Here is a 114,056-nt window from a genome sequence, read left to right as displayed (position 1 = left end):
CCCGAAACGGGCATCATTTTTGTTGCGCATGTCGGCTCCTTGCTTGACATTCCGGCGACAAAATCTAGACTGAAAACCCTCGAATGAATGAACGTTCATTCTCTTGCACTAACTTGCCATGGCCGCGCCGGTTCACTCACACCGCCGCCGGCCCCGGCAAACACGGCTTATGTTACCGTTATACTGAACAGACGAAAACCGACTGCCTGCTTGGGCACGGCGATCATGGCATCATCCGTTATACAAGGCCAACCCATGAAAAAAACACTGTTGTCGACCCTGGTGCTGCTGTGCGCGGCGGGCCAGGCCCAGGCCGAAAACCTGCTGGAAATCTATCAGCAGGCCACCCAGAACGACCCTCAGGTACGGGAAGCCAAGGCCCGGCGCGACGCCGCCTTTGAAAAAATCAACGAATCCCGCGCTTCCCTGCTGCCCCAGGTAGACCTGAGTGCCGGTCTGAATTATGCCCAGACCGGCCAGAACGATTTGCGTACCGGTTCCACCAGCACCGCCGGTGTCAACCTGAGCCAGGCGCTGTACCGCAAGTCGAGCTGGGTCAGCCTCGACATCACCGAAAAGCAGGCCGCCCAGCGCGAAGTCGGCTACAAGCAGGAACAGCAGGCCCTGATCGTGCGCGCCACCCAGGCCTATTTCAACGTGCTCAACGCCGAAGACGCCCTGAGCTTTGTGCAGGCCAACAAGGAGGCGGTGAGCCGCCAGCTGGAGCAAACCAAACAGCGCTTTGAAGTGGGCTTAAGCGCCATGACCGACGTGCACGAGGCCCAGGCCCAGTACGACCAGGCGCTGGCAGACGAAATTCTGGCCCGCAACGCCCTCGACAACAGCAAGGAAGCCCTGCGCGAGCTCACCGGCATGCACTACGACCGGCTGGCGCCGCTCAATACCGAGACCTTCAGCCCCCAGGCGCCGGCCATGCGTGCCGATGGCTGGCTGGAGATCGCCCTGGAGCAAAACCTGGCCCTGCACGGCCAGCGCATTGCCAAGGACATCGCCAGTGAGCAGATCGATCTGGCCCGGGCCGGCCACCTGCCCACCCTGGATCTGAACGCCGGGCTCAACAGCACCCACAGCGACTTCAAGAACGACAGCCCGAATGACGGTACCCTGAACGAAGGCAGCATAGGCGTTTCCTTTAAATTGCCGCTCTATTCCGGCGGCGCCACCCGCTCGCAAGTGAGCCAGGCGCAATACAACTATGTGGCGGAAAGTGAGCTGCTGGAAAAGAGCTTTCGCGCGGTGCAGAGCAATGTGTATTCCTCCTATAACGACGTGACCGCGGCACTGGGCTCCATTCGTGCTTTTGAACAGCTGGTCATCTCGGCCGAAAGTGCCCTCAGCGCCACCGAGGCCGGTTACGAGGTGGGCACCCGTACCATAGTGGATGTGCTCAACGCTACCCGCCAGCTCTATAATGCCCGGCAACAACTGTCTTCTGCCCGTTACGACTACATCGTCAGCCAGCTGCAACTGAAGCAGGCCGCCGGTAACCTGACCGAGCAGGACCTGATCGATATCAATAACGGTCTGCAGCGGTAACGTGAGACGCAAGACGTAGGGGAAGGCATGTGCCTTCCCTTGTATTTACCGGGAAAATGAGGAATTCGCGTGGTTAAAATCATTCTGGGTATCATTCTGGTGGCACTGGTGGTGCTGTTTATTTACCGCTCCCAGGGCAACAAGCAGGCGGCGGCCGAAAACATTCGGGCCGGGGAGGCCTTTCTGGCCGACAACCAGCAAAAGGAAGGGGTGCAGACCACAGAGTCCGGTCTGCAGTATCAGGTGCTGAAAGCAGGCACCGGCACGGTACACCCCAAGGCCAGCGACAAGGTCACGGTGCACTACCATGGCACCCTGCTCGACGGCAGCGTGTTCGACAGCTCGGTAGAGCGGGGTGAGACCATACAGTTTGGCCTCAATCAGGTGATCAAGGGCTGGACCGAGGGCCTGCAGCTGATGGTGGAAGGCGAGAAGACCCGCTTCTTCATTCCCGCCAGGCTGGCCTACGGCAACCGCGCCGTGGGCAAAATCCCGCCGGGATCCGTGCTGATCTTTGAGGTGGAGCTGTTCAGGATCAACTGATCACCCTCAGCCCGTTTTCGTTTCGGGAGCATCAACGCCGGCCCGGCGCATCAACCAGCCGGCGGTCACGCCCAGCAACACAATGCGCAGCACATGGTGAAAAATCACCCAGGACGGCTCCAGCCCGGTGACCAGGGCCAGGTAGATCATGGCTTCCACCGCTCCCGGGGCATAGGCCAGCCACACCTGAAACACCGGCAGACCCAGCCACCAGCCCACCAGCCCCGCCCACAGCAAGGATACCAGCGAGCTCGACAGACTCACCAGCAGCCCTGCCACCAGCAGGGCGGCCATTTCCCGCGCCGGCAGCGGTCGCAACCGGCTGCCCACCAGCGCGCCCAGCAGCACCATGCTCACCGGGATCAGTCCGTCCACCGGCAGCGCCGGCTCACCCAGCCAGGCGGCGCAGGCGCCGGCCACAAACACCCCGGAGAGAATATGGCTGGCGGGCACCCTGAGCCGGGCCAGCAGCTCGCCACTTCCCCAGGCCGTGGCCACCAGCACCAGGCTGGCCACGGCCGACAGGGTCTGGCTGGCGGGCGTGGCCGCCAGCGGCACCCATTCCAGCACCATGGCGGTGCTGACCGTGGCCACCAGGGCAATGACCCGCACCGTTTGCGACAGGATCACGCGAATGGGATTGTCCAGCTGCGTGGCCAGCGCCGCCATCACCGACAGCGCTCCCGGTGACGCGCCCATGGCCGCTTCCTGCCGGGACCAGCCGAGCCGGTGCAGCAGGTATTGGCCAAGGGGTATCTGGGTGGCCAGACACAGCAAAAGCCCCGCCACGCTGACCAACAGCGAGGCGGGGCCGGGCAGGTGCACATCCAGCCGCAGCCCCACGGCCACGCCCAGACAGGCCTGTATCGGCGGCAACAGCCGCCGGGGCAGTGCCACTTTCAGGCCCAGCAGCACGGCCACCGTGACCGCCAGCATGGCGCCCAGCAGCCAGTCGGAAGGAAAGCCGGCCCAGTGGGCCAGCCCGCCTCCTGCCGCGCCCAGCACACCGGTACGCAGCCAGATCATCATGCTTCGGCGGCCGCCTGCCGGCGGCGCAGCGCGCGGCGACGTTTCATCACCAGCGGCAGCACCAGCACCAGCGCGCTCAGGCCCCACAGGGTCAGGGTCACGCCGTTGTTGAACAGTATGCTCCAGTCACCGGCACTGATGGACAGGGCCCGGCGCAGGTTGTCTTCCAGCACCTCACCCAGCACCAGGCCCAGGATCACCGGCGCCAGCGAAAAGCCCAGCTTGCGCAGCAGGAACCCAAACACACCCAGCAGGATCATGAAGAACAGATCAAAGCTGGCGCCGTGAATGGAGTAGATGCCCACAAAGGTCAGCATCACGATCACCGGCACCAGGTAGGCCTGACGCACGCTCAGCATGCGTACGAAAATGCCGACCAGGGGCAGGTTCATCACCAGCAGCGCAATGTTACCCACGAACATGGAGGCGATCAGACCCCAGGCAATGTCCGGCTTCTGACTGAACAGCAACGGACCCGGGGTCACATCAAACAGCAGCAGGGCGCCGAGCAGAATGGCGGTGGTGCCGGATCCGGGAATGCCCAGGGTCAGCATGGGCACCATGGAGCCCACCGCCGCCGAGTTGTTGGCCGCCTCGGGGGCCGCCAGGCCGCGCACGTCGCCGTTACCGAACTCGTTGTGCTCACCGGCCAGACGCTTTTCGGTGCCGTAGGCCACGGCGCTGGCCACGGAGGCGCCGGTGCCCGGCAGCACGCCGATCACAAAGCCCACCAGGGTGGAGCGCAGCACGGTCCAGCGCACCTGCACCAGATCCGCCGCCCTGACGAAGGACTTGCTGACCTTTTCCAGCCGGCCACCACCGCCGTAGTGATGCTCCACCAGCAGCAGAATTTCGCTGATGGCAAACATGCCGATCACCACCACCAGAAAATCGATGCCGTCAAACAGGCTGGTAATGCCAAAGGTAAAGCGCAGCACGCCGGTGCCGGAGTCCACGCCGACCGTGGCCATGGCCAGGCCGATCAGGGCGCCGATCACGGTTTTCACCGGGCGCGAGCCCACCATGGACGCCAGGCAGCACAGCGCAAACACCATCAGCGCCACAAACTCCGCCGGGCCAAAGGTCACCGCCAGCCGGGTCAGCAGCGGGGTAAAGATCACCAGCAGGATCAGCGCGCCCATGGAGCCGGCAAAGGAGGATACCGCCGACAGCGCCAGCGCCCGGCCGCCCTCGCCCCGCTTGGCCATGGGATGGCCGTCCAGGGTGGTCATGATGGCACCGGCATCGCCGGGCACGTTCAGCAGAATGCTGGAAATGCGGCCGCCGTATTCGGCACCGTAGTAGACACCGGCCAGCAGAATAATGGCCGACGCCGGCTCCAGGCCGATGGAATAGGCCAGGGGCAGCAGAATGGCGATGCCGTTGATGGGCCCGATGCCCGGCAGAGCGCCCATCAGGGTGCCAAAGAAGCAGCCGGCCAGCACCAGCCCCAGGTTCATGGGCGTCAGGGCCACGGCAAAGCCGCTGGCCAGGGTAGACAACACATCCATGAGATTAACCTCCAAACACAGTGCCCACCGGCACATTCAGCTCCAGCAGCCAGCTCATCACCAGGTGCCCCACGCCGCCCAGGGCCGCGGCGTAAACCAGGGCCCGGCCCCAGTCCAGCCCGAACAGGCGGGCAAACAGGGTGCCGACCAGCCAGGTGGACAGCACAAACCCCAGCAATTCAAAACTCCAGGCATAGGCCAGCAGGCACAGCACCACCACCAGATGGCGTACAAACAGGCCGCGGCCATAGGCCTCTTTCAGCCGGTCGGGCCGAATGGCCAGCCACAGCGCGGTGGCCAATAACAGCACCGCCAGGATCAGGGGTATGGCCTTGGGTCCGACCGGCTCATACTGAAAGGGCACGTCCAGTTGCCAGGCGGCGGCCCCCAGGGCCACCGCCAGCACCATCAGCGCCAGCGAAAAACAACGATCCGCCATGACGCTACCTCTTATCTGAGCAGGCCCATCTCACGGGACAGGGCCTGGAACTTCTCGATTTCCGCCTTTACGTAGGCTTCATACTCGGCACCGGCCACGGACAGCGGAAACAGCCCCTGATGGTCGCGCACCTGAGCAAATTCCTCGGTCTGGTACAGCTTGTTGAACTGCTGCACCCAGTAGTCGTAGGCCTCGTCGGACACGTCGGGTGCCATGTAGAAGCCGCGCATGATGGGCCACTCCATGTCAAAACCCTGTTCACGGGCGGTGGGAATGCCGGCAAAATCGCCGTCCAGCCGCTCCGGTGCCATCACCGCCAGCACCCGCACTATGCCGGCGTCCAGCTGGCCCTTGATCTCGGACATGTCACCCGGATACACCTGAATGTGGTTGCCCAGCACCGCCGCCATGGCATCACCGCCGCCCTCGTAGGCCACATAGCGCATGGTGCGCGGATCCAGCCCCAGGCTGCGATAGAGGAAGGCCGCCTTCATCCAGTCCTGACTGCCGACTGTGCCACCGGCGCCAAACACCAGCTTGTTGGGGTTGGCCTTGAGATCTGCGGCCAGCTCTTCCAGGCTCTGCCAGGGCGCGTCGGCCTTGACGATAATGGCGCCGTAGTCGGTACCGATGGCCCCCACCCAGCGGGCATCGTCCACATCCAGATCCCGGCCGAACTTGTGCAGCGCCAGGTTGAGGGACGAGCCGGAGCTGAACGCCACCACGGCATTGTTGTCTTCACGGCGATTGCTGTTCATGTGGGTATAGGCCACGGCACCCACACCACCGGGCATAAAGGTGACCCGCATCGGCTCCTCCAGCAGGCCGGACTTGTCCAGACCGCCGGTCAAAATGCGGCAGGTCAGGTCAAAGCCGCCACCCGGCTTGGCCGGAGCGATGCACTCGGGCTTGTCGGGGGTAAAATTGGCGCTGGCGGCACCGGTCATCATCAGCAGGCCGGCGCCCAGCAGGGCCTGGGTCAGGGAATGCAGCTTCATAACAGTTCTCCTTGTTTGAGGTTCCATGGCACACTCTCGGCCACTTGAAGCCAGCCCCTTGCGTTCACATCAATGTTGTTAACAAGGGGTTTACAATTGCCTATGCTAACGGCGCAAGCTGTCACCAGGCTGTCATGAAGGAGTTGAGCTCACACAATGCGCATTCTTGTGATCGAAGACACTGTGGTGCTGGGCGAGGCCATTGCCGAGCGGCTGCAGAAGCTGGGCCACGGCACCGATCTGATTGGCAACGGCCGCCAGGCTGCCGACTGGCTGCGCCATCAGCAGGTGGACCTGATCATTCTCGATCTCAACCTGCCCGGGCTGAATGGCGACGCCCTGCTGGCGGAGCTGCGCCAGCGCAGGAACACCACGCCGGTGCTGATTCTCACCGCCCGGGACGGCGTTGACGATCGCATCAAGTTGCTGGATTCCGGCGCCGACGACTACCTGGCCAAGCCCTTTGACTTTGGCGAGCTGGAAGCCCGGGTGCGCGCTCTGCTGCGCCGCCGCCAGGGCTATGCCTCGGACGTGAGCGAACACGGCAACCTGGTGTTCAACCGCACCGCCAAGACGGTCACCATTGCGGGGCAACCCTGCGTGCTGGTGAACCGGGAATTCCGGCTGCTGGAGATTTTTCTCGGCGCGCTGGAGCGGGTAATGAGCAAGGAAGAGCTCACCGACAAGCTGTTCAACGCCGACGAAACCCCCTCCGCCAACGCCATCGAGCTCTATGTGGCCCGGCTGCGCAAGAAACTGGCGGGCAGCTCGGTGCACATTCAGACCCTGCGCGGCCTGGGTTATGTGGCCCATGTGAAGCTTGAGGAAAAAGCGTGACCAGAGCCGACGGCCTGCATCATCCGGCCCTGCGCCGGCGATTGCTGGCCCTCAGCGGCGCCGTGCTGGCGGCCCTGGCACTGCTGGCACTGGTGCTGATGCACAATTATGCCCGCCGTACCGCCGATCGCAGTTACGACATGATGCTGGGCAGTGCCGTGCTGCAACTGAGCCAGTCGGTGCGCCGCACCAGCCGGGGCTTCGCCGTGGACCTGCCGGTGGCCGCCTTTGCCACCCTGGCCCAGGCCCGGCACGATCGGGTGTTTTACCGCATCAGCGTGAATGGCGAGGTGCTCACCGGCTACCCGGATCTGCCCGCGCCGCCGCCCCGCTCGGCCTCGGGCCGGGCGCTCACCCAAGCCCGGCCGGACTTTTTCAACCTCACCTACCGGGGCGAGCCGGTGCGGGTGGCCCGGCTGGTGCGGCTCAACACCGAGCGCCTGCCCCAGGACGAGATCGTGTTTGAACTGGCCCAGACCCGCCAGGCCCGCAACGCCATGGCCGAGGCCATGCTGCATCCGGCGCTGGAACTGATGCTGGCGGTGCTGGCGGTGGCGCTGGGGCTGCTGTGGCTGGGCATTTATTACGCCTTTAGTCCGTTTCGCCAGCTGGCCCGGGCACTGTCCCGGCGCTCGCCCCGGGATCTGACCCCCCTGGCGCTGCCGGTGCCGAAAGAAACCCTGCCCCTGCTCGACACCATCAACGACTTTATCGCCCGCCAGCGGACACTGCTGGAGCGGGTGGAGTCCTATACCTCGGTGGCCGCCCACCAGTTGCGCACGCCCCTGGCCAGCCTGCGCGCCCTGTGCGAAAACGCACGGGACGAAACCGATGAAACCCGCCGGCAGCAGTTGCTGGCCCGGCTGATGGAGCAGTGCGATCAGTTGTCGCTGACGGTGCGCCACCTGCTCAATCAGGCCATGCTCGATCACCGCTTTCACAGCCGTGAGCCGGAGCCGGTGGCGCTCAACGCCCTAGTACGGCAGATCTGCATGGAGCTGGCGGTGCAGGCCCTGCACCGGGGGGTCGCGCTGGCCTTTGAACCGGCGCCCAAGGAACAGCATATTCAGGGGGATGCCTTTGCCCTCACCCAGATGCTTAACAACCTGATCGACAACGCCGTGGCCCACAGTCCGGCGGGCGGACAGGTGGAAATCAGCGTGACCGGGCACGGCGGCATTTGCATTCGGGATACGGGCCCCGGCATTCCCGACGAGGAAAAAGCCAGGGTATTTGAACGCTTTTACCGGGGCCCCGCCAGTCGCCATCACGGCAGCGGCATGGGCATGGCCATCGCCCGGGATGTGGCCGAACACCATCATGGCCGCATTCGCCTGAGCGACAATGTGCCCCACGGCCTGGTGGTGGAAATTCAGTTTGCCACGGAGGCCACATGAAAAAGTGGTGCTGCGCTTGCCTGGCCCTGCTCTGGGTGCTGGCGGTGCGGGCGGAAGAAACGGTGCTGTTGCCGGCGCATGAACAGCCGCAGCAGCAACTGGTGATCTACAGCGCCACCGACTACGCCCACATGGCCCCGCTGCTGCGGGCCTTTCAGCAACACCGGCCCCAGGTGGCCATTCGCTTTGTGGACGCCAACTCCCAGCAGCTGTACCAGCGCTTTCTGGAAGAAGGCGCCGCGTCGCCGGCGGATCTGCTGCTGAGCTCGGCCATGGATCTGCAACTGAAACTGGTTAACGACGGCCATGCCCAGCCCTGGCGCTCCGAGCGAACCCTTGCGCTGCCCGCCGGCGTGCACTGGCGCCACGAGCTGTTCGCCATTACCGTGGAGCCGGTGGTAATGGTCTTCAACCGGGAACGGCTGGGCGAGCATGCCCTGCCCCGCAGCCGCCAGGAGCTGCTGACGCTGCTGCGCCGGGATCCGGAGCGCTTTCGCGGCCGCCTTCGCACCTACGACATTACCCAGAGCGGGGTGGGCTACCTGCTGGCCACCCAGGACAGTCTGCAGGGTGAAAGCTACGGCCGGCTGCTGGAAGCCTTTGGCGGTCTGTCGGTACGCCTGAGTGAAAGCAGCAACCAAATGCTCACCGAGCTCGCCAGCGGCCAGGCCGTGCTGGGCTACAACCTGCTCGGCTCCTACGTGGCCGCCGCCGTGGCCAGGCATCCGCAACTGGTGGCGGTGGCTCCGCGGGATTACAGCCTGATACTGATGCGCGTGGCGCTGATCCCGCGCTATGCCCGGCACGCCAGGCTGGCGGGGGAGCTGCTCGACTTTATGCTCTCCCCCGCCGGCCAGGCCGCGCTGGCCGAGGGCGGCTTGCTGCCGCTGCTGACCCCCGACGCCGGGCTGACCGTTACCCCCGAAGGGCCGGTAACGCCCATTCCCCTCACCCCGGCGCTGCTGCCGGCGCTGGATCCCCTCGACAAGCAGGGTTTTATACGTACCTGGACCGGCTCGCTGGCGCCCTGAACGGCGGGCAAAACAATGCCGGCCCCGGGGCCGGCATTAAAGGCAGAGCGAGGAACGCCCTCAGCGGGTGCGAATGGCCTCGATAATGGCGGTGGTGGAGCAGCCGTCCTCAAAGTTGAGCACTTTCACCTCGCCGCCGTTGGCGGTCACTTCCGCGTAACCGGCGATCTCCTCCGGCTGGTAATCGCCGCCCTTGACCAGAATGTCGGGCAGCACCCCGGCGATCAGCCGCTGGGGCGTGTCTTCACTGAATGGCACCACCCAGTCCACCGCGCCCAGCGCCGCCAGCACCGCCATGCGGCGATCCACGGTATTCACCGGCCGGCCTTCGCCCTTCAGCGCCCGTACCGACTCGTCGGTGTTCACCGCCACGATCAGCCGGTCGCCGAGCTTGCGGGCGTTGTTCAGGTAGGACACATGGCCCGCATGGAGAATGTCGAAGCAGCCGTTGGTCATCACGATTTTCTCGCCCCGGCGGCGGGCCGCTTCCACCACAAACTTCAGCTGCTGCTCGCTGACCACGCCCATGCCCGACTCGGGGCCGCCATAGAGCTCGTTGGCCAGCTCGATGGCGGACACGGTGGAGGTACCCAGCTTGCCGACCACGATGCCGGCGGCCACATTGGCCAGGGCGCAGGCTTCTTCCAGTGCCAGCCCGGCGGCTAGGCTGGTGGCCAGGGTGGCGATCACCGTGTCACCGGCGCCGGTGACGTCATACACCTCGTGGGCCCGGGCCGGCAGGTGCAGCTCGTCTTCTTCCCGGCGGATCAGGGTCATGCCGTGCTCGGAGCGGGTCACCAGCAGCGCCTGCAGCTCAAAGCGCTCCACCAGCTCCCGGCCCCGGGCAACCAGCTCCTGCTCGTCCTTCACCTTGCCCACCACGGCCTCAAACTCGCTCATGTTGGGAGTGAGCAGGGTGGCGCCGCGGTATTTTTCAAACTCGGTGCCCTTGGGATCCACCAGTACCGGCACCCCGGCCTGATTGGCGGCCCGAATCAGCTCCTGCACCCGGGCCAGCGCTCCCTTGGCGTAGTCGGACAGCACCACCACGCCGGCCCCGCTCAGAGCAGCGTGCATGCGTTCGGTCAGCGGGGCGGCATCGTCGGCGTCAAAGCCGTTTTCAAAGTCGAGGCGCAGCAGCTGCTGGTTGCGGCTCATCACCCTGAGCTTGGTGATGGTGGGATGGGTGGCGTGACGCACGAAATCACATTCCACCCCCACCGCCTGCATGCGTTCCTGCAGGGCGTTGGCGGCCTCGTCGTTGCCGGTCAGCCCCAGCAGATGAGCGCCGGCCCCCAGGGCGGCGGCGTTCAGCGCCACGTTGGCGGCGCCTCCCGGACGTTCTTCATTGTGCTCAACCTTGACCACAGGCACCGGGGCCTCGGGCGAGATGCGTCCGGTTGGGCCCGACCAGTAACGGTCCAGCATCACGTCCCCGACCACCAGCACCCTGGCGCCATCAAATTCCGGCAGCTTGATCTTCATAGGTTCCGACTCTTTGACACATGGAAAGGCCGAATAATATCACAGCCTGAACGGCTTGAGTGCGCACGGGTGGTCATTGCCGCCGGAGTTATTTAGAATCCGGCCATTCACCTTAAACTGGCGTCGTTCCATGCAAGACCACCGGCTTCCCCCTTTTCGCGCAGCCCTGCTGCACCCGCGCTTCTGGCCCGCCTGGCTGGGGCTGAGTGTGCTCTGGCTGCTGGTGACCCTGCTGCCCTGGCGCGCCCAGATGGCACTGGGTCGGGGGCTGGGGCGACTGTCGATGACGGTGCTCAAGTCCCGGGTGAAGGTAGCCCGGCGCAACCTGGAGCTGGCCTTGCCGGAACGTGAAAAAGCCGAGCGCGAGCGGATGCTGCAGGCCAACTTTGAAAGCGTGGGCTGCGCCATTTTCGAGACCGGCATGGCCTGGTTCTGGCCCCACTGGCGCATGCGCGCCCTGACCACCCTGGACGGCACCGAGCATGTGGACGCCGCCGTGGAAAGCGGCCAGGGCATGCTGCTGCTGTCGGCGCATTTTCTCACCCTGGAGCTCAACGCCCGCCAGTTTGGCCTCTATCGTCCCGGCGTGGGGGTCTACCGGCCCAATACCAACCCGGTGCTGGAATACGCCCAGGTGCACGGCCGCTGCCGCTCCAACAAGTACCTGGTGGACCGGCTCGACATCAAGGGCATGCTCAGGGCGCTGCGCGCCGGCGATGCGCTCTGGTACGCCCCGGATCACGACTACGGCCGCCACGCCAGCGTGTTCGTGCCCTTTTTCGCCGTCGACAAGGCCGCCACCATTACCGGCACCGCCACCCTGGCGCGGGTGAAAAACACCGTCACCCTGCCCTGCTTTACCCTGCGGGAAAAAAACGGCTACCGGCTGGTGATCCAGGCCCCGCTGGAGAACTTTCCGGTGGGCGACGACGAAACCGATGCCATCACCGGCAACAAGGTGATTGAGGCCGCCATTCGCCGCGCCCCGGAGCAGTACATGTGGCTGCATCGCCGGTTCAAGACCACCCCGGAAGGCGTGGCGTACCGGTACTGATGTCGTGAGGGGTCAGGCGTGAGGGGTGAGGAGCACTGCAGCAGGCGGTGTTTTTCTCCTCACTCCTCACCCTTCACTCCTCACTGGCTTGCAGCCATTTTTTCCAGCTGGCCACCACCCACTCCCGTTCCTGGGTGAGCTCGGTGTCGGACACCCGACCGGGTTGATCCGAGAGGCTGAGGCGATGGCCCCGGTCACGAATGGCGCAATAGGCCTGGCGCAGGCGCAGGGATTCGTCTTCCTCGAGCAGATCCACTTCCACCGCGGTTTCCAGAATGCGCATGTTGTCGGACCAGCGGGTCAGCTCCGGGTGCCGGGCGCTGTGGGCCAGCACCAGGTACTGGGTCAGAAACTCGATGTCGGCGAGTCCCCCTACCGACTGCTTGAGGTGAAACTCCCCCGGGCCAGCCTTGATCAGGTGCTCACGCATCTTTTCACGCATGGCCACCACCTCTTTGGCCAGCTCATCCCGGTTACGGGCCTTGCTCAGCACCCCGGCGCGAAGGCGGGCAAACTCGTCGGCCAGCGCCGGCTCGCCCACGATCAGGCGGCTGCGCACCAGGGCCTGGTGTTCCCAGGTCCAGGCCTCGTGCTCCAGGTAATGGCCGTAGGCGTCAAGCGGACTCACCATCAACCCGGAGTTGCCGCTGGGGCGCAGACGCATGTCGAGCTCATAGAGCACGCCGCTGGCGGTGCGGGTGCTGAACAGGTGAATAATGCGCTGGGCCAGACGCAGGTAGAACTGGCGGCTGTCCAGCGGCTTGTCGCCGTTGGTCTGGCCGCTGATGCCACTCTGATGTACAAACACCAGATCCAGATCCGAGCTGTAGGCCAGCTCTATGCCCCCCAGCTTGCCATAGGCCACCACCCCAAAGCCCTTGTCGCCGCTGTCCGCCAGCTGGGCCGGCACGCCGTGACGGGCGCTGATCTGGGCCCAGGCCTGGTTGACCACCTCTTCCACAATGGCTTCCGCCAGCCAGGTCAGGTGATCGCTCACTTTCATCAGCGGCAGGGCGCCGGCAATGTCGGCGGCGGCGATGCGCAGCAACTGGATCTGCTTGAACTGGCGCAGCGCCTCCATCTGCTGCTCCACATCCTCTTCCGGCACCCGCAGCAGAAACTGGCGCAGTTCGTCCTTGTAGGCGTCCAGCGGAATGGGGTTGTACAGCACCTGGGGCACCAGCAGCTCGTCCAGCAGAATGGGAAAGCGCGCCAGCTGTTCGGCCACCAGCGAGCTGGCCTCGCACAGGCGAATCAGCTGGGTCAGGGCACCGGCGTTTTCCACCAGCAGCTGCAGGTAGGCGGTGCGGGTGGCAATTTGCAGCAGCAGCTTCTGCAGCCGGGCAAACAAAATGCCCGGCGTGTCGGACTGGCTGACCTTTTCCAGCAGCACCGGCATCAGTTTTTCCAGCGCCTGTCGCCCCTGGGGGCCCATGGCCCGGCGCGGGCATTCCTGCTTGAAGGTATTCAGGGCATGAGCCAGCCGCGCCGCCTTGTCGGCGGCCATGCCCTGCTCCTGCAGCAGGGCCGTCAGCTCGCTTTCCTGTTCCCAGTCGGTCTGCCAGATATCGGACCAGATCTGGGCCACGCCTTCTTCCTCGGCTTCGGTGCTGTCGCCAATGAGCAGCTCAAACTGGCGGTGCACCCGGCTCATGGCGGTGTGCAGGGTGGCATAAAAGGCCTCCCAGCTGTCGTGGCCGGTGAGCCAGGCCAGCCGGGCCTGATTGAGCTCGTCCTGAGGCAGGGTCTGGGTCTGCTGATCGGCAAAGGCCTGCAGGTAGTTTTCCACCTTGCGCAAAAAACGGTAGCTGGCGTGCAGCTGCTCGGTCACCTCCCGCTCCAGCGCCCCCGCCTCACAGGCCGCCGCCAGCGCCTCGGGCAGGTGGCGCACCTGCAGTGCCGGCTCCCGGCCGCCGCGAATAAGCTGAAACACCTGAGCGATAAATTCCACCTCGCGAATGCCGCCGGCGCCCAGCTTGATGTTGTCCCTCAGCCCCTTGCGGCGTACCTCGGCGGCGATCATGGCCTTCATCTGGCGCAGCGAGTCGATGACGCCAAAGTCGATGTAGCGGCGGAACACAAAGGGCTTGAGCATGGCGCGCAGCTCGGCGGTGTATTCGCCCTCGTCGTTGAGAATACGCGCCTTGACCATGGCGTAACGCTCCCAGGTGCGGCCATGATGCTGGTAATAGTCCTCCATGGCGGTAAAGCTCACCGCCAGCGGACCCGACTCGCCAAAGGGCCGCAGGCGCATGTCCACCCGGTACACCTGACCGTCTATGGTGGTCTGGTTGAGGGCGTTGACCAGCTTCTGCCCGAGGCGAATAAAAAACTGCTGGTTGGCCAGCTCCCGCCGTCCGCCCCTGGTCACGCCGTTGTGAGGAAAGGTGAAGATGAGGTCGATGTCGGATGAAAAGTTGAGCTCGCCGCCCCCCAGCTTGCCCATGCCGAGGATCAGCATGGGCACGGCGTTGCCCTCGGCATCGGTGGGCGTGCCCAGCTCGCCGCACTGGCGCCGGTACAGCCAGCGGTAAGACTCCACGATCAGGGCGTCGGCCAGCGCCGAGATATGCACAAAGCTTTCTTCCACCTCGGCCCCCAGCAGCATTTCCCGCCAGGCGATCAGCAGCAGCTCCCGGCGCCGGTACTGGCGCAGCACACGCATCAGGGTGGCTTCGTCGCTCACCTCGGCCAGCATGGCCGCCAGCTCGGGCTGATAACGCCCGGCCCGGTCAGCATTGAACAAATCCCGCTCATCCTCCAGTTCCAGCGCCAGCTCGGGCTGACGGCACAGGCTGTCGGCGGCAAAGTCGCTGCAGGCAAACAGCCGTTTCAGCCGTACAATGCGCTCGTGGTCGAGTCGGGGCAGCAACTCGGCGGCGCGTTCGGCAAAATGGGACCAGTGCTTGTCGGCCTGAGCGGCGAGCGGGGCGGGCAATGCAGACATGGGCAGTTCCTTCTGTTCAACAATGGCCTTCAGACTACCACCCTTGCCGGGCCGGCACAGCGGGCCCGGCGCAAATTCTCGCGCACCACGCCGTGCTTGCACTGGCAAGGCCGGCTGAATTAGTCTTTAGCCGACTTATTATGTCAGGATTTGTGCATGGAACTTTCAGTAATCGGCCGCCACCTGGAGCAGCTGGGCGAGGCCTCGACCACAGGTTTTGCCTTTCAGTGCTACCCCATTCCCGGCGAGGTGGAAGTGCTCAGGGTGACGGTGGAAGGGCGGGAAGAGCTGCCCCTGTTTATTTCCGTGTCCGACGATCAGATTTTGTGCATCTGCTACCTGTGGGACGAAAGCCAGGTGGATCCGGCCCGGCGCCAGGCCATGCTGGAGGCCATGCTCGACATGAACATTCCCATGCCGCTGTCGGCCTTTGCCCGGCTCGACGACTGGTACGTGGTATTTGGCGCCCTGTCGCTCAACTCCGCCCTGGCCGACATTGAGCACGAGCTGGCGGTGCTGAGCGACAACTGTCTGGAAGTGATCGAAGACATGGCGGAATTCTTGTTGTGAGGGCACGAGTATGAGCGTATTGGGTCGCGTGCTGCGCAGCCTGCAGGATGCCAAGGACGGCAGCCTGGATTCGGAACGGGTATGCGTACAGCTGGTGCAGGACTGCCGTCACGCCGAACAACACATGACCGGGCTGGCACGCCAGTGCGACCAGCTCAAAGCGGAACTGGCCGGCGCCGGCGAGCAGTCGGAACGGCTGGCGCAACGCCATGGCGAGCTGGAACAGGCTGCCCTGGCGGCGCTCGACGGCGATCCCGGCCGGGCCCACGCCCTGGCCCAGGCCCTGGCGGAGCTGGAAAACGAGCAGGAAGCGCTGGCCGTCCGCCGGGCCTATGATGAAAAACGGCTGGCTTATTACCGCCGCCGCTGGCTGGAGGCGGAGCGCCACTACCACGATCTGTGCCGGCAACTGGCCATGGCCCGGGCCAGCCGCTGCGTGCGCCAGACCATGGCCGCCATTCGCGAGCATCCGGCGGTCACCCTGATCAACGCCAAACAGGCCCTGGCCCACATTCGCGCCCGGGAGCAACAGGTTCAGCCCGACGAGCCGGCACCGGCCGGCGGCCAGGCGCACCGGCACAGCGCCGACGAGGTGCTGGCCCGGTTGCGGCAACAACGGAATACCCGCCCATGACTCAACGCAAGCTGCCGGACAAGTGGCAGAGCTCGGTGCGCGCCGCCCGGGCGGTACAGGTGGCCTTTGACATGGACGAAAAGCTGCAATACCGCATTCGCCGCGAGGCACTGGACAATGGCCTGAGCCCCTCGGATCAGATCCGTCATATTCTCAGCCTGCCCACCTCGGCCAAACCCAAACGCCCCAGGCTGACGGTATCGTTGAGTCCGGAGGATTATGTGCACCTGGCCGAGCGCTACGGTCTGCAACCGGAGCAACAGCTGGAAATCAAGCACCGGGTGATGGACGAGCTGCTGGAATACAGTAAAAAGCAGGAAAGAGCCTGACACAGCAATATTAAAAAAGGAGCCCTTTGACTCCTTTTATTGCTTTCAGCGCCAGTAGGGCGTCAGCTCCAGCGCCTGACGGCGGGACTGCTCCAGCGCTTCCAGCAGAAAGCCCTGCTTGCGCGCCAGCCACTGCTCCAGCTCTTCGGCCTCATCTGTTTCCAGCCTGTCCACCAGCTCCGGCAGGGGGGACAGCATGTCCAGATCCTCGATGCCGCGCAGAATATCGAGCCAGGGCATGCGAAAGCCCAGCCGCTCCGCTTCCGGAAACAGCCGGCTGAAGCACAGTCCCACCATCAGGTTGCGGCGCAGCTTGCCCTTTTGCTGAATGTACTGCTCCACGCTGAGCTGCTCCGCCCCCAGGGCGCTGTGGCGCAGAGTCTGCCAGCTGTCCTCCAGCAGCGGATCGGCCAGGCTGGCCACCGGCGCCAGCAACTGGTGCTGTTGCTCCCGGGTCAGCCCGGCACGCCAGTCCTGCCGGTAGAGCCAGTGGGTCAGGCCCAGCACCAGACGGCCGTAGCGGGGGCTGTGCAGCAGCTCGCGCAGGTATAGTTCGTCGGGCAGACACAGCTGTTGCTCGGTCAGCAGCCTGAGCAGGCTTCTGCGACAATCGAGCCGGCGCAGGTAATGTCCCTTGTCGGCAGTCAGGTGAGCCAGCATCTGGGCCCGGTCCAGCCAGGACAACTGCTGTTGCAGCCACAATAAATCGTCCACCCAGCCGCTGTTGACCCGCAGCGACACCCGCTCGCCGAACATCAGCAATATCTGGTGCACCAGGGCCGCGCCTTCCCGCAGCTGCACCAGCCAGTCGATGCCGGGCCGGGCCAGCCAGCCTTCCTCGTGATGCTGCCAGTGAGCCAGGGCCTGGTGCAGCAGCTCGACCATGGCCTGCTCGCAGGACTGCTCCGGTTGCAGCGCCACCGGCTCCAGCACCTGCAACTCGGGCATGGAACTCAGCCCCGCCAGCCGGTAGCCGCGCTGGGCCTTGGACACCGCCCCCAGGCGCAGGCCCCCCTGACGCACCAGATGCTCGGCCAGCTCAAACAGCACCGAGGCGTCGCCCCGCACCAGCTCCAGCTCCAGTTCGCGAATGGGCTCGCGCCGTTCACCGGCCTGCACCTCGCCCTCGTCCAGGGCCAGTTCAATCTCGGTGCCATTGAATTCCACCAGCCAGCGCCGGCGGACAAAGTCGGTACAGAACAGCGGCTGCAGCCCGCGCTGCAGCGCCTGCGGGTCGGCCCCTTCCGGCCAGATGGTGGCGGGAAACAGCGACAGATCCGGGTTGTGCACATTCAGGGCCACGTTGTATTCCGGACGCTGGTGCAGGCCACCCACCTGACTGCCGGCGAGCTTGACGGTCTGCTCCAGTGCGCCGTTGCGGCTGCGAATGCGCAGCCCGGCCCCCAGCCGGCGCAGGCCCAGCTCGGCGGTGTCGAAGTAGGTGTTGGCCAGATGCTGGCGGTCGTGTTCAAGAATTCGGCAGGATGGCAGCAGCTCGGGCAGGCTGTCACTGAGTTCACGTGAGACAAGAAACTTGATCTCGATTTCTGTATCCATAGGGGTGTCCGGAAAACCAACCTTCTGTATTTGAATGCGAAAGCAAAAACCGCTACCAGAGTAGCATGACGGTTTTATGAAAAATGCTGTTTTCTTGCCTGGGGAGTTACGTTACCATGCGCGCCACATTGACGTATCGAGTGTTTTTTCACCGACACAGGGTTGGCTATGCCAGTTAATACTATTTTGGGACTCTTTGCCAAGTCTCCTATCAAGCCCCTGCAGAAGCATGTGATGAAGGTCCATGAAGCTGCGCAGCAATTGGTTCCCTTCTTCGACGCCATGTGGGAGCAGGACTGGGAAAGCGCCGAACGGATCCAGCGTCGCATTTCCCAGCTGGAACGGGAAGCCGATGCGCTGAAGCGCGAAATCCGCCTCAAACTCCCCCGCGGCCTGTTCATGCCGGTGGAACGCACCGACATGCTGGAGCTGCTCACCCAACAGGACAAGATCGCCAACAAGGCCAAGGATATCTCCGGCCGCATCGTGGGCCGCCAGATGGCCATTCCGGTTGAGCTCAAGTCCGCCTTCATGGACTACCTCAACCGCTGTATCGATGCCACCGCTCAGGCGGCCAAGGCCATCGACGAGCTCGACGAACTGCTGGAAACCGGCTTCAAGGGCCGGGAAATGGATCTGGTCACCGACATGATCCACCAGCTGGACCTGATTGAAGACGACACCGACGTGATGCAGGCCAAGCTGCGCCGCCAGCTGCAGGCCATTGAAGAAAACTACAACCCCATCGACGTCATGTTCCTGTACAAGATCCTTGAGTGGGTCGGCGACCTGGCCGATCAGGCCGAGCGGGTGGGTTCCCGCCTGGAACTCATGCTGTCCCGCTCCTGAGCGAAACGACAAGGTAAATAAATGGATATCATTGCTAACTACGGCACCACGCTGATCCTGGTGGCGGCCGTCTTCGGCTTCTTCATGGCCTGGGGCATTGGCGCCAACGACGTGGCCAACGCCATGGGCACCTCCGTCGGCACCCGTTCCCTGACCATCAAGCAGGCGATCATCATCGCCATGATCTTTGAATTCGCCGGCGCCTACCTGGCCGGCGGCGAGGTCACCTCCACCATTCGCAGCGGCATTATCGACTCCAGCGCCTTTAACGACCATCCCGACCTGCTGGTGTTCGGCATGATCGCCTCGCTGCTGGCCGCCGGCACCTGGCTGCTGCTGGCATCCTACTTCGGCTGGCCGGTGTCCACCACCCACTCCATCATCGGCGCCATCGTCGGCTTCGCACTGGTGTCGCTGGGTTCCGAGGCCGTGCACTGGGGCAAGCTGGGCGGCGTGGTCGGCTCCTGGATCGTCACCCCGGCACTGTCGGGCCTGCTCGCCTACTTCACCTTTATCAGCGTGCAGCGGCTTATCTTTAACGCCGACAGCCCGCTGGCGGCAGCCAAGAAGTACGTGCCCGCCTATATCTTCCTCACCGTCATGGTGATCTGTCTGGTCACCCTGAAAAAGGGCCTCAAGCACGTGGGGCTGGAGCTGAGCGACATGCAAAGCTGGGGGCTGTCGGTGCTGGTATCACTGGCCAGCGCCGTGCTCTGCGGCATTTACATCAAGGGCCGCAGCTACAACCCCAATGACGACAAGGACATGCACTACTCCAACGTGGAGAAGGTATTCGGCATTCTGATGGTGGTCACCGCCTGCGCCATGGCCTTTGCCCACGGCTCCAACGACGTGGCCAACGCCATTGGTCCGCTGTCGGCGGTGGTCAGCGTGGTGGAAAGCGCCGGCCAGATCGCCTCCCAGTCCAGCATTGCCTGGTGGATCCTGCCGCTGGGCGGGGTCGGCATCGTCATCGGCCTGGCGTCCTTGGGGCACAAGGTGATGGCCACGGTGGGCACCGGCATTACCCACCTGACACCCAGCCGGGGCTTTGCGGCCCAGCTGGCTACGGCTGCGACAGTGGTGATCGCATCGGGTACCGGCCTGCCCATTTCCACCACCCAGACGCTGGTAGGGGCGGTGATGGGGGTAGGCCTGGCCCGGGGCATTGCCGCCCTGAACCTGAACGTGCTGCGCAATATCGTGGTTTCCTGGGTGGTGACCCTGCCCGCCGGCGCCGTGCTGGCCATCGTGTTCTTCTACGCCATTCAGTGGATGTTCACCTGATCCCGCACCAACACAGGGGGGCCTGAGCCCCCCCTTGTTCTTGTCCTTCCCGCTTCTCACCATTACCATGGCGTCACGACTAGAGCCCCAAGGATTCTCAGGTGAGAGCAAAACTTCTGCTGCTGTGCAGCCTGTTTTGGGTGAGCCAGACCAGTGCCGCCACCCGCTACATTTCCGATGACGTGTATGCTTTTCTGCATGCCGGTCCCAGCAACCAGTACCGCATTATCGGCTCCATCAAGGCCGGTGAGCCGGTGGACCTGCTGGATCGCAACGCCGCCACCAAGTATGTACAAATAAAGGACGCCGACGGCCGTACCGGCTGGATGGACGGCCAGTTTCTGCAAACCGACGCCAGCTTTCGCTCCCGCCTGCCGGAGCTGGAAAAGGCGCTCAGCGAAGCCCGAGCACAACTGGCCGGCGTGGACGAACGTCACGCCCGGGACGTGGCCGACAAGGTCAGCCTGATCGAGCGCCAGCAGCAGGAGCTGGCCTCCCTGACCGCCCGCCTGGACGAGCTCAGCAGCAGCCATGAGCGGCTGTCCAGCGAAAATGAACGCCTGACCAGCCTGATGGACAACAAGGAGCACCAGATGCGCCTGGACTGGCTGGTGCACGGTGGTCTGGTGGCCGGTGTCGGCGCCCTGGTGGGCTTTGTGCTGCCGATGGTGCCCCTGCGGCGGCGCAAGCGCCAGGACAGATGGATGAACTAAACCCCGGGGATCAGGGATTAGGGATTAGGGATTAGGGATTAGGGATTAGGGATTAGGGATTAGGGATTAGGGATTAGGGATTAGGAAGTCTGCAGGTGCATCACAGTGCCTGCAGACTTTTTTGTTTTCCGCAAAGATGGTTGCCGCTTCGCGCCAATTTGCGGGCGGGCCGCCCGCGCTCCAGAAAACATCATATCCATGGAGCACAGGCGGCTCGCCTGCATTAGCGCCGGCAGGCGCTCAGAGACAAGCGTTACTCCACGTCATTCAGTGCGAAGTGCCGGTTGGGCTTGCGATACACCACGCCGTCCTGCTGCAGCCACAGAAAAATATCTTCCACCTCTTCCCGCGACTTGTTCAGCAGCGCCGAGACTGCCCCCTTGGCACAGCGCAGTTCACCCGCCTTCAGCCGCGCCACCAGCTCGTGGTAGTAATCCGGGCGCTGCACGGGCGTCACCGCGGCGGGCTCATGAGCCGGCTCGCTCACGGGCTGTGCCGGGGCTGGCCGAGTGCCGTGCTGACGATAGTGACGCCGAAAACGGATTTCCTCACCCAGCAGCGAGATGAAAAAGGCGGCAAAGAAGTCGAGCAGCATCGACAGTGCCGCCACTATGCCAAACTGCACCCGGGACAGCGGCCAGCCCAGGCCGTCGGCCAGGCTGGTCATCAGCCCCATCAGTGAGTCCTGATTCTCCACCGCCACCCGATCCCGCTCCCGGCGCAGTTCATCCTGCTGTGCCATCAGCGCCTGATTGCGCTGCAGCATACGGGTCATGCCGGTGGCAATGCGCTCCATCTCGATATAGGCCTGAGCCGCCTGCTCATTGATCTCGATTTCCCGCGCCAGGGCGGCAATGCGGTCATCATAGCCCTGCACCAGCGCCGCCCTGGCCTCGTCCGCCTGCAGCAGCGTGTTGGTGGCGGCATTGATACCGCCCACGCTGCCGGCGATCGACAGGGCCGCCAGAATGCCGTAGAAGCACAGCGCCTTGCCGGCGCCCAGCCGATCCCGCCGGTTGAAGCGCTCGCCCACCTCATACCAGATGTAGAACTTGCCCACCTCAAACACCAGCGCCAGACCGCCGAACATCACCTTCATCAGCGGCCCCTGATCCAGAGACAGGAACAACAGCAGGGAAAACACCATGGAGGCGGCAATGGAGGCGCCGGTGATCAGATAAATCACAAACAGGGCAAAGTGCCCCTTGGGAAGACGTTGATAGTGCACAGCCGGAAACCCACAAACAAAACGAGCGGGCATTATAGGGGGCGTGAACCCTCAGGCAAGGGCTCGCTCACGGCGGTTGAACTATATTCATTGCAGCAAGGCGCCTTCGTTTTTCCACTCGCAACCTCAGGACTTTCGCCATGTTTACCGTCGCCCGTGTTTTCGCTCCCGATTACTCCCCTTCCGATCTGGCCGCACTGCGTCAGGACATCACGCACAACTATGCGGTGGAAGAAAACGCCTGGCTGGCCCGGCTGCTGGAGCAGTTGCCCGCCTCGGGGCCGGACATGGCACACCTGGAAAGCCAGGCCCGCCGGCTGGTAACCCGGGTGCGGGAACAGAGCGACGGCGGCGACGGCATCGATGCCTTTTTGCAGCAATACAGCCTGGACACCCAGGAAGGCATCATTCTGATGTGCCTGGCCGAAGCCCTGCTGCGCATTCCCGACAGTCATACCGCCGACGAACTGATCAAGGACAAGCTGTCCGGGGCAGACTGGGCCAGGCATTTTCGCCAGAGCGACTCCACCCTGGTCAACGCTTCCACCTGGGGACTGATGCTCACCGGGCGCATCGTGCGCATGGACAAGAAGCTCGACGGCAATCCGGCCAACGTGCTGAGCCGCATGATCAACCGTCTGGGCGAGCCGGTGGTGCGCTCGGCCATGTATGCCGCCATGAAAATCATGGGCAAGCAGTTTGTGCTGGGGCGCACCATCGGTGAAGCGCTCAAGGCCAGCCGCAAGTCCCGGGAGCAGGGCTACACCCACTCCTACGACATGCTGGGCGAGGCGGCCATGACCGCCGCCGACGCCGAGAAATACCGGGCCGATTACGCCAGCGCCATTGCCGCCGTGGGGAATGAAAAGCTCAACCACCCCGAGGTGCCGCGTCCGTCCATTTCCATCAAGCTGTCGGCATTGCACCCCCGTTACGAAGAAGCCAACCGTGCGCGGGTACTGTCCGAGCTGTATGCCACCGTGGAAGGACTGCTGCAAACCGCCCGCAAACTGGATGTGTTCATTACCATCGATGCGGAAGAAATGGATCGGCTGGAGCTGTCGCTCGACCTGTTTGAAAAGCTCTATCGCAGTGACGTCAACCAGGGCTGGGGCGGCCTGGGGCTGGTGGTGCAGGCCTATTCCAAACGGGCGTTGCCGGTGCTGTGCTGGCTGACCGCCCTAGCCCGGGAGCAGGGCGATGAGATTCCGCTGCGGCTGGTCAAGGGCGCCTACTGGGACAGCGAGATCAAACACAGCCAGCAGGCCGGGCTCGACGGCTACCCGGTTTATACCCGCAAGGCGGGCACCGATGTGGCCTATCTGGTGTGCGCCCGCTACCTGCTGAGCGCCGCTACCGAGGGGGCCATCTATCCGCAGTTTGCCACTCACAACGCGCATACCGTGGTGGCGGTGCTCAATATGGCCGGCGAGCGACGCTTTGAATTTCAGCGCCTGCACGGCATGGGCGAGGAGCTCTACGACGCCGTGCTGACGGAAAACCCCGGTCTGCACTGCCGCATCTACGCCCCGGTGGGTGCCCACAAGGATCTGCTGCCCTATCTGGTGCGCCGGCTGCTGGAAAATGGTGCCAACACCTCCTTTGTGCACAAGCTGGTGGATCCGGACACCCCCATCGATACCCTGATCACCCATCCGGTAACCAGCCTGCGGGAATGCCGCAGCCTGGCCAACGACAGAATTCCACTGCCCCGCAACATTTTTGCCGATCGCAAAAACTCTGCCGGCATCAACCTGAACATTGCAGCCACCCGCACGCCCCTGTTTCACACACTGGAGCAGCTCGCCGGCAAGCAATGGCAGGCCGCGCCCCTGGTGGCCGGCAAGACGGTGAGCGGTGAACAGCGTCCGGTGCTCAGCCCGCAAAACACGGCTCAGCAGGTGGGCACAGTGGTATTTGCCGACAAGACCACGGTGGAGCAGGCCATTACCCATGCCGAAAACGCCTTTAAAGGCTGGCGGGATACACAGGTAGAAACCCGGGCGGCGGCACTGGAAAAACTGGCAGATTTGCTTGAAGCAAACAGCGCCGAGTTTATTTCCCTGTGTGCCAGAGAGGCGGGCAAGCTGCTGCAGGACGGCATCGACGAGGTGCGTGAGGCGGTGGACTTCTGCCGTTATTACGCCAATGAAGGCCGCCGGCTGATGGCCGAGCCCGTCAAGCTGCCCGGCTACACCGGCGAGCTTAATCTGCTGCAGGCACAGGGCCGCGGCCCCTTTGTGTGCATCAGCCCGTGGAATTTTCCCCTGGCGATCTTTCTCGGCCAGGTGAGCGCGGCACTGATTACCGGCAATACCGTGCTGGCCAAGCCCGCCGAGCAGACCAGCCTGATCGCCCACCGGGCGGTGACCCTGGCTCATGAGGCGGGCATTCCCGGTGACGTGCTGCAGCTGCTGCCCGGCGACGGCGCCTCCGTCGGTGCCGCACTCACGGCAGATCCGCGCATTGCCGGCGTGTGCTTTACCGGCTCCACCGACACCGCCCGGCTGATCAACCAGACCCTGGCAAGTCGCGACGGCGCCATTGTGCCGCTGATCGCCGAAACCGGTGGTCAGAACGCCATGATAGTGGACTCCACCGCCCTGCCCGAGCAGGTAGTGCGGGACGTGCTGCGCGCCGCCTTTCAGAGCGCCGGCCAGCGCTGCTCGGCATTGCGGGTGCTGTATTTGCAGGACGACATCGCCGACCGGGTACTGGAGCTCCTTGAAGGCGCCATGCAGGAGCTGAGCGTGGCGGATCCGGCGCTCTGGTCCACCGACGTGGGCCCGGTGATCGACGCCGATGCTCAGAGCGGGCTGCAGGAACACCTGGATGCGATGAAGGCCGCCGGCCACCGAATCATTGCCGAAGCGCCCATGCCCGAGGCCTGCGCCAACGGCTTTTATATTCGCCCCACGGCGCTGGAAATCGGCGGCATCGGTGAACTCGAAAAGGAGCAGTTCGGTCCCATACTGCACGTGGCACGCTTCAGGGCGAAGGACATCGACAAGGTGATCGACGACATCAACGCCACCGGCTACGGCCTGACCCTGGGCGTGCACAGCCGCAACGAATCCTTTGCCGCCCAGGTGGCCAGCCGGATCGAGGCCGGCAACGTCTATATCAACCGCGATCAGATTGGCGCCATGGTGGGTGTGCAGCCCTTTGGCGGCCGGGGCCTGTCGGGCACCGGTCCCAAGGCCGGCGGCCCGCACTACCTGGCCCGCTTCATCACCGAAAAAACCATCACCAACAACACCACCGCCATTGGCGGCAATGCCACCCTGCTGTCATTGGGAGAAGGGTAAAAGGCTGAAAGCGGGCAAAACCAATGCTGCACTCGTCACTCCGGCACGGGCCGGAGTTCATCACGGGTGCACCGGCGCCTGCTGAATGGATTCCGGCTCGCGGGCCGGAATGACCACATGAAAATGACATTTTCGCCAAGTAAAATAATGAAAATAATTCTCAAAGGCGCTGCAGCGCCTTTTTCATATTCAGCCGTTATAATGGCGGTTTTGCATGTGGGAGTGCGGCGTTGAAAATCTATCTGGTGGGGGGCGCGGTCAGAGACGAGCTGCTGGGCCTGAGGGTAACAGAGCGGGACTACATGGTGGTGGGCGCCACGCCGAAGCAGCTGCTCGACCTCGGCTATACCCAGGTAGGCAGGGACTTTCCGGTGTTTCTGCACCCCCACAGCAAGGAGGAATACGCCCTCGCCCGCACCGAGCGCAAGGCCGGCAGCGGTTACACCGGCTTTATCTGCGACTTCGGCCCCGACGTGACCCTGGAAGAAGATCTGCGCCGGCGGGACCTCACCATCAATGCCATTGCCCGGAGTGAAACCGGCGAACTGATCGACCCCTACGGCGGTGTGGCCGATATTCAGGCCCGGGTGCTGCGTCATGTGTCCGGCGCCTTTACCGAAGATCCGCTGCGGGTGCTGCGGGTGGCACGCTTCGCCGCCCGCTTTCACCACCTGGGTTTTACTCTTGCCCGGGAAACGCAAGCCCTGATGCAGAACATGGCCGCCGGCGGCGAGCTCACCGCTCTCACCCCCGAGCGGGTATGGAAGGAAACCGAAAAGGCCCTGGCCTGTGACAACCCCCAGGTATTTTTTGAGGTGCTGCGCGACTGCGGCGCCCTGGCGGTGCTGTTTCCGGAAGTGAACGCCCTGTTCGGTGTGCCCGGTCCCAGGGACTGGCACCCGGAGATCGACACCGGCCTGCACACCATGATGGTGCTCAAACGTACCGCCGAGCTGGGCGCCAGCCTGCCCTGCCGCTTTGCCGCCCTGTGCCACGATCTGGGCAAGGCACTCACGCCGCCCGAACACTGGCCCAGCCACCACCACCACGGCGAGCTGGGCATTGCGCCTATTCGGACGTTGAGTGAACGGCTGAAGGTGCCCACCGAGCACAGAGAACTGGCAGTGTTGATGAGCCGCTGGCATATCTGCCTGCACCGGCTGGCCGAGCCGGCGCCGCAGCAGGCGCACACGGTGCTGGAGCTGCTGGATCATACCGACGCCTGGCGCAAACCGGATCGCTTTGCCGAATTGTTGCTGTGCGCTCAGGCCGATCTGCAGGGCCGCACCGGCTTTGAACAACGCCCCTATCCCCAGCGGGAACGGTTATGGCGATGGCTGCAGGAGCTGAAGCAAATTACCGCCCGGCCCTTTGTGGCTCGGGGGCTGAAAGGCCCCGCCATTGGCGAGGCCATCCGTGAGGCAAGGCTGGCGCGGCTGGTGCAGTTGCTTCAGGCCTGACTCAGCACGCCAATCAATACCGCGCCCAGGGCCAGCCGGTACAGCACAAAGGGCAGTACCCCCAGGCGGTTGAGCAGGCTCAGGAACAGATGAATGCAGGCCAGGGCGCTGGCGAACGACACCAGCACCCCCAGAGAGACCGCCGGCCAGGGCATGACGGCGCCGCTGCCCACCAGGCCGCTGGCCTGATGGCTGCCCGCCAGCAGGATCACCGGAATCGACATCAGAAAGGAAAACCGCGCCGCCGCCTGCCGGGTCAGCCCCAGCATCAGGCCGGCGGTGAGGGTAATGCCGCTGCGGGAGGTGCCGGGGATCAGCGCCAGTGCCTGGGCACAGCCCAGAAGCAGGGCGCCGCGCCAGCCGGCCTGGTATTCATTCTTGCACTGGCGGGCCATGCGGTCGGCCCACCACAGCAGCAGGCCAAAGACGATGGTGGCGGTGGCTATGACCCAGCCCGAGCGCAGGTAGACGCCAATCACATCCCCCAGCAACAAGCCCGCCACACAGGCGGGCACGGTGGCCAGTATGATGCCCCAGGCCAGTTTCGACTCGGCACTGTGGCCGCCCCCGCGCAGCGAAACCCACCAGCTCAGCGCCAGGGTCACCACCTCGCGCCGAAAATAGAACAGCACCGCCAGCAGGCTGCCCAGATGCACGGCCACATCAAAGGCCATGCCCTGATCGGGCCAGCCCAGCAACACGGAGGGCAACACCAGATGGGCTGAGCTGGAAACGGGAAGAAACTCGGTCAGGCCCTGAATGAGGGCCAGCAGAATGGCATGAACTTCCATGAGGCCGTTCTCTTAAGTAAGGATGAACTCAGTATAACCGCGCTCAATGACAAGGGAATGACGTTAACCCTGAAGATTGCGGCTGGCGAACCGCTCGATTTCCACTCCCACCCCGGCGGCATTGGGCACGGCGGCGGGCTTGGTGAGCCGCACCTTGACCGACAGCACCGGAAACTCGGTCAGGATCAGTCGCGCGATGTGCTCGGCCATGGTTTCCACCAGCTCCACATGGTTCTGCTCGGCATAGGTGGTGACCTTCTGCGACAGAGTGGCGTAATCCAGGGCGCAGCCAATGTCGTCCCCCGCCGCCGCCGGCCGGTTGTCGTAACCCATTTCCAGATCGAACCGGATCTTCTGGCGAATACCTTTTTCCCACTCGTAAACGCCTATGGTGGTCAGCACCTCAAGGCCTTGCACAAACACTTTATCCATCGTCTTCGTCTTCTGTTAAGCTGGGGCGGTCTTTGGCGAGCAGGCCGTGAGGCCATATCAGCGCGCAATCATAACGGATTGAACCCGGGGTATAAACCGCGAGATGACCGCCCTAACGCTGTTCATGATCATACTGGCTTATCTGGGAGGCTCGGTGTCCAGCGCCGTGCTGATCTCGCGTCTGTACCGCCTGCCCGACCCCCGAACCCATGGCTCCGGCAACCCCGGCGCCACCAATGTGCTGCGCACCGGCAACCGCAGCGCGGCGGTGTGGGTGCTGCTGCTTGATATTCTCAAGGGCACCCTGCCCGTGTATCTGGGCTGGTTTCTGGATATCAGCCCGCTTTATCTGGCCTTTATCGCCATGGCCGCCTGCCTGGGGCACATGTTTCCGTTGTTCTTTCACTTTCGCGGCGGCAAGGGCGTGGCCACGGCGCTGGGTGCCCTGCTGCCCCTGGGCATGGACATGGCCGGCCTGCTGCTGCTCACCTGGCTGGTCAGCCTGGGGCTGTTCGGCTATTCGTCGCTGGCGTCGCTGATCACCGCTCTGTTCGCGCCCCTGTTCGTGTACTTTATCAAGCCCGAATACACCCTGGCGGTGGCGCTGTTGTCCTGCCTTATTATTATTCGCCACCACCGCAACATCAGCCGGCTGTATCACAACGAGGAAACGCCCATCCTCAACCGGTTGAAACGCAACCGAGAGGAGTGAGGGGTGAAGGGTGAGGAGTCCACCACGCGCCTCTCACCTCCCCCCTCACTCCTTACCCCTCACCGACGGGCGGTAGCTCATCCAGCGGCCAGCGTGGCCGGGCACGAACCAGCAGCGGCTCGATCTGACCGGCCCTGAGCCGTTGCAGACCGGCAAAAGCGATCATGGCGCCATTGTCGGTGCAGTATTCATTGCGCGGATAAAACACCTCACCGCTCAGCCCTTTCATTAACGCTTCCAGCTGCTTCCGCAGCGACACATTGGCGCTGACGCCGCCGGCCACCACCAGCCGGTTGAGTCCGGTCTGTTCCAGCGCCCGTTTGCACTTGATGGCCAGGGTATCGACCACCGCCTGCTGAAAGGCGTGGGCAATATCGGCCCGGGTCTGGTCGTCGTCGCCTTCGGCGGCAATGGTGGTGGCGGTGGCGGTTTTAAGCCCGGAGAAACTGAAGTCCAGCCCGGGTCTGTCGGTCATGGGCCGGGGGAATTTGAAGCGGCCGGACACGCCCCGCTCCGCCAGCTTCGCCAGGCGCGGACCGCCCGGGTAGTCGAGCCCCATCAGCTTGGCGGTTTTGTCAAAGGCCTCGCCGGCGGCATCGTCGATGGACTCGCCGAGGATCTCATAGCGGCCGATGCCGTCCACCCGCACCAGCAGGGTGTGGCCGCCGGACACCAGCAGCGCCACAAAGGGAAAGGCCGGCATGCGCTCTTCCAGCATGGGCGCCAGCAGGTGCCCTTCCATATGGTGCACCGCCACCGCCGGCTTGCCCCAGGCAAAGGCCAGGCTGCGACCTATGGTGGCTCCCACCAGCAACGCACCCATCAGCCCGGGGCCGGCGGTGTAGGCCACGCCGTCGATGTCGTCCTTGCCGCAACCGGCCTCCGCCAGCGCCGCTTCGATCAGCGGAATCGTCTTGCGAATGTGATCCCGGCTGGCCAGCTCGGGCACCACGCCGCCGTAGTCCGCATGAAGTTTGACCTGGCTGTAAAGCTGATGAGAGAGAATACCGAGCCGGTCGTCATAGATGGCGATGCCGGTTTCATCGCAGGAAGTTTCGATGCCTAGTACACGCATGGGTATAATGAATAACGCTGTCGAAAAATAGGCAGTCATGTTACCCTGCCCGCGCTTTTTTAACCAGCAAAGGGTTGCCGGACTTTACAGCCGGGCCCGGTTAATAGTAGAATTTCGCACCATTTTATTGTCATACTGGTTGGTAACAGGCCAGTTAACCGAGGTGAGAGGCACATGCCAGTAATTAAAGTACGTGAAAACGAGCCCTTCGACGTAGCCCTGCGTCGCTTCAAGCGTTCCTGCGAAAAGGCCGGTATCCTGTCTGAAGTTCGTCGCCGCGAGCACTACGAAAAGCCGACTACCGAGCGCAAGCGCGCCAAGGCTGCCGCTGTTAAGCGTCACGCCAAGAAGCTGGCTCGCGAAAACGCACGTCGCACTCGTCTGTACTAAGGCGTTGTTGATCTCATGTCTTTGAAAGACCAGCTGTCAGCCCAGCAGAAAGATGCCATGCGCGCCAAAGACAAGGCACGCCTGGGCACCCTGCGCATGCTGATGGCCGAGATCAAGCAAAAAGAGATCGACAGCCGCGAAACCCTGGACGATGACGGCATCATCGCGGTGATCACCAAAATGGTGAAACAGCGCAAGGATGCCGCCAGCCAGTTCGAACAGGCCGGTCGTCAGGAACTGGCCGACGGTGAACGCCAGGAAATTGCGGTGCTGCAGGAATTCCTGCCGCAACCCCTGACCGAAGACGAGCTGGACACTTTGCTCACGCAGGCCATCGCCGACACCGGCGCCACCGGCATGCAGGACATGGGCAAGGTGATGACGGCGCTCAAGCCGCAGATCCAGGGCCGTGCAGACATGGGCAAGGTCAGCGCCACCATCAAGGCCAAACTGGCCTGATAACCGCCGCTGAGCTGCCAACGGGCCGTGCTTCGCGAGAATGCACGGCTTTGTTTTTTGCTTTACGGTGAATCATGGCTGGCAGAATCCCCCAACAATTTATTGATGATCTCCTCGCCCGTACCGACATTGTCGATCTCATCGACCAGCGGGTACGGCTGAAAAAGGCCGGCAAGAACTATCAGGCCTGCTGCCCCTTTCATAACGAAAAAAGCCCGTCCTTTACGGTCAGTCCCGACAAACAGTTCTATCACTGCTTCGGCTGTGGCGCCCACGGCACCGCCCTTGGCTTTTTGATGGAATACGACGGACTGGAATTTCTCGACGCCATCGACGAACTCGCGGCGCTGCACGGCCTGACCGTGCCCCGGGAAAACACCGGCAGCGGCTCGTCCCAGCAACAGGCGGCGGCGCGGGCCGAGCGCCAGGATCTCTACGGTCTGCTGAACGACATCAGCCACTTTTACCAGCAGCAGTTGCGCGGGGCGCCGGCAGCCATTGACTATCTCAAGGGCCGAGGCTTAAGCGGCAAAGTGGTGAAGCGCTTTGGCATCGGCTATGTGCCGGACCAATGGGACAGTGTCAAACGGCACTTTGGAAAAAGCCGCGACAGCGAGCGTCAGCTGATCGACGGCGGCATGTTGCTGCAAAACGACAACGGCCGGGTTTATGACCGCTTTCGCGATCGCATCATGTTTCCCATTCGGGACAGACGCGGCCGCACCATCGGCTTTGGCGGCCGGGTGCTGGGCGACGGCACGCCCAAATACCTGAACTCGCCGGAGACCCCGGTGTTTCACAAGGGCCGGGAGCTGTACGGCCTGTATGAAGTGCGCCAGGCCCACCGCAACCCGGAGCGAGTGCTGGTGGTGGAAGGCTACATGGACGTGGTGGCCCTGGCCCAGTTCGGCATCGACTATGCGGTGGCCAGCCTCGGCACCTCTACCACTTCCGATCAGTTGCAGCTGCTCTATCGCACCACCCGCGAGGTGATCTGCTGCTACGACGGCGACCGCGCCGGCCGCGAGGCCGCCTGGCGGGCGCTGGAAAACGCCCTGCCGCTGATGCAGGACGGCCGCAGCCTGCGCTTTGTGTTTTTGCCCGACGGCGAAGACCCCGACAGCCTGGTGCGCACTCAAGGCCAGCAAGCCTTTGAACGGCTCCTGAATAACGCCCAGGACTTTGGCGATTTTCTGTTTGAACGCCTGGCGCAAGACAGCATGGACGGCGACGCCGGCCAGCACGAACTGGCCCACAAGGCCGCCGAAGCCATTATGCGGGTACCCGAGGGCTTTACCCGGGAAGGCCTGGTCACCCGGCTGTCGCGCCAGCTCAACTGGGGGGAAAACGAGCGCCGGGTAAAGGAGCTGTTTGCGCGGCTGAAGCCCGCCGACGGCCAGGAAAAAACACCGGCGCGCCCGGCACAAAAACTCAAGCTGACCCCGCTTCGACGGGCCATCGCCCTTGTGCTACAATATCCGGCTGCCGCGGCCCGGCTGCCGGAAATGCCGGCGCTGGAAGAGCTGTCGATGCCGGGCATGGAGCTGCTGCTGGCACTGCTGGCCCAGGTACGCGAGCGCCCTGGCATGAATACCGCGCAGCTGCTGGAGCATTGGCGGGGACATCCTTCAGAGCCGGCCCTGTCGCGGCTGGCCATGGCCGAAAGCGCCTTTGCCGGCGACCATATCGAGCAGGAGCTGCAGGACATCTTCGTGGTGCTCATCAATGAATATCTGGCCCGGCGCATTGAGCTGCTGCAGCAAAAAAGCCGCAGCCGCGACGGACTGACGCCATCGGAAAAACAGGAATTACTGCTGCTGCTGACAGAAAGCAAGGGCGGCGCGGTCTTATAATTGAAAAACGGGCGAACTGCCCCAACATTGTAGTGAAGGCCCGAACACGGGTAGAAGAGAAACCATTGAACGCTGCAGCACGCTCGGCTCAAGGGCGAGGTGTTGGCAAGCTCGGACCAGTTAGCCAGACTGGTTGATTTTTGATATAATCGGCTACTTGCGCGCCAGAAATGAGTGCCCCAGTACCCACACCCTCTTGCAACATCTAACCGGACGAGTTCTATGGAGCAAACCCCGCAGTCACAGCTTAAGCTTCTCGTTGCCAAAGGTAAAGAACAGGGCTACCTGACCTATGCCGAGGTAAATGATCATCTTCCTCAGGATATTGTCGACTCCGATCAGATCGAAGACATTATCCAGATGATCAACGACATGGGCATTCAGGTGGTGGAAAACGCCCCCGACGCCGATGATCTGATGATGTCGGAAACCACCGCCGACGAAGACGCCGCCGAGGCCGCCGCCCAGGCACTGGCGTCTGTTGAATCCGAAATTGGCCGCACCACCGACCCGGTGCGCATGTATATGCGCGAAATGGGCACCGTGGAGCTGCTCACCCGCGAAGGCGAAATCGACATCGCCAAGCGCATTGAAGACGGCATCAACCAGGTGCAGAGCTCGGTGTCCGAGTACCCGGAAGCCATCACCTATCTGCTGGATCAGTTCGACCGCTTTGAAGCCGGCGACATCAAGCTGAGTGACATTATTTCCGGCTTTGTGGATCTGGATGAAGCCGACGACGTGGCCCCCACCGCCACTCACATCGGCTCCGAGCTGAGCGACAAGGACCTCGACGACGAAGACGACGACGAGGATGAAGACGAGGACGAAGACGAGGACTCCGATTCCGACAACGGCCCGGATCCGGAAGTGGCCCGTGAAAAATTCAGCCAGTTGCGCAGCCAGTACGAAGCCGTAAGAGACGCCATTGCCGCCAAGGGCCGTACCTCGGACGAAGCCGCCGAGCAGATCACCGCCCTCGCCGACCTGTTCCGCCAGTTCCGCCTGGTGCCCAAGCAGTTCGACCGCCTGGTGAACAGCATGCGCGACATGATGGAGCGGGTGCGGGTGCAGGAACGCATCATCATGAAGCTGTGCGTTGAGCAGTGCAAGATGCCCAAGAAAACCTTCGTGCAGGCCTTTGCCCATCACGAAAGCGAGCAGGCCTGGTTCAACGCCCAGCTGGCCGCCGGCAAGACCTGGTCTGCCCGGCTGCAGGACGTCTCCGAAGACGTGCTGCGCGCCATTGGCAAGCTCAAGGTAGTGGAAGAAGAAACCGGTCTGACCATTTCCCAGATCAAAGACATCAACCGCCGCATGAGCATTGGTGAGGCCAAGGCCCGCCGCGCCAAGAAGGAAATGGTGGAAGCCAACCTGCGTCTGGTGATCTCCATTGCCAAGAAGTACACCAACCGCGGCCTGCAGTTCCTGGATCTGATCCAGGAAGGCAACATCGGCCTGATGAAGGCGGTCGACAAGTTCGAATACCGTCGCGGCTACAAGTTCTCGACCTATGCCACCTGGTGGATCCGTCAGGCCATTACCCGCTCCATTGCGGATCAGGCCCGCACCATCCGGATTCCGGTGCACATGATCGAGACCATCAACAAGCTCAACCGGATTTCCCGCCAGATGCTGCAGGAAATGGGCCGCGAGCCCACCCCGGAAGAGCTGGCCCATCGCATGGCGATGCCGGAAGACAAGATCCGCAAGGTGCTGAAAATCGCCAAGGAGCCGATCTCGATGGAGACCCCCATCGGTGATGACGAAGACTCCCATCTGGGCGATTTTATCGAGGACACCACTCTGTCGCTGCCGGCGGACTCCGCCACCAGCGAGAGCCTGCGCAACGCCACCAAGGACGTACTGGCCGGCCTGACCGCCCGGGAAGCCAAGGTGCTGCGCATGCGCTTTGGTATCGACATGAACACCGACCACACCCTTGAGGAAGTGGGCAAACAGTTCGACGTTACCCGCGAGCGTATTCGCCAGATTGAAGCCAAGGCCCTGCGCAAGCTGCGTCACCCCAGCCGCTCCGAAGTGCTGCGCAGCTTCCTCGACGAATAAGCCAAGCAGCAACACCAGGTCCAAAGGGCGCTCCGGCGCCCTTTTTCTTTGCTTGCACACCCACCAACCGCTTAAAAATCAAACGCCTAAGCCGCCGCCACAGGTGGACAGGCCCCCGCCCCTTCCCCTATAATCAGCCCACTTTTGGCCCCTTAGCTCAGTTGGTTAGAGCAGTCGACTCATAATCGATTGGTCGCCCGTTCAAGTCGGGCAGGGGCCACCATGCAAATACGGAAAAGCCGGCGCATTCATGCGCCGGCTTTTTTTGTGCCATTTGGTGTGCCTCGGCTACATTACCCCGCCATTTCAGGGAATACCGGTGTGTGCCGAATGCTGCCCGTCCTGTTGCGATTCATATACGGTACGGTTTCTGCCGCTGCGCTTGGCCTGATACAGCAGCCGATCGGCAAGGCGCAGGGTATGTTCCAGCTCCCTGTCGCTGCTCAGGCCGCAAAGGCCTGCACTTACGGTAATGTACAGGGAACGATAATCATCACATGCAAGCGGGCTCCGCCGCAGTGACCGATGCAAACGCGCTGCGGCCTGCCGGGCCTCGTCTTCCGTGGTATCGGGCAGCAGCACAATAAACTCTTCGCCGCCCCAGCGCCCGATCACATCGGACTGACGAAACACCTTCTTACAAATACCGGCAAAATGCGCAATGACCCTGTCGCCGGTTTCATGACCGAATTCGTCATTGATCGCCTTAAAATGATCCAGATCCATCAGCATCAGCGTGGCCGGCGTTCCGCGCTGCCAGCCGGGTGCTCTTGCCTGGTTCAGACGTTCTTCCATTGCCCGGCGATTAAACAGCCCGGTCAGCGGATCGGTCGAGGCCAGGTGCATCAGCTCCTTTTGAGCCGACTGCAGTTCCTGAATTAACGTAGCCTGAGCCCGGTGCGCCCGCATCAGCTCAAGGTTGGCCATCACCTGGTTGGCCAAGGTGATGAGAGCGGTACGCTGTTTCTGCGACAGCTCTCTGGGCTGATAATCAAGCACACACAGGGTGCCAATGGGGATGCCGTCCGGACTTTTCAGCAAGGCACCGGCATAAAAGCGCAGGTGCGGTTCGCCTGTTACCAGTGGAAAATGGGCAAACCGGGGATCCAGCCGAATGTCGGGCACCACAAATAATTCCGACTGCAGAATGACGTGTGCGCAAATAGAGATATCCAGAGGCGTTTCTCTGATCCCCAGGCCCCGCTCCGACTTGAACCATTGCCGATCGCGATCGATAAAATTAATCACGGCGGCCGGCACATCACAAATCAGCGCCGCCAACTCGGTGATCTCGTCAAACGCCGCCTCCGGCGGAGTATCCAGGATCTCGTAAGCGGCCAGCGCGGCAAGACGTTGGGCTTGTGCGTTATCGTTGCGACAGGACTTGGGCATTAAACAGGTCATCATCTACACCGAATCAATGGCGGCTGGAATTATTGGGCTGCTGGCAGCCTGGCGGGCAGCTGCAACACCTCGTTCAGGGGCAGCGGAGGGGAAAAACGAAATCCCTGCAGCAGGTCGCAGCCCCGCATAATCAAATCGTCCTGCTGGGCGCGGGTTTCCACTCCCTCGGCCACCACCTGCAGGCCCAGGTGATGCGCCATGGTGATCACCCCCTGCACAATGGCCGCACTGTCCTTGTTGCTGGTAATGTCGTGAATGAAACTGCGATCCAGCTTGAGCTGATTAACCGGCAACTGACGCAAATAACTGAGGCTGGAAAAGCCGGTGCCAAAGTCATCAATGGCCACCTTGACGCCCAGCTCGCGTATGGCCCGCAGGTTCTCAATGGCATGGTCGGCTCCCGACATCAACACCCCTTCGGTCAGCTCCAGCTTGAGCAGGCAAGGCGCCGTTCCGGTCTCCTGCAGTATCTGTTTGACGTCCAGCAGAAACTGACCACGCTGAAAACTCAGCGGCGACACATTCACCGCCACCCGCAAGGGCGCGGACCGGCGGGCATTGATCCGGGCGGCATCCTGGCAGGCCCGCCGCAACACCCAGCGGCCGATGCCGATGATCTGGCCGGTCTGCTCGGCCAGTGGAATAAAATCTCCCGGCGGCACCATGCCCCGCTGCGGATGCTGCCATCGGATCAGGGCTTCCAGGCTGCGTATTTCACCACTGCGGGCATCCACCAGCGGCTGGTAATATACCGTAAACTGGTCATTTTCCAGCGCCTCCTGAATTTCCCGGCGCAGGGTAATGTGGTGATGAATATGCGTGTTGATGCCACCGCTGTACCACTGCCAGGTATTACGCCCCTGCCGTTTGGCTTCACGCATGGCCAGGTTGGCATGCTGAAGCAGCTCACCACCGTCGTGCAGCGGCTCCCCGGCAGCCACAATGCCGATACTGGCACTCAGGTGCAGCGGATGCTCGCCAATATCAAACGGCCGGCACAACAACTCCAGCAGACTTTCCGCCGCCTCAATCATGTCTTGCTGCTGCCGGTTTGGCAGCAACAGGCCGAAGTCATCTCCGCCCAGGCGGGCAAGCAAATCCCCCGGTTTCAGCCAGCCCGTCAGCCGTTGCGCCACCGCCCTGAGCAGGCTGTCGCCCACCTGGTGCCCCAGACCGTCATTGACGATTTTGAAACCGTCCAGGTTGACAGCCAGCACCGCCAGCGAACGGGCCTGATGACCAAACAGCCGGCAGTGCTCTGCCAGCCGGGCCTGAAAGGCCATGCGGTTGGGCAGGCCGGTCAGCAGATCGTGTGAACGCTGAAAGCGCAGCGTCTCTTCGTTTTCGCGTTGCCGGGTCACATCCTGCTGAATGCCAATGTAATGGGTACATTGCCCCTGCGCGTCAAATACCGGCGCCAGTATGCACTGATTCCAGAAGGGAGTGCCGTCCTTGCGGTAATTCAGCAGGGTGACTTCATGTTCACGGCGGTCGGCAATGGCGGCGCGGATGGCGGCCACGGCCCGGGGATCGGTGTTTTCTCCCTGCAGCAAACGGCAGTTGCGGCCCAGCACTTCTTCGCGCCGGTACCCCGTGATGCTGAGAAAAGCCGCATTAACGTAAACCAGGGGCAAGTCCGGTGCCGTGGCATCCGCCATGACAATGCCGTTGGGTGTGGCCTCAATTCCGCGCTTGAGCAAATGCAGCTCGGCTTCCTGGCTGCGCTGCCGGGTCACATCCCGCCCTATGCCGTAAACCCCGACCACATCACCATTAATGACGATGGGCAGGTTGGTAACGTCCATACGATAGCTCTCGCCCCGCGCATTATAGGCGGTCAGTTCGTAGTGCTGGGGCAGGCCCCGGCAACTTTGCCGAAACGCTTTGCGCGCCCGTGCCCTGTCTGCTTTCGCCACAAACTGCTCGCAAGGAAAGCCCCTGAGCTGCTGCTGCGAAAACCCGGTCATGCGCGTCAGGGCCTGATTGCCGGATAGAAAGCGCCCCTCCAGATCAAACTCGAATACTGCATCCGGATGATGGGTGAACAATGAGCGAAAACGTTGTTCGTGCAATTGCAGCGCCTGCCGGTCCCGCTGGCGCTCAATGGTCAGGGCCAGCAGGGCGGCCGCCTGCAGCAGCAGGTTGCGCTCCGCGTCGTTCGGGGATTTCGGGTAGTGATGATAAATGGCAAAGGTCCCCAGCAATTTCTCATCGGCGGTCACCACAGGGGCAGACCAGCAGGCAGCCAGTCCTTCAGCACGGGTATATTCAAGAAACGGCCGCCAGTTGGCATCCTGTGCAATATTGTCGGTGATCACCACATTGCGGCTGTACGCGCTCACACCGCAGGCGGCCATGGCCGGGCCCACGGGCAACTGCTGAGCCGCCCGGCAATAGGCATCGGACAATCCCCGGGCGGCAACCAGGCTCAGCGTGCCCTCTTTTTCGTCCAGCATCATCAGGGATACCCGGGCGTCAGGCAGCTGCTGGGCGACCATGTCGATAATGTTGGTCAGGATATCGTCAAACGGCGCGTGCCGGGCGATTTGGTCCTGAATGCCTTGCTGAATGGCAAGTGCCTTGTGCGCCAGGTTCATACCAGTTTCTCTAAGGAAGGGGAGTTAGCAAAAAATGAAAGCAGAGGGGAATGCGGGCGATCATGCCATGATCTTGACAAAAAAGGCTTTAATTCTGAACCATTCCTCACCGCCGGACACGACCGTTCAGAAAGCCCGGCGGCATTATCCATCCCAAACAGTGATCAGTGCAACTGCCGCCCGTTCCTTCCAGCCGGGCTCCCGCAGCTATACAGGCGCTGGCCATAGGGCATAATAAAACGAAGGTGCCCGGTTGTGCCAGGCAGCCATCCTCTATGCCATTCATCTACCTTCGGGAGCCGCGCCATGATGCAAAAGCCCCATTCCGGCCTGATTGAATTCATTCAGGCCCACCCTCGCCTGCTGGTGCTGACCGGAGCCGGCATCAGTACCGACTCCGGTATTCCCGACTACCGGGATCATCAGGGGCAGTGGAAGCGCCGGCAGCCGGTGCAGCACCCGGACTTTATGGGTTGCGAGCATACCCGTAAACGCTACTGGGGCCGCAGCCTGGTGGGCTGGCCGGTGATGCGCGATGCCCGGCCCAACCTGGCCCACTCGGCTCTGGCACAACTGGAGCAGCTGGGCCATGTCAGCCTGCTGGTCACCCAGAACGTGGACGGCCTGCATCAGCGCGCCGGCAGCGAAAAGGTGGTGGATCTGCACGGGCGCTCCGATCAAGTGATATGCATGAGCTGTCATTACCGTTGCAGCCGGGAAGAAACCCACCGGCGCAGCGCCGAGCTGAACCCGGATTTCATTCACTACACCGCCGCCACCGCCCCGGATGGCGATGCGGATCTGGACGTGGACTTCAGCCGTTTTCGTATTCCCGAGTGCCACCGGTGCGGCGGCATTCTCAAACCCGATGTGGTGTTCTTTGGCGACAATGTGCCCAGGCAAAGGGTGCTGGACTCACTGAATGCGCTTGAAGCGGCCGACGGCCTGCTGGTGATCGGCTCGTCGCTGATGGTGTATTCCGGCTTTCGCTTCTGCCGCAAGGCACAGGAGTGGAACAAGCCCATTGCCGCCCTTACCCTTGGCAAAACCCGCGCCGATGAGCTGCTCAGTCTGAAGCTGAATGCACCCATCACCCCGTTGTTGCAGGCCACCCTCAACGGGCTGGCCTCCCGCAAGCCATCCACCGACAGCAGCGATCATTCCGGTCCCCGAGCCGGAATCCATAACGGAACATCCCGCTGAATAACGGTATTCTGCGGGCCTCACAAGGGCCAACGATGACCCCGATAGCCGATCGCAGCGGGACTATTATAAAATCGGGATCAGCGCCCGCCCTCAAGGAGCCGCCATGTCGCTTATCCTGCTGCTGACTCAGCAGATGTCGCTCTATCTGGTCATCGTGTACCTGGTAAGCCGCACGCCGCTGTTCAAGCTGTTTACCGAAGCCTCCACCCGGTTACCCCACAAGATATTCATTTATCTGGTATTTTCCGGTTTCTGCATCATGGCCACCTATTTTGGCGAGCAGACCCACGGCGCCATCGCCAATACCCGCGCCATGGGCGCCGTGCTGGGCGGCCTGCTCGGCGGCCCGGTGACCGGCACTCTGGTGGGTCTCACCGGCGGGCTGCACCGCTACAGCCTGGGCGGCTTTACCGATCTGGCCTGCGCCGTGTCCACTACCCTTGAGGGGCTGAGTGCCGGTCTGGTCAGCCTGTATCTGCGCCGCACCGGCCGCAGCGAGCAGGTGTTCAATCCGCTGCGGGTCTGCCTGCTGACCCTGTTTGCCGAGCTGATGCAGATGGCCATTATTCTGCTGCTGGCCCGCCCCTTTGACGATGCCCTGGCACTGGTGCTGCAGATTGCGCCGTCCATGCTGCTGGTCAATTCGGTGGGGGCCGCCCTGTTCATGAGCATGATTCGGGATCAGAAAACCATGTTCGACAAGCAGTCGTCGGCCTTTTCCACCAAGGCGCTGAAAATTGCCGAGCGCAGTGTGGGCCTGCTCAGCAAGGGCTTTAACGAGGAAACCAGCGCCCAGGTGGCGCGCATATTAATCGAAGAAACCAAAGTCGGCGCCGTGGCCATTACCGACAGAGAGAAGCTGCTGGCCTTTATCGGTATCGGCGCCGATCATCATCTGCCCGGCGCACCCATCTCTTCACAGATGACCCTGGACGCCATGCAGCAAAACAAGGTGATGTTTGCCGACGGGGTGGAAACCCCCTACGCCTGCTCCATGTCGCCGCACTGTACCCTTGGCTCCAGCCTGGTGATCCCGCTGCACAGCGACAACGAAGTGGTGGGCGCCATCAAGCTGTACGAGCCCAAGAACAAGCTGTTTCTCAATATCAACCGTACCCTGGGGGAAGGTATTGCCCGCCTGCTGTCGAGCCAGATCCTGTTTGGCCGCTTTGTGCAGCAGCAAAGCCTGCTGACCCAGGCGGAGCTGAAGCTGCTGCAGGCCCAGGTCAATCCGCACTTTCTGTTTAATGCATTAAGCACCATAGGGGCCATCACCCGCCGGGATCCCAACAAGGCGCGCCAGCTGTTGCAGCAGCTCAGCCAGTTTCTGCGCATCAACCTCAAGCGCACCACCGGCCTGGTCACCCTGGGCGACGAGCTGGAGCACATTCACGCCTACCTGACCATCGAGAAGGCCCGATTTATCGACAAGCTGCAAGTAGACATCGACATTCCCGCATCGCTGCACGGCGTTCGGGTGCCGGCCTTTACCCTGCAGCCCATTATCGAGAACGCGGTCAAGCACGGCACCTCCCACCTGCTGGACACCGGCCATATTCGGGTCACCGCCAGTATCGGCGAGGGTGTATTATTACTGACGGTCACCGACAACGCCGGCCTGTATCAGCCCAAAAAAGACTCGGATGGCCTGGGCATGAACCTGGTGCACAAACGCATTCAGAACCTGTTCGGGCCCGACTACGGCCTGACCGTGGAGTATGAGCCCGGTGACTTTACGCAAGTGGAAATTCGCCTGCCCGTGACGGAGCCCTCAGCATGATCACCTGCCTGATTATCGACGACGAACCCTTTGCCCGGGACGAGCTGGCCACCCAGCTGGCCGAGGCCCCCGACATCGAGATAGTGGGTCAGTGCGGCAACGCCATTGAGGCCATGCAGGCCATTACCCGGCTACAGCCCGATCTGGTGTTTCTGGATATTCAGATGCCCCGCATCAGCGGCATGGAGCTGATCGCCATGCTGGATCCGGCCACCATGCCCCGGGTGGTGTTCGTCACCGCCTTCGACGAGTTTGCGGTGCAGGCCTTTGACCGCCACGCCTTTGACTATTTACTCAAGCCGGTGGACGAGCAGCGGCTGCAACAAACCCTGGAAAAAGTGCGCCGGGATCTACGCCCGCAGGCAGTAACGGCGCTGGCCCCCAGCCGGCTGGAGCACCTGCCCTGCTACAGCGGTCAGAAACTGAAGGTGGTGGCGGTGAAGGAGGTGGAATACGTGTTCAGCGATCTCTCCGGCGTGCACGTGGCCACCGCCGGCGAACAAGTGCACACCCACATGACCCTGAAGGTCATAGAGGAAAAAACCCCGCTGGTACGCTGCCACCGGCAATACCTGGTAGCCCCCGGCGCCATTGCCGAAATCGAGGTGCTGGAGGCCGGCGCCGAACTCACCACCCGCGCCGGCGCCCGGGTGCCGGTGTCGCGCCGCTACCTCAAGCCGCTGAAGCAGTTGTTCGGCTTTCACTAGCAGCAAAGTGAGCGATCGTTCAGTCCCGCTGGCGACCGCTTACCCCGCCCATTCAACCGCTCACCCAGGTAGCACTTTTCCCGTCTTGTTTACTGCCTACACTGGCGCCAATTTCTACAAGAGGGATGATGTTATGACCTGGTTTTTGCTCTGCGTCGGCCTGCTGCTCGGCGGCTATTTCATCTACGGCACCTTTGTCGAAAAGGTATTCGGCATCAAGCCACAACGCCAGACCCCGGCGTTTGCCCAGGGCGACGGCGTGGACTATGTGCCCATGTCCAAAGGCAAGGTCTACCTCATTCAGCTGCTCAACATCGCCGGTGTCGGCCCCATCTTCGGCCCCATTCTGGGTGCGCTCTATGGCCCCGCCGCCATGCTGTGGATTGTGCTGGGCTGCATTTTCGCCGGCGCGGTGCACGACTACTTCTCGGGCATGCTGTCGGTGCGTAACGGCGGTCAGTCGGTGCCCAACCTGGCGGGTAAATACCTGGGCCGGGGCGCCAAAAACTTTATGAACGTGTTCGCCATTGTGCTGCTGCTGCTGGTGGGCGTGGTGTTTATCTCCGCCCCCGCCGGCCTGCTGGCCAAGATCACCGGCGTGAGCGTGTCGGTGTTTGTGGGCGTGATCTTCGTGTATTACCTGCTGGCCACCATAGTGCCGGTAGACAAGATCATCGGTCGCCTGTATCCCTTCTTTGGTGCCCTGCTGATCTTTATGTCGGTGGGCCTCACCGTGGCGCTGGTGGCTTCAAGCGAGCACACCATGCTGCCGGGCTTTGAAGTGGGCGACTTCTTCCAGAACCTGAACCCCAACGACATGCCGCTGTGGCCGGCACTGTTTATCACCATCGCCTGTGGCGCCGTGTCCGGCTTTCACGCCACTCAGTCGCCGCTGATGGCCCGTTGCGTGGAAAATGAAAGCAATGGCCGCTTTGTGTTTTACGGCGCCATGATCGGCGAAGGCATTATCGCCCTTATCTGGTGCGCCATTGCCCTGTCGTTCTTCGGGGGCGTGGAAGGCCTGAACACCGGCATGGGCGGCAACCCGGCCAATCTGGTGTATGAGGCCTCCACCGGCCTGCTGGGCGCCGTGGGCGGCTTTATGGCGGTACTGGGCGTGATTGTGCTGCCCATCACCTCCGGCGACACCGCCTTCCGCTCCGCCCGCCTGATCCTGGCCGAGTATTTCAATATGCCGCAAAACCGCCTGCCCAAGCGTTTGCTGCTGGCCATTCCGCTGTTCGTGATTGGCGCCGTGCTGACCCAGGTGGATTTCGGCATTATCTGGCGCTACTTCGGCGTGGCCAACCAGGCCACCGCGGTGATGATGCTGTGGACCGCCTCGGCCTACCTGCTGCGCCACAACAAGCTGCACTGGATTGCCACCGTGCCGGCCATGTTTATGACCACGGTCGTTATCAGCTTTTTGCTGAACTCCGCCACCCTGGGCGCCGGCCTGCCGATGACCCTGTCCACCGTCACCGGCCTGGTACTCACCCTGGTGATCACCGCCATGCTCATTACCCGCATCAAGGGCCGCAACGAGGGCATGCTGGCCGACGAAGCCTGATTGCTCACGCCAGATATGCCAAAGCCGGCCTTGTGGGCCGGCTTTTTGTTGTCTGGCAACCTCAGTCCAGGGTCACCTCGTAGCCGGTGAACTTGCGCAGGTTAATCACCCCGGTGTCGAAAATCAGATACTGGCCCTTGATGCCAAGCAGGGTGCCGGCCACTTCCGGGTTCTTGTCGAAGTTGTGGCTGGTGATTTTTTTCGGATATTCCAGCACCGGGTAACTGAGCTCGACCACCGGCTCATCGAGCACGGTAATAGCGTCGTCGCCGTATTTAAGGGTGAGCTCGGCCAGTTTTTCCTTTATTTCCGGCAGCAGGCGTTCGGCTTCGGCCTTGAGATTCAAAGGTGCCTCGTCGCCCTTGAGCATGGCGCGCCAGTTGGTTTTGTCGGCCACCATATCGGCCAGGGCCACTTCCACAAAACCGGAGAGCTGGCGGGTGGCCACCCTGAGCAGCGGCAGTGCCTGGGTGGCGCCCTGATCAATCCAGCGGGTGGGTACCTGGGTATGGCGGGTAATGCCCACCTTGAGGCCGGAGGTGTTGGCCAGATACACGATGTGCTGCACCATGCAGTTGCGATCGCCCCACTCGGGCTCGCGGCAGGTGCCTTCAAAATAGTGGCAGGTTTCCGGCTTCATCACGCACATGTCGCAGCGCGCCAGTTTTTTCATGCAGGGAAAACAGTGGCCCTGAGAGTAGCTTTTTTTGGTTTTGCGGCCACAGGCATCGCAGTAAATGTTGCCGGTAAAGGTCAGCGTCAGGGGCTGGCCCAGACGGGCGTTCAGGTCAATGCGGTGCTCGCCCAGCGCCAGCTGGTAGGCCACGGGGCCAGCCAGGCTGGCCGGCATCTTGATCAGGGTTCCGGTAAGGTTGCTCATGCTTGCTTCTGTGTCGTTATGTTATGAGCACCATTCTACCAGCCACCGGCACGGGCGTCCCGGAGCCGGGTCAGCGCCCGGCTGCCCGCTTGCGGGACTGCTCGCAGTGGGCCTTGAACTTCTCGCCTATCTCGCTGAAGGTAGTGATGTTTTCTTCCGCCAGCCGGGCCGCCAGCTCGGCGTCGCCGGCGCAGATAGCGTCCACCAGCGGCTGGTGGCTGCCGGCGATCTCTTCCGGCTCGTAGGTCACCAGATCGATGTTGAAATAAATCAGCATCTGATTGGCCACGTTCTGGTAGATGCTGTACAGCCGCTGGTTTTCACTCAGCTCCACGATCAGGCTGTGCAACTGCAGCTCCATGCGGCTCAGCTCCTGGCTGTCCACGCCCGGGGTAGCGGCCTTTTCCAGAAACAGCGCCATCATCTCCTGCAGGCGCCGGCGGCCCTCGTCACTCAGGCGCTCGGCCGCCAGCCAGGCGGATCTGGGCTCCAGCGCCACGCGAAGATGAAAGATCTCCCACAGATCGTGCTCGTTCAGATCGATCACCTGCCAGCCCACATAAGGGGTCTGTACCACTATACCCTCGTGGGCCAGGGTGTTCAGCGCCATGCGAATGGTGCTGCGCGACAGCTCCAGCTCCCGGGCCAGGGCACTTTCCACCAGCTTTTGTCCCATCTGGTAATGGCCGCTCAGGATCAGCTCCCGCAGGTAATCGGCGGCTTGTTCTTCCAGACTGCTTTTAATGATTTTTTTCATTACATATCAATCGTCAGGGTGAATCCAGCAGGGCCATTGTACAGGATCTGCATCGCCAGGCGATGTTACACCCGGCAACCGCTCTACAAAGTTTTGCTTCAGACTATCAACAAAACAGACACATTTACCCCTGTTCCTCGGTTTTGACCTGTGTCAAAATCGCCGACCGTAGATTGTAGGACAATCAGCAAAAAGGATCAGGTGAACATGACAGTCAAAGCCATTCGGTTAGACCAACAAGACAATGTCGCCACCCTGCTGAGTGATGCAAGCAAGCATCAGACAGTGGAGGTCATCGACGATCAAAACCAGCGGGTGGGCAGCTTCCAGACGCTGCAGGCCATTCCCTTCGGCAACAAGATGGCGCTGCACGCCATTGCCGCCGAGCAGCCCATCCGCAAGGCCGGCTATGACATCGGACGGGCGATCAGGGCCATTCCCGCCGGCGAGCTGGTGCATGTGCAAAACGTGCGCAGCAGCCGGGTCGATATTCCGGACAACATCATCGAGCAGATCATTCAACAAATGCGGATCGAGACCGAATGAAACAACATTTTCAGGGTTACCGGCGCGCCAACGGCCAGGCCGGGATCCGCAATCATATTTTGATCCTTGCCATTGATGAATGCGCCGAAGGCATTGCCCAGGCCATTCGCCAGAAGGTGAGCGACTGCGTCATCGTGACCAACCACTACACCTGCATGTATGGCGGCAACGAGGAGCTGGTCAACATCATGATCGGCGCCGGCCTCAACCCCAACGTGGCGGGCGCGCTGATCCTCAACATGGGCTGCGGCAGCATCGATCCGGCGCTGATCGCCGCGCCGCTGGAGCAGGCCGGCAAGCCGGTACGGCGGCTGTCGATCATCAAGAACAACGGCACCCGCCAGACCATTCGCCAGGGCATTGAACTGGCACAGGAGCTGGTGGCACAGGCGGCAGAGGTGCCGGTGGAGCCGGTGTCCATCAGCGAGCTGCTGGTGGGAGTGAAATGCGGCGGCTCCGACACCAGCTCCGGCATTGCCTCCAACCCGGCGGTGGGCCGGGCGGTGGATGCCCTGGTGGACGCCGGCGCCAGCTGTGTGGCCGGCGAGCTGATTGAGCTGATTGGCTGCGAAGACATTCTGCGCCAGCGCGCGGTGACCCCGGCGGTGGCCGACAAGCTGGAACGGCTGATCCTGGACGAAGAGCGGCGCTGGCACGTGCCCGGCACCGAGGTGGAAACCATGAGCATCGGCAACAGCGTCGGCGGCCTCACCACCCTGGAAGAAAAGGCCCTGGGCGCCCTGCACAAGACCGGCACCCGGCCCATTCAGGACGTGCTGCGCATTACCCCGCAAGGCATTGAACAACCCCAGGCGCCGGGCATGTATCTGTCCGAAACCAGCCACCTGTGCGGCGCCTCGGGCATGCACTTCGCCGCCTTGGGGGCCCAGGTGATTTTGTGGACCACCGGCGGTGCCGGCTTCAGCAACCCCATCGTGCCGGTGATCCGGGTCAGCGGCAATGCGTCACTGATCACCGAAGACATCGACGTGGACGTGAGCGGCATCATGGCCGCCACCCAGAGCGTGGATCAGGCCGCCGATCAGGTGCTCGACTGCCTGGATCGCGTGATCGACGGCGAACAAACCGCCATCGAGGAAGTGGGCTTTGCCTACTGCTCGCTTTATCAGAAGGATCAGCGTCTGGAGACACTGATCCATTCCCAACCGGTTTAAGAGAATTCGTATGCGTATTACCGATGTGGAAGTGATCTGCCTGCGGGTGCCCGCGGCGGATCAGGAATGCGAATGGGGCGAAGATGCTGTGGTGGTGCGGGTGCACACCGACGCCGGCCTCATCGGTGTGGGCGAAGCCGACAGCTCCCCGGCGGTGATCAAGGCCTGTATTGAAACACCCCAGTCCAACCTCTATTGCCACGGCCTGCGCTCGCTGCTGATCGGCGAAAACCCGCTGGAAATCGAGCGGCTGTGGAACAAGATGTACTGGGCCTCCAACTACGTGGGCCGCCGCGGCGCCGGCATTCATGCCATCAGCGCCATCGACATCGCGCTGTGGGACATCGCCGGCCAGTTTTACCAGGTGCCGCTGCACACCCTGCTGGGGGGAAAATACCGCGACCGTATCAAGGCCTACGGCACCTTTATTCCCGACGCCAACCCCGAGGCCAACGGCGCCATTGCCGCCGGCCTGGTGGCCCAGGGCTTTACCAGCCTCAAGTTTGGCGGCGGCGTGTTCGGCGACGATCCCGACACCGACTACCGCATCGTCAAGGCGGTACGTGAAGCGGTGGGCGATCAGATTGAAGTACAGATCGATCTGGCTTCCAAGTGGCGCACCTCCGGCCATGCCGCCTTTATGGCCGAGCGGCTGGCGCCCTTTAACCTGAACTGGATTGAAGAGCCGGTGCTGGCCGACGATCTGGCCGGCTACAGCAAGCTGGCGGGCAAGCTCAAGGCCAGACTGGCCGGCGGTGAGTCGCTCACCACCCGTTACGAGTTCAAACATTTTCTGGAGCATTCCGGGGTCGATATCGTGCAGCCGGACATCACCCGCTGCGGCGGCATCACCGAAATGAAGAAGATCTACGATCTGGCCCAGCTGCACGGCGTGCAACTGGTGCCCCACGGCTTCAGCACCGGCATTTTGCTGGCCGCCTCGGTGCACTTCCTCGCGGCCAGCGAACACGGCACCCTGATGGAATACTCCCAGAGCCGAAGCCCCCTGTTCACCGATTTGGTGAGCAACCGTCTGCCCTTTACAGATGGCCATGTGCCGGTTCCGGACGCACCCGGACTGGGTGTCGAACTAAACGAAGACATCATCGGTCGGTACCGCGTGTAATCAATGAAATGGAATCATTCGACATGAAACAACAGAGAAATACCGTAGACAAACCGCTGATGCTGGTCAGTTTGACCACCATCTTCTTTATCGTGGCCGGCCTGTCACTGTTTCCCGAACAGGGCAACGCCATGGCCAAACAGCTGTTCAACGTACTCACCGAGCAGTTCGGCTCCGTGTATCTGCTGTTCGGCTTTTTCAGCGTGATCGCCCTGGCCTGCATCGCCTTTGGCAAGCACGGCAACATTCGCCTGGGCGACAACAAGCCCCAGTACAGCCTGTTTACCTACCTGGCAATGATGATCTGCGCCGGACTGGGCTCGGCCACCGTGTACTGGGCCTTTCTGGAGTGGGGCTATTACTACATGAGCCCGCCCTACAACATTGAGGCCAACTCCACCCAGGCGGCGGAATGGGCCACCAGCTACAACATGTTCCACTGGGGCATTTCGGCCTGGTCGCTGTACTGCATCGCCTCGCTGCCGGTGGCTTACTCCTTTCACGTGCGCAAGAACCCGCAGCTCAAGCTCTCCGCCGTGTGTGAAAGCATCATGGGCCGGTTCTACAACGCCGCCGTGGGCAAGACCATCGACACCATCTTCATCTTCAGCTGTGTGGGCGCCATGGGCATTACCCTGGGCCTGAGCGTGCCCATGGTCACCGAGGGCATCGCCGAACTGCTGGGCACCGAAAGCAGCTTTGGCATGAACCTGGCTCTGATGCTGGGCATCACCGCCCTGTTTACCATCAGCTCCTACGTGGGCATTGAAAAGGGCATGGCCAAGCTGAGTGACATGAACACCAAGCTGGCGGTGCTGTTTGTGCTGGCCATTCTGGTGCTGGGCCCGACCACCTTTATCATCGACCAGTCGGTGAACGGCTATGGCCTGATGCTGCAGAACTTCATTCGCATGAGCCTGTGGACCGATCCGGTGGAAGGCGGCTCCTTCCCCACTTCCTGGACCGTGTTCTACTGGGCCTACTGGATGACCTATGTACCCTTTATGGCACTGTTCGTCACCAAGGTGTCCGCCGGCCGTACCCTGAAGGAAGTGATCCTCAGCATGGTGCTGGGCGGCAGCGCCGGCTGCTTTATCTTCTTCGGGGTGCTGGGCAGCTACAGCATGAGCACCCATCTCAACGAGCTGGTGAACGTGACTGAGTCCCTCAACAGCATCGGTGGCTCGGCCACGGTAGTGGAAGTGCTGAAGACCCTGCCGTTCAGCGCCCTGTTCATCGTGGTGTTCGCGGTCATGTCCATTCTGTTCCTGGCCACCACCCTGGACTCGGCCTCCTTTACCCTGGCGGCCACCGCGGCCAACCAGCTGGATGAAAACGCCAACCCACCCACGGCGCTGCGGCTGTTCTGGTGTCTGATCCTGGCGGCGGTGCCCCTGGCGATGATGTTTATCGATGCGCCCCTGAGCACGGTGCAGACCCTGGCCATCGTCACTTCGCTGCCGCTGATGGTGGTAATCTTCATCATGCTGTACGGCTTCTTCCGCTGGCTCAATGGCCGGGAAACCGTGGGCGAGCCAGCTCCCCTGGCGGAGCAACCGATAGTGGCAGCGGTGCCGGCCGACTGATAACGGGCTGACGACATGACTTAAAAAGGCAGAGGACCCCCTCTGCTTTTTTATTGCCCGCCGTGGCACGGTCCTGCCCCCGCTTCCATACTCAGTTCCATGCGCAAGCCATCCGGGAGCATGCCATGGCCCACATTCACTACCCCCGCCTCACTCACCTGGCCCTGCATGTGCGGGATCTCGACGCCTGCCTGCGGTTTTACCATGATTTCTGCGGCATGAAAGAAACCCACCGGCGGCAAAGCGGCCCCCAGACCATCGTCTGGCTGGCGGAGCCGGGCCGGGAGCGGGATTTTGTGTTTGTGCTGATGAACGGTGGCGAGGATCTGCACCTGGGAGAGCGGGACTACCGCCACTTCGGTTTTGCCCTGCAAAGCCGTGCCGCGGTGGACGCCCTCGCCGAGCGGGCCGGGCAGGCGGGCTGCCTGCTGTGGCCACCCCGGAACGAGCCCTTTCCGGTGGGCTATTACTGCGGTGTGAAAGACCCGAACGGCAATCAGGTGGAGTTCAGCTTCGGTCAGCCCCTGGGTCCGGCTGCCGGGCCATCGCCGGCACAGACTCAGTCGCAGTCTCAATAAAGTCCACCTCCCCCTCGGCGGTGATCTGCTGCACGCACACCGGCTCGCCCGCCTCGTTGAAGCGTACATAGCCGATGCCGGCCCGGTTCAGCAGCCGCTCTCCCCTTGAGGCTCCCACCGGTGAATGGGGAGTAATGCGCAGTTTGCGCCGGCGGGTAAACCAGTTCAGCGGCGAACGCGGCGCATAAAGCCAGCGGTTGAGCCGGTCGAGCACGTCCAGCAACCGGTGAGGAAACTCGTTCTTGATACCGCTGCTGGTGATCTGCCAGATGTGGGGCTCACCGCTCCGGTGACGCAGACGAATGTCATACATAAAGGAGTAATGCACATCGCCGGAGAGGATCACATAGTTGGCCGGGGTACGGGCATGACGGAAGATATTGACGATCACGTTGGCGGTGCCCTTGTGGGCCATCCAGTTCTCCGCATCCACCAGCAACGGCTTGCCCAGCCAGGTAAAGATCTTCTGGATCACCTCGATAAGCTTGACCCCGAACACCGGCGTGGGCGAGACCACCACCACCGATTCCTGATTCAGCATCTCCCCCTGCAGTTCGGTGAGCGCTTCCCAGTCCATCAGCCCCGAGGGCCGGTTAAAATTGGACTCGGAACGCCAGCGCCTTGTGCGGGTGTCGAGCACCAGCAGCCGGGGCTTTGTGTCGAGCCGGTATTGCCAGCCATCAAACTTCAGCAGAGTGTCGATCAGCCGATCCTGCTGCTCACTGACGGGCTGCTCGCTCCAGGCCTGCAACCGATCCATGGGATCGCCGGCAAAGGCATCGGGATCATTGCCCCAGCCCTGACAGATCATATAGGCGGTCAGGGCATTACCGATGATCCGCCGGGAGAACGGGTGGCCATAGGCGCTTTCTTCCCAGGCGGCGGTCAGGTTCCAGTCGTCGGTGACATCGTGATCGTCAAAGATCATCAGAGTGGGCAAGTGCGCCAGCAGCCGGCGTACCGCCGGCAACCCGCCCACAAAAGCCGCCAGCCGCTGCCGCTCGCGCTGGTAACGCTCGGCCAGCTTGCCGTCGAGCCGCGGCCGGTCATCGGGCAGCAGCCGCCAGGGCACCGGCGACCACACCAGCAGATACATGGCCAGCACCTCGGCCAGGGTGATCAGGTGGTTGGCGGCACTGCTGGTGGTAAAGATGGGCTTGCGCACCCCTTCAAAAAAGCGCTTCTGCAGGGGGAGGTTGGCCCGCGTGTCGGGTAACAGCTCATGGCGCCGGTAGTAGTTGAGCGGACTGGCAAACAGCTCGGCGCTGTCGGCCACCCGGGCGCCTTCCAGCTGTTCGTCATAAAGTCCCAGCTCGCGGATCAGCTGGTGTATGGCGGTGAGCATGGGGCCGGCCACGTCGTCGGCGTAGATCTGATCGCCACTCAGCATCAGCAGCGCCGGGCGCCGGGAGGCCTGCTCATGGCGCTCAGCAAGCCAGTTATCCGCCGCCACCAGGCCATCGGGAGCGGCATGGTGGGGCTTGCGGCAGGAGCCGTGCAACAGGCTGTCGAGGCGGCTGCGGATCACCAGGCTGGGCAGGCTTTCCCCTGCGTAGCACAGCTCACTCCCCCACTCGGCCATGCCATGCCAGTGCGCCTCTCCCGGCCGTTGCCATTGCAGATCGTAGGCCAGCACTGTGTCGGTGGGCAGAGGCTCGTCGAGGGGCAGGTCAAGCAGCTGAATAAAGCAGGACTCTCCCACCCGCAACTGGCGCTGGCGCTCACCGGCAAACAGCAGCGGTGCGCGGTCGGGCAGGCACAGGCGAAAGGCCAGCCGTTCGCGGCTGGCCAGCCAGAACACCAGGCGAGTGGAGTCGGCCCGGCGCAACAGCGGGCCGGCGAGAATGGTGGAGTCCATGAAAAGTCCGTTGATTCAGCCGTCGGCCCATCATAACCACAGGGCTGGCGCCTTGAAAGCAGGCCGGGCTCAAGCCCGGACGATTTCTGCCGTTAACCCTGTACCGGCTGCTCACTTGCTGAGCACTATTTTGTATCAACTTGAATGACACCAAGGAAACAAGATGATACAAAGATGTAAACAAAAACAGGGTGAGATCAAGGATGAAACGACTTTCCATCAGGCAAAAAATTCTGTTGCTGGCACTGCTGCCCTTGCTGCTGCTGGCCGGTGTCAGCACCTGGATCAACGTCTCCCAGTCGCTGCGGCTCAAGGAGCTCAGCGGCCAGAGTCTGCATCAATCGCTTTTTGAGTCCCGCAAACAGCAGCTGGCCAACTATATGGAGCTGGCCATTACCAGCATTCAGCCGCTGCTGGCCCGGGGCGATACCGACATCGCCAAGGAGCAGTTGCGCCGGCTGCGTTTCGACAAGGGCGCCGGATACTTCTTTGTCTATAACCATGATGGCGTACAGGTGGTGAGTGCCGACAACCCGGCCCGGGAAGGCAACAACTATTACAACGCCACCAGCCCCGACGGACGCCACCTGGTGCAGGAATACATTCAGCTGGGCCGCAGCGGCGGCGGTTATGTGGAATACAGCTGGCCCAAGCCCAACAGCCAGCAAGGCTCGCCCAAGCTGGCCCATATCATGCCCGTTCCCGGCACCGACTGGCTGCTGGGCACCGGTTTTTACATCGACGATCTGCTCGCCACCGTGGCCAGGCTGGAAAGTGAGCTGTCGGCCTCGGTGCGCCAGGGGCTGATCAATTCCGCCATTTCCGCCAGCCTGCTGCTGGCGCTGATCGCCGCCGTGGGCCTGGTGATCGCCCGGGGCATTCATGCGCCCATTCGTCAGGCGGTGCACACCATGGAAAACATCGCTCAGGGGGAAGGCGACCTCACCCGCCGGCTGGATGCCCGGCAACAAAACGAACTGGGCACCCTGGCCCGCTCCTTTAACCAGTTCGCCGGCCAGATCAGCGATCTGGTGAAGGATACCCGCCATTCCGCCGACACCCTGCAGCAGGCCAGCAATGAGCTGCGGCGCTTTATGGAGGAAACCGAAACCGGCATCAGCCGCCAGCATCATGAAAGCGATCAGCTCGCCACCGCCATGAACCAGATGTCGGCCACCGCCCAGGAGGTGGCCGCCAGTGCCGCCAACGCCGCCAGCGCCGCCGAGCAGGCGGAAGCCCTGGTGAACAACGCCCAGCAACAGTTGCAGGGCGCCATCGCGGTGATTGACGGGCTGGAAAACCAGGTGGCCGCCGGGGTCGACATCATTCAGCGGCTGGGGCAGGAATCGGAGCAGATTGGCACCGTTCTCGATGTCATCCGCGGCGTGGCCGAGCAGACCAACCTGCTGGCGCTCAACGCCGCCATCGAGGCGGCCCGGGCCGGCGAGCAGGGCCGGGGCTTTGCGGTGGTGGCCGACGAGGTGCGCACCCTCGCCGGCCGTACCCAGACCAGCACCGAGGAGATCCACACCATGATCACCCGGCTGCAGCAGGGGGCCAAGGAGGCGGTGCAGGCCATCGAGAGCATTCGCGACGGCAGCAGCCACACCGTTACTGAAGCCCGGCGCATCGACGAGGCCCTGCTCGACATCGGCACCGCGGTGAACACCATCAACCTGATGAACGCCCAGATCGCCAGTGCCGCGGAAGAGCAGACCCAGGTGTCGGAAAGCATCAACACCAATGTGCATCAGATAGTGGCCATTGCCGAACAGACCAATGCCGGCTCCCGGGCGGCCAGCCAGACCAGCCGCCAGCTGGGCGAACTGGCCAGCCATCTTCAACAACTGGTAGGCCGCTACCGCACCAGCTAAACCCGAAACGGCAACCCGGGCGACCTGGCCTGCCAATGCCAGAACTTCAACAACCGGTGGGCCGCTACCGCACCAGCTAAACCCGAAACGGCAACCCGGGCGACCTGGCCTGCCAATGCCAGAACTTCAACAACCGGTGGGCCGCTACCGCACCAGCTAAACCCGAAGCGGCAACCCGGGCGACCTGGCCTGCCAATGCCAGCGCTTCAGCAACCGGTGGGCCGCTACCACTCCGGGAGATCCAGCCCGCCGCCGGCGGCATTCACTGGCCACTTGATTCTCCCTTCTTTACACTGAGGTTCCGTTTCCTTCGGAACCTTTTTCTTATGCGCGAAAAACTGGAACGCCGTTCCTTTCTGTTCACCCTGCTGCTGGTCAGTCTGCTGTTCGGACTGGTGCTCAGGCCCTTTTGGGGGGCCATTTTCTGGGCCTGCGCCATCAGTGTGATCTTTTATCCGCTGCAAAACGCCATCATGGCGCGCATCGGCCCCAAGCCCAACCGGGCGGCGCTGCTGACCCTGATCCTGTGTGTGGTCATCGTGGTGCTGCCGGTGCTGTTTATCGCGGCTTCATTCGCCCAGGAGGGACTGTTGCTGTACCAGCGCATCGACCAGGGCGAAATCAGCCCGGGCAAGCTGCTGGAGCAGGTGCGCACCGCCTTTCCGTTGCTGCCCGACCTGCTGACGCGGCTGGGCATCGACCTGGAAAGCGTGCGCGAGAAGCTGTCGGAAACGGCGGTGGCCGCCAGCAAGCTGCTGGCGGGCAAGGCGCTGACCGCCGGCCAGAGTACCTTTACCTTTGTGGTGGACGTGGCGCTGATGCTGTATCTGGCGTTCTTTCTGCTGCGCGACGGCCATCAGATCACCGAGTTGCTGGTGCGGGCCCTGCCCCTGGGCGACGACCGCGAGCGCATGCTGTTTGCCAAGTTTTCGGAAGTGACCCGGGCCACGGTCAAGGGCAACATTCTGGTAGCCATGGCCCAGGGAGCCCTGGGCGGCTTTATTTTCTGGGTGCTCGACATCCCCGGCCCGCTGCTGTGGGGCGTGGTAATGGCGTTTCTGTCGCTGATCCCGGCCATTGGTGCGGCCCTGGTGTGGCTGCCGGTGGCCATCTACCTGTTCGCTACCGGCGAGTGGGTATCGGGCAGCGTACTGGTGGCCTTTGGCGCCCTGGTGATCGGCCTGGCCGACAATGTGCTGCGGCCGCTGCTGGTGGGCCGCGACACCAAGCTGCCCGACTATCTGGTGCTGTTCTCCACCCTCGGCGGCATCAGCCTGATGGGGGTCAACGGCTTCGTGATCGGCCCGCTGGTGGCGGCGCTGTTCCTGGTGTTCTGGGATATCTTTATGCGGGAGTTCAACGGCCGCGAACCGGAGGACTGAGGCCCGTTAGCCAGCCCGGCGCCGAATGCATGGGTTCCCGCCTGCGCGGGAACGACACAGTAAACCGTTATCCCCGCGAAGGCGGGGGTCCATGTCACAGACGATGCTGAAGCTCACACGCCAAAAACAAAAAGGCCCGCATTCACTGCATGCGGGCCTTTTGGCATCAATGGGCTCTGGCTCAGTCCAGCTCAACGGTCAGTTGCACCGACTCGTCGAAGTAGAACTCGTCACAGTTGTTGCCCGGACCGCTGCGGTCCACCACCAGGAACTCGTCGTTGTCGCGCAGCGCCATGATCGGATGGTGCCACACGCCCCTGTGGTAGTTCACGCCCTGACGACCGGTGGCGCGGAAGGCACGCACGGTGGCCGGGTCGATGTGCAGGCTGCCGTCACCCACCGGTGCCACCACGATCAGGAAATCGTGGCCGAACAGCGGAATGAAGGACTGGGAACCGAACGGGTGACGCTCCAGCATCTTGATCGGCAGCGGGTATTCCAGCATCTCGGCACGGAAAATATTGATAATGCCCTGGCCCTGCTCGTCCAGCTGCACCTCACCCAGTTTGTGATAACGGCGGGTAGAGCCGTTGTTGATCATGAAGTAGTCACGACCTTCGGATTCGATCACGTCACCAAAGGGCGCAAAGGCTTCCTTGGTCAGCGGCTCGATCTTGAGAGTTTTGATCATTACTGCCTCCTGCAGAGAAAAGGAAAGCGAGGCGAGGCAGAACGCCTCGCCAGGCGCTGTTACATGTCGCTCAGACGGAACAGGGCGATCTTGTTGATCTCTTTCACGGCGCGATCAAACTCGGTGTCGTAGTCATTGTGAATACGCTCTTCAAACGCCGCCAGGATCTGGTGACGGTTGGAACCTTTTACCGCCATGATGAAAGGAAACTGGAATTTTTCCTTGTAGGCGTTGTTCAGGTAAGTGAAGCGTTCAAACTCTTCCGCGGTACATTCGCTGATGCCGGCACCGGCCTGCTCGTTGGTGGAGGCTTCGGTCAGCTCGCCGCGCTGGGCAGCCTTGCCGGCCAGATCCGGGTGAGCATTGATCAGGTCGAGCTGAGCCTGCTTGTCGGCGTTCAGCAGCACACCGGCCATGCGCGCATGCAGCTTTTCAATCTCGTTGTCGACCTCGGTCAGGCCCTGATCAAAGGTCTGCTCGGCCACCCAGGGTGAATGCTCGTAGATGTCGGCGAAGGTTTTTACAAACTCGTCGCGGCCCATGGCGGAGGGAGTACAGGTCTTGAACAGGCTCATTACTTGTTTCCTTTGTAGGGGTGGTGCTCATACCAGTGCTTGGCAATGTCGATGCGGCGGGTGAACCACACCTTGTCGTGGCTGCGGGCATACTTGATGAAACGCTCCAGGCCGGCCATGCGGCCCGGGCGGCCCAGCAGGCGGCAGTGCATGCCGATGGACAGCATCTTGGGGGCTTCGGCGCCTTCTTCATACAGGACGTCAAAGGCGTCTTTCAGGTACTGGTAGAACTCTTCGCCGTTGTTGTAGCACCCCTGGCCAAAGCGCATGTCGTTGGTGTCCATGACATAGGGGATCACCAGGTGGCCCTTGCCGTTGTTGTCTACCCAGTAGGGCAGATCGTCGGCGTAAGAGTCGGAGTCATACAGGAAACCGCCCTCTTCCATCACCAGCTTGCGGGTATTGGGGCTGTCGCGGCCGGTGTACCAGCCCAGCGGACGCTCACCACACACGCGTTCAAAGATTTCCAGTGCCTTGTACAGGTGCTCGCGCTCTTCTTCCTCGCTCATGAACTGGTAGGTGATCCACTTGTAGGCGTGGGAGCAGATCTCGTGACCTTCGTCCATGAATGCCTTGGCGATTTCCGGATAACGCTCGATGGCGGTGGCCACGGCGAAGATGGTCAGCGGAATGTCGTAGCGCTTGAACAGGCGCAGCAGGCGCCACACGCCGGCACGGCTGCCGTATTCATAGATGGATTCCATGCTCATGTGACGAACGTCGGGCCAGGATACGGCGGCCGGCATTTCGGACAGGAAGGCTTCAGACTCACCGTCGCCGTGCAGCACACAGCGCTCACCGCCTTCTTCGTAGTTCAGCACAAAGTTGATGGCGATACGGGCGTCGCCGGGCCATTTGGGGTGAGGCGGGTTGGCACCATACCCGACCAGGTCGCGGGGATAGTCTTTGTTTTGGCTCATCGGAAAACTCCTAAAAAAACAAAGGATTACATGCCGGCCAAACACAGCCGGAAAGAGAGAGTTTGACGGTCGTCACAATCTTCCCATTGTATACAATAAAATCAACTTATGTAAATGACTGGTTTAGTTTTTGTATCGGAAGCCTGCCGGAATTCTTGCTTTGCGACCCCAAAGCAAAGACAATCGGCAATGAATCAAGATGCTCGCATTCAAAAATGTGATCCGGCACGCTAAAAAACATCTCTCGATGTTAAAACAATGTAGACTCGCCGGTTATCTTGATGTAAAAATACTTCTGCCGGCGTACTCCGTCGGCAGTACCTTGGACTTTGAAGACGCAATCATGCGCAAGGTAACTTGAAAATGGGAAGACTGACTACTCACGTACTCGATACTGCCAAGGGCCTGCCCGGCTCCGACATCAAGGTTGAGCTGTACAAGGTTGACGGCGAGCAGACCACGCTGATCAACACCGTTTACACCAACCACGACGGCCGTACCGACGCGCCCATCCTGGAAGGTGCAGACTATGTATCCGGCAAATACCAGCTGGTATTCCACACCTCTCCTTATTTCAAGAAACAAGGTATTGAACTGCTCGAGCCGGCGTTCCTGGATGACGTTGTTATCCGTTTCGGTATTGCCGAAGGCGAAGAGCACTATCACGTACCCCTGCTGATCGCGCCCTACAGCTACTCTACCTACCGCGGTAGCTAAGGGTCGCAGACGGCTCCTGCTCATGTCGCCGGCCCAGGGAATGGCTGGCGGCATGAGCAGTCTGCAAATCACCCACGAGGACTTCCGGTTATGGAACACGCCAAGCACGAGCCAACCCCTCAAAGCCTCCCGGCTTCTTCGGGATTTCTGGACAGACTGTTTAAACTCAGCGCCCATGGCACCACGGTAAAAACCGAGCTGGTGGCCGGTCTGACCACCTTTATCACCATGGCCTACATCATTTTCGTCAACCCCAATATCATGTCCGCCTCGGGCATGGACTCGGGGGCGGTGTTTGTGGCCACCTGCATCGGTGCCGCCGTGGCCACCCTGTTTATGGGGCTCTACGCCAACTGGCCGGTGGGCCTGGCGCCGGGCATGGGCCTGAATGCCTTCTTTGCCTTTACCGTGGTCGGTGAAATGGGCTACAGCTGGGAAGTGGCGCTGGGCGCCGTGTTCTGGTCGGGCATCATCTTTACCGCCATGAGCTTCTGGAAAATCCGTGAGTGGGTACTCGACGCCATTCCCGAATCTTTACGCTATGCCATGACCGCCGGCGTGGGCCTGTTTCTGGGCCTGATCGGCCTGAAGACCGCCGGCATCGTCGTGGCCAGCCCGGCCACCCTGCTCACCTCCGGGGATCTGACCCAGCCCAGTGCCTGGCTGGCCATCGCCTGTTTTCTTATCATTGCCGTGCTGGCCCACCGCCGCGTGTTCGGCGCCGTACTGATCGGCGTGCTCGGCACCACCCTGATCGGCCTGGGCATGGGCCTGGTGGAGTACAACGGCATTTTCGCCGCGCCCCCCAGCCTGGCCCCCACCCTGTTCAAGCTCGACATCATGGGCGCCCTGGATGTGGGCATGATCACCGTGATCCTGGCGTTTCTGTTTGTGAACATGTTCGACACCGCCGGCACCCTGATGGGTGTGGCCGAGCGCGCCCACCTGCGCCGCCCCGACGGCACTATTGAGGGCCTGAAAAAGTCCCTCAAGGCCGACAGCGCCTCCTCGGTCATTGGCACCTTTGTGGGCTGCCCGCCGGTCACCAGTTATGTGGAAAGCTCCGCCGGCGTGGCCGCCGGGGGCCGTACCGGCCTGACCGCCGTGACCATAGCCGCACTGTTCCTGTTGTCGATCTTCCTGGCCCCGCTGGCCGGCATGGTGCCCGCCTACGCCACCGCCGGTGCACTGATTTATGTCGCCTTCCTGATGGCCAGCAGCCTGGCCAAGATTGAGTGGCAGGATTATACCGAGATGGCCCCGGCCGCCATTACCGCGCTGATGATGCCGCTGACCTTTTCCATCGCCAACGGCATCGCCATGGGCTTTGTGACCTATACCGTGCTCAAGGTGGCCACCGGCCAGGCCGCCAGGGTCTCCGCCGGTGTCTATGTGCTCAGCGCCATTTTCGTGGCCAAGTTTATCTTTATGTAAACCGCTGCCAGCGAAAGCAAAAAGCCACCGCAGTGCGGTGGCTTTTTTGTTGGCGGTGTCCCGTCATGCGGGCTTGACCCGGCCTCTTGCTGTCTGCCTTGAACAGGCTCCGGCGTTCGCCGGAATCGACGGAAGCCGTGAGTTCACCCCGCCAGCCGGCTCATGCGCCGGCGCAGCTCGCTCATCTTGTCGTTCATTACCTGTTCAAACCGGCTCAGCTCCAGCAGCAACCGCTCCCGGGAGCTTTCCCGGCCCAGCAGCTGCTCCAGCTCCGCAATGGCCGCATCCAGCGTGCGCGCCTCTTCCCGGCTGATGACCCTGGAAAAGCGGAATTTGAGGCTGGCGGGCAGGCAGGAATCGGGCTCGCGCTCAAACCAGATCTTGAGCTCCTTGTGGGTGTCGGTGTCACACAGGCGAAACCGACTGATGGCACCGACATCTTCAATGCCCATGGCGGCGAGTGTGGAATAAGCCTGTGTCATGATGAGCCCCTTCGGTTGCACAAAATATTTACATTTTATTAACCGCAAGGCTAGCCATTCAGGGCTGGGAGCGCTAGGGCCAGTTGTGCACGAGGCATATGGCCAACTGGCCCTATGGAACGGCCCCGGCTGGTGCTAATCCGAATGCGGGGCTGCTTCTAGAGTGAGACCACACCCCGTGAACACGACCACAAGACAAGGAGCCGTCGCCATGACCGCACACTCCCTTACCCTCACCCTGAGCCAGGAGCTGGCAGAGCTGTTTGAACAATACGAAGCCCTGACCCGCGTCAGCGCCGAGCAGTATGTGCAACAACTGGTGGAAAAGACCCGGCCCACCCTGGAGGCCATGGTGGCGGCGCTGCAGGAAGCCGGCGACGACGAAGCCGCGGTGATGGAGCTGTTTGGAAAAAAGATGGCCGAATCCATGCTGCGCCAGCAGGCGGCCCAGGCCTGAAAAAATAACGCCATGCGCAGGGCATGGCGTTATTGCTGTGGTTACTTCAGCGCTTCTATCTGGCGGCGCAGCTCGTTCAGCTTGTCCTGCATCACCCGCTCCATGTGCTCCAGATCCGCCAGCAACTGCTGTTTGGTGTCGGCGGTGGTCTCATCGGCGGTGTGCGCCTCGCTGCCCAGCAGCCGGTGCAGCTCAAGCAGGGCCTGGCGCAGAATCGGGCTGGTGTCTTCCAGCTGATGCCATTGCTCGGTTTTCTGAAATTCCACCGGTCCCAGGGATTTGGGACGGGCAAAGGTGAACTTCTTGCTGCGCGACAGCAGCGAGCCCTTGGGCCTGTGGTAATAAATCTTGAGCACGTCCGCCCGGCCTTCACGGCGCAGCTGGTAACGGCTGATATTGTCAAAGGAGGTAATACCCATCTGGGCAAGGGTGGGATACTGTTCGCTCATTGCTGCTCACTTGAAGGTTTATCAATCAACACCACTCCGCTGCTGGCGGAGCAAACTGTTGCTGCAGGCCTTCTTCCTTGAGCAGCGCCGACACATGCGGGCCGGGGCGAGCAACAGGGCGGCAAGTGTAGCCCGGCCCGGCGGCATTGAACAGGGCCAGTTCCACCCGGACGCTGGCACCAGTTGCCTGGCCGGGCCACCCGGATCAGGCCGAGATCAGCACCGTTTTGGCCCGGCAGAACTCCTTCAGCGCCGGCCGCTGCGCCGGATCCGAGAGCGGCGGCCAGTGCCGGTCATGATAAGGATCCGGATTGACCCGGCACAGGTCAAAGGGCAGCGCCCTGGCCAGGCGCTCTCCCCTGGCCCGATCCCGGGTCCAGATGGAAGCCATGCCGTCGGGCGACAACGCTCGGCACAGGGCCAGCATGGCCGCTTCGTCGGGCACGCGCAGCACGCCGCACAGGGGGCCGGCAGGCCAGGCGGGAAACAGCGTCATGGCCGGTTCGCTGCCTTCAATCAGCGTGGCCGGGTAATACCAGCCGTCCTCGTCGTCGGGCAGGTAACCGCCACAGCGAATGCGCCCGCCCTGGCGCTCGGCCTCGCGCAGCTGGCGTTCCAGCCATTCCCGCTGACCGCTCTTGGCCAGGGGGCCCAGCTCCACGCCCATATCATCGGGCCGGCCCGGGCGCAGCTGCTCCAGCCGGGCGGTAAGCAGCTCCAGAAAGGGCTCTGCCAGCCCGGGGGTGATCAGCACCCCGCCTTCGCTCTGGCGCCAGCTGGCCCGGTAGCGAAAACCATCATTCAGCACCGACTCCACCGCCGGCGCCAGCTCGGCGTCATCCAGGATCAGCTGCACACTGGCCCGGGCCAGCTCAAGCCGCACCGGCTTGAGCCGGGCACCGGCCAGCGCCGCCATGGCCGCCCCGCCCCGGCGCTCACCGCTGTAGGCCAGGCCGCCGATGCGCGAGTCCGCCACCAGCCCGGCCACCTGCTCCTTGGAAATGCGCAGCGGCGTCACCAGGCCTTCCGGCACCCCGGCTTCGGTCATCAGCCGCGCCAGCACGGCCACCAGGCCGGACAAATGCTCCGCCGGCTTCAGCAACAGGCCATTACCCGCCATCAGCGCCGGCACCAGCACGCGAAAACACTGCCACAGCGGCGCCGGACCGGCGGTCAGCGCCAGCATCAGTCCCAGCGGCCGCTGGCTGAGCTGACTGCGCGCCGAGGGCAGCATGGCCTGGCCGTGGGCGGCGAAATGGGCGCATTCCTCGGCGCAGCGCGCCACCTCCTGCAGGCAGTCGGCCAGCAGGCTGCCGGTTTCCAGGCAGAGCTCCCGGGCCAGGCGCTCACGCCCTGCCGACAGGGTGGAGGCCAGCCGGAACAGCAGCGCCGCCCGCTCCGCCGGCGCCACATTCTGCCAGTCTTCTGTGGCCGCGTGGGCCCGGGCCAAGCTCTGTTCCAGGCCGGCGCCGCTCAGGCAGGCATGATGGGCCAGCACCCGCCCGGTGCTGGGATCAAAGGAAACAAAGGTCATCACACGGCTCCTTGGGCCGGGCTCACCGCCCCCTCGGTAACGAAATCGGCTGGTATACTGAATGCGATGGTGGCACTCGACACCAGGTTGTTACCGACGTTATTGATTTGTTAACTGGCCGGCAATGGCCAGTTTCCTCCGTTAAATGGAACCAGGAGAGAATACCCATGCCCGAGCCGACGGCCGGCTTTTATTTACGCTGGCAGCGCCTGCTGCCCTTTCTCGGCTGGTGGCCCCTGGTCAATGGCGCCAGCCTGCGGGCCGACGCCCAGTCCGGCCTGACCAACGCCATCGTGGTGCTGCCCCAGGGGGTGGCCTATGCCCTGATCGCCGGGCTGCCGCCGGAATACGGCCTCTACGCCGCCATTATTCCCGCCGTTATTGCCGCCCTGTTTGGCTCGTCCTGGCATCTGATCTCCGGCCCCACCGCCGCCATGTCGGTGGTGGTGTTTACCTCGGTCAGCCCGCTGGCCGAGCCCGGCAGCGCCGCCTTTATCGCCCTGGCGCTGACCCTGACGCTGATGAAGGGGGTGTTTCAGCTGGTGCTGGCCCTGGCCCGGCTGGGGGTGCTGGTCAATTTTGTGTCCCAGTCGGTGGTGATCGGTTTTACCGCCGGCGCCGCCGTGGTCATCGCCTCCAGCCAGTTGCCCACCCTGCTGGGCATTGCGGTCAATAACGAAGGCAGCGTGCCCGGCACCTGGTGGCAATTGCTGCATCATCTGACGGAGGTGGACTATTACAGCCTGACGGTGGCCCTGTTTACCGTGCTCGCCTGTGTGGGCATCAAGCGCTGGCGGCCGCGCTGGCCCAACATGCTGATTGCCCTGGCCCTGGCCAGCGGACTGGCGGTGCTGATCGATCCCACTCATGCGCACATCGCCCTGGTGGGCGCCATTCCCACCGGCCTGCCGCCGCTCAGCCTGCCCGATTTGAGCCTGACCAGCATCAGCGCCCTGGCCCCGGGGGCCCTGGCCATCAGCCTGCTGGGGCTGGTGGAGGCCGCCGCCATTTCCCGGGCCATCGCCAGCCGCTCCCATCAGCGCCTGGACGACAACCAGGAGTTCATCGGTCAGGGACTGTCGAACATCGTCGGCGCCTTTTTCTCCTGCTATGCCTCATCGGGATCCTTTACCCGTTCGGGCATCAACTATACCTCCGGCGCCCGCACCCCCATGGCGGCGATGTTCGCCTCCGGCTTTCTGCTGCTGATCATCCTGCTGGCCCCCGGCATCACCACCTGGCTGCCCCGCCCGGCCATGGCCGGGCTGCTGCTGGTGGTGGCCTGGAACCTGATCGATTTTCATCATATTCGGCTGATCATGCGCGGCTCCCGTTCCGAGGCCACCGTGCTCACCGCCACCTTTGCCGCCACCCTGCTGGTGGAGCTGGAATTCGCCATTTACACCGGGGTGATACTGTCGCTGGTGTTCTACCTCAAGCGCACCTCCACCCCCCGGGTGGTGTCGATCCTGCCCGACCCGGACAGCAAGCATCCGTTTTTCGTCAACGCCGAGCGCCGGCGCCTGCCCTACTGCCCCCAGCTCAGGGTGATCCGCATCGAGGGCTCGCTGTTCTTCGGCGCGGTCAACCATGTGCAGGAATACCTGCAGGCCATCCGCGAGCCCCGGCTGCTGATCGTGGGCAACGGCATCAATTTTGTGGACATGGTGGGCGCCGACATGCTGGTACAGGAGGCCGAACGCCGCCGGGAGCTGGGCGGCGATCTGTATCTGTGCAACCTGCGTGAAGGCGTGCTGCGCTTTTTGCTGCGCAATAACCGGCTCGACGATATTCGCCGGGACCATGTGTTCATCAACAAGGGCCAGGCCATTCACCGCATCTACGATCAGCTGGATGCCGAGGTGTGCCGCACCTGCACCGCGCGCATCTTCCGGGAATGTCATATTCGGCCACCGGGGCAGCCGGCGGAGAAAGCAAAGGCGGAAGACTGACGGCGCGCTGGCCATATGGCCGGCGCGCAACTGGCCCTGTTCAGGGCAGGGGTGAGGGTTAGAGTGTGTTAACACCTTGTTATTTTTAGCCGTTGCCAGTGAGGCCAGTGCCATGACCGATCTTCTTCACGACCACCCCAGCCGGTTGCGCCCGGTGCGCGAACTGTTCAACCTCGACATAGACATGCAGGTACCGGTGTTCGAGCACAGGGACGAGCACGTACCCGACATCGATCCCAGCTACTGTTTCAATCCGGACGTCACCCTGGCCATTCTGGCCGGTTTCACCCGCAACCGCCGGGTACTGCTGCAGGGCCTGCACGGCACCGGCAAGTCCACCCACATCGAGCAGGTGGCCGCCCGCCTCAACTGGCCTTGCGTGCGGGTCAACCTGGACGGCCACATCAGTCGCCTGGATTTGGTGGGCAAGGACACCATAGTGCTGGAGGAAGGCAAGCAGATCACCCGCTTTCAGGAAGGCATAGTGCCCTGGGCGCTGCGCCGGCCGGTGGCGCTGATCTTTGACGAGTTCGACGCCGGCCGCCCCGACGTGATGTTCGTGATCCAGCGCATTCTGGAGCAGGACGGCAAGTTCACCCTGCTCGATCAGAACCAGGTGATCACGCCCAACCCCCATTTCCGCCTGTTCGCTACCGCCAATACCGTGGGCCTGGGCAACATCACCGGCCTGTATCACGGCACCCAGCAGATCAACCAAGCCCAGATGGACCGCTGGAACATCGTCGCCAAGCTCGACTACCTGCCCCGGGAAGACGAAATTCGCATCATTCAGGGCAAGGTACCCCGCTACAACGACACCCGTGGCCATGAGCTGATCAGCCGAATGGTGGCGGTGGCCGAGCTCACCCGGGCCGGCTTTGCCGCCGGGGATCTGTCCACCCTGATGTCGCCCCGCACCCTGATCGCCTGGGCCGAAAACAACGAGATCTTCAATGATACCGCGCTGGCATTCCGGCTGTCGTTTCTCAACAAGTGCGACGAGGGCGAGCGTCCGCTGGTGGCCGAGTATTACCAGCGCTGCTTCGATCAGGAGCTGCCCGAGCCCCAGGCCCTGCAACTGACGGCGGTGTAACTCATGGCCGCCCCCACCGACAACACCCCGAATGCGGCCGCCGAGGCCCGCCGCCAGCAGCGGCTGGAAGAGCTGTGTGCGGCCCTGATCCGGGCCCAGTCGGCTCAGGCCGAAGTGCGCTACCGGGGCCACCGGCTGGAATGGCGCGGCAAGGCCTATCCGCTGCGCGCCCCCCACCTGCAACTGGACGCGCAACAGGACGACTGGGGGTCATGCCGGGGCGTGGCCGATGCCATTGCCCTGCGTCTGCGCCACCACGATCCCGAGCTGCACCGCCACTGGTTGCCCACGCCGCCGGTGGCCCGGCTGGTGTTCGAGCTGCTGGAGCAGCTTCGTGTCGAATCCCTGGTGCCCGCCCACCATCCCGGCAGCCGCCGCAACCTGCATTACCGCTTCAGCGCCTGGAGCAACCGCTTTCTGGCCTCGGGCCAGACCGAAAGCCACCTGGGTCTGCTGCTGTTCACCCTGTCGATGATGAGCTGGGTGCAGCTCGGCGGCGGCCCCATCGACGAGGGCACCGAGCACCTGATCGAGTCGACCCGCATGTTTTTGCTGCGGGAAATCGGCCAGCCCTTTGGTCGCATTCGCCGCTGCCGGGAAGATCAGGCCGCCTTTGCCGAGCAGGCGCTGGCCATTGCCCTCTCCGTCAACGAGCTGGTGGCCGATCTGCAACAGCAACTGGCCGGGAATGAGCAGGACCAGGACGCCCTGGAGGAAGTCGGCAACGGCTTTGGCCTGCTGCTGGATTTCGATGGCGACGGCGATCAGGCCGGCAGCCAGGCCGGCGGCGCTTCCCCCCGAAACAGCGATGGCGAGGCCGCTTACCGCATTTTTACCGGTCGCTACGACAAGGAATGGCAGGCCGCCAGAAAGGTACGCCCCGAACTGCTGGAGCGGCTGCGCCGGCAGCTGGATCAGCGCATTCGCGAGCAGGGGCTCAACCTCAACGGTCTCACCAAAAAGCTGCGCCGGCTGCTGGCCCGGCCCCACCAGGACGGCTGGCGCTTTGGCGAGGAGGAAGGCCGGCTCGACGGCCGCCGGCTGTCGACCCTGGTCACCAGCCACGCCGACCGCCGGGTATTCAAGCAACCCAGGGAGGAATGGCGGGCCAATGCCGCGGTCACCATTCTGGTGGACAACTCCGGCTCCATGCGTCCCCACATGGAGCACATTGCCATGCTCATCGATTTGCTGGTGCAGGGGCTGGAGCGCACCGGCGCCCGCACCGAGGTACTGGGCTTTACCACCGGCCACTGGAACGGCGGCCAGCCGCTGAAGGACTGGCAACGCCGGGGCTGGCCGGCCAACCCGGGCCGGCTCAACGAGCGCTGCCACCTGGTGTACAAAAACAGCGACACCCCCTGGCGCCGGGCCCGGCGCAGCCTGGCGGCCCTGCTCAAGAGCGACCTGTTCCGTGAAGGGCTGGACGGCGAGGCGCTGCTGTGGGCCGAACAGCGGCTGCTGGCCGAGCACGTCAACGAGCGTATTCTGCTGGTGATCTCCGACGGCTGTCCCATGGACACCGCCACCCGCCAGAGCAACGCCGACGACATTCTCGACGCTCACCTGATGGCGGTGGCCGATCGCATCGACCGGGATCCGCGCATTCGGCTGTGCGCCCTGGGGGTCGGGCTGGATCTGAGCCGTTATTACCGCCACAACCAGCTGCTGGATCTGGAGCACAGCCCCGACAACCGGATTTTTGATGAAATCCTGGCCCTTATCACAAGGGCCATGCGGGGCTGAGCCAGCCGCCAACGGCGGCTTTCCGGAAACATAAAAGTTAACATCAATTTTACAATAATCATTTTTAATTCATTGAAAATAAAATATTTTTAGTCTGGACCCAGTGCGAAAACACAAGTGGCCCTAACCAATTTAACAGCCTCATTCAAAGATACAGTCAGGCTTTCGAGAAAGCCGGACACCACGGCCAGCCGTCCTGGCGGTCCCTTACAGGGCAGAGCGGCGTGTATTGAGCCAGTCTCGCGGAGTGTTCGCACTCCGGCTATCACGGAAGGTAAACGCCCGGTGACCACCGGGCCACACAACTGGAGCAAGAAACCATGATATTCAAGCAACGTTTTGTGAAATCCGTCTCCCTCGCCCTTTGCCTTGGCGCCGCCATGGCCAGCCCCCATGTCCTGGCGAAGACGTTTCGCATCGCAGTCGGTGACGCTGCCGGCAGTGCCCAGCATCAGCTGGGTCTGAAGTTTTCCGAAGCATTTGCAGAAAAAACCGGCGGCAAGCACGACACCCAGATGTTCCTCAACGGCCAGCTGGGCGATGAGCAGGCCACCGTCAACGATGCCGCCATGGGATTGCTCGACTTCTCCATTCTGGCCATCAATAACGTGACTCCCTTTTCGCCGTCCGTGGGGGTACTGACCCTGCCCTACATGATGCAGAGCCTGGATGACGCCGTGGCCCTGACTCAGGGAGAGGTGGGTCAGAAGCTGGTGGAAAACACCATTCGTGATGCCGGTGTGCGCATTGTGGGCTGGACCTATACCGGGTTTCGGGTGCTGACCAACTCCAAAAAACCGGTGCACAGCCTGGACGATCTGCAGGGCCTCAAGATTCGGGTGCCCAACAACGAGATCATGATCGATACCTACCGCGCCTGGGGCATCAACCCCACCCCCATGGCCTGGTCCGAAACCTTTACCGGCCTGCAGATGGGCGTGGTCGACGGTCAGGACAACCCCTATATCACCGTTTCTTCCATGAAGTTCGACGAGGTGCAGAAGTACATCACCAACATTCGTTACCTGTTCTCCATTGAGCCGCTGGTCATGTCCGAAGCCGTGTTCCAGGAACAGCCGGAAGACGTGCAGCAGGCGATTCTGGAAGCCGGCAAGGTAGCCACCGAGCACAGCGCCCAGTGGCTGGTTGCCCAGGAAGACAAGATCAAGGCCGAGCTGGTTGAGAAGGGCATGGAAATTACCGAGCCGGCAGACGGCGAGAAAGCGTGGATTGAAAAGGCCGTCAGCCAGGTCTGGCCCAAGTACTACGATCAACTGGGTGGCAAGGAAGAGCTGAACAAGATCCTGAAATCCCTGGGCCGGGACACCATCTAAGCAATTGGCCTAGTGATACTGCCCCCGGCCCCGCCGGGGGCAGCGTCCATCAGGGAGGAAAATGCCATGAGTATCGGCAAACTTACTTATAAAATTCTCGACAACATTGAACGGGTTCTTTGCAGCACCCTGCTCGCCACCTTTGTTGTCATTCTGTTTATTCAGATCATTTCGCGGCAGTTGTTCGACTACTCCATTGCCTGGAGTGAAGAACTATCCACTTACATGTTTGTCTGGTTCGTCTACTTTGGGGCCAGCTACGCCACCAAACTGGCGGCCCACAACCGGGTCACCTTTCAGTTCAAGCTGTTTCCGCCCAGGGTGGCGGTATACAGCGAAGCCCTGGCCGATCTGATCTGGGTAGGTTTCAACAGCTATTTCGTCTGGCTCAGTTACGACTTTGTATTCAACAAGATGAACCTGTTCTGGAAGTCCCAGACTCTTGGGTTTCCGATGAAATACGTGTACGTGATCCTGCCCGTCGCCTTTGCGCTGATGACCTTTCGCATTCTGCAGGTGAACTACTACAAGCTGATCAAGGGCATCGACATTCGCGATCCCGAGTCACTGGAAGTGGAAAAGCTGATGGACTCGGCGAAATCGCCAGCGTCGCCGGCCTCGTCGGCACAAGACAACCCCCAGTCCCCCACTCAGGGCCGCGTCAAAGCCGGAGCTCATCATGGTTGAATCTTCTGTCGTACTGATCCTGTTTGGCAGCTTTCTGACCCTGCTGCTGCTGGGCGCCCCCATCAGTGTATCGCTCGGGGTATCGGCGCTGGCATCCTTTCTGTATCTGGGTGAAAACCCCATCAAGTTCGTGCAGATCGCCTTTACCTCGGTAGGCTCCTTTCCGCTGATGGCGCTGCCCGCCTTTATTCTGGCCGGCGCCCTGATGGAGGCCGCCGGCATTTCCAAACGGCTGGTGGACCTGGCGGAAAGTTTTGCCGGCCCCTTTACCGGGGGCATGTCGGCCGCCACCGTGATGGCCTGCATGTTCTTTGGCGCCATTTCCGGCTCCGGCCCGGCCACCACCGCCGCCGTGGGCATGCTGATGATTCCGGCCATGGTCGAGCGCGGCTACGGCAAGGGCTACGCCTCCGCCATTACCGCCTCATCCGGCGGCCTGGGCGTGGTGATTCCGCCCTCCATTCCCATGGTGATCTTCGGCATTTCCGCCATCGGCCTGATGCCGCCCCCCGAAGCCATTGCCGAGCACGGCCAGTTCCAGTCGGTGTCGATTCCCAAGCTGTTTATCGCCGGCTTTCTGCCGGGGCTGGTGCTGTCCTGCGGTCTGCTGACCATGAACTATTTTCTGTGTAAAAAGCAGAACTACACCGGCACCACCGAAGGCTGGTCCGGCGCCAACATTCTCACCGCGCTGCGCAAGGGCACCTGGTCGGTGCTGGCTCCCATCGTGATTCTCGGGGGCATTTACAGCGGCCTGTTCACCCCCACCGAGTCGGCCATTGTCGCCATCTTCTACACCCTGTTCATCGGCTTTTTCGTGCACCGGGAGCTGAAGGTGAAGGATGTGCTGCGCTCGCTGGAAACCACCACCTGGCTCACCGGCCGCGTGCTGCTGATCCTGTTTACCGCCACCGTGTTCGGGCGGCTGCTGGTGGAAAACCAGATTCCGGCCATCGTCGCCTCCTCGATGCTGGAGATGACCAGCAACATCTACCTGATCTGGGCGCTGATCATCTTCTTCCTGCTGTTTGTGGGCATGTTCATGGAGACCCTGGCGGCCATTCTGATCCTCACCCCGGTGCTGTTGCCGGTGGCCTACAGCCTGGGAATTGACCCGGTGCACTTCGGCATAGTAGTGGTGTGCTGCCTGTCCATCGGCTTTCAGACCCCGCCCCTGGGCGAGAACCTGTTTATTGCCTCCGGGGTGTCGGGCACTTCCATCGAGGAAATTTCGCTGCGGGCCCTGCCCTTTGCGCTGACCTCGGTGGTTGCCGTGTTCATTGTCGCCTTTGTACCGGAAATTACCCTGTTCCTGCCCAGGCTGCTCGGCTACTAGGGCAACAGGCTCAGACGAGTGTTCAACGCCGCCGGCGTGATCGGGGTCAAGGCCCGATCGCCCCGGCGGCCTCATCATGAGGTCATGGTTCGGCGACTATGCTGAACATGATCAAACCCCAGTTCCAGCCAGTAAGGGAGTGCCACATGCTGCCGCAAGTCAACAAAATCCTGTATTGCACCGATCTGTCGAAGAACGCCTCCTATGCCTTTCAGTATGCCGTGTATCTGGCCAGGCAGACCGGTGCCGACATTCATATTCTCAAGGTGGTGGAGCAGCTCTCCGGTGACGAGAAGCTCACCCTGCAGTCCTACATTCTCAACCAGAGCAGCCGGGAAGAGTTTCTGCACCAGCGCCTGAATCATGCCAGGGCCCAGTTGCAGGAACGCCAGGATTACTTCTGGGAACACATCGCCCCGGAAGAAAAGGCGCTGCGCACCAAGATCGTGGGCTGCGAAGTGGTGGAAGGCTACCCGGAGCAGACCATACTCAAGCGCGCAAGGGAGCTGGAGTGCGATCTCATCATCATGGGCGCCCACGAAAAGGGCTGGCTGCATACCCTGCTGGGCAGCGTGGCCAAGAACGTGCTGCGCGAGTCGCGCATTCCCACCCTGATCGTGCCCCGCCCGGCAAAGAGCAAGTCCTGATCCTTTTCCCGGACGGGGGTCCCCCCGCAACTCCCGACGTCACCCCCGAAACTCACCAGCTACGTCCCCCGCTAAGGCGGGGGCCATCCACCGCCACTGCTCCCGGACTCCCCTGTTCACGGCAATAACGGGGGGGTGGACCACCGCCGTCACCGGTGCATTACCCAATAAAAAAACCGGGCTTTCGCCCGGTATAAGAATGAAGTGAAGCGGCTGGGTCATCCCCACTGGACGCGATCCTGGTCCTCGGGGCGGGTAACGGCGCGGCCAAGAGGCACATGATCGTTGATCGCCTCGCGGATCGCCGCTTCTTCCTCGGCGGTGAAACCACCGCACAGCTCGATCAGTTCAATGCGGCGGGTCAGCATTTCCTGAGCGGCCATAATGGCTTCCTCCAGGGTGCTGACGCCGGACACCGCCAGATCAAAGCCCTCGCTCTTGATCCGGCCGTGATGCTTGAACAGCTCCAGATCCGGAGCTTTCACGATAAATCCGTAACGACTCAGGCGCATTTGGTGGTCTCCTTGTTCAGGCGGTGGCACGGACTGCCGGGGCAACGGCGCTGCGGTTGTGATGCACGATACTGGCCAGGGCGCAGGACGCCAGCCTGGCCTCGGGCGGATCGGCGCGGGAGGTAAGAATGATCGGTACGCGGGCCCCCAGCACCAGGCCGGCGGCGGTGGCCCCCATGAAGTACACCATCTGCTTGAACAGAAAATTGCCCGACTCCAGATTGGGCACCAGCAAAATGTCGGCCTCGCCCGGTACCTTTCCGGAGATGCCCTTGATCTCGGCCGCTTCCCGGGACACGGCGTTGTCGAACGCCAGCGGCCCTTCCACCACGGCGCCGGGCAAAGCCCCCATGGCCGCCAGCTTGACCAGCTCGGCGGCATCCTGGCTGGACGGCATGGCCTTGCTGACTTCTTCGGTGCCCGACAGCAGCGCTACCCTCGGCTCGTCGCAGCCCAGGGCGTGCAACAGCTCAATGGCGTTACGGGCAATATGCAGCTTGTCGAGCACCCCGGGCTGCACGTTGATCACCGCATCGGTGATGCACAGCGCCCGGCAGCTGCCCGGCACCGTCATGTGAAACACATGGCTCAGGCGGCTGTCGGTGCGCAGCCCGGCGGCACGGTTAAGCACCGCCCGCAGCAGCACGTCGGTATGAACATGACCCTTCATGATGGCGTCGGCCTCGCCCTGACTGACCAGGGCCACGCCCAGACGGGCGGCCTCGGCCTCGTCGCTGGCATCCACCAGCCGCACGCCGGCCAGATCCCAGCCCATGAGCGCGGCTTCTTCCCGCATCCGGGCCTCATCGCCCACCAGCACGGGAATAATCAAGCCTTCGTCCTGCGCCATGCGAGCACTGGCCAGCGACACCCGGTTGACCGGATTGATAACAACCGTGCTCACGGCCGGGTATTGCCGTGCCTGCGCCAGCAGGTGGGGTGGACATTCCTTCGGATTGGTATTGAGCATCACTGAATTCCCTTTGACGTGATCAGTAGACAACCGAATACCGCTCGGCAAACGGGATTGGGTTGGCTTGCTGAAAAGACCCGGCCGCGGGCGACCGGGCAAAAAGGCTGCCCGGAGCGGGCAGCCGTACCTGTCAGCAATAGTCTTTGTACTTATCCAGGTGACGTACCGGCTTGGACAGGGCGTCACGACGGAAGGGGTCGCCCAGCTCGCGGGTACACATGATTTCAATGACGGTGGTCTTGCCTTCTTCCATCTGGCGCTCAATGGCGGCCTTGAGGGCGGGTCCCACGTCTTCCAGCTTGTCGACGGTCACCCCTTCGGCACCCATGGCGCGGGCGATGTCGGCAAAGCTCGGGTTTTCCAGGTCACCGGCCACGAAGCGGCGGTTGTAGAAGTCGACCTGGTTCTTCTTCTCGGCACCCCACTGGCGGTTGTGGAACACGATGGAAGTGACCGGAATGTTCTCGCGCACACAGGTCATGATTTCCATCATGGACATGCCCCAGGCGCCGTCACCGGCGTAGGACACGGCCGGGCGATGAGGCGCGGCGGTCTTGGCACCGATGATGGTGGGCAGGGCGTAACCGCAGTTGCCGAAGCTCATGGCGGCAAAGAAGGAGCGCGGCTTCTCGAAACGCAGGTAGCTGTTGGCCACGGAGTTGATGTTGCCGATGTCGGTGGACACCATCACGTCTTCGGGCATGGCCTTTTCCAGCTCGCGCAGCACCTGACGCGGGTGCAGGTAGCTGCCTTCCTCTTCCGACTGCTCGGCGATCATGTCGAGGGAGTAGTCGTCCTTCTCGTGGATCCACTGATCCAGCTCGTCTTCCCAGGCCTGCTTCTCGGCGGCAATTTCGCTGGCGCGGGCGCCCTTGTTCTCCAGACAGGCCACGTTCAGGTTCTGCAGACGCTCCAGAATCGACACGGCGGCGGCCTTGGCATCGCCGCACACGCCCACGGAGATCTTCTTGACCAGGCCCAGCATCTTGGCGTCGCAGTCCACCTGAATAACCTTGGCTTCCTTCGGCCAGTAGTCCAGGCCGTGCTGCGGCAGGGTACCGAACGGACCGAGGCGGGTACCCAGGGCCAGCACCACGTCGGCACGGGAAATCAGCTTCATGCCGGCCTTGGAGCCCTGATAGCCCAGGGGACCACACCACAGCGGGTGGCTGGCGGGGAAGGAGTCGTTGTGCAGGTAGCTGTTGACCACGGGAGCGCCCAGGTACTCGGCCAGGGCCTTGCACTCTTCCACCGCGTCGGCCATGACCACGCCGCCACCGGAGATGATCACCGGGAACTGGGCCTCGGCCAGCAGGGCGGCGGCCTGCTGCAGGCTCTGCTCGCCGCCGGCGCCGCGTTCAATGCGGATCGGCTCAGGGATTTCCACGTTGATGTCGCCGTAGAAGAAGTCCCGCGGAATGTTGAGCTGGGTCGGGCCGTTTTCCAGCATGGCGCGATCAAAGCAGCGGGCGGTAAACTCGGCCATGCGCGCCGGGTTGGCCACATGGCCCTGGTATTTGGTGATGGTTTCAAAGAAGGGCAGCTGCTGCGCTTCCTGGAAGCCGCCCAGCCCCTGGGTCATGGAGCCGGTTTCCGGGGTGATGCACACCACCGGGCTGTGGGCCCAGTAGGCGGCGGCGATGGCGGTCACGAAGTTGGTGATGCCGGGGCCGTTCTGGGCGATACACACACCGTGGCGACCGCTGACCCGGGCATAGCCGTCGGCCATGTGTCCGGCGCCCTGCTCGTGCACCGTGGGGATCAGGCGAATGCCGGCGGGGGCGAAGATGTCCATGGCATCCATAAAGGCAGAGCCCATGATACCGAAAACGTCGGTAACACCGTTGGCCGCCAGGGTTTCGACCAAAGCTTCACTGGGAGTCATACGTGGCATAGCTGTCTTCCTTTTGCTGTTTCCCGTTGGTGGCGGCCTGAAGCCATCCCCCTCGGTTGGGTTGAGTTCAATGTTCCGTTTTCTGTTCGGCAACCGGTACGTTTGCGTTTGTTATGACGAGCAGGCCTCAAAGCCACACAGGGACTTTGACGGCTCGCTTGGGAAACAGCTTAGGAAGGGGGGGCAAGGGAACATAGGGCCAGTTTTGCCACCCATGTTACGCCAGCGTTAAAAAAATGGGATCGACCGGCTCAGCCGCCGGCCTGTAAACGGCTTTGCTGCCAGAAGCGCCCGGCGAGCGTTGAACGGGGTTCGCCCAGCCGGCACAGCTCGATGTTGAGCTCCAGGGTGCGCACCCCGGAAAGTGCCACCACCCGATGGCTTGCCAGCTCGTCACGCACCAGGCTTTCGGGCAGAAAGGCCGCGCCTTCCCCCTGCAGCAACTGGGCCTTGAGCCCCTCGCCCAGGGCATTTTCACACACCGGCAGCCAGGGGCGCTCCCCCAGCTCCGGCAGACACTGGCGCTGGATCAGGGCACCGAGAAAGGCATCAGCGGGGTACAGCAACAGCGGCAGGGGCCGGTCGTCATCCAGCCGAAACCGGGCCGCGCCCCGCTCGTCGGTGGCGCTTACCAGCACCAGCCGGTCCTGGCCCACTTGCAGCCGCTCCACGTCCGGGCGCTGCAGCGCCTCGGCGCCGTCAGACTCGGCAAAGCACAGCAGAAAGTCCACCGCTCCGGCCAGAAACTGCTCCATGGCCTCGTGGTAATGACCGGTGTTCAGCCGCACCAGGCCCTCGCCCAGGGCCGGACGCAGCCGGTGCAGCCAGGCGGGAAAAAAGGTCACCGCCAGCGCCGGCTGGGTGATCAGGCTCAGGCCCGGGGTCTGCTGCTGGCTCAGGCGCAGCTGGCTGCGTATGCCGTAGATCTGGGCCAGCAACTGGCGGGCCTGTTCCAGAAAGGCCTCGCCCGCCGGAGTCAGTGCCAGCGGATAGCGGTTGCGGCACACCAGTGCCACCCCCAGCCAGTTTTCCAGCGAGCGAATGCGCCGGCTGAAGGCGGGCTGGGTGACAAAGCGGCTTTCCGCCGCCCGGGAAAAGCTGCCCTGCTCACTCAACGCGATAAAATCATGCAGCCATTTGGTTTCCATCAATGCGTCCTTGTCTGTGAAAATAGCGCCTATGCAAAAAAGTAACCGTGATGGCCGAAAACGGCATTGGCTCGCCCGACACCATCATCAATAACATAACAGCAACATTCATACCTATGTCTTGCTTCTCGGAGGAACTCCCATGGCTGCCGACACCCACTCTCCGGTAATGGGCCTGCTGCACCGCCTCGACGGCACCCGCAAACGCTATTTTCCCGGCATTTGCGTGGCCGCCACCATCGGCATTGCCGCCAGTTTTCTGTCTCAGCATTACGGCGCTCCCGCCATGCTGATGGCCCTGCTGCTGGGGCTGGCCTTCAATTTTCTCAGCCATGAAACCCAGTGCGCCCCCGGCCTGGAGCTGTCGGCCAAAACCGTGCTGCGCCTGGGCGTGGCCCTGCTGGGCCTGCGCATCACCTTTGGCGACGTGCTTACGCTTGGCTGGCAACCCATGCTGATGGTGTGCTCCGCGGTGGTGCTGACCATCTGCTTTGGTGTGATCATGGCGCGCTGGCTGGGCTTTTCAAAGGAGTTCGGCACCCTCACCGGTGGCTCGGTGGCCATTTGCGGCGCCTCGGCGGCCATGGCCATCAGCAGTGTGCTGCCCCAGAGCGAGCAGGCCAAGCGCGACACCCTGTTTACCGTGATCAGCGTCACCACCCTCAGCACCCTGGCGATGATTTTCTACCCCATGATCAGCGAAGCGCTGGGCCTGTCGGAGCAGGAAGCCGGCCTGTTTATCGGCGCCACCATTCACGACGTGGCCCAGGTGGTGGGCGCCGGTTACAGCATGTCCGCCGAGGTGGGTGACCTCAGTACCTTTGTGAAGCTGCTGCGGGTGGCCATGCTGGTGCCCATCGTGATGACCATCGGCATTCTGATCCGTCGCGCCGCCAGCCAAAAGGGCGAAAACGGCAGTGGCAGCCGAGTGGCCATTCCCGGGTTTCTGATTGGCTTTGTGGTGCTGTTCGTGCTCAACAGCCTGGGATGGATTCCCCAGGACATCGCCCAGCCCCTGGCCGGCAGTTCATCCTGGCTGCTGCTCACCGCCATTGCCGCCCTGGGCGTGCGCACCCAGCTCAAGGACATTCTGTCGGTGGGCTGGAAACCGGTGCTGCTGGTGGTGCTGGAAACCGCCTTTATCGCCCTGCTGGTGATCGCCTACCTGCTGCTGATGGGCTGATATTCCTTCTTTTTATTAGCCTTGCTATTTTTAGCCCCGCGAATGCGGGGCTTTCTTTATCAGGTCATATCCCGGATCAGCGCCACCAGGGCTTCAATGCCGGGGCGAATGCGCTCGGCGGCGATGGAGGAATAGCCCAGCCGGAAATAGTTAAGCGGCACTTCATCGCCGAAGAAATGAATATCCCCGGGCTCGATCAATATGCCCCGATCCGCCGCCTCCTTGCGCAAAATGCGACTGTCGAGGCCTTCCGGCCCCCGCACCCAGTAACAGGAGCCGCCAAAACCGGGCTGGCGGCTGGAGCTGGGCAGCAATTCATCCAGCGCCGCGCCCATTTCCTGCCAGCGTGCCTCATAGGCCTTGGCCAGATTCATGATCAGGGCATCGTGGTAGCCCCGCTCCAGAAACAGCGCCACCGAGCGCTGGTTGTTGGCGGCCGGGTGGCGCAGCATCAACCGGCGCAGGGCCCGGGCCTCGCGGATCAGCTCCGCCGGCCCCACCAGGTAACCCAGCCGCAGCCCCGGCGCCAGCGTCTTGGACAGGCTGCCCACATAGAGCACCCGATCATTGCGATCCAGGCTCTTCAGTGCCGGTGTGGGGTTGGCCTTGAAGTTGGTCTCGCTCTCGTAGTCATCCTCGATGATCAGGAAATCCTGCGCGCTGGCCTGCTCCAGCAGGGCAAAGCGCCGCTCCAGGGGCATGGTCACCGTGGTCGGACACTGGTGGCTGGGGGTGGTGTACACCAGGTCACAGCCGGCCAGTCTGTCATCGATGACCAGCCCCTGCTCATCCACCGGCAGCGGCCGTACCCGGGCCGGGTTCATGGTGGCGATATTGCGAATGTCGACGTAGCCCGGATCCTCAATACCGATGGTGCTGTCCTTGTCGAGCAGCAGCTTGGCCAGCAGATACAGCGCCTGCTGGGCGCCCACGGTGACCAGGATCTGCTCCGCCGATGCCCAGACGCCGCGCCGGGGCAACAGCCGGGTGCGGATCTGCTCGATCAGCAAGGGGTCGTCGTTGTCAAAACTGTCGGACGCCCAGTCGCGAATGGCCGGAATGCTCACCGCATCGCGGCAGCACTCGCGCCAGTTGTTGCTGGGAAACAGGGTGGGATCGAACTGGCCGTAGATAAAGGAATAGGGGTACTTCTGCCAGTCTCTGGGCTTGCTGATGTTGTGTTGCTCGCTGGGGTGCAGCTTGAGCTTGCGGCGCCAGTCCGGCGGCGTGCCCTCGGTAACCGGTGCCTTTTCCGCCGGCAGCTCGGGGCGCTTTGACAGAATCTCCGGATTGACGAAATAGCCGCTGCGCTCTTTGGCCAGCAGGTAGCCGTCGTCGAGCAGGTGCTCATAGGCCAGCACCACGGTATTGCGGGCAATGCTGAGCTGCTTGGCCAGCTTGCGGCTGGACGGCAGCGGGGTGTCAAGGGGAATGTTGCCATTGAGAATGGCGGCGGCGATCTGCTCGCGCAGCTGTTGTTGCAGGCTGGTGTTTTTTTCGGTGGAAAGGTGGAACAACTGAAACATGAAAAGGCTTTCCTGTCAGCGAGTCGGGTTCGTCTGGCGGGAACATGCGGTCCGCCCTGTGAGTAAAATTGTTTTAACTCACAGGGCGGAAAAGTAAAAGCATTGTTAACAATGAAATGCCAATTTACAGTACTTCGTCACGCAAATGATACCAGTGGTAGAGCATGCGCTGCCCCAGCCGGCGGAAGGGTGCGAACAGGTGCCCCGGCAGCGGCGAGTTGTAAATGGGCAGCTCAAAGCCTTCGCGAATGCCGGCAATGCGCTGGGCCATACGCCGGCCGGCATGGGCCGAGAACATGACGCCGTTACCGCCGTAGCCCAGGGCATAGAAAATCTGCTCCCTGTCGTCGGGCTGGTAGATGCGCGGCATCATGTCGTGGCTGACATCCACCCACCCCCACCAGGAGTAGTCGATCTGAATGCCCTTGAGCGGCGGAAACTTGCGATGCAGGCCGTCGATCAGCATTTGCAGGTGCCTGGGGTTGTGGGCATCGGCGCCGGTAATGGAGCTGCGGCTGCCGATCTGCACCCGGTTGTCGGGCAGCTTGCGATAGTAGTAGCGCAGGGTCCGGGTGTCGGTGATCACTTCATTGGTTCTGAAGTTGCACTCGGCAATCTCGCGCTCGGTCAGCGGCCGGGTCACCAGCGAGTTCGACAGAATGGGCATGATCTTGCTGTTCAGGCTGGCATGCAGCCCCTGGGAAGTATATCCCCCGGTAGCCACGCCCACCGCCCGCGCCCGCACCGTGCCGCCCGGGGTCTTGATGTGATGCACGCCATTGATGGTTTCCCAGCCCAGCACCGGACTGGACGGATGTATGGTGGCACCCAGCTCCCGGGCCATGCGATGGTAACCGTGGGCCAGCTTGAGCGGATGCACGCCAATGCCTTCCGGCTCGTGCATGGCGCCCACCGCTTCTGCCTCGTTGACGTAGTCGCGGCTGAGGGTGGCCTTGTCGAGCAGTTCGGTTTCATAGCCGAACTGCTCCCGCAGCACCCTGGCTTCTGCCTCCAGCTTGCGCATGGCCTTGTCGCGGTGGGCAATATACAGGTGTCCGCCGGTCTGGGGATCACAGTCAATGTTGCCTTCCTTGATCAGGTTTTTGAAGGTGTCAAAGCCTTCCTGCACCTCGTCGTGCATTTTGCGGGCGGTGCTCAGCCCCCAGCGCTTGATCCACTGGGAGCGGGTCAGCCGGCCCGAGGCGTTCTGGGCCTGGCCGCCGTTGCGGCTGGTACAGCCCCAGCTCACCTGGTTGGCCTCCAGCACGGTGGCCTTGATGCCGTGCTCCTTGGCCAGGTGCAGGGCGGCGGACAGGCCGGTAAAGCCACTGCCGATGATCACCACATCCACATCCATGTCACCGGTCACGGGGCCATCATCCTCCGGCGGCGTTCCGGCAGTGGCCACCCAGTAGGTGGGCGCATACTGCTGACCCCGTCCGGGCGTGGCGGCCACCAGGGGATCATAGCTGGGATCGTAACGATCCAGCACGGTATCGGCCTTGGCCGGCTGGCGGAAGTCCGCCTGAGTGTTGTTGACCATATCCATATTCGTGATTCCCGTTAGCAGAATGAGACGGCCGAGGCTTACTGGGGATCCAGCAGCGGACGATCCTTGCGGAAGGCCTGTTTCAGCGCCAGCTTGCCACCCTTGAGGGTGAACAGATCCACCCCGTCGGCCTCAATGCGACGGCCGTCCGGGGTGCTGGCGCAGAAGGTCCACTGGGACACGCCCCGATCACCCACTGCAAAGTGGCTGGTGTTTTTCCACTGCACATCCGGCATGGTGGTCCACACATTGATAAAGGCAGCGGCCACGGCATCGGCGCCGACAAAGCGGTTGCCGTGAGCTTCGGGGCCGGCGGCGCCTTCAAACACTACATCGTCGGTCATGCAGGCCATGACGCCGTCAATGTCGTGGCGGTTAAAGGCGGCGAACAGCTGCTCCAGCAATGCAATGGTTTTCTGGTTGTTTTCAGTGGACATATCAATTCTCCCTTGGCCAGCAAGTGGCAATGAACATGGCCCGGCACACCGGGCCGTTTACATGCTCATAACATTAGGGGGAAAGGCACAAGACCCGGTAGCGCCAGTTGCATGGCTTGACTTGGACCACCAGACAATCAGCAGCGAGGGTAAAAAGACAAGGGCGGGCAAAACACGGACATGGCAAGGCCGGGGCGGAAGTGATTCTGCCCCGAAAGCCGTTTTGTGCGGGGGTTCAGCGGCCGCGGCGCTTTTTGGCGACGCCGGAAAAGACCACGTGCAGATCGGTGGAGGCGGAGTCGCCGTCCAGATTGAGCTTGGCCTCAATGTGGTTCAGGTGCTCGGTCATCTTCTGCAGCGCCGTGTCCTTGTCGCCACTCTCGATGGCGTTGAGCAGGATCTCGTGCTCGTTAAAGGAGCAGTGGGCCTGATGGCCGACTTCGTACTGGGCGATGATCAGCGAGGTCTGGGACACCACGCTGCGCTGGAAGTTGAGCAGCGGAGTGTTGTTAGCCATGTGCGCCAGCTCCAGGTGAAATTCCCCCGACAGACGTATGCCGGTGCCCCGGTCGCCCCGGGCGAAGGCGTCCTGCTCTTCCTGCACCATGGCGCGCATGCGGGCCAGGCTCTCGGGGGTTGCATTCAGTACTGCCAGCTCGGTCACCGCCAGCTCCACCACGCGGCGGGCGGCAAAGATCTGCCGGGCTTCCTCCACGCTGGGCGCGGCTACCACGGCGCCCCGGTTGGGCCGGATAATCACCACCTGCTCGTGGGACAAACGCAACAGGGCGCGGCGAATGATGGTGCGGCTGACACCGAAAATCTCGCCCAGCGCTTCTTCGCTGAGCTTGGTGCCCGGCGCCAGGCGCTGTTCCAGTATGGCGTCGAAAATGTGTTCGTAGACGATATCGTCCTGAGTATTTGAGCTCGACTTGACAGGTCTTGGCTCCAGTTGACTGAGTGAACTCATAGTTGGTTTCCAGTTGCGGTGTTGGCTGCGGTGACGTGAGCACCACCACCCTTGCCATTTCCAGTTAAAAAATTGTTACAGATCACGTATACAATTTAACGCGCTTTTGGCCAATGGGACAGTCGCAATGTCCAAGTCTGTGACTGAACACAAAAAACGCCCGGCCCGGGCGTTTTTTCATACTCGAATGGCCCTTATTGCGCTTGGGGATGGTCACGTCTGTGCCGGCACTCACCGTAAACATAGGTTTCGGCAATGGCCCGGTCGTCCCCCAGCATCATCAGCACGAACAGCTTTTCGTACAAGGTTTGAGCATTTTGTATTCGCGCGCTCATCAGCGGCGTCGCCGCCAGATCCAGCACCAGAAAGTCGGCCTCCTTGCCCGGCAGCAGGTTGCCCAGCCTGTCGTCCAGACGCAGCGCCTCGGCCCCGCCCAGCGTGGCCAGATAAAAGGCCTTCATCGGGTGCAGCTTGTGCTGCTGTAACTGCTGGATCTTGTAGGCCTCATTGATGGTCTGCAGCATGGAGAAGCTGGTGCCGGCGCCCACGTCGGTGCCCAGCCCCACCCGAATCCGGTGTCGCTCGGCCGCGGGCAGATCGAACAGTCCGGAGCCCAGAAACAGGTTGGAAGTCGGGCAGTGGGAAATCACCGAGTCGGTCGCCCCCATGCGTTCGCTTTCTTCCTGCTCCAGGTGCACCGCATGGGCGAACACCGAACGCTCGCCGAGCAGGCCAAAGTGGTCGTACACGTCCAGATAGCCCTTCTGCTCGGGAAACAACGCCTTGACCCATTCGATTTCCTGCCGGTTTTCCGACAGGTGGGTCTGCATGTAGAGATCGTCGTATTCACGCATCAGCCGGCCGGCCACCGCCAGTTGCTCGGCGGTGCTGGTGGGCGCAAAACGCGGGGTCACCGCGTAGAGCTGGCGGCCCTTGTTGTGCCAGCGCTCAATCAGCTCCCGGCTGTCGGCGTAGGACGACGCCGGTGTATCCAGCAGAAACTCGGGGGCGTGGCGATCCATCATCACCTTGCCGGCGATCATGCGGGTGTTGCGCCGGTCCGATTCGGCAAAAAAGGCATCCACCGCCTGCTTGTGCACGGTGCCGAACACCATGGCGGTGGTGGTGCCGTTGCGCAGCAGCTCATCCAGGAACAACCCGGCCACCCTGCTGGCATGAGTCCGGTCGGCGAACTTGCGCTCTTCCGGAAAGGTGTAGTTGTTGAGCCAGTCGAGCAGCTGATCGCCGTAGGAGGCGATCATCTCGGTCTGGGGAAAATGAATATGGGTATCGATAAAGCCCGGCGTGATCAGCCGGTTTTCAAGCGTCACCACGCGTGTGCCGGCGGGCAGCCGCTCCAGCACCTCGGGGGCCGGACCCACGTCCTGAACATGGCCATCGGCCACCACCAGTATCCCGTCTTCATGCCAGACGAAGGAATTGTCGAGGCCGACCCTGACCGGGTCACCCAGGCTGTAAAGCATGGCGGCGCGATAGGCTACGGGTTGCGTCATCTCTGCGCGTCTCCTTGAAATCAGTAAAATCAGGCGTGCTCGGCCCGGGGGGCGGAGGCCGACTCGCTCACCGCGGCCGGCTCACCGGCCCGGTAGGCGGCGATCAGCTGGCCGGCCACCGACACGGCGATCTCCGCCGGGTGCTTGCCGGCCACCTCGGGCAGGCCGATGGGGCAGATCATGCCGGCCAGGGCGGCGTCGTCAAAGCCCCGCTCCTTCAGCCGGTAGTCAAAGCGCTTGCGCTTGGTACGGGATCCGATCACACCAAAGTAGCGGGCATCACCCCGCTTGAGGATGCGGGCACAGAGCTCAAGATCCAGCTGATGGTTGTGGGTCATCACCAGGTAGTAACTGCCGGCAGGCTGATCGTCCACCTCGTCCACCGGCTCGTCACTCACCAGAGCGGTCACCCCCTCGGGCAGGGTGGCGGGAAACTCCTCGGCCCGGGAGTCCACCCAGGTGATGCGAAACGGCAGGGTCGCCAGTATGTGCACCAGGGCCTTGGCCACGTGACCGGCGCCAAACAGCACCAGATGATGGCGGGGCCGTACTACCGGCTCCAGCATGATGGTAGCCATGCCGCCACAGCACTGGCCCAGGCTGGCACCCAGGTTGAAACGCTCGATGCGCATCTGCTGCTCGCCACTGGCCAGCATCTGCCGCGCCAGCTCAAGCGCCTTGTACTCCAGGTGGCCGCCACCTATGGTGGCGTAACAGCCGCACTCGGTCACCAGCATTTTGGTGCCGCTGTCCCGCGGGGTGGAGCCCTTGTGCTCCACCACAGTGACCATGACGCAGGGCTCGCCTCTCTGCTCCAGCTCGGCCAGGGTCTGAATCCAGTTGTCCTTGAACATGTGTTGCTCCCGGGGCGGCGCACCGCCCCTGTTCGCCGATGGCTTACTTGGCGGTGACCGGCTCGTCGCTGGCGGCTTCGTTGCGCTCCACCAGCTCATGCATCTGCTCCACCGCCCACAGCACCCGCTCCGGGGTAGCCGGCGCATCGATGTGCGGATAACGCAGGTAACCCGACACGCTGGCCACGGCGTCCTTCAGTGCACACCACACCGACATGCCCAGCATGAAGGGCGGCTCACCCACGGCCTTGGAGTGAAAGACGGTGTCTTCCGGGTTCTTGCGGTTTTCCACCAGTTTCACGCGGAAATCCACCGGCATGTCGGCCACCGCCGGAATCTTGTAACTGGCAGGCCCGGAGGTCATCAGCCGGCCCTGGTCGTTCCATACCAGCTCTTCGGTGGTGAGCCAGCCGGCGCCCTGAATAAAGGCCCCTTCCACCTGACCGATGTCGATGGCCGGGTTCAGGGAGTCACCCACGTCGTGCAGTATGTCGGTGCGCAGCAGCTTGTATTCGCCGGTCAGGGTGTCCACCACCACCTCGGCACAGGCGGCGCCGTAGGCAAAGTAGTAGAAGGGACGACCCGAGCCGGTGGCATGGTCGTAGTAGATCTTCGGTGTCTTGTAGAAGCCGGTGCTCGACAGCGACACCTGGTTGAAATAGGCCAGTTGCACGAACTCCGGGAACGACATCAGGGTATCGCGGATCTGCACGAAGTTGTTCTTGAACACCACCTCTTCCGGGCTTACCTGGAAGTGCCCCGCCGCCCAGTCGATCAGCCGCTGCTTGATGGTGCGCGCCGCGTTCTGGGCCGCCTTGCCGTTCAGATCGGTACCGCTCGACGCCGCCGTGGGCGAGGTGTTGGGCACCTTGTCGGTGTTGGTGGCGGTGATCTGAATGCGATCGATATCGACCTGGAACTCTTCCGCCACGATCTGGGCCACCTTGGTGTTCAGGCCCTGGCCCATCTCGGTGCCACCATGGTTGAGATGGATGCTGCCGTCGGTATAAACATGGATCAGCGCCCCGGCCTGGTTGAGGAAGGTGGCGGTAAAGGAAATACCGAACTTCACCGGGGTGATGGCGATGCCCTTTTTCAGAATCGGACTGTTGGCGTTAAAGGCCCGGATTTCTTCCCGGCGCTTGGCATACTCGGACGACAGCTCCAGCTCGTTCACCAGCTCGTGAATGATATTGTGCTCCACCGGCTGATGGTAATGGGTGACGTTACGCTCGGCCTTGCCATAGAAGTTGATCTTGCGGATCTCCAGGGGATCCTTGCCCAGGTACGAGGCGATCTCGTCCATCACATGCTCTATGGTCATCATCCCCTGGGGGCCGCCAAAGCCGCGGTAGGCGGTGTTGGAGGCGATATTGGTCTTGCAGCGGTGCCCGATGACGGTGGCATCCCCCAGGTAATAGGCGTTGTCGGAATGGAACATGGCCCGGTCGACGATGGACGAGGACAGATCCGGTGAATAGCCACAGTTGCCCGCCACTGTGATTTCGGCGGCCTGAATGCGGCCATGATCGTCAAAGCCGATTTTGTACTGGTTGTAGAACGGGTGCCGCTTGCCGGTCATCATCATGTCTTCCATGCGCGGCAGCCGCATCTTGGCCGGGCGCCCGGTGAGGCGGGCCACCACGGCGGCAATGCAGGCCGGGCCGGCGGCCTGGGTTTCCTTGCCGCCGAAGCCGCCGCCCATGCGGCGCATGTCGATCACCACCTTGTTCATGGGCACGTCCAGGACGCTGGCCACCAGCTTCTGCACCTCGGTGGGGTTCTGGCTGGAGGTAAACACCATCATGCCGCCGTCTTCGGTGGGCACCACCGAACTTATCTGGGTTTCCAGATAAAAGTGCTCCTGACCGCCGATATGCAGGCTGCCTTCAATCACGTGTTTGGACTTTTTCAGGCCGGCGGCAGAGTCACCCCGCTGCTGCTTGTGGCTTTCGGTGACAAACAGCTCTTTCTCCAGCGCTTCTTCCACCGACAGCACCGCCGGCAGCTCTTCGTATTCCACGATGGCGGCCATGGCGGCCTTGCGCGCGGTTTCCAGATCATTGGCAGCCACCGCCAGCACCGGCTGGCCGTAATATTCCACCTTGCCGTCGGCCAGCAGCGGATCGCCGGCCAGCACCGGACCGATGTCCAGCTCGCCGGGCACATCGTCGGCGGTAATGGCAATGGCCACGCCGGGAAAGTCGTAACAGGGGCTCACATCCAGTCTGGTGATGCGGGCATGGGCCTTGTCGGACAGCCGGGCGTACACGTGCAACTGGTTGGGAAACTCCAGCCGGTCGTCTATGTACTGGGCCTCGCCGGATACCTGCCGGGCAGCGCTGTCGTGGGGCACGCTGCGGCCCACACCGGTTTGCAGCTCCTGTTTGATCTTCGCCATCATTTCGTCGATGGTGAGCGTGTTCTGAGGTTTGTTAGACATAAGACGTCACCCTGGTTTCCAGTTTCAGATCCTGTTGCTCGATAAAGCACTTGTACAGCAGGTTGGCCGCGGTTCTGGTGCGGTATTCCTTGCTGGCACGAAAGTCCGACAGCGGCTCGAAGTCGGCTTCAAGGGCCTTCATCGCGGTCTTGACGGTGGCCATGTTCCAGGCCTGCCCCACCAGTGCCCGCTCACAGCCGGCAGCGCGTTTGGGAGTTGCCGCCATGCCGCCAAAACCGATGCGGGCGTCGGTGACGATGCCGTTTTCAATGGTCAGGTTAAAGGCACCGCAGACCGCGGAAATATCGTCGTCCAGTCGTTTGGACAGCTTGTACACCCTGAAGTGCTGATGGGCCGCCGGTTTGGGCACGATAATGCGTTCAATAAACTCGCCCTGTTCCTGGGCGGTGACCTTGTAGCTGAGGAAGTAGTCTTCCACCGGCAGCTCGCGCACGGCGTTCCCCTTGCGCAGCACCAGCGTGGCGTTCAGCGCAATCAGTACCGGCGGTGCATCACCAATGGGGGAAGCGTTGCCGATGTTGCCGCCGAGGGTACCCTGATTGCGGATTTGCAACGAGGCAAAGCGGTGCAGCAGCTCGCCGAAGTCGGGATAGAGTGTGCTCAGGGCCTCATAGCTGTCGCTTAAGCTACGGGCGGCACCGATGATCAGGGCCTCGTCGGTTTCTTCCAGGGTCTTCATCTCGGCGACATTGCCGAGATAAATCATCTTGGGCAGCTCGCGGTGAAACTGGGTGACTTCCAGCGCCAGATCGGTGCCGCCGGCCAGCAGCCGGGCATCCGGGTGCTCAATCAGCAGGGTAGCCAGCTCGTCGCTGCTGGTGGGCGAGAAGCACACCTTGTTGTCGCCGCTCAGGGTCACCAGGGTGTCGGTCTCGATCTTTGCCAGCCGGGCCACCAGTTCCTGCTCGTAGCGGGAGAACTCATCGGCCAGGCCGGGCTGCTCGGCAATGGCCCTGGCGGCATCCACGATGGGGCGGTAGCCGGTGCAGCGGCACAGGTTGCCGGCCAGCGCCTCGAGAATGTCGTGTTTGTTGGCCGCCGGCTTGTTCTTGCTCAGGGCGAACATCGACATGATGAAGCCCGGGGTGCAGAAACCGCACTGGGAACCGTGGAAGTCCACCATGGCCTGCTGAACCGGGTGCAGGCGGCCGTCTTTCGACTTCAGGTCTTCCACGGTGATCAGCTGCTTGCCATGCAGCGCCGAAACGAAGGTCAGGCAGGAGTTGACCGAGCGGTAGCGAATGCGATCGCCGTCGCGCTCGCCCAGCACCACGGTACAGGCGCCGCAGTCTCCCGAGCCGCAGCCCTCCTTGGTGCCGGTCTTGCCGACGCGGGTGCGCAGATAATTGAGCACCGTCATGTTGGGGGACAGGTCTTGTTCCTGTCGCAGCTCCTGATTTAACAGAAAGGTGATCACGGCTTGCCTCCTTCAGGGGTTACAGCGTCTGGCCGAACAAATGAGTTGTTAATATCTTCACATCTAATTAAATTAAAATCTGACCTCCCGGTCAACAAAAAATTTACACCCGGGTTGCGACTGATGCCCACTTCATAGTTAACTGCCTGCTGTAAATGCAATTTTCAGGCACTACCTCAGCCGGGCATGCGGCCTTTTCTTCAAGTGTAGTGGGAGCAATGTTTATCATGTCTGAAACAAAGACACACCGGCAGAGCCGGCAGGCGCACCTGGTGTTTGCCGGTGTGGCCCTGGCCATCATGCTGGGCGCGCTCGAGATCACCCTGCTGATGCCGGCCATTTCCCGCCTGGGGCAACTTTTTGACGCACCCGCCCTGGCGCCGCTGCTGGTGAGCGGTTACCTGTTTACCATGACCCTGACCATGCCGGTGTATGGCCGGCTGAGCGATCGTTTTGGCCGTCGTCCCTGCCTGACCGCCGCTCTTGGGCTCTTTACCATCGGCTCTCTGGCCAGTGCGCTCACCGACAGCCTGCCACTGCTGCTGACCACCCGGCTGCTCACCGGGCTGGGCGGCGGCGGTCTGATCGCGCTGTCGTTCGCGGTCATTGCCGACGTGATTCCGCCCCGTCAGGTGGGCCGCTACCAGGGGCTGATCTCCACCCTGTTTGCGGTGTCCAGTATCGCCGGGCCACTGCTGGGGGCCTTTCTGGTAGCCCGCTTTGACTGGCGCTGGCTGTTTCTGTTCAAACTGCCTCTGGGACTGCTGGCGATGGCGGTAAGCTACCGGGCATTACAGGGACTGGGGCACGCTGGCGCCCGCAGCACGCCGGATCATGCAGGCATGATACTGCTGCTGCTGGCCGGGGCCGGCTGGGGTCTGTCCACCCATACCGCCGAGCTGCTGCCGGCCCTGGCGCCGTTTCAACCGGCTCTGGTGACCGGCGCCGCCCTGCTCAGCCTGCTGTTACTGGTGCAACAATGGCACCATCCGCACCCGGTGCTGCCGCTGCGTCTGCTCGGCAACCGGCTGATGGCCATTGCGGTGTTGCTGCTGGCGCTGTCGGAAGGGGTGCGCCTGGGGCTGCTGGTGTATGTTCCGCTGGCGCTGGAACAGCAGCGGGGGCTGAGCCCGGATGACACCAGCCGCGTGTTGCTGTGGTTTATTCTGAGCGTGACCGCCGGCACCTTTGTCAGCGGCAAACGCATCGCCCATGCGGGTTATTGCCGTCCCTTTCCATGGGCCGGCGGGCTGTTGCTGGGGTTGGGTTGCGTGGTGTTGTGGGGGCTGGTCGGCCAGTGGCTGAACGGGATCTGGCTTTATGGCGGCCTGATTGCCGGCGGCATCGGCATCGGTTTTCTGATAGTAGCCTGCTCCATTGCGGTGCAGAACGCCCTGCCATCCAACCAGCTGGGCGCGGGGCTGGCACTGATGAACTTCTGCCGCTCCCTGGGCGGTACGCTCGGGGTTATCTGGCTGGGCTGGCAGTACCAGCAGCAGCTCACCGACTGGACGACATCTGTGTATGCCTCGTTGTCGGCCTATGGCCTTATCTGCTTGCTGCTGGGATTTGCCATGCCGGATCGGGAGTTGGGCAACCAGGCCAAGAATCAGCCCGGCTAGCGGGTTCAGGCCTCGGCCAGTGGCCTCACCCGGCAACCTTCAATCACCAGCCGGGTGATCACCTCGGCGGCCTGATCAAAATCGCCGTCGTCCAGCTCTTCCTTGCCCAGCGCCATGGTGATCTGCCAGTTGAAGTCGGCGTAGGTCTGAGTGGAGGCCCAGATCGCAAACAGCAGGTGCCGGGGCTCAAGGCGGGCGATCAGCCCCTGCCCCATCCAGTGACTCAGCTTGTCACTCAGGGCCTGAGTCTGCGCACTCAGGCGGGCGATGATGTCTTCCGGCAGGTGCGGGGCGCCGTGCATGATTTCGCTGGCAAACACCTTGGAGGCATGGGGGTAGTCCCGGGAGATCAGCAGCTTGGCGCGAATGTAAGCGGTCAGCGCCACCACCGGATCCGTGTTTTCCTCAAACGGGGCCGAGGCCGCCAGCAGCGGCTCGGTCACGCTCTCCAGCACCGCCCGGTACAGGTTTTCCTTGCTGCCGAAGTAGTAATAGATGTTGGGCTTGGGCAACTGCGCCAGTTTGGCGATATCGGCGGTCTTGGTGGCGGCGTAGCCATGCTCGGCAAACACCCGGCTGGCGGCGCGTATGATCTTTTCTTCGTTTTTGGCTCTTATCCGTGACATGCTTGTTTTTAGGCTCCGGCCACACCGGGTGGCTGTGTTTTTTGCCAACCATACCGGAATCCGGCCGAAATGCATAAAAAAAACGCCCACCACAGGTGAGCGCGAAAAAAGAGTAACCAAGGTTACCCCTCGACCAAAACAACAGGTTGGTACAACAATGCCGGTTAGCTGCAGTCGGCCTTCAGGCCCACCTTTTCGATGCCGGCCACGGCACAGGCCTCGTCCACATCGGACAGGTCACCTGTGATGCCCACGGCACCGATGATCAGATTGTTTTCATCGCGGATCAGCACACCACCCGGTGCGGGCAGAATTTTGCCTTCACCCAGGGTGTTGAGCGACTGCATAAAGCCCGGCCGGGCTGCCGCCATTTCTGCCAGACCACGGGAGCTGCGGCCCAGCGCAATGGAGCCCCAGGCCTTGGCAATGGCGATATCGGGACGCATCAAGCTGGCGGTATCTTCCCGCTGCAGCGACACCAGCACTCCGGCACTGTCGAGCACCGCCACGGTCAGTGGCGCCGCCGACATTTCCTTGCCTCGTTGCAGCGCGCCCTGAGTGATTGCCAGTGCCTGTTCAAGTGAAACCGTATTCATTACTCAATGACTCCCTGTCTAGCCATACTAAAGTATTACCAACTGGAGACTAATAAAACACAAAATCGCGACAAAGTTAACAGATATTTGTATACGTTTAATATAAAGATAATTTTCCCGTCACCTTTGCGCTACCCCGGCCGCATTTTTAACATGAGCCCCCTGACGCCAGTCGCCGCCTTCACAACTATGCTTATGGCACGAATATTGCTCAACCCCGGCACAGGCATCATTCAACGGAGAACAAAACAATGCCGGAGCTGCGACAGGTTTCCACGCTGAACTGGTTCATGTGCTGGTTGATGCTGAGCTGCCTGATGATCACCCTGCTGCCGGAGCGGCTGTTTTCCGGCCCCTTTGGCGCCTGGCTGGGGGAATACCGGCTGCTGTTTGTGCTGGCCATGGTACTGTCGGCCACCTATTTTTTGTCCATTGGCGCCCTGCTGCTGTTCCAGCATGTGTTTTATCGTAAACAACGGCTGACCCGGCAAAAGCTGCTGAAAGAGCTGCTGGAATACCTGGATGCCAGCGAAAAGGCGGTATTGCGGGAGTTTGTGATCCAGCGCCGCAGCGTCATAAAATTGCCGGTCAACGAGCCCAGCGTCAAAAATCTGCTGGAGCAGGGCATTCTCACCTATGCCTACGGCGAACCGGGTGAACACAGTCTGCAGGCCATCAAGCCACTGATGATCACCCTGGAAGCCCGCCCTCTGCTCACCTTTCGCGTGCTGGGGCTGAACCCGTCCAACATGACCGAAGAGCAGAAAAGCCAGATCCTGAACACACGGCCCCGCTACGCCTACAAGCAGCTGGGTCGGGGCTAAGAGGACCGGCGTACGGGCTTTCCGGCCCATAACGACAAAAAGCTCCCGAAGGAGCTTTTGCAGAGGGGAGCGGAGGCGGTCAGGCCACTTCGTAATAGACGGCGTTCTTGGCGGTTTCTTCCGCCAGAATGGCCAGCGCCACGGGAATGCATTTGCCGCACTGGGAGCCGACCCCCAGCTCACGCTTGAGATCCATAAACTCGGTATTCCCCTCGGCAATGGCTTCTTTCAACTGGCGTTCGGTAATGCCCTTGCACAAACACACATACATGAATAATGTCCTCCGCGTTCAGGACAAATCTAAATGATAGCAGTTATCAGTGCAAGTTAATTTTGTTGAAAAAAACGACGTCGGCTCACAACATGATGCCGGGCTCAGTCTTGCCGCCTGGCAACGAGCTGCTCCTTCCGCGCCGACAGGTCATAGCCGGCGGCGGCGCACTGCTGCAGCAGCGCCTCTGCCGGCTGCCGTGCTGCCTGCGACAGCGCCCACAGGGTGATGGAGCGGGTACCGGTGCGGCAGAACGCCAGCACCGGGCCCTGATGGTGCTCCAGGGCGGCAGCAAAGCCATTGATGGCTTCGTCGGTAAAGTCGCCGGAGCTGATGGGTATCCACTCCCAGGCAAAGCCCAATGCCCTCGCCTGTCCGGCCAGCGTCTCGGCGGCTGGCTGGCCGGCGCTTTCGCCGTCGGGGCGGTTGCAGATCAGGGTGTGGTATCCCAGCGCCTTAAGCCGAGCCAGATCGCCGGCGGTCACCTGATCCGCCACCGCAAAGTCCGGAGTAACCTGTCTGATGTCCATGTACCTGTCCTCGCTGATGTCTCATCTGCACGGCTCACCTGAGCACGGCAGCCATGCCTTTAAATTAGAAATTATTAACATAAAGGCATGGACACAAGCGCAAGAACGAAAAAAGGAGGCCGAAGCCTCCTTTTTTGCAGCGCGGGTTGCGCCAGACATCAATTACTTGATGATCTTGGCTACAACGCCGGCGCCTACGGTGCGGCCACCTTCACGGATAGCGAAGCGCAGACCGTCTTCCATCGCGATGGGGGCGATCAGGCTTACAACCATCTTGATGTTGTCGCCAGGCATAACCATTTCAACGCCTTCCGGCAGTTCGATGGTACCGGTCACGTCGGTGGTACGGAAGTAGAACTGCGGACGGTAGCCCTTGAAGAACGGAGTGTGACGGCCACCTTCGTCCTTGGACAGTACGTATACTTCGGATTCGAAGTCGGTGTGCGGGGTGATGGAGCCCGGCTTGGCCAGAACCTGACCACGCTCAACGTCTTCACGCTTGGTACCACGCAGCAGAACACCTACGTTCTCACCGGCACGGCCTTCGTCCAGCAGCTTGCGGAACATTTCAACGCCGGTACAGGTGGTCTTGGTGGTGTCTTTGATACCCACGATTTCAACTTCTTCACCCACCTTGATGATACCGCGCTCTACACGACCGGTAACAACGGTACCACGACCCTGGATGGAGAATACGTCTTCGATCGGCAGCAGGAAGGCACCGTCAACGGCACGCTCGGGCTCGGGGATGTAGGAATCCAGAGCAGCGGCCAGTTCCAGGATTTTCTCTTCCCACTGAGCATCGCCTTCCAGGCCCTTCAGAGCAGAGCCCTGAATAACCGGAATGTCGTCGCCCGGGAAATCGTACTCGGACAGCAGTTCACGAACTTCCATCTCAACCAGTTCGAGCAGCTCTTCGTCATCAACCATGTCGCACTTGTTCATGAACACGATGATGTAAGGAACGCCTACCTGGCGAGCCAGCAGGATGTGCTCACGGGTTTGCGGCATGGGGCCGTCGGTGGCGGCAACTACCAGGATCGCGCCGTCCATCTGGGCAGCACCGGTGATCATGTTTTTCACGTAGTCGGCGTGGCCGGGGCAGTCAACGTGAGCGTAGTGACGGGTTTCGGTGTCGTACTCAACGTGGGAAGCGGCGATGGTGATACCACGGGCCTTTTCTTCCGGAGCGTTGTCGATCTGATCGAAAGCACGGGCGGCACCGCCGAACTTCTTGGCCAGCACGTTGGTGATGGCAGCGGTCAGAGTGGTTTTACCGTGGTCAACGTGGCCGATGGTACCAACGTTAACGTGCGGTTTCGTACGTTCAAATTTTTCTTTAGACACGGACTAGTCCTTCCTGATTTGCTCCCGTCCGAAACGACGGACGGGAAGATTTAACAAAGATTAATTAACCTCGGCGGGCAGCAATGACTGCCTCGGCCATGTTCGCGGGCACTTCGGCGTACTTGGCAAACTCCATGGAGTAGGAAGCACGGCCCTGAGTCTGCGAACGCAGGTCGGTAGCGTAACCGAACATTTCGGACAGCGGAACCAGGGCGTTCACAATCTTGCCGCTGGGGCCGTCTTCCATGCCTTCGATGATGCCACGACGACGGTTCACATCGCCGATCACATCACCCATATAGTCTTCCGGCGTTTCCACTTCCACCTTCATCATGGGCTCGAGCAGAGCCGGGTTACACTTCATGAAACCCGCCTTGAACGCCATGGAGCCGGCGATCTTAAAGGCCATTTCGGAAGAGTCAACATCGTGGAACGAGCCGTCGAACAGGGTTACCTTGATGTCTTCAATCGGGTAGCCTGCCAGCACGCCCTGCTTCATCTGCTCCTGAATGCCCTTGTCCACGGCCGGAATGTATTCCTTGGGAATCACACCGCCCACAATGGCGTTCACGAAGGTGTAGCCGGCGCCCTCTTCCTGGGGCTCGATCTTGATCCAGACGTGACCAAACTGACCACGACCGCCGGACTGACGCACGAACTTGCCTTCCTGCTCCACGGAACCACGAATGGTTTCACGGAAGGCCACCTGGGGTTTGCCCACGTTGGCCTCCACCTTGAACTCGCGCTTCATGCGGTCCACGATGATATCGAGGTGCAGTTCGCCCATGCCGGCGATAATGGTCTGACCGGACTCTTCGTCGGTCCAGACCCGGAACGAGGGATCTTCCTGAGCCAGGCGGCCCAGGGCCAGACCCATTTTCTCCTGGTCGGCCTTGGTTTTCGGCTCGACCGCAACGGAGATCACCGGCTCGGGGAATTCCATCCGCTCCAGAATGATCGGCGCCTCCGGGGCACACAGGGTGTCGCCGGTGGTCACGTCCTTCAGGCCGATGGCGGCGGCGATGTCGCCGGCGCACACGGACTTGATCTCGTCACGCTTGTTGGCGTGCATCTGTACGATGCGGCCAATGCGCTCACGCTTGCCCTTGACCGGATTCACCACGGTATCGCCGGTGTTGACCACACCGGAATACACGCGGAAGAAGGTCAGGTTGCCCACAAAGGGATCGGTGGCGATCTTGAACGCCAGCGCCGCAAAGGGCGCGGCGTCGTCGGCGGGACGGGTGTCGGGCGTTTCGCCGTCTTCCTTCACACCGGCGATGGCAGGTACTTCCACCGGCGACGGCAGGTATTCCACCACCACGTCGAGCATGGCCTGTACGCCCTTGTTCTTGAACGCGGAGCCACAGGTCACCAGGATGATCTCATTGTTGAGCACGCGGCTGCGCAGGCCGGATTTGATCTCCTCCTCGCTCAGCTCGCCTTCTTCCAGGTACTTTTCCATCAGCTCTTCACTGGCTTCGGCGGCGGCTTCCACCAGGTTCTGGTGCCACTCCTCGGCCAGCTCCTGCAGCTCGGCAGGAATGTCGTGATAGACAAAGGTGGTGCCGTTGTCGTCGTCGTTCCAGTCGATGGCCTTCATCTTGACCAGGTCAACCACGCCCTTGAAGTGCTCTTCGGCGCCAATGGGCAGCTGCACCGGCACGGGCGTCCCTTTCAGGCGGGTCTTGATTTGCTCGACCACGCGCAGAAAGTTGGCACCGGTACGGTCCATCTTGTTGACGAAGGCAATACGGGGAACGTGGTATTTGTTGGCCTGACGCCATACCGTCTCGGACTGGGGCTGAACACCACCCACGGCGCAATATACCATGACAGCACCGTCGAGCACCCGCATGGAACGTTCCACTTCAATGGTGAAGTCCACGTGTCCGGGGGTGTCGATGATGTTGATGCGATGCTGGGGGAACTGGTGATCCATGCCGTCCCAGAAACAGGTGGTCGCTGCAGACGTAATGGTGATGCCACGCTCCTGCTCCTGCTCCATCCAGTCCATGGTGGCGGCGCCCTCATGAACCTCACCCAGTTTATGGCTTACACCGGTGTAGAACAGGATGCGCTCGGTGGTCGTGGTCTTGCCGGCGTCAATGTGAGCACTGATACCGATGTTACGATAGCGCTCAATCGGGGTTGTACGAGCCACAATAAGATCCTCTTGCCAAGGTCGAATGTCCTTAGTGAGCCACAAGGGGCGCGGCCTGGGCCGCGCCCGCTCTCATTACCAGCGGTAGTGAGCGAAGGCCTTGTTGGCTTCGGCCATGCGGTGAACGTCTTCACGCTTCTTGACCGCGGAGCCTTTGTTTTCAGAGGCATCCATCAGCTCGCCAGCCAGACGCTGGGCCATGGATTTTTCGCCGCGCTTGCGCGCAGCTTCCACCAGCCAGCGCATGGCCAGGGCGTTGCGACGCACGGGGCGCACTTCAACGGGCACCTGATAGGTGGAGCCACCTACCCGGCGGGATTTAACTTCAACAGTAGGACGAACATTGTCCAGGGCTTCTTCGAACAGCGCCAGGTGCTCTTTGTTGGTCTTGGCGGCAACGATGTCCAGAGCACCGTAAACAATCTTTTCAGAGGTAGACTTCTTGCCGTCTACCATTACTACGTTTACAAACTTGGCCAGCAGTTCGGATCCGAACTTGGGATCCGGCAGGATTTTACGCTGGCCGATTACGCGACGTCTTGGCATTGCAAACTCTCCGTAACTTCAGGAATAACCCAAAACAAAACAGGTTAAAAAAATAAATGTTTGGCCTTACTTAACGGAGAACCATTAAGCCTTGGGCTTCTTGGCGCCGTACTTGGAACGGCCCTGACGACGGGCGGAAACACCGGAGGTGTCCAGCGCGCCGCGCACGGTGTGGTAACGCACACCGGGAAGGTCTTTTACACGACCACCGCGGATCAGAACAACGGAGTGCTCCTGCAGGTTGTGGCCTTCACCACCGATGTAGGAGTTCACTTCGAAGCCGTTGGTCAGACGAACACGGCACACTTTACGCAGTGCGGAGTTCGGCTTCTTCGGAGTGGTGGTGTATACGCGGGTGCACACGCCGCGCTTTTGCGGGCAGGCTTCCAGCGCCGGCACGTTGCTTTTAGCAACGGCTTGTTGGCGAGGCTTGCGCACCAGCTGGTTAATAGTTGCCATTAACAGCTCCTGATAATGTCGTTCTACAGTTGAAAAAATCCATCCCCAAAAGCGGGGACGCAAAATTCTATGCTCGCCCCGAGGGCAAGTCAAGATTTATACAATTACCCGGAAAACAGACAGCAGCGGGGCTGCCTGCGCCGGCACGCTTGCCAGTCACCACGCTGTGGGGCTGCCCTGACTGACGATCAGCTCCACCAGGCCGGCCATGGTCAGCGGTTCGCCGATAATGGGCGCCAGGCCACGGGCGCTCAGATCCTCCTGCATCACATACAGGCGGCCATCGTCGGCCAGGGGCTGCAGCCGGGGCAGCCAGGCCGGCAGGGTGGCGGCGATCACGGCGTCCTGCCACAGCACCAGCTGATCCCCGGGCTGCAGATGGCGCAGTGCCTGCGCCAGACTGTGGTGACTGAAGGGGGAATGTTTGACGGTATGCAGCATAGGCCCTCAGAAGGTCAGCCGAACGTCGTGCTCACCCAGGCGGCGACGCAGTTCATCGGCATCACAGAGAATGGTGTCGATACACAGATCGGCCCGGCTCAGGCCCCGCTCAGCCAGCGATTCGGCACACACATACACTCGTTCGATGTCGTACAGCTCCAGCAGGCCAAAGGTGGGGGCATAATCCCGGCCGTGAATGGCCGCCGGCGCCTGCTCTTTTTTTAGCTGATAGACACCGTCGCCGATAAAGAATACCGCCAGCTCCTCGCTCAGGGCCGAGGTGGCCAGCACCGCATCCAGCCCTTCCCGGCCGGCGGTGCTGCCGTGGGGCGGTGTATGAAAAAGAAAGGCAACCTTGTTCATCAGAATTGCACCACGCGATCGGCGGTCAATGCCGCCTGGGCCAGGGCCCCCAGGCCACTCAGGCGAAAGGGCACCGCCACATTGCCGGCCCCCAGCCCCGCCTCGCCGGCCCCGGCATCGTCACACAGGCCACGCCGCAGCGCCGCCGCCACACACAGGTCGAGGGTGAGCTGATGGCGCTCGGCCAGCTCCACCCAGGCCCGGTGCAGATCGAATTCATCGCTGGCGGGCTGCATCAGGCGGTTACCGTTATGCACCCCTTCCTGATAGAAAAACACGCTGTCGATCACATGTCCCTGCTCCAGCACCGCACGGGCAAAACGCCAGGCATCGGCGGCGGCCTGAGTGCCGTAGCAGGGGCCGGTAACCAGCAGGGCAAAGCGCAGGGGGGAATCGGTCATGAAGATAATCCGTATAAAACAAAAGAGCGGCCACTGCCGCTCTCGAAACGCTTACTTCACCAGGGCGATGGCTTCCACTTCCACCAGTACGTCCTTAGGCAGACGGGCCACTTCCACACAGGAGCGGGCCGGGGCACCGGCGGCAAAGTAGCTGGCATACACTTCGTTGAAGGCCAGGAAGTTGTTCATGTCGGACAGGAAGCAGGTGGTCTTGACCACGCTGCTGGCATCGGCGCCGGCTTCGGCCAGCACCGCCATCAGGTTGTCCATTACCTGTTTGGTCTGGGCTTCAATGCCGCCTTCCACCACGTCCATGGTGGCCGGGTCCAGCGGGATCTGACCGGAGGTGTAGACCATGTTGCCTACACGGGTGGCCTGAACATAGGGGCCGATGGCGGCGGGTGCCTGGTCGGTGGCGATTACGGTTTTAGTCATGGGTTCTCCTGGTTATAGGGCGACGACTCCTCGTCATCGCGTTTTTTCTGCCTGATATAGAGGTAGACAGTGTGTTTGGAAATGTTGAGCTTGTCCGACACCATGGCAATGGCGTCCTTGATGTCGAAGATGCCTTTTTCAAACAGGGTGGTGACAATTTGCTTGTTCTTGGCGTTGTTGGCCACGTCCGGATCGGCATTGATGGCCTCGATGGTCCGCTCCACCGTCAGGGTCACCAGCTCTTCCACGTTGTTGCTGAAGTTTTCCGCCGAAGCCTGGGGCCGCTCGTTTTCCGGCGGCAGCAAATCGGCCATCAGCTGGTGCAGGGGCGCGCCCAGATCCAGGTGCAGGCACAGCAGCCCGGCCAGCTCTCCATGGGCACCACGCACCGCCTGCACCAGGCTGCGCACCGGCGCGCCCAGGCGCTTGTGAGTCAGACACAGGCGGTCTTCTCCCCGGCGTTGCAGTTCGGCCAGCAGCCGTTGCTCGGCATCGTTCATGGCGGCACCCGGCTGGCGATTGCCGCCGGCCAGGCGCACCGCCACGCCCTCGGGCTGGTCCAGCCGAAAGAGCACCGCCTCGCTGTGCCGGCCATACAGAGCGGCAAGTCCGTCCACCAGCCGGGCACAAACGGCCAGGGCATCCTGTTCCGTTACCCCGGCCACCGTGGCCCTTGTATTCAGCATACGGGCCGCCCCGGAACGGGCCGTCCCACTCTCCGTTGGCATTGCTGGCTCCCACCCCTTGTCTCTGGCTCTGATTTTCAATCGCTGGTAATGAATGTCAACTTTTTTTGAAACGAAGCGTGAGGCCGAAAGCGCACTCACAAAAAAACCGCCCGCAGGCGGTTTTTTTACATGGCGGCGCGGCTCAGGCCCGCAGGGCCTTCTCGCCCCGGGACACGCCACACACACCGCTGCGCACCACTTCCACCACCTCGGTGGTTTCGCTCATGTTGCGAATAAAGGCGTCGAGCTTGTCGCTGGTGCCCACCAGCTGCACCGTATACAGGTGCGGAGTCACGTCCACGATCTGGCCGCGGAAGATGTCGGCGGTGCGCTTGACCTCGTCGCGGTTGGCTCCGTCGGCACGCACCTTGACCAGCACGATTTCCCGCTCGATATGATCGCCGTCGGTCAGATCGCTGACCTTGAGCACGTCCACCAGCTTGTTGAGCTGTTTGGTGATCTGCTCGATCACCCGCTCGTCACCGCTGGTGACGATGGTCATGCGCGACAGGGTGGGATCCTCGGTGGGCGCCACGGTCAGGGTTTCAATGTTGTAGGCCCGCTGGGAAAACAGCCCCACCACCCGGCTCAGGGCGCCGGACTCGTTTTCCAGCAACAGGGAAATAATACGCCGCATCAGGTTCGCTCCGTTTTGCTCAACCACATTTCATCCATGGCTCCGGTCTTGATCTGCATGGGGTACACATGCTCTTCCGGATCGATCTGAATATCCATGAACACCAGCTTGTCGGTCAGGGAGAAACACTTCTCCAGGGCCGCGTCCAGCTCCGCCGGATCCGTCACCTTCATGCCCACGTGGCCGTAGGATTCGGCCAGCTTGACGAAGTCGGGCAGCGAGTCCATGTAGGAATGACTCTGGCGGCCTTCATAGAACATCTTCTGCCACTGCTTCACCATGCCCAGGGCGCTGTTGTTCATGGAGATGATTTTCACCGGTATGTTGTACTGCATACAGGTGGACAGCTCCTGAATGTTCATCTGAATGGAGCCGTCACCGGTCACACACACCGACACCGCATCGGGACAGCCCAGCTTGGCGCCCATGGCGGCGGGCAGGCCAAAGCCCATGGTGCCCAAGCCACCGGAGTTGATCCACTGGCGCGGCTTGTCGTAGGGATAGTAGAGCGCGGCAAACATCTGGTGCTGGCCTACATCGGAGCTGATGATGGCCTTGCCTTCGGTGATGCGGTAAACAGACTCGATCACCTGCTGGGGCTTGATGTATTTGTCGCTCTTTTCGTAGCTCAGGCACTTGCGATCCCGCCACTGCTCGATCTGCACCCACCAGTCGTCCAGCGCCTGAGCGTCGGGCTTGAGCCCAAGCTCGCGAATCGCTTCCAGCATCTGCGCCAGCACGGTGTCGGCCGAACCCACAATGGGAATGTGTGCCGGAATGGTCTTGGAAATGGAGGTGGGGTCTATGTCCACATGCACTATGGTGGCATGGGGGCAGAACTTGGCCACGTTGTTGGTCACCCGGTCGTCGAAACGGGCGCCAATGGCCAGGATCAGATCCGAGTTGTGCATGGTCTTGTTGGCTTCATAGGTGCCATGCATGCCCAGCATGCCGATAAACTGCTTGTGGGTGCCGGGCATCACGCCCAGGCCCATCAGGGTGTTGGTCACCGGCAGGTTGAACTGCTCGGCCAGCTGCACCACCAGGCTGCTGGCCTCGGCGGTAATGGCGCCACCACCCACATACATCACCGGCCGTTTGGCGGCGGCCAGGGCCTTCATCGCCTTCTTGATCTGGCCCTTGTGGCCCACCCCGGTGGGATTGTAGGAACGCATGTCCACCGACGCGGGGTAGACGTAGGGATGCTTTTCCTTGGGATTCTGAATGTCCTTGGGCAGGTCCACCACCACCGGGCCGGGCCGGCCGGAGGCGGCAATGTAATAGGCCTTTTTAATGGCCAGCGGAATGTCGGACGCCTTTTTGCACAAAAAGCTGTGCTTCACGATGGGGCGGGAAATACCGATCATGTCGGTTTCCTGAAAGGCATCATCACCAATGTAGTTGGTCGGCACCTGGCCCGACAGCACCACCAGGGGAATGGAATCCATATAGGCGGTGGCAATGCCGGTAATGCAGTTGGTCGCGCCCGGCCCCGAGGTTACCAGCACGGTACCCACCTTGCCGGTGGCCCGGGAATAACCATCGGCCATGTGCACGGCCGCCTGCTCGTGGCGCACCAGCACGTGTTCTATTTTGCTGTTTTCAAACAAGGCATCATAGATGTCCAGTACCGAGCCGCCGGGATAACCAAACAGGTAATCAATCCCCTGGTCCTCCAGCGCTCGCACGACCATTTCTGCGCCTGATAACATCTCCATGGTAAAGCCCTCCAGGCTCTGCTCCGTTCACCTTGCCACTCTCTCGTACAGCCACACGCGGCCGCCAGCCGGGCAACATGACAAAATAAGCGACTTTTTATATTTATAAAACAACAACTTACAACAGCGAAGCTGAAGATAAGCAGAAAAAGGATGAAAAATCACCTTAACCTGCTTTAAATCCGTTGTCTACGGGCTTTGGCAAATCCGTCGGCTTCGCTCGGAACAGCCTGCCATAGAGGCCCCGGGCGCAACAGCGCCAACAAAATATGGCCACTGGCGCCAGTGCTCAAAGCCTCACCAGCCGGTCCGGCCACTCAAGAATTTAGCAACAACAAAACAATAAACAGGCATTACAGTTAAACAGCAGTATTACGAATGCAAAAAAGACAATTAAACAGCACAAAAAACCATAACGCGGCGTTGTTTCATTCATATTTAAACCATTTCAACATCATTGCCGGCCGGCACAAAGTTGACAGCGCTGCCGTTAATCGTTATCTGTATAGCGTTGTTAACGGATTCTTTCCTGATGTGAGTGACCATGCAAAAGCGAATTCAGCTACTACTACTAACCGACAAGGTGCTTTAGCGCACGGGGTCAGGCGTAGCTGGAATTTATCATTCACACAGTTTCACACTTAAAAACCCGTGCCGTCCGCACGGGTTTTTTTCATTCTGCCTCGGGCGGCACGAATACACAGAGGAAAGCGACATGTCGAACCAAGTCATCATATTCGATACCACCTTGCGGGACGGTGAACAGGCGCTTTCCGCCAGCCTGACCGTCAAGGAAAAACTGCAGATCGCCCAGGCTCTGGAACGGCTCGGTGTGGACGTGATGGAAGTGGGCTTTCCCATTTCTTCACCCGGCGACTTTGAGTCGGTGCAGACCATCGCCCGCCACATCAAGAACAGCCGGGTCTGTGCCCTGTCCCGCGCCCTCAAGGCCGACATCGACGCCGCCGGCGAGGCGCTGCGGGTCGCGGATCAGTTCCGTATTCACACCTTTATCTCCACCTCCGACATTCATGTGCAGAGCAAGCTGCGCAAGGACTTCGACTCGGTGGTGGAAATGAGCGTGGCGGCGGTCAAGCACGCCCGCGGCTACACCGACGATGTGGAGTTCTCCTGCGAGGATGCCGGCCGCACCCCCATCGACAACCTGTGCCGCATGGTGGAAGCGGTGATCAAGGCCGGCGCCCGCACCGTAAACATTCCCGACACCGTGGGCTATACCGTGCCCAGCGAGTTCGGCGGCATCATCAAGACCCTGTTCGAACGGGTGCCCAATATTCACCAGGCGGTGATTTCCGTGCACTGCCACGATGACCTCGGCATGTCGGTGGCCAATTCCATTGCCGCCGTGCAGCAGGGCGCGCGCCAGATTGAATGTACCATCAACGGCATTGGCGAGCGGGCCGGCAACTGCTCGCTGGAAGAAGTGGCCATGGTGATGAAGACCCGGGGCGAACTGCTCGGGGTGCACACCAACATCAAGAGCCAGGAAATCTACCGCACCAGCCAGCTGGTGCGTAACCTGTGCAACATGCCGGTACAGCCCAACAAGGCCATCGTCGGCGCCAACGCCTTTGCCCACTCCTCCGGCATTCACCAGGACGGCGTGCTCAAGAACAAGAACACCTACGAGATCATCACTCCCGAGAGCATCGGTCTGCCCAAAAACCAGCTCAACCTGACCTCCCGCTCCGGCCGCCACGTGATCAAGCACCGCATGGCCGAGATGGGTTACAGCGAGCAGGACTACGATCTCGACACCCTCTACACCAGCTTCCTGGCATTGGCCGACCGCAAGGGGCAGGTGTTTGATTACGATCTGGAAGCCCTGGTGTTCTTCAGCCAGATCCACGAAGAGCCCGAGCAGTTCAAGCTCAAGTACCTGAGCGTGCAGTCCGGCAGCAACGTCATGTCCACCGCCAGCGTGCGCATGGAAGTGGGCGGCAACATCGTCAACGAGGCCGCCGTCGGCAATGGCCCGGTGGACGCCGTGTATCAGTGCATCAACCGGGTTACCGGTTACGACATTCGCATCGACAAGTACGAGCTCAAGAGCAAAGGCGAAGGCAAGGACGCGCTGGGTCAGGTGGACATCGTCGCCGAGTACAAGGGCCGCAAGTTCCACGGCATGGGCCTGGCCACCGACATCGTCGAGTCGTCAGCCCAGGCGCTGGTGCACGTGATTAACTGCATTTACCGGGCCGAGCAGGTCGCGGAAAAGAAAGAAGAAATTCAGAAAAAAATACGTATGGAGACAGTGTGAACATGAGCGCAAGCTACAAGGTCGCGGTATTGCCGGGTGACGGCATTGGCCCGGAAGTGATGGCCGAGGCCATTCGTGTGCTGGACAGAGTGCAGGCCGAATTCGGCCTGCAACTGGAATACAGCCATTATGATGTGGGCGGCATCGCCATCGACAACCACGGCACTCCCCTGCCCGCCGCCACCCTGGCGGGCTGTGAAGCCGCCGACGCCGTGCTGTTCGGCTCTGTAGGTGGCCCCAAATGGGAAGCCCTGCCCCCCAACGAGCAGCCCGAACGCGGTGCCCTGCTGCCCCTGCGCGGCCACTTCAAGCTGTTCTGCAACATGCGTCCGGCCAAGATCTACCGGGGGCTGGAAGGCTTTTCACCGCTGCGCGCCGACATCAGCGCCCGCGGCTTTGACATCGTCTGCATGCGCGAGCTGACCGGCGGTATCTACTTCGGTCAGCCCAAGGGCCGCGAAGGCTCTGGCCCGCAGGAAAAGGCATTCGATACCGAAGTGTATCACCGCTATGAAATCGAGCGCATCGCCCGCCTGGCCTTTGAGGCGGCTCAGGGCCGTCGTGGCATCGTCACCTCCGTCGACAAGGCCAACGTACTGCAGGCCTCCATTCTGTGGCGCGACGTGGTCACCGAAGTCGCCAGGGATTACCCGGATGTGACCCTGAACCACATCTATATCGACAACGCCACCATGCAGCTCATTAAGGATCCGTCCCAGTTCGACGTGCTGCTGTGCTCCAACCTGTTTGGCGACATCATCTCCGACGAAATGGCGATGATTACCGGCTCCATGGGCCTGCTGCCCTCCGTCAGCCTGAACGATCAGGGCTTTGGCCTGTACGAGCCCGCCGGCGGCTCCGCCCCGGACATCGCCGGCAAGGGCATTGCCAACCCCATCGCCCAGATTTTGTCCGCCGCCCTGATGCTGCGTTACAGCTTCAAGCAGGAAGAAGCGGCCCAGGCCATTGAGCGCGCCGTGGCCGAAACCCTGGCCGCCGGCTACTTCACCGGCGACCTGTACAGCGACAAGGCCGAACATCCGGTGCAGTCCACCAGTCAAATGGGTGAGCAGATCGTGTCCCGTATCCGGAGAGCAAGCTAATGGCCAAGACCCTTTACCAGAAAGTATTTGACGCCCACCTGGTGCGCAACGAAGCCGGCGAAACCCCGCTGCTGTACATCGACCGCCACCTGGTGCACGAAGTCACCTCGCCCCAGGCCTTTGACGGCCTGCGCGAAAAGGGCCGCAAGCTGCGCCGCCCCGACCGCACCTGGGCAACCATGGATCACAACGTCTCCACCGAGACCAACGACATCGCCGCTTCCGGTGAAATGGCCCGAATCCAGATGGAAACCCTGGCCAAGAACTGTGAAGAGTTCGGCGTGCCCCTCTATGACCTGCACCACAAGTACCAGGGCATAGTGCACGTCATCGGCCCCGAGCTGGGTCTGACCCTGCCGGGCACCACCATCGTCTGCGGCGACTCCCACACCGCCACCCACGGTGCCTTTGGCGCCCTGGCGTTCGGTATCGGCACCTCAGAGGTGGAACACGTCATGGCCACCCAGACCCTGAAGCAGGGCCGGGCCAGGACCATGAAGATTCAGGTCAACGGCGAGCTCAACCCGGGCATCAGCGCCAAGGACGTGGTGCTGGCCATCATCGGCAAGGTCGGCCACGCCGGCGGCACCGGTTATGTGGTGGAGTTCTGCGGCAGCGCCATCGAGGCGCTGTCGATGGAAGCGCGCATGACCATCTGTAACATGGCCATCGAGCTGGGCGCCAAGGCGGGTCTTATCGCCCCCGATCAGACCACCTTTGACTACCTCAAGGGCCGTCCCTTCGCTCCCGAAGGCGAGCAGTGGGAGCAGGCCGTGGCCTACTGGCAGACCCTCAAGTCCGATGAAGGCGCCGAATTCGACGCCGTGGTCGAGCTCGACGGCAACGCCATTGCGCCGCAGGTCACCTGGGGCACCAACCCGGGCCAGGTGATGCCGGTGAACGGCACCATTCCTGCGCCGGAAGACTTTGACGATGCCGTTGAGCGTCAGTCTGCGGTCAAGGCCCTGCAGTACATGGACATTCCCGCCGGTGGCAAGCTCACCGACGTGAGCATCGACAAGGTGTTTATCGGCTCCTGCACCAACAGCCGCATCGAAGATCTGCGCGCCGCCGCCGCCATCGCCAAAGGCCGTAAGGTGGCCGCCGGCGTACAGGCGCTGGTGGTGCCCGGCTCCCAGCAGGTCAAGGCCCAGGCCGAAGCCGAAGGCCTGGACAAGATCTTTATCGAAGCCGGTTTTGAATGGCGCCTGCCCGGTTGCTCCATGTGTCTGGCCATGAACAACGACCGGCTGCAGCCGGGCGAGCGTTGTGCCGCCACCAGCAACCGCAACTTTGAAGGCCGTCAGGGCCGGGGTGGCCGCACTCACCTGGTGAGCCCGGCCATGGCCGCCGCCGCCGCCGTGTTCGGTCATTTTGTCGACATTCGGGATCTGTAAGGGGAATAGTATGAGCGGATTCAAGCAATTAACCGGTATCGCCGCCCCCCTGGATGCGGCCAACGTAGACACCGATCAGATCATTCCCAAGCAGTTTCTGCAAAAGGTGACCCGGTCCGGCTTTGGCAAGCACCTGTTTCACGACTGGCGCTTTCTCGATGACGCCGGCGAGCAGCCGAACCCCGAGTTCGTGCTCAACCAGGCGCCCTACGATCAGGCGGTGATCCTGCTGGCCCGGGAAAACTTCGGCTGCGGCTCCAGCCGCGAGCACGCGCCCTGGGCGCTGGCCGACTTTGGCCTCAAGGCGGTGATCGCCCCCAGCTTTGCCGACATCTTCTACGGCAACGCCATCAACAACGGCATGGTGCCGGTGCGGCTGACCGAAGCGCAGGTGGAAGCCCTGTTCCAGCACGTGGCCGCCCACAAGGGTGCCGAGATCACCGTGGATCTGGAAGCGCAGGAAGTGCGCGCCGGCGAGCACGCCTTTTCGTTCGAGATTGACGAGTTCCGCCGCTACTGCCTGCTCAACGGCCTCGACAATATCGGCCTGACCCTGCAACACGCGGATCAAATCGACGCCTACGAGGCCCGGCAGCCGGCCTGGCTGTAAACCTGAAACACAATGCAGAACGCCGGCCTGGGCCGGCGTTTTTATTGGCATGCTGGTTCAGTGCACATCTTCCAGAAACAGCGCCACCAGATCGCTGGTTACGCCTTCTTCCACCCTCAGCACCCGGGCCATGGCCTTGAGCGGCGGCACCCGCTCGCCGGCCGAAGGCAGCACCAGTTGCCACTGCTGGCCCGGCCTGCAGCGGCCGCACTCCACTTCCATCAGCACGCCTTCCGGACTCAGGTTAAGACAGGTTCCCTGAATACGTTCGCTGGTGGTGGCCAGGATCACGGTGGCATTGACTTGAATGCGGCTGAACAGCCGCTGCTCCTTGTTGGCAGATAACATGGGCTCATCCTTTCAATGGCTGGTTTCACAGGATAAATCTTCCTACAATAGCGCCCTTACCCCATTGCAATCGGGCTCGCCGGCAAAAGCAGCGTGTTCCCCCCGATGCAAAAACCCAACCAGGGAGTGGCCCGTGAAACAGACTCTGTTTGCCTTGCTGCTGGCGGCCAGCGTACCGCTGGCGGCACAGACACCGACGCTTACCATCTATACCTATAGCTCATTTGCATCCGACTGGGGGCCCGGGCCGGCCATTGAGCAGGCCTTTGAAGCCGAATGTGACTGTGATTTGCAGTGGGTGGCACTGGACGACGGCGTGTCCATTCTCAACCGGCTGCGGCTGGAAGGAGACAACACGAAAGCCGATGTGGTGCTGGGACTCGACAACAACCTGCTGCAGGCGGCCGAAGACACCGGCCTGATTGAGCCTCATGGCCTGACGCCCGCCGGGCTGACCCTGCCCGGCGGCTGGAGCAATCCCTACTTTCTGCCCTTTGATTACGGCTATTTCGCCTTTATCTACAACACAGAACGGCTGGCCACTCCCCCCGCCAGTTTTGCCGAGCTGCTCAAGCGTCCCGAACTGACCCTGCTGTATCAGGATCCCCGCACCAGCACTCCGGGCCAGGGCCTGCTGCTGTGGGTACAAAAGCTCTATGGTGACCAGGCCCCGGACGTGTGGCAAAACCTGGCCAAGCGTACCGTGGCAGTGACCAAGGGCTGGAGCGAATCCTACGGCATGTTCCTCAAGGGCGAGGCCGATCTGGTGCTGTCCTACACCACCTCGCCGGCCTATCACATTGAGGCGGAGCAACAACACCAGTACCGGGCCGCCGCCTTTGAAGAAGGTCACTATATGCAGGTGGAAGTGGCCGGCAAGATCAAGGGCAGCAGCCAGCCCGAGCTGGCCGACCGGTTTCTGCGGTTTATGACCGGCCCGGGCTTTCAGCGGCACATTCCCGCGGGCAACTGGATGTATCCGGTGATCGACACCGAGCTGCCCACCGGTTTTGACGAGCTGGTGATACCCGCGCAGGCGCTGAGCTTTACTGCCGAGGAAGTGGCCAGCCAGCGCAAACAATGGCTGCGTCAGTGGCTCGCCGCCACCACCCGCTGATGCCATTGCGTTTATGGTGGCTGCCGGGGTCACTCAGCACCGGCACCATTCTGTTGCTCACCGCCGCGCCCATTACGGCCCTGCTGGTGCAGGGCAGTGCCGACCTGAGCCCGTTGTTGCGCGACACCTACCTGCGCCATGTGATCTGGTTCAGCTTTTACCAGGCGGCCCTGTCCACCCTGCTCAGCCTGGGCCTGGCCTTGCCCCTGGCCCAGGCCCTGTCGCGCCGGCGCTTTCCCGGCCGCACTCTGCTGCTGCGGCTGTTCGGCCTGACCCTGGTGCTGCCGGTGATCCTGGTGGTGTTCGGCCTGGTAGCGGTGCACGGTCGTCAGGGCTGGAGCAACCGGTTGCTGGAATGGCTGGGGGTTGAGCCGGTCAGCTACCTTTATGGCCTGACCGGTATTCTGCTGGCCCACGTGTTTTTCAATATGCCGCTGGCGGCACGTATTCTGCTACAAAGCATTGAAGCCATTCCCGCCAGCCAGTGGCGGCTGGCCAGCCAGCTGGGTTTTAACAGCCGGCAGCTGTTTCGCTGGCTGGTCTGGCCGGCGGTACGCGCTGCCCTGCCCGGGCTGGCCAGCCTGATCTTCATGCTCTGCTTCACCAGCTTTGCCACCGTGATGGCGCTGGGCGGCGGCCCCAAATCCACCACCCTGGAAGTGGCCATTTATCAGGCCCTGCGCTACGACTTCGATCTGCCTCTGGCGGGCAGTCTGGCGCTGTTGCAACTGCTGTTCTGCGGCGCTTTCCTGTGGCTGCAATATCGCGTCAGCAAGCCCCCCGCATTCCGGGGTGAGGCTCAGCCATGCTGCCCGCGCCATGACGCCCGCTGGTGGCACACCCGCCTGACCGATACGCTGGTGATGACACTGGCACTGAGCATTTTCCTGCCGCCACTGCTGGCCATCGTCACCGCCGGTCTCAATCCGCAGTTACTTCCGGCACTGGTTTCGGCCCGGCTGTGGTCTGCCCTGAGCCAGTCCATGGTCATTGCCATTGGCGCCGGCCTGCTGTCGGTACTGCTGACCACAGGCCTGTTGCTCACCAGCCGGCATCTGAAGCTCAGGGAAGGCCGCCGCCGGCTTGCCGGCGGGCTGGAAGCCGGCGGCTCCGTCATTCTGGTGCTGCCTGCCGTGGTGTTGTCCACCGGCCTGTTTATTCTGCTGCGAGGCGTGGCCGATGTGTTTGCTCTTGGTCCCTTGCTGGTGATCCTGGTCAATGCGCTGATGGCCATGCCCTATGGCCTGCGCACCCTGCAACAACCCATGGAACAGGTAGTCCTGCGTTACGACCGGTTGTGTGCCAGCCTGAACGTGCGCGCCCTGGACCGGGCTCGCCTGGTGGAGTGGCCGCTGCTGCGCCGGCCGCTGGCGCTGGCTCTGGCGCTGGCGGTGATGCTGTCCCTCGGGGATCTCAGCGCCATTGCGCTGTTTGGCAATCAGCACCTGCAGACCCTGCCCTGGCTGCTGTACCAGCAGCTGGGCAGCTACCAGATGACCGAGGCTGCCGCCACCGCCCTGGTGCTGCTGACCCTGAACCTGGCACTGTTCCTGCTAATTGAAGGAGTACTGGGAGGCAAGCATGCTCACGCTGACTAACCTGAGTGCTCATTACCCGGAACAACGTCTGTGCTTTTCCCTGAGCGCCGCACCGGGCACCATTACCGCGCTGCTCGGTCCCAGTGGCGCCGGCAAGTCTACCCTGCTGGCCATGATTGGCGGCTTTGCCGGTATCGACTCGGGCAGCCTGACACTGAGTGGCCGGGAGTTGCTGTCCCTTCCACCAGCCGAGCGCCCCCTGACCACCCTGTTTCAGGACAATAACCTGTTCTGGCACATGACGGTATATCAGAATATCGCCATTGGCCTGGATGCCGGATTGCGCCTGAACGACGACCAGCAACAACAGGTACGGCAAGTGGCGGCCCAGCTGAACATTACTCAGCTGCTGAAGCGCAAGCCGGCACAACTGTCGGGCGGACAGCAGCAGCGGGTGGGTCTGGCCCGTTGTCTGGTGCGCAACCGGCCGGTCCTGCTGCTGGACGAACCCTTTTCGGCCCTGGATCCGGCGCTGCGTTTTGAACTGCTGCAGTTATTGCGGGAACAAACCACCCGGCTGGGCCTCATCGTACTGCTGGTCACCCACCATCCGGAAGAGGCGGCGCGGGTTGCCGACCGCATCGCCTATGTGCATGACGGCCGTATTCTTGAGCAGGGAGACCGGGCGCTGCTGTTGGCTCCCCGTACCCCCGAATTAAAAGCCTATTTGGGAATGTGCACAGGAAAGGGAAAGGAGTGAGCTTGCCTCACTCCTTGTGTGATTTTCACAGGTTCTCTTCGGCAAAGGACGCCAGCCGGCTGCGCATCACGCCGTTAAGGTAGACATTGGCGCTGCCTTCAAAGTCCTTGAAGCGTTCCACGATATAGGTCAGTCCGGAGGTCACCGGGGTCAGATAGTTGGAGTCAATCTGGGCCAGATTGCCCGAGCACACCAGCTTGGTGCCTTCCCCACAGCGGGTAATAATGGTCTTGAGCTGGGAGGCGGTCAGGTTCTGGCATTCGTCCAGCAACACAAAGGTGTTCTGAATACTGCGCCCGCGCATGAAGTTGACCGACTTGAACTGAATATTGGCCTTGCCCATGATGTAGCTGAGCGAGCCGTCCATGCATTCGTCCTGCTTGTGCAGCACTTCCAGGGTATCGGTGATGGCCGCCAGCCAGGGCGCCATTTTTTCCTCTTCCGAGCCGGGCAGAAAACCGATGCTCTCGGCAATTTCCGGGGTGTTGCGGGTGACAATCACCCGATCGTAGATGCCCTTTTCAATGGTCATTTCCAGCGCCGACGCCATGGCCAGCAGGGTCTTGCCGCAGCCCGCCGGCCCGGTCAGGATCACCATGTCGATATGAGGGTCGAGCAGGGCATCCAGGGCCATGGCCTGATAAATGTTCTTGGGCTGAATACCCCAGGCCTTGCGTCCCATCATGCGCTCCCGGCCCAAATCCACAAAACGAAGATGGCCGTTTTCCTTCCCTATCACCCGGCCGGCAAAATCGTCGGTATCGTCGATCAGGTACTGGTTGATATGGGCACCCGGCAGCAACTCTTCCGAGACGGTATGGATCACTTCGCGACCGTGGGTTTCGCTTTCACACTCGCCCACCCGATCCCAGAAGCTGTCTTCAACATGGCAGAATCCCTTGGCCAGCAACCGAATATCGTCCACCAGCTGATCGGAGCGGTAGTCCTCCACATGCTCCAGCCCGGCGCCCTTGGCCTTGAGCCGCATGTTGATGTCCTTGGTCACCAGCACCGCTTTGCTGCCGCCATGATGTTTTTGCAGATAAAGCGCGGTATTGATAATGCGGTTGTCGGCCTCATCGTCGGTAAACACCGCATAGCCTTCCGGCAGGTGGCGATCCGAAATAATGGCAATACGCCCCGAGGCTTCGTCGTCCTTCAGCCCCAGTGGCACCCCGGCAATAATCTGCTCCGGCGTGGCATCGTGAAAGATATCCTCCAGGGTGCGAATGGCCACCCGTGCGTCCCGGCTGACATCCTTCTGCCGATCCTTGATGCGATCCAGCTCTTCCAGCACCGTCATGGGTATAACGACGTCGTGTTCCTTAAAGGAGTAAATGGAGAGGGGTTCGTGCAGCAGTACGTTGGTATCGAGAATAAAGCGTTTGCGGTCGTAGCCGTCCATAGGCGTGCTCCCCGGGCCAGGCCCTTGTCGTGGTCATGGTCCAGTTAAAGCACCGGGCCATGACAGCTTTATTACAATTTAACGCTATGCCTTTTTTCTTCGCTCGGCAAGCGCTGGCCTTGCAAGGAGAGAGCGTTCGAGCAGAAATCCGCCATTGCGTCACGAAAAAGCCACCCGCGTGAGCAAGGGGCTGTCTCCTGCCCGAATCAATTCGGATCTGCCAAGTTGGTTAGTGTGCCTGGCCGTGGTCACTCCATCTCGCAGAAACGAAAAAAGCCCGATACGTGAGTATCGGGCTTTTGGTATTGGGTGCCTGGCAGTGACCTACTTTCACATGGCAGCTGCCACACTATCATCGGCGCGGTTGCGTTTCACTGCTGAGTTCGGCATGGAATCAGGTGGTTCCACAACGCTATGGCCGCCAGGCATAAAACTTAATTCGGAAAAAACTGTGTTTGATGAATCTGTTTGTAGTCTCGACCTGCAAGGCCTCACACTTCTTGGGTGTTGTATGGTTAAGCCGCACGGGTCATTAGTACAGGTTAGCTGCACGCCTCACAGCGCTTCCACACCCTGCCTATCAACGTCCTGGTCTCGGACGGCCCTTTAGAGAGCTCGAAGCTCTGGGGATGACTCATCTCGAGGCTCGCTTCCCGCTTAGATGCTTTCAGCGGTTATCGATTCCGAACTTAGCTACCGGGCAGTGCCACTGGCGTGACAACCCGAACACCAGAGGTTCGTCCACTCCGGTCCTCTCGTACTAGGAGCAGCCCCTCTCAATCATCCAACGCCCACGGCAGATAGGGACCGAACTGTCTCACGACGTTCTGAACCCAGCTCGCGTACCACTTTAAATGGCGAACAGCCATACCCTTGGGACCGACTTCAGCCCCAGGATGTGATGAGCCGACATCGAGGTGCCAAACACCGCCGTCGATATGAACTCTTGGGCGGTATCAGCCTGTTATCCCCGGAGTACCTTTTATCCGTTGAGCGATGGCCCTTCCATTCAGAACCACCGGATCACTATGACCTGCTTTCGCACCTGCTCGACGTGTCTGTCTCGCAGTTAAGCTGGCTTATGCCATTGCACTAACCGTACGATGTCCGACCGTACTTAGCCAACCTTCGTGCTCCTCCGTTACGCTTTGGGAGGAGACCGCCCCAGTCAAACTACCCACCAGGCACTGTCCTCACCCCGGATAACGGGGCCAAGTTAGAACATCAAACATACAAGGGTGGTATTTCAAGGTCGGCTCCACGGCAACTGGCGTCACCGCTTCACAGCCTCCCACCTATCCTACACATGTAGGGTCAATGTTCAGTGCCAAGCTATAGTAAAGGTTCACGGGGTCTTTCCGTCTAGCCGCGGGTACACCGCATCTTCACGGCGATTTCAATTTCACTGAGTCTCGGGTGGAGACAGCGTGGCCATGGTTACACCATTCGTGCAGGTCGGAACTTACCCGACAAGGAATTTCGCTACCTTAGGACCGTTATAGTTACGGCCGCCGTTTACCGGGGCTTCGATCAAGAGCTTCACCTTGCGGCTAACCCCATCAATTAACCTTCCGGCACCGGGCAGGTGTCACACCGTATACGTCCTCTTGCGAGTTAGCACAGTGCTGTGTTTTTGATAAACAGTCCCAGCCACCTGGTCACTGCGACTGGCTCAGGCTCCATCCGCGAAGGACTTCACCCGCTCCAGCGTACCTTCTCCCGAAGT

Annotated in this window: 102 protein-coding genes, 1 tRNA gene and 2 rRNA genes (2 of these 105 cut by a window edge); 51 read left to right on the top strand and 54 right to left on the bottom strand. The window is 61.8% G+C overall.

All coding sequences use genetic code 11. The annotated features are described in order from the left end of the window. Nucleotides 1-30 carry the start of an ADP-ribose diphosphatase gene (gene nudF, locus PU634_RS01350; RefSeq protein ID WP_306762291.1) on the bottom strand. Its footprint begins 588 nt before the window's first position, so only the first 30 of its 618 coding nucleotides appear in the window; its start codon is at nt 28-30; its stop codon lies off the left edge, out of view. A 225-nt stretch (nt 31-255) separates the two neighbouring features. Here nudF and tolC point away from each other — a divergent pair, with 225 nt between their 5' ends. Together tolC and bamJ are read left to right on the top strand one after the other, a co-directional pair. After that, nucleotides 256-1,557, top strand: a complete 1,302-nt coding sequence (gene tolC, locus PU634_RS01345) for an outer membrane channel protein TolC (protein WP_306762290.1) — start codon at nt 256-258, stop codon at nt 1,555-1,557. A 69-nt stretch (nt 1,558-1,626) separates the two neighbouring features. Next, nucleotides 1,627-2,100 (top strand): BamJ family beta-barrel-assembly machinery protein, encoded by a 474-nt coding sequence (bamJ, locus tag PU634_RS01340; RefSeq protein WP_306762289.1) that lies wholly within the window; start codon nt 1,627-1,629, stop codon nt 2,098-2,100. A gap of 6 nt (nt 2,101-2,106) precedes the next feature. Here the strand turns inward: bamJ and PU634_RS01335 are convergent, their stop codons facing one another. Genes PU634_RS01335 through PU634_RS01320 form a run of 4 tightly spaced genes read right to left on the bottom strand, consistent with a single transcriptional unit; the run spans nt 2,107 to nt 6,077 of the window. Then, entirely contained in the window at nt 2,107-3,129 is a 1,023-nt protein-coding gene (locus tag PU634_RS01335) for an AbrB family transcriptional regulator (protein ID WP_306762288.1), read from the bottom strand. Beyond that, a complete protein-coding gene (locus tag PU634_RS01330; RefSeq protein WP_306762287.1) occupies nt 3,126-4,640 on the bottom strand; it encodes a tripartite tricarboxylate transporter permease in 1,515 nt (504 codons plus the stop codon). Before PU634_RS01330 ends, PU634_RS01335 begins: the two co-directional genes overlap by 4 nt. Before the next feature lie 4 nt (nt 4,641-4,644). After that, entirely contained in the window at nt 4,645-5,079 is a 435-nt protein-coding gene (locus PU634_RS01325; protein WP_306762286.1) for a tripartite tricarboxylate transporter TctB family protein, read from the bottom strand. 11 nt (nt 5,080-5,090) lie between these two features. Further along, nucleotides 5,091-6,077, bottom strand: coding sequence for a Bug family tripartite tricarboxylate transporter substrate binding protein (locus tag PU634_RS01320; RefSeq protein ID WP_306762285.1), 987 nt, complete (start codon nt 6,075-6,077; stop codon nt 5,091-5,093). Between the two features lie 156 nt (nt 6,078-6,233). On the opposite strand from PU634_RS01320, the gene PU634_RS01315 reads away from it, so the two are divergent. From PU634_RS01315 to PU634_RS01305, 3 genes are read left to right on the top strand one after another with little or no spacing between them, the layout of a single operon-like run. Beyond that, nucleotides 6,234-6,914, top strand: coding sequence for a response regulator transcription factor (locus PU634_RS01315; RefSeq protein WP_306762284.1), 681 nt, complete (start codon nt 6,234-6,236; stop codon nt 6,912-6,914). Continuing rightward, nucleotides 6,911-8,311, top strand: coding sequence for a sensor histidine kinase (locus PU634_RS01310; protein WP_306762283.1), 1,401 nt, complete (start codon nt 6,911-6,913; stop codon nt 8,309-8,311). The genes PU634_RS01315 and PU634_RS01310 overlap by 4 nt, the downstream gene beginning before the upstream one ends. Further along, nucleotides 8,308-9,342, top strand: coding sequence for an ABC transporter substrate-binding protein (locus PU634_RS01305; protein ID WP_306762282.1), 1,035 nt, complete (start codon nt 8,308-8,310; stop codon nt 9,340-9,342). Before PU634_RS01310 ends, PU634_RS01305 begins: the two co-directional genes overlap by 4 nt. A 60-nt stretch (nt 9,343-9,402) precedes the next feature. Here PU634_RS01305 and hldE read toward each other — a convergent pair whose 3' ends face one another. After that, the gene (gene hldE, locus PU634_RS01300) at nt 9,403-10,827 is read right to left on the bottom strand and encodes a bifunctional D-glycero-beta-D-manno-heptose-7-phosphate kinase/D-glycero-beta-D-manno-heptose 1-phosphate adenylyltransferase HldE (protein ID WP_306762281.1); all 1,425 of its coding nucleotides are present in this window, start codon (nt 10,825-10,827) and stop codon (nt 9,403-9,405) included. 130 nt (nt 10,828-10,957) lie between these two features. Here hldE and lpxL point away from each other — a divergent pair, with 130 nt between their 5' ends. Next, nucleotides 10,958-11,881, top strand: coding sequence for an LpxL/LpxP family Kdo(2)-lipid IV(A) lauroyl/palmitoleoyl acyltransferase (gene lpxL, locus PU634_RS01295; RefSeq protein WP_306762280.1), 924 nt, complete (start codon nt 10,958-10,960; stop codon nt 11,879-11,881). Nucleotides 11,882-11,954: 73 nt separating this feature from the next. On the opposite strand, the gene glnE is transcribed toward lpxL, so the two are convergent. Then, nucleotides 11,955-14,828 (bottom strand): bifunctional [glutamate--ammonia ligase]-adenylyl-L-tyrosine phosphorylase/[glutamate--ammonia-ligase] adenylyltransferase, encoded by a 2,874-nt coding sequence (gene glnE / locus PU634_RS01290; protein WP_306762279.1) that lies wholly within the window; start codon nt 14,826-14,828, stop codon nt 11,955-11,957. A gap of 156 nt (nt 14,829-14,984) precedes the next feature. On the opposite strand from glnE, the gene PU634_RS01285 reads away from it, so the two are divergent. From PU634_RS01285 to PU634_RS01275, 3 genes are read left to right on the top strand one after another with little or no spacing between them, the layout of a single operon-like run. Further along, on the top strand, nt 14,985-15,398 hold the full coding sequence (locus PU634_RS01285) for a YjfI family protein (protein ID WP_306762278.1): 414 nt from the start codon (nt 14,985-14,987) through the stop codon (nt 15,396-15,398). 10 nt (nt 15,399-15,408) lie between these two features. Continuing rightward, entirely contained in the window at nt 15,409-16,032 is a 624-nt protein-coding gene (locus PU634_RS01280; protein WP_306762277.1) for a hypothetical protein, read from the top strand. Further along, nucleotides 16,029-16,361: a hypothetical protein gene (locus tag PU634_RS01275; protein WP_306762276.1), complete on the top strand. Its 333-nt coding sequence runs from the start codon at nt 16,029-16,031 to the stop codon at nt 16,359-16,361. The genes PU634_RS01280 and PU634_RS01275 overlap by 4 nt, the downstream gene beginning before the upstream one ends. A gap of 45 nt (nt 16,362-16,406) precedes the next feature. Here PU634_RS01275 and PU634_RS01270 read toward each other — a convergent pair whose 3' ends face one another. Further along, nucleotides 16,407-17,918, bottom strand: a complete 1,512-nt coding sequence (locus PU634_RS01270) for a CYTH and CHAD domain-containing protein (RefSeq protein ID WP_306762275.1) — start codon at nt 17,916-17,918, stop codon at nt 16,407-16,409. 168 nt (nt 17,919-18,086) lie between these two features. Between PU634_RS01270 and PU634_RS01265 the strand changes: the two genes are divergently transcribed. From PU634_RS01265 to PU634_RS01255, 3 genes are all read left to right on the top strand, one after another. Further along, the gene (locus PU634_RS01265) at nt 18,087-18,767 is read left to right on the top strand and encodes a TIGR00153 family protein (protein ID WP_306762274.1); all 681 of its coding nucleotides are present in this window, start codon (nt 18,087-18,089) and stop codon (nt 18,765-18,767) included. Nucleotides 18,768-18,788: 21 nt separating this feature from the next. Continuing rightward, nucleotides 18,789-20,054, top strand: coding sequence for an inorganic phosphate transporter (locus PU634_RS01260; protein WP_306762273.1), 1,266 nt, complete (start codon nt 18,789-18,791; stop codon nt 20,052-20,054). A 101-nt stretch (nt 20,055-20,155) separates the two neighbouring features. Continuing rightward, nucleotides 20,156-20,767: a TIGR04211 family SH3 domain-containing protein gene (locus tag PU634_RS01255; RefSeq protein WP_306762272.1), complete on the top strand. Its 612-nt coding sequence runs from the start codon at nt 20,156-20,158 to the stop codon at nt 20,765-20,767. A gap of 253 nt (nt 20,768-21,020) precedes the next feature. On the opposite strand, the gene PU634_RS01250 is transcribed toward PU634_RS01255, so the two are convergent. Further along, the gene (locus PU634_RS01250) at nt 21,021-21,995 is read right to left on the bottom strand and encodes a hypothetical protein (protein WP_306762271.1); all 975 of its coding nucleotides are present in this window, start codon (nt 21,993-21,995) and stop codon (nt 21,021-21,023) included. A 140-nt stretch (nt 21,996-22,135) separates the two neighbouring features. On the opposite strand from PU634_RS01250, the gene putA reads away from it, so the two are divergent. Together putA and PU634_RS01240 are read left to right on the top strand one after the other, a co-directional pair. Further along, nucleotides 22,136-25,303, top strand: coding sequence for a bifunctional proline dehydrogenase/L-glutamate gamma-semialdehyde dehydrogenase PutA (gene putA, locus PU634_RS01245; protein WP_306762270.1), 3,168 nt, complete (start codon nt 22,136-22,138; stop codon nt 25,301-25,303). 230 nt (nt 25,304-25,533) lie between these two features. Then, nucleotides 25,534-26,763 (top strand): multifunctional CCA addition/repair protein, encoded by a 1,230-nt coding sequence (locus tag PU634_RS01240; RefSeq protein ID WP_306762269.1) that lies wholly within the window; start codon nt 25,534-25,536, stop codon nt 26,761-26,763. On the opposite strand, the gene PU634_RS01235 is transcribed toward PU634_RS01240, so the two are convergent. Both PU634_RS01235 and folB read right to left on the bottom strand, forming a co-directional pair. Beyond that, nucleotides 26,754-27,554, bottom strand: coding sequence for an undecaprenyl-diphosphate phosphatase (locus PU634_RS01235; RefSeq protein ID WP_306762268.1), 801 nt, complete (start codon nt 27,552-27,554; stop codon nt 26,754-26,756). The two genes, PU634_RS01240 and PU634_RS01235, sit on opposite strands and share 10 nt — an antisense overlap. Before the next feature lie 63 nt (nt 27,555-27,617). Further along, nucleotides 27,618-27,986, bottom strand: a complete 369-nt coding sequence (folB, locus tag PU634_RS01230) for a dihydroneopterin aldolase (RefSeq protein WP_306762267.1) — start codon at nt 27,984-27,986, stop codon at nt 27,618-27,620. Nucleotides 27,987-28,089: 103 nt separating this feature from the next. On the opposite strand from folB, the gene plsY reads away from it, so the two are divergent. After that, nucleotides 28,090-28,698, top strand: coding sequence for a glycerol-3-phosphate 1-O-acyltransferase PlsY (plsY, locus tag PU634_RS01225; protein WP_306762266.1), 609 nt, complete (start codon nt 28,090-28,092; stop codon nt 28,696-28,698). A 52-nt stretch (nt 28,699-28,750) separates the two neighbouring features. On the opposite strand, the gene tsaD is transcribed toward plsY, so the two are convergent. Further along, a complete protein-coding gene (tsaD, locus tag PU634_RS01220; RefSeq protein ID WP_306762265.1) occupies nt 28,751-29,773 on the bottom strand; it encodes a tRNA (adenosine(37)-N6)-threonylcarbamoyltransferase complex transferase subunit TsaD in 1,023 nt (340 codons plus the stop codon). Nucleotides 29,774-29,947: 174 nt separating this feature from the next. On the opposite strand from tsaD, the gene rpsU reads away from it, so the two are divergent. The 5 genes from rpsU to PU634_RS01195 all read left to right on the top strand — a co-directional run bounded on the left by rpsU (nt 29,948) and on the right by PU634_RS01195 (nt 34,765). After that, entirely contained in the window at nt 29,948-30,163 is a 216-nt protein-coding gene (gene rpsU, locus PU634_RS01215; protein WP_014293599.1) for a 30S ribosomal protein S21, read from the top strand. Between the two features lie 15 nt (nt 30,164-30,178). Next, on the top strand, nt 30,179-30,622 hold the full coding sequence (locus PU634_RS01210) for a GatB/YqeY domain-containing protein (protein WP_306762264.1): 444 nt from the start codon (nt 30,179-30,181) through the stop codon (nt 30,620-30,622). Nucleotides 30,623-30,696: 74 nt separating this feature from the next. Further along, complete coding sequence (gene dnaG, locus PU634_RS01205; protein WP_306762263.1) at nt 30,697-32,475, top strand: DNA primase; 1,779 nt, start codon at nt 30,697-30,699, stop codon at nt 32,473-32,475. Between the two features lie 174 nt (nt 32,476-32,649). After that, nucleotides 32,650-34,542, top strand: a complete 1,893-nt coding sequence (gene rpoD, locus PU634_RS01200) for an RNA polymerase sigma factor RpoD (RefSeq protein ID WP_306762262.1) — start codon at nt 32,650-32,652, stop codon at nt 34,540-34,542. Between the two features lie 146 nt (nt 34,543-34,688). After that, nucleotides 34,689-34,765: transfer RNA gene (locus PU634_RS01195), tRNA-Ile, on the top strand. An 83-nt stretch (nt 34,766-34,848) separates the two neighbouring features. Here the strand turns inward: PU634_RS01195 and PU634_RS01190 are convergent. Together PU634_RS01190 and PU634_RS01185 are read right to left on the bottom strand one after the other, a co-directional pair. Continuing rightward, nucleotides 34,849-35,934, bottom strand: coding sequence for a GGDEF domain-containing protein (locus tag PU634_RS01190; RefSeq protein ID WP_306762261.1), 1,086 nt, complete (start codon nt 35,932-35,934; stop codon nt 34,849-34,851). Nucleotides 35,935-35,975: 41 nt separating this feature from the next. After that, on the bottom strand, nt 35,976-38,543 hold the full coding sequence (locus tag PU634_RS01185) for an EAL domain-containing protein (RefSeq protein WP_306762260.1): 2,568 nt from the start codon (nt 38,541-38,543) through the stop codon (nt 35,976-35,978). A 306-nt stretch (nt 38,544-38,849) separates the two neighbouring features. Here PU634_RS01185 and PU634_RS01180 point away from each other — a divergent pair, with 306 nt between their 5' ends. The 4 genes from PU634_RS01180 to PU634_RS01165 all read left to right on the top strand — a co-directional run bounded on the left by PU634_RS01180 (nt 38,850) and on the right by PU634_RS01165 (nt 43,806). Next, entirely contained in the window at nt 38,850-39,746 is an 897-nt protein-coding gene (locus tag PU634_RS01180) for an NAD-dependent protein deacetylase (RefSeq protein ID WP_306762259.1), read from the top strand. A gap of 106 nt (nt 39,747-39,852) precedes the next feature. Then, nucleotides 39,853-41,529, top strand: coding sequence for a sensor histidine kinase (locus tag PU634_RS01175; RefSeq protein WP_306762258.1), 1,677 nt, complete (start codon nt 39,853-39,855; stop codon nt 41,527-41,529). Then, nucleotides 41,526-42,236, top strand: a complete 711-nt coding sequence (gene btsR / locus PU634_RS01170) for a two-component system response regulator BtsR (RefSeq protein WP_306762257.1) — start codon at nt 41,526-41,528, stop codon at nt 42,234-42,236. Before PU634_RS01175 ends, btsR begins: the two co-directional genes overlap by 4 nt. A gap of 133 nt (nt 42,237-42,369) precedes the next feature. Beyond that, nucleotides 42,370-43,806, top strand: a complete 1,437-nt coding sequence (locus PU634_RS01165) for a carbon starvation CstA family protein (protein WP_306762256.1) — start codon at nt 42,370-42,372, stop codon at nt 43,804-43,806. A gap of 61 nt (nt 43,807-43,867) precedes the next feature. Here PU634_RS01165 and PU634_RS01160 read toward each other — a convergent pair whose 3' ends face one another. Then, nucleotides 43,868-44,686 (bottom strand): DUF2797 domain-containing protein, encoded by an 819-nt coding sequence (locus tag PU634_RS01160; protein ID WP_306762255.1) that lies wholly within the window; start codon nt 44,684-44,686, stop codon nt 43,868-43,870. Nucleotides 44,687-44,756: 70 nt separating this feature from the next. Continuing rightward, nucleotides 44,757-45,443: a GntR family transcriptional regulator gene (locus PU634_RS01155; protein ID WP_306762254.1), complete on the bottom strand. Its 687-nt coding sequence runs from the start codon at nt 45,441-45,443 to the stop codon at nt 44,757-44,759. Nucleotides 45,444-45,650: 207 nt separating this feature from the next. On the opposite strand from PU634_RS01155, the gene PU634_RS01150 reads away from it, so the two are divergent. The 5 genes from PU634_RS01150 to PU634_RS01130 all read left to right on the top strand — a co-directional run bounded on the left by PU634_RS01150 (nt 45,651) and on the right by PU634_RS01130 (nt 50,454). After that, nucleotides 45,651-45,989 (top strand): SAF domain-containing protein, encoded by a 339-nt coding sequence (locus PU634_RS01150; RefSeq protein ID WP_306762253.1) that lies wholly within the window; start codon nt 45,651-45,653, stop codon nt 45,987-45,989. Beyond that, on the top strand, nt 45,986-47,164 hold the full coding sequence (locus PU634_RS01145) for a UxaA family hydrolase (RefSeq protein ID WP_306762252.1): 1,179 nt from the start codon (nt 45,986-45,988) through the stop codon (nt 47,162-47,164). Before PU634_RS01150 ends, PU634_RS01145 begins: the two co-directional genes overlap by 4 nt. A gap of 10 nt (nt 47,165-47,174) precedes the next feature. Continuing rightward, nucleotides 47,175-48,290: a mandelate racemase/muconate lactonizing enzyme family protein gene (locus PU634_RS01140; protein WP_306762251.1), complete on the top strand. Its 1,116-nt coding sequence runs from the start codon at nt 47,175-47,177 to the stop codon at nt 48,288-48,290. 23 nt (nt 48,291-48,313) lie between these two features. Beyond that, the gene (locus tag PU634_RS01135) at nt 48,314-49,876 is read left to right on the top strand and encodes a BCCT family transporter (protein ID WP_306762250.1); all 1,563 of its coding nucleotides are present in this window, start codon (nt 48,314-48,316) and stop codon (nt 49,874-49,876) included. A gap of 125 nt (nt 49,877-50,001) precedes the next feature. Beyond that, complete coding sequence (locus tag PU634_RS01130) at nt 50,002-50,454, top strand: VOC family protein (protein ID WP_306762249.1); 453 nt, start codon at nt 50,002-50,004, stop codon at nt 50,452-50,454. On the opposite strand, the gene PU634_RS01125 is transcribed toward PU634_RS01130, so the two are convergent. Beyond that, nucleotides 50,384-52,312, bottom strand: a complete 1,929-nt coding sequence (locus PU634_RS01125) for a metallophosphoesterase family protein (protein WP_306762248.1) — start codon at nt 52,310-52,312, stop codon at nt 50,384-50,386. The two genes, PU634_RS01130 and PU634_RS01125, sit on opposite strands and share 71 nt — an antisense overlap. Before the next feature lie 203 nt (nt 52,313-52,515). On the opposite strand from PU634_RS01125, the gene PU634_RS01120 reads away from it, so the two are divergent. Continuing rightward, nucleotides 52,516-54,186 carry a methyl-accepting chemotaxis protein gene (locus PU634_RS01120; protein WP_306762247.1) on the top strand — a complete coding sequence of 557 codons (1,671 nt, stop codon included), beginning with the start codon at nt 52,516-52,518 and terminating at the stop codon, nt 54,184-54,186. A gap of 326 nt (nt 54,187-54,512) precedes the next feature. Further along, complete coding sequence (locus PU634_RS01115; protein ID WP_306762246.1) at nt 54,513-55,568, top strand: AI-2E family transporter; 1,056 nt, start codon at nt 54,513-54,515, stop codon at nt 55,566-55,568. Between the two features lie 181 nt (nt 55,569-55,749). On the opposite strand, the gene PU634_RS01110 is transcribed toward PU634_RS01115, so the two are convergent. From PU634_RS01110 to puuE, 3 genes are read right to left on the bottom strand one after another with little or no spacing between them, the layout of a single operon-like run. Further along, the gene (locus PU634_RS01110; RefSeq protein WP_442604702.1) at nt 55,750-56,259 is read right to left on the bottom strand and encodes an ureidoglycolate lyase; all 510 of its coding nucleotides are present in this window, start codon (nt 56,257-56,259) and stop codon (nt 55,750-55,752) included. Between the two features lie 59 nt (nt 56,260-56,318). Next, nucleotides 56,319-56,834, bottom strand: a complete 516-nt coding sequence (gene uraD, locus PU634_RS01105) for a 2-oxo-4-hydroxy-4-carboxy-5-ureidoimidazoline decarboxylase (RefSeq protein ID WP_306762245.1) — start codon at nt 56,832-56,834, stop codon at nt 56,319-56,321. Beyond that, on the bottom strand, nt 56,834-57,754 hold the full coding sequence (puuE, locus tag PU634_RS01100; protein WP_306762244.1) for an allantoinase PuuE: 921 nt from the start codon (nt 57,752-57,754) through the stop codon (nt 56,834-56,836). Before puuE ends, uraD begins: the two co-directional genes overlap by 1 nt. 363 nt (nt 57,755-58,117) lie before the next feature. Between puuE and uraH the strand changes: the two genes are divergently transcribed. Continuing rightward, nucleotides 58,118-58,471: a hydroxyisourate hydrolase gene (uraH, locus tag PU634_RS01095; protein ID WP_094200460.1), complete on the top strand. Its 354-nt coding sequence runs from the start codon at nt 58,118-58,120 to the stop codon at nt 58,469-58,471. 90 nt (nt 58,472-58,561) lie between these two features. Beyond that, entirely contained in the window at nt 58,562-59,905 is a 1,344-nt protein-coding gene (locus PU634_RS01090) for an NCS2 family permease (protein WP_306762243.1), read from the top strand. 143 nt (nt 59,906-60,048) lie between these two features. Here PU634_RS01090 and PU634_RS01085 read toward each other — a convergent pair whose 3' ends face one another. Beyond that, nucleotides 60,049-60,387 carry a DUF3461 family protein gene (locus tag PU634_RS01085; RefSeq protein WP_306762242.1) on the bottom strand — a complete coding sequence of 113 codons (339 nt, stop codon included), beginning with the start codon at nt 60,385-60,387 and terminating at the stop codon, nt 60,049-60,051. A 211-nt stretch (nt 60,388-60,598) separates the two neighbouring features. Between PU634_RS01085 and PU634_RS01080 the strand changes: the two genes are divergently transcribed. Further along, entirely contained in the window at nt 60,599-60,844 is a 246-nt protein-coding gene (locus PU634_RS01080; protein ID WP_306762241.1) for a hypothetical protein, read from the top strand. A gap of 41 nt (nt 60,845-60,885) precedes the next feature. On the opposite strand, the gene PU634_RS01075 is transcribed toward PU634_RS01080, so the two are convergent. Further along, complete coding sequence (locus tag PU634_RS01075) at nt 60,886-61,293, bottom strand: DUF3461 family protein (RefSeq protein WP_306762240.1); 408 nt, start codon at nt 61,291-61,293, stop codon at nt 60,886-60,888. A 205-nt stretch (nt 61,294-61,498) separates the two neighbouring features. Continuing rightward, a complete protein-coding gene (locus PU634_RS01070) occupies nt 61,499-62,827 on the bottom strand; it encodes an aldehyde dehydrogenase family protein (protein WP_306762239.1) in 1,329 nt (442 codons plus the stop codon). A gap of 167 nt (nt 62,828-62,994) precedes the next feature. Between PU634_RS01070 and PU634_RS01065 the strand changes: the two genes are divergently transcribed. The 7 genes from PU634_RS01065 to PU634_RS01035 all read left to right on the top strand — a co-directional run bounded on the left by PU634_RS01065 (nt 62,995) and on the right by PU634_RS01035 (nt 71,622). After that, nucleotides 62,995-64,779 (top strand): SulP family inorganic anion transporter, encoded by a 1,785-nt coding sequence (locus PU634_RS01065; protein ID WP_306762238.1) that lies wholly within the window; start codon nt 62,995-62,997, stop codon nt 64,777-64,779. Nucleotides 64,780-64,891: 112 nt separating this feature from the next. Beyond that, on the top strand, nt 64,892-65,872 hold the full coding sequence (locus PU634_RS01060) for an AAA family ATPase (protein WP_306762237.1): 981 nt from the start codon (nt 64,892-64,894) through the stop codon (nt 65,870-65,872). 3 nt (nt 65,873-65,875) lie between these two features. After that, entirely contained in the window at nt 65,876-67,618 is a 1,743-nt protein-coding gene (locus tag PU634_RS01055) for a cobaltochelatase CobT-related protein (protein ID WP_306762236.1), read from the top strand. A gap of 320 nt (nt 67,619-67,938) precedes the next feature. Further along, nucleotides 67,939-68,952 carry a TRAP transporter substrate-binding protein gene (locus PU634_RS01050; protein WP_306762235.1) on the top strand — a complete coding sequence of 338 codons (1,014 nt, stop codon included), beginning with the start codon at nt 67,939-67,941 and terminating at the stop codon, nt 68,950-68,952. A gap of 66 nt (nt 68,953-69,018) precedes the next feature. Next, nucleotides 69,019-69,639 (top strand): TRAP transporter small permease, encoded by a 621-nt coding sequence (locus tag PU634_RS01045; protein ID WP_306762234.1) that lies wholly within the window; start codon nt 69,019-69,021, stop codon nt 69,637-69,639. Then, nucleotides 69,632-70,975, top strand: coding sequence for a TRAP transporter large permease (locus tag PU634_RS01040; protein ID WP_306762233.1), 1,344 nt, complete (start codon nt 69,632-69,634; stop codon nt 70,973-70,975). Before PU634_RS01045 ends, PU634_RS01040 begins: the two co-directional genes overlap by 8 nt. A 146-nt stretch (nt 70,976-71,121) precedes the next feature. Beyond that, nucleotides 71,122-71,622 (top strand): universal stress protein, encoded by a 501-nt coding sequence (locus PU634_RS01035; RefSeq protein WP_306762232.1) that lies wholly within the window; start codon nt 71,122-71,124, stop codon nt 71,620-71,622. 218 nt (nt 71,623-71,840) lie between these two features. Here PU634_RS01035 and PU634_RS01030 read toward each other — a convergent pair whose 3' ends face one another. The 4 genes from PU634_RS01030 to PU634_RS01015 form a co-directional block, all read right to left on the bottom strand. Continuing rightward, on the bottom strand, nt 71,841-72,134 hold the full coding sequence (locus PU634_RS01030; protein ID WP_306762231.1) for a DUF6506 family protein: 294 nt from the start codon (nt 72,132-72,134) through the stop codon (nt 71,841-71,843). Nucleotides 72,135-72,150: 16 nt separating this feature from the next. Beyond that, nucleotides 72,151-73,104, bottom strand: coding sequence for a bifunctional enoyl-CoA hydratase/phosphate acetyltransferase (locus PU634_RS01025; protein ID WP_306762230.1), 954 nt, complete (start codon nt 73,102-73,104; stop codon nt 72,151-72,153). Nucleotides 73,105-73,237: 133 nt separating this feature from the next. Next, nucleotides 73,238-75,001 (bottom strand): sulfoacetaldehyde acetyltransferase, encoded by a 1,764-nt coding sequence (xsc, locus tag PU634_RS01020; RefSeq protein ID WP_306762229.1) that lies wholly within the window; start codon nt 74,999-75,001, stop codon nt 73,238-73,240. 251 nt (nt 75,002-75,252) lie between these two features. Then, nucleotides 75,253-76,149, bottom strand: coding sequence for a LysR family transcriptional regulator (locus PU634_RS01015; protein ID WP_306762228.1), 897 nt, complete (start codon nt 76,147-76,149; stop codon nt 75,253-75,255). A gap of 142 nt (nt 76,150-76,291) precedes the next feature. Between PU634_RS01015 and PU634_RS01010 the strand changes: the two genes are divergently transcribed. Continuing rightward, a complete protein-coding gene (locus tag PU634_RS01010; protein WP_306762227.1) occupies nt 76,292-77,332 on the top strand; it encodes a YeiH family protein in 1,041 nt (346 codons plus the stop codon). Nucleotides 77,333-77,391: 59 nt separating this feature from the next. Here the strand turns inward: PU634_RS01010 and pdxR are convergent, their stop codons facing one another. The 8 genes from pdxR to xdhA form a co-directional block, all read right to left on the bottom strand. Beyond that, on the bottom strand, nt 77,392-78,858 hold the full coding sequence (pdxR, locus tag PU634_RS01005) for a MocR-like pyridoxine biosynthesis transcription factor PdxR (protein WP_306762226.1): 1,467 nt from the start codon (nt 78,856-78,858) through the stop codon (nt 77,392-77,394). Nucleotides 78,859-78,982: 124 nt separating this feature from the next. Next, a complete protein-coding gene (locus PU634_RS01000; protein ID WP_306762225.1) occupies nt 78,983-80,407 on the bottom strand; it encodes an NAD(P)/FAD-dependent oxidoreductase in 1,425 nt (474 codons plus the stop codon). A 38-nt stretch (nt 80,408-80,445) separates the two neighbouring features. Next, nucleotides 80,446-80,844 carry a nuclear transport factor 2 family protein gene (locus PU634_RS00995; RefSeq protein ID WP_306762224.1) on the bottom strand — a complete coding sequence of 133 codons (399 nt, stop codon included), beginning with the start codon at nt 80,842-80,844 and terminating at the stop codon, nt 80,446-80,448. A gap of 235 nt (nt 80,845-81,079) precedes the next feature. Next, nucleotides 81,080-81,814, bottom strand: a complete 735-nt coding sequence (locus PU634_RS00990) for a GntR family transcriptional regulator (RefSeq protein WP_306762223.1) — start codon at nt 81,812-81,814, stop codon at nt 81,080-81,082. Nucleotides 81,815-82,008: 194 nt separating this feature from the next. Next, a complete protein-coding gene (gene guaD / locus PU634_RS00985; RefSeq protein WP_306762222.1) occupies nt 82,009-83,328 on the bottom strand; it encodes a guanine deaminase in 1,320 nt (439 codons plus the stop codon). A 29-nt stretch (nt 83,329-83,357) separates the two neighbouring features. Then, nucleotides 83,358-84,182: a xanthine dehydrogenase accessory protein XdhC gene (gene xdhC / locus PU634_RS00980; protein WP_306762221.1), complete on the bottom strand. Its 825-nt coding sequence runs from the start codon at nt 84,180-84,182 to the stop codon at nt 83,358-83,360. Between the two features lie 43 nt (nt 84,183-84,225). Continuing rightward, complete coding sequence (xdhB, locus tag PU634_RS00975; RefSeq protein ID WP_306762220.1) at nt 84,226-86,625, bottom strand: xanthine dehydrogenase molybdopterin binding subunit; 2,400 nt, start codon at nt 86,623-86,625, stop codon at nt 84,226-84,228. Further along, on the bottom strand, nt 86,618-88,063 hold the full coding sequence (gene xdhA / locus PU634_RS00970) for a xanthine dehydrogenase small subunit (RefSeq protein WP_306762219.1): 1,446 nt from the start codon (nt 88,061-88,063) through the stop codon (nt 86,618-86,620). Before xdhA ends, xdhB begins: the two co-directional genes overlap by 8 nt. A gap of 227 nt (nt 88,064-88,290) precedes the next feature. On the opposite strand from xdhA, the gene PU634_RS00965 reads away from it, so the two are divergent. After that, nucleotides 88,291-89,685: an MFS transporter gene (locus PU634_RS00965; protein ID WP_306762218.1), complete on the top strand. Its 1,395-nt coding sequence runs from the start codon at nt 88,291-88,293 to the stop codon at nt 89,683-89,685. A 5-nt stretch (nt 89,686-89,690) separates the two neighbouring features. Here PU634_RS00965 and PU634_RS00960 read toward each other — a convergent pair whose 3' ends face one another. Both PU634_RS00960 and PU634_RS00955 read right to left on the bottom strand, forming a co-directional pair. Further along, nucleotides 89,691-90,311 (bottom strand): TetR/AcrR family transcriptional regulator, encoded by a 621-nt coding sequence (locus PU634_RS00960; protein WP_306762217.1) that lies wholly within the window; start codon nt 90,309-90,311, stop codon nt 89,691-89,693. 164 nt (nt 90,312-90,475) lie between these two features. Continuing rightward, nucleotides 90,476-90,907 (bottom strand): GlcG/HbpS family heme-binding protein, encoded by a 432-nt coding sequence (locus tag PU634_RS00955; protein WP_306762216.1) that lies wholly within the window; start codon nt 90,905-90,907, stop codon nt 90,476-90,478. Nucleotides 90,908-91,158: 251 nt separating this feature from the next. Here PU634_RS00955 and PU634_RS00950 point away from each other — a divergent pair, with 251 nt between their 5' ends. Then, nucleotides 91,159-91,731 carry a superinfection exclusion B family protein gene (locus PU634_RS00950; protein WP_306762215.1) on the top strand — a complete coding sequence of 191 codons (573 nt, stop codon included), beginning with the start codon at nt 91,159-91,161 and terminating at the stop codon, nt 91,729-91,731. Nucleotides 91,732-91,810: 79 nt separating this feature from the next. Here the strand turns inward: PU634_RS00950 and PU634_RS00945 are convergent, their stop codons facing one another. The 13 genes from PU634_RS00945 to PU634_RS00885 form a co-directional block, all read right to left on the bottom strand. After that, on the bottom strand, nt 91,811-92,002 hold the full coding sequence (locus PU634_RS00945; protein ID WP_107851804.1) for a bacterioferritin-associated ferredoxin: 192 nt from the start codon (nt 92,000-92,002) through the stop codon (nt 91,811-91,813). A 104-nt stretch (nt 92,003-92,106) separates the two neighbouring features. Beyond that, nucleotides 92,107-92,532 carry a protein tyrosine phosphatase family protein gene (locus PU634_RS00940; protein ID WP_306762214.1) on the bottom strand — a complete coding sequence of 142 codons (426 nt, stop codon included), beginning with the start codon at nt 92,530-92,532 and terminating at the stop codon, nt 92,107-92,109. A 162-nt stretch (nt 92,533-92,694) separates the two neighbouring features. Continuing rightward, on the bottom strand, nt 92,695-93,879 hold the full coding sequence (gene tuf, locus PU634_RS00935) for an elongation factor Tu (protein WP_306762213.1): 1,185 nt from the start codon (nt 93,877-93,879) through the stop codon (nt 92,695-92,697). Between the two features lie 64 nt (nt 93,880-93,943). Beyond that, on the bottom strand, nt 93,944-96,043 hold the full coding sequence (gene fusA / locus PU634_RS00930; protein ID WP_306762212.1) for an elongation factor G: 2,100 nt from the start codon (nt 96,041-96,043) through the stop codon (nt 93,944-93,946). Between the two features lie 75 nt (nt 96,044-96,118). Further along, complete coding sequence (gene rpsG, locus PU634_RS00925; RefSeq protein WP_306762211.1) at nt 96,119-96,589, bottom strand: 30S ribosomal protein S7; 471 nt, start codon at nt 96,587-96,589, stop codon at nt 96,119-96,121. A gap of 84 nt (nt 96,590-96,673) precedes the next feature. Next, on the bottom strand, nt 96,674-97,048 hold the full coding sequence (rpsL, locus tag PU634_RS00920) for a 30S ribosomal protein S12 (RefSeq protein ID WP_014293656.1): 375 nt from the start codon (nt 97,046-97,048) through the stop codon (nt 96,674-96,676). 156 nt (nt 97,049-97,204) lie between these two features. Further along, entirely contained in the window at nt 97,205-97,489 is a 285-nt protein-coding gene (gene tusB, locus PU634_RS00915; RefSeq protein ID WP_306762210.1) for a sulfurtransferase complex subunit TusB, read from the bottom strand. A gap of 6 nt (nt 97,490-97,495) precedes the next feature. Continuing rightward, entirely contained in the window at nt 97,496-97,852 is a 357-nt protein-coding gene (gene tusC, locus PU634_RS00910) for a sulfurtransferase complex subunit TusC (protein WP_306762209.1), read from the bottom strand. Further along, nucleotides 97,852-98,253: a sulfurtransferase complex subunit TusD gene (gene tusD, locus PU634_RS00905; protein WP_306762208.1), complete on the bottom strand. Its 402-nt coding sequence runs from the start codon at nt 98,251-98,253 to the stop codon at nt 97,852-97,854. Before tusD ends, tusC begins: the two co-directional genes overlap by 1 nt. Before the next feature lie 51 nt (nt 98,254-98,304). Beyond that, entirely contained in the window at nt 98,305-98,688 is a 384-nt protein-coding gene (locus PU634_RS00900) for a RidA family protein (RefSeq protein WP_306762207.1), read from the bottom strand. Beyond that, nucleotides 98,685-99,374 carry a helix-turn-helix transcriptional regulator gene (locus PU634_RS00895; protein WP_306762206.1) on the bottom strand — a complete coding sequence of 230 codons (690 nt, stop codon included), beginning with the start codon at nt 99,372-99,374 and terminating at the stop codon, nt 98,685-98,687. Before PU634_RS00895 ends, PU634_RS00900 begins: the two co-directional genes overlap by 4 nt. A gap of 184 nt (nt 99,375-99,558) precedes the next feature. Beyond that, on the bottom strand, nt 99,559-100,053 hold the full coding sequence (ilvN, locus tag PU634_RS00890; protein WP_306762205.1) for an acetolactate synthase small subunit: 495 nt from the start codon (nt 100,051-100,053) through the stop codon (nt 99,559-99,561). After that, nucleotides 100,053-101,771 carry an acetolactate synthase 3 large subunit gene (locus PU634_RS00885; RefSeq protein WP_306762204.1) on the bottom strand — a complete coding sequence of 573 codons (1,719 nt, stop codon included), beginning with the start codon at nt 101,769-101,771 and terminating at the stop codon, nt 100,053-100,055. The genes ilvN and PU634_RS00885 overlap by 1 nt, the downstream gene beginning before the upstream one ends. Nucleotides 101,772-102,486: 715 nt before the next feature. On the opposite strand from PU634_RS00885, the gene leuA reads away from it, so the two are divergent. The 4 genes from leuA to leuD are packed head-to-tail and all read left to right on the top strand — an operon-like array spanning nt 102,487 to nt 107,162. After that, on the top strand, nt 102,487-104,052 hold the full coding sequence (leuA, locus tag PU634_RS00880; RefSeq protein ID WP_306762203.1) for a 2-isopropylmalate synthase: 1,566 nt from the start codon (nt 102,487-102,489) through the stop codon (nt 104,050-104,052). A 2-nt stretch (nt 104,053-104,054) separates the two neighbouring features. Next, on the top strand, nt 104,055-105,155 hold the full coding sequence (gene leuB / locus PU634_RS00875) for a 3-isopropylmalate dehydrogenase (RefSeq protein ID WP_306762202.1): 1,101 nt from the start codon (nt 104,055-104,057) through the stop codon (nt 105,153-105,155). After that, nucleotides 105,155-106,552, top strand: a complete 1,398-nt coding sequence (leuC, locus tag PU634_RS00870) for a 3-isopropylmalate dehydratase large subunit (RefSeq protein ID WP_306762201.1) — start codon at nt 105,155-105,157, stop codon at nt 106,550-106,552. The genes leuB and leuC overlap by 1 nt, the downstream gene beginning before the upstream one ends. Nucleotides 106,553-106,562: 10 nt before the next feature. Beyond that, complete coding sequence (leuD, locus tag PU634_RS00865) at nt 106,563-107,162, top strand: 3-isopropylmalate dehydratase small subunit (protein WP_306762200.1); 600 nt, start codon at nt 106,563-106,565, stop codon at nt 107,160-107,162. Nucleotides 107,163-107,219: 57 nt separating this feature from the next. Here leuD and PU634_RS00860 read toward each other — a convergent pair whose 3' ends face one another. Beyond that, nucleotides 107,220-107,510 (bottom strand): PilZ domain-containing protein, encoded by a 291-nt coding sequence (locus PU634_RS00860; RefSeq protein ID WP_306762199.1) that lies wholly within the window; start codon nt 107,508-107,510, stop codon nt 107,220-107,222. Nucleotides 107,511-107,655: 145 nt separating this feature from the next. On the opposite strand from PU634_RS00860, the gene thiB reads away from it, so the two are divergent. From thiB to thiQ, 3 genes are read left to right on the top strand one after another with little or no spacing between them, the layout of a single operon-like run. Next, entirely contained in the window at nt 107,656-108,627 is a 972-nt protein-coding gene (gene thiB, locus PU634_RS00855; protein WP_306763634.1) for a thiamine ABC transporter substrate binding subunit, read from the top strand. Then, on the top strand, nt 108,591-110,225 hold the full coding sequence (gene thiP, locus PU634_RS00850; protein WP_306762198.1) for a thiamine/thiamine pyrophosphate ABC transporter permease: 1,635 nt from the start codon (nt 108,591-108,593) through the stop codon (nt 110,223-110,225). Before thiB ends, thiP begins: the two co-directional genes overlap by 37 nt. Next, nucleotides 110,209-110,925 carry a thiamine ABC transporter ATP-binding protein gene (thiQ, locus tag PU634_RS00845; protein ID WP_306762197.1) on the top strand — a complete coding sequence of 239 codons (717 nt, stop codon included), beginning with the start codon at nt 110,209-110,211 and terminating at the stop codon, nt 110,923-110,925. Before thiP ends, thiQ begins: the two co-directional genes overlap by 17 nt. Before the next feature lie 25 nt (nt 110,926-110,950). Here thiQ and PU634_RS00840 read toward each other — a convergent pair whose 3' ends face one another. The 3 genes from PU634_RS00840 to PU634_RS00830 all read right to left on the bottom strand — a co-directional run. Next, nucleotides 110,951-112,330: a PhoH family protein gene (locus PU634_RS00840; protein ID WP_306762196.1), complete on the bottom strand. Its 1,380-nt coding sequence runs from the start codon at nt 112,328-112,330 to the stop codon at nt 110,951-110,953. Nucleotides 112,331-112,641: 311 nt separating this feature from the next. Beyond that, nucleotides 112,642-112,756, bottom strand: a 5S ribosomal RNA gene (gene rrf, locus PU634_RS00835). A gap of 85 nt (nt 112,757-112,841) precedes the next feature. Next, nucleotides 112,842-114,056: ribosomal RNA gene (locus tag PU634_RS00830) — 23S ribosomal RNA — on the bottom strand (it continues 1,673 nt past the right edge of the window).

This window comes from Oceanimonas pelagia (assembly GCF_030849025.1).
GTDB classification, from domain to species: domain Bacteria; phylum Pseudomonadota; class Gammaproteobacteria; order Enterobacterales; family Aeromonadaceae; genus Oceanimonas; species Oceanimonas pelagia.
The sequence above is the reverse complement of the archived record's forward strand: the minus strand, read 5'-3'. Positions and strand labels throughout refer to the sequence as shown.

Bases quoted from the DNA above. Each gene is read 5' to 3' on its own strand.
- tolC (WP_306762290.1), top strand. From the start codon at position 256: ATGAAAAAAACACTGTTGTCGACCCTGGTGCTGCTGTGCGCGGCGGGC.
- PU634_RS01335 (WP_306762288.1), bottom strand. From the start codon at position 3,129: ATGATGATCTGGCTGCGTACCGGTGTGCTGGGCGCGGCAGGAGGCGGG.
- PU634_RS01330 (WP_306762287.1), bottom strand. From the start codon at position 4,640: ATGGATGTGTTGTCTACCCTGGCCAGCGGCTTTGCCGTGGCCCTGACG.
- PU634_RS01325 (WP_306762286.1), bottom strand. From the start codon at position 5,079: ATGGCGGATCGTTGTTTTTCGCTGGCGCTGATGGTGCTGGCGGTGGCC.
- PU634_RS01320 (WP_306762285.1), bottom strand. From the start codon at position 6,077: ATGAAGCTGCATTCCCTGACCCAGGCCCTGCTGGGCGCCGGCCTGCTG.
- PU634_RS01315 (WP_306762284.1), top strand. From the start codon at position 6,234: ATGCGCATTCTTGTGATCGAAGACACTGTGGTGCTGGGCGAGGCCATT.
- PU634_RS01305 (WP_306762282.1), top strand. From the start codon at position 8,308: ATGAAAAAGTGGTGCTGCGCTTGCCTGGCCCTGCTCTGGGTGCTGGCG.
- hldE (WP_306762281.1), bottom strand. From the start codon at position 10,827: ATGAAGATCAAGCTGCCGGAATTTGATGGCGCCAGGGTGCTGGTGGTC.
- lpxL (WP_306762280.1), top strand. From the start codon at position 10,958: ATGCAAGACCACCGGCTTCCCCCTTTTCGCGCAGCCCTGCTGCACCCG.
- glnE (WP_306762279.1), bottom strand. From the start codon at position 14,828: ATGTCTGCATTGCCCGCCCCGCTCGCCGCTCAGGCCGACAAGCACTGG.
- PU634_RS01285 (WP_306762278.1), top strand. From the start codon at position 14,985: ATGGAACTTTCAGTAATCGGCCGCCACCTGGAGCAGCTGGGCGAGGCC.
- PU634_RS01280 (WP_306762277.1), top strand. From the start codon at position 15,409: ATGAGCGTATTGGGTCGCGTGCTGCGCAGCCTGCAGGATGCCAAGGAC.
- PU634_RS01275 (WP_306762276.1), top strand. From the start codon at position 16,029: ATGACTCAACGCAAGCTGCCGGACAAGTGGCAGAGCTCGGTGCGCGCC.
- PU634_RS01270 (WP_306762275.1), bottom strand. From the start codon at position 17,918: ATGGATACAGAAATCGAGATCAAGTTTCTTGTCTCACGTGAACTCAGT.
- PU634_RS01265 (WP_306762274.1), top strand. From the start codon at position 18,087: ATGCCAGTTAATACTATTTTGGGACTCTTTGCCAAGTCTCCTATCAAG.
- PU634_RS01260 (WP_306762273.1), top strand. From the start codon at position 18,789: ATGGATATCATTGCTAACTACGGCACCACGCTGATCCTGGTGGCGGCC.
- putA (WP_306762270.1), top strand. From the start codon at position 22,136: ATGTTTACCGTCGCCCGTGTTTTCGCTCCCGATTACTCCCCTTCCGAT.
- PU634_RS01235 (WP_306762268.1), bottom strand. From the start codon at position 27,554: ATGGAAGTTCATGCCATTCTGCTGGCCCTCATTCAGGGCCTGACCGAG.
- folB (WP_306762267.1), bottom strand. From the start codon at position 27,986: ATGGATAAAGTGTTTGTGCAAGGCCTTGAGGTGCTGACCACCATAGGC.
- plsY (WP_306762266.1), top strand. From the start codon at position 28,090: ATGACCGCCCTAACGCTGTTCATGATCATACTGGCTTATCTGGGAGGC.
- tsaD (WP_306762265.1), bottom strand. From the start codon at position 29,773: ATGCGTGTACTAGGCATCGAAACTTCCTGCGATGAAACCGGCATCGCC.
- rpsU (WP_014293599.1), top strand. From the start codon at position 29,948: ATGCCAGTAATTAAAGTACGTGAAAACGAGCCCTTCGACGTAGCCCTG.
- PU634_RS01210 (WP_306762264.1), top strand. From the start codon at position 30,179: ATGTCTTTGAAAGACCAGCTGTCAGCCCAGCAGAAAGATGCCATGCGC.
- dnaG (WP_306762263.1), top strand. From the start codon at position 30,697: ATGGCTGGCAGAATCCCCCAACAATTTATTGATGATCTCCTCGCCCGT.
- PU634_RS01190 (WP_306762261.1), bottom strand. From the start codon at position 35,934: ATGCCCAAGTCCTGTCGCAACGATAACGCACAAGCCCAACGTCTTGCC.
- PU634_RS01185 (WP_306762260.1), bottom strand. From the start codon at position 38,543: ATGAACCTGGCGCACAAGGCACTTGCCATTCAGCAAGGCATTCAGGAC.
- PU634_RS01180 (WP_306762259.1), top strand. From the start codon at position 38,850: ATGATGCAAAAGCCCCATTCCGGCCTGATTGAATTCATTCAGGCCCAC.
- PU634_RS01175 (WP_306762258.1), top strand. From the start codon at position 39,853: ATGTCGCTTATCCTGCTGCTGACTCAGCAGATGTCGCTCTATCTGGTC.
- btsR (WP_306762257.1), top strand. From the start codon at position 41,526: ATGATCACCTGCCTGATTATCGACGACGAACCCTTTGCCCGGGACGAG.
- PU634_RS01165 (WP_306762256.1), top strand. From the start codon at position 42,370: ATGACCTGGTTTTTGCTCTGCGTCGGCCTGCTGCTCGGCGGCTATTTC.
- PU634_RS01160 (WP_306762255.1), bottom strand. From the start codon at position 44,686: ATGAGCAACCTTACCGGAACCCTGATCAAGATGCCGGCCAGCCTGGCT.
- PU634_RS01155 (WP_306762254.1), bottom strand. From the start codon at position 45,443: ATGAAAAAAATCATTAAAAGCAGTCTGGAAGAACAAGCCGCCGATTAC.
- PU634_RS01150 (WP_306762253.1), top strand. From the start codon at position 45,651: ATGACAGTCAAAGCCATTCGGTTAGACCAACAAGACAATGTCGCCACC.
- PU634_RS01145 (WP_306762252.1), top strand. From the start codon at position 45,986: ATGAAACAACATTTTCAGGGTTACCGGCGCGCCAACGGCCAGGCCGGG.
- PU634_RS01140 (WP_306762251.1), top strand. From the start codon at position 47,175: ATGCGTATTACCGATGTGGAAGTGATCTGCCTGCGGGTGCCCGCGGCG.
- PU634_RS01135 (WP_306762250.1), top strand. From the start codon at position 48,314: ATGAAACAACAGAGAAATACCGTAGACAAACCGCTGATGCTGGTCAGT.
- PU634_RS01130 (WP_306762249.1), top strand. From the start codon at position 50,002: ATGGCCCACATTCACTACCCCCGCCTCACTCACCTGGCCCTGCATGTG.
- PU634_RS01125 (WP_306762248.1), bottom strand. From the start codon at position 52,312: ATGGACTCCACCATTCTCGCCGGCCCGCTGTTGCGCCGGGCCGACTCC.
- PU634_RS01120 (WP_306762247.1), top strand. From the start codon at position 52,516: ATGAAACGACTTTCCATCAGGCAAAAAATTCTGTTGCTGGCACTGCTG.
- PU634_RS01115 (WP_306762246.1), top strand. From the start codon at position 54,513: ATGCGCGAAAAACTGGAACGCCGTTCCTTTCTGTTCACCCTGCTGCTG.
- PU634_RS01110 (WP_442604702.1), bottom strand. From the start codon at position 56,259: ATGATCAAAACTCTCAAGATCGAGCCGCTGACCAAGGAAGCCTTTGCG.
- uraD (WP_306762245.1), bottom strand. From the start codon at position 56,834: ATGAGCCTGTTCAAGACCTGTACTCCCTCCGCCATGGGCCGCGACGAG.
- puuE (WP_306762244.1), bottom strand. From the start codon at position 57,754: ATGAGCCAAAACAAAGACTATCCCCGCGACCTGGTCGGGTATGGTGCC.
- uraH (WP_094200460.1), top strand. From the start codon at position 58,118: ATGGGAAGACTGACTACTCACGTACTCGATACTGCCAAGGGCCTGCCC.
- PU634_RS01090 (WP_306762243.1), top strand. From the start codon at position 58,562: ATGGAACACGCCAAGCACGAGCCAACCCCTCAAAGCCTCCCGGCTTCT.
- PU634_RS01085 (WP_306762242.1), bottom strand. From the start codon at position 60,387: ATGACACAGGCTTATTCCACACTCGCCGCCATGGGCATTGAAGATGTC.
- PU634_RS01080 (WP_306762241.1), top strand. From the start codon at position 60,599: ATGACCGCACACTCCCTTACCCTCACCCTGAGCCAGGAGCTGGCAGAG.
- PU634_RS01075 (WP_306762240.1), bottom strand. From the start codon at position 61,293: ATGAGCGAACAGTATCCCACCCTTGCCCAGATGGGTATTACCTCCTTT.
- PU634_RS01070 (WP_306762239.1), bottom strand. From the start codon at position 62,827: ATGACCTTTGTTTCCTTTGATCCCAGCACCGGGCGGGTGCTGGCCCAT.
- PU634_RS01065 (WP_306762238.1), top strand. From the start codon at position 62,995: ATGCCCGAGCCGACGGCCGGCTTTTATTTACGCTGGCAGCGCCTGCTG.
- PU634_RS01060 (WP_306762237.1), top strand. From the start codon at position 64,892: ATGACCGATCTTCTTCACGACCACCCCAGCCGGTTGCGCCCGGTGCGC.
- PU634_RS01055 (WP_306762236.1), top strand. From the start codon at position 65,876: ATGGCCGCCCCCACCGACAACACCCCGAATGCGGCCGCCGAGGCCCGC.
- PU634_RS01050 (WP_306762235.1), top strand. From the start codon at position 67,939: ATGATATTCAAGCAACGTTTTGTGAAATCCGTCTCCCTCGCCCTTTGC.
- PU634_RS01045 (WP_306762234.1), top strand. From the start codon at position 69,019: ATGAGTATCGGCAAACTTACTTATAAAATTCTCGACAACATTGAACGG.
- PU634_RS01040 (WP_306762233.1), top strand. From the start codon at position 69,632: ATGGTTGAATCTTCTGTCGTACTGATCCTGTTTGGCAGCTTTCTGACC.
- PU634_RS01035 (WP_306762232.1), top strand. From the start codon at position 71,122: ATGCTGCCGCAAGTCAACAAAATCCTGTATTGCACCGATCTGTCGAAG.
- PU634_RS01030 (WP_306762231.1), bottom strand. From the start codon at position 72,134: ATGCGCCTGAGTCGTTACGGATTTATCGTGAAAGCTCCGGATCTGGAG.
- PU634_RS01025 (WP_306762230.1), bottom strand. From the start codon at position 73,104: ATGCTCAATACCAATCCGAAGGAATGTCCACCCCACCTGCTGGCGCAG.
- xsc (WP_306762229.1), bottom strand. From the start codon at position 75,001: ATGCCACGTATGACTCCCAGTGAAGCTTTGGTCGAAACCCTGGCGGCC.
- PU634_RS01015 (WP_306762228.1), bottom strand. From the start codon at position 76,149: ATGGAAACCAAATGGCTGCATGATTTTATCGCGTTGAGTGAGCAGGGC.
- PU634_RS01010 (WP_306762227.1), top strand. From the start codon at position 76,292: ATGGCTGCCGACACCCACTCTCCGGTAATGGGCCTGCTGCACCGCCTC.
- pdxR (WP_306762226.1), bottom strand. From the start codon at position 78,858: ATGTTTCAGTTGTTCCACCTTTCCACCGAAAAAAACACCAGCCTGCAA.
- PU634_RS01000 (WP_306762225.1), bottom strand. From the start codon at position 80,407: ATGGATATGGTCAACAACACTCAGGCGGACTTCCGCCAGCCGGCCAAG.
- PU634_RS00995 (WP_306762224.1), bottom strand. From the start codon at position 80,844: ATGTCCACTGAAAACAACCAGAAAACCATTGCATTGCTGGAGCAGCTG.
- PU634_RS00990 (WP_306762223.1), bottom strand. From the start codon at position 81,814: ATGAGTTCACTCAGTCAACTGGAGCCAAGACCTGTCAAGTCGAGCTCA.
- guaD (WP_306762222.1), bottom strand. From the start codon at position 83,328: ATGACGCAACCCGTAGCCTATCGCGCCGCCATGCTTTACAGCCTGGGT.
- xdhC (WP_306762221.1), bottom strand. From the start codon at position 84,182: ATGTTCAAGGACAACTGGATTCAGACCCTGGCCGAGCTGGAGCAGAGA.
- xdhB (WP_306762220.1), bottom strand. From the start codon at position 86,625: ATGTCTAACAAACCTCAGAACACGCTCACCATCGACGAAATGATGGCG.
- PU634_RS00965 (WP_306762218.1), top strand. From the start codon at position 88,291: ATGTCTGAAACAAAGACACACCGGCAGAGCCGGCAGGCGCACCTGGTG.
- PU634_RS00960 (WP_306762217.1), bottom strand. From the start codon at position 90,311: ATGTCACGGATAAGAGCCAAAAACGAAGAAAAGATCATACGCGCCGCC.
- PU634_RS00955 (WP_306762216.1), bottom strand. From the start codon at position 90,907: ATGAATACGGTTTCACTTGAACAGGCACTGGCAATCACTCAGGGCGCG.
- PU634_RS00950 (WP_306762215.1), top strand. From the start codon at position 91,159: ATGCCGGAGCTGCGACAGGTTTCCACGCTGAACTGGTTCATGTGCTGG.
- PU634_RS00945 (WP_107851804.1), bottom strand. From the start codon at position 92,002: ATGTATGTGTGTTTGTGCAAGGGCATTACCGAACGCCAGTTGAAAGAA.
- PU634_RS00940 (WP_306762214.1), bottom strand. From the start codon at position 92,532: ATGGACATCAGACAGGTTACTCCGGACTTTGCGGTGGCGGATCAGGTG.
- rpsG (WP_306762211.1), bottom strand. From the start codon at position 96,589: ATGCCAAGACGTCGCGTAATCGGCCAGCGTAAAATCCTGCCGGATCCC.
- rpsL (WP_014293656.1), bottom strand. From the start codon at position 97,048: ATGGCAACTATTAACCAGCTGGTGCGCAAGCCTCGCCAACAAGCCGTT.
- tusB (WP_306762210.1), bottom strand. From the start codon at position 97,489: ATGCTGCATACCGTCAAACATTCCCCCTTCAGTCACCACAGTCTGGCG.
- tusC (WP_306762209.1), bottom strand. From the start codon at position 97,852: ATGAACAAGGTTGCCTTTCTTTTTCATACACCGCCCCACGGCAGCACC.
- tusD (WP_306762208.1), bottom strand. From the start codon at position 98,253: ATGACCGATTCCCCCCTGCGCTTTGCCCTGCTGGTTACCGGCCCCTGC.
- PU634_RS00900 (WP_306762207.1), bottom strand. From the start codon at position 98,688: ATGACTAAAACCGTAATCGCCACCGACCAGGCACCCGCCGCCATCGGC.
- PU634_RS00895 (WP_306762206.1), bottom strand. From the start codon at position 99,374: ATGCTGAATACAAGGGCCACGGTGGCCGGGGTAACGGAACAGGATGCC.
- ilvN (WP_306762205.1), bottom strand. From the start codon at position 100,053: ATGCGGCGTATTATTTCCCTGTTGCTGGAAAACGAGTCCGGCGCCCTG.
- PU634_RS00885 (WP_306762204.1), bottom strand. From the start codon at position 101,771: ATGGAGATGTTATCAGGCGCAGAAATGGTCGTGCGAGCGCTGGAGGAC.
- leuA (WP_306762203.1), top strand. From the start codon at position 102,487: ATGTCGAACCAAGTCATCATATTCGATACCACCTTGCGGGACGGTGAA.
- leuB (WP_306762202.1), top strand. From the start codon at position 104,055: ATGAGCGCAAGCTACAAGGTCGCGGTATTGCCGGGTGACGGCATTGGC.
- leuC (WP_306762201.1), top strand. From the start codon at position 105,155: ATGGCCAAGACCCTTTACCAGAAAGTATTTGACGCCCACCTGGTGCGC.
- leuD (WP_306762200.1), top strand. From the start codon at position 106,563: ATGAGCGGATTCAAGCAATTAACCGGTATCGCCGCCCCCCTGGATGCG.
- PU634_RS00860 (WP_306762199.1), bottom strand. From the start codon at position 107,510: ATGTTATCTGCCAACAAGGAGCAGCGGCTGTTCAGCCGCATTCAAGTC.
- thiP (WP_306762198.1), top strand. From the start codon at position 108,591: ATGGCTGCGTCAGTGGCTCGCCGCCACCACCCGCTGATGCCATTGCGT.
- thiQ (WP_306762197.1), top strand. From the start codon at position 110,209: ATGCTCACGCTGACTAACCTGAGTGCTCATTACCCGGAACAACGTCTG.
- PU634_RS00840 (WP_306762196.1), bottom strand. From the start codon at position 112,330: ATGGACGGCTACGACCGCAAACGCTTTATTCTCGATACCAACGTACTG.